The sequence below is a fragment of the Oryzibacillus soli genome, from assembly GCF_051594765.1.
Classification (GTDB): Bacteria; Bacillota; Bacilli; order Paenibacillales; family NBRC-103111; genus Paenibacillus_AR.
The window spans coordinates 1-110,474 of record NZ_JBPPGJ010000020.1 but is presented as its reverse complement, the minus strand read 5'-3'; the positions used below and the strand labels follow the sequence as shown (position 1 = coordinate 110,474).

The 110,474-nt window shown below is 55.5% G+C and carries 109 protein-coding genes, 7 tRNA genes, 1 rRNA gene and 2 riboswitches; of the genes, 99 read left to right on the top strand and 18 right to left on the bottom strand.

Annotated features, from left to right (window positions below; genetic code table 11):
* From ACSEXW_RS23280 to ACSEXW_RS23165, 24 genes are all read left to right on the top strand, one after another.
* Positions 1-212 (top strand): 23S ribosomal RNA (locus ACSEXW_RS23280); the annotation flags it as partial.
* 71 nt (positions 213-283) lie between these two features.
* Positions 284-356, top strand: a tRNA-Ala gene (locus tag ACSEXW_RS23275).
* A gap of 10 nt (positions 357-366) precedes the next feature.
* Positions 367-441, top strand: a tRNA-Glu gene (locus ACSEXW_RS23270).
* A 9-nt stretch (positions 442-450) separates the two neighbouring features.
* Positions 451-523, top strand: a tRNA-Val gene (locus ACSEXW_RS23265).
* 35 nt (positions 524-558) lie between these two features.
* Positions 559-635: transfer RNA gene (locus ACSEXW_RS23260), tRNA-Asp, on the top strand.
* A gap of 8 nt (positions 636-643) precedes the next feature.
* Positions 644-727 (top strand) — tRNA-Leu (locus tag ACSEXW_RS23255).
* Positions 728-932: 205 nt separating this feature from the next.
* Positions 933-2,819: a DUF2207 domain-containing protein gene (locus tag ACSEXW_RS23250; protein WP_438448578.1), complete on the top strand. Its 1,887-nt coding sequence runs from the start codon at positions 933-935 to the stop codon at positions 2,817-2,819.
* Entirely contained in the window at positions 2,770-3,453 is a 684-nt protein-coding gene (locus ACSEXW_RS23245) for a hypothetical protein (RefSeq protein WP_438448577.1), read from the top strand. The genes ACSEXW_RS23250 and ACSEXW_RS23245 overlap by 50 nt, the downstream gene beginning before the upstream one ends.
* Positions 3,454-3,466: 13 nt before the next feature.
* Entirely contained in the window at positions 3,467-4,006 is a 540-nt protein-coding gene (locus tag ACSEXW_RS23240) for a hypothetical protein (protein ID WP_438448576.1), read from the top strand.
* Positions 4,007-4,118: 112 nt separating this feature from the next.
* Complete coding sequence (locus ACSEXW_RS23235; protein ID WP_438448575.1) at positions 4,119-5,810, top strand: tetratricopeptide repeat protein; 1,692 nt, start codon at positions 4,119-4,121, stop codon at positions 5,808-5,810.
* 3 nt (positions 5,811-5,813) lie between these two features.
* Entirely contained in the window at positions 5,814-6,380 is a 567-nt protein-coding gene (locus ACSEXW_RS23230; RefSeq protein ID WP_438448574.1) for a hypothetical protein, read from the top strand.
* Between the two features lie 25 nt (positions 6,381-6,405).
* Positions 6,406-7,200: a hypothetical protein gene (locus ACSEXW_RS23225; RefSeq protein ID WP_438448573.1), complete on the top strand. Its 795-nt coding sequence runs from the start codon at positions 6,406-6,408 to the stop codon at positions 7,198-7,200.
* A gap of 335 nt (positions 7,201-7,535) precedes the next feature.
* Positions 7,536-8,663, top strand: a complete 1,128-nt coding sequence (locus ACSEXW_RS23220) for a tetratricopeptide repeat protein (RefSeq protein WP_438448572.1) — start codon at positions 7,536-7,538, stop codon at positions 8,661-8,663.
* Positions 8,664-8,737: 74 nt separating this feature from the next.
* Positions 8,738-10,192 carry an Imm5 family immunity protein gene (locus ACSEXW_RS23215; protein ID WP_438448571.1) on the top strand — a complete coding sequence of 485 codons (1,455 nt, stop codon included), beginning with the start codon at positions 8,738-8,740 and terminating at the stop codon, positions 10,190-10,192.
* A gap of 121 nt (positions 10,193-10,313) precedes the next feature.
* Positions 10,314-10,571: a hypothetical protein gene (locus ACSEXW_RS23210; protein WP_438448570.1), complete on the top strand. Its 258-nt coding sequence runs from the start codon at positions 10,314-10,316 to the stop codon at positions 10,569-10,571.
* 30 nt (positions 10,572-10,601) lie between these two features.
* Positions 10,602-11,228, top strand: coding sequence for a hypothetical protein (locus ACSEXW_RS23205; protein WP_438448569.1), 627 nt, complete (start codon positions 10,602-10,604; stop codon positions 11,226-11,228).
* Positions 11,221-12,510, top strand: coding sequence for a hypothetical protein (locus ACSEXW_RS23200; protein WP_438448568.1), 1,290 nt, complete (start codon positions 11,221-11,223; stop codon positions 12,508-12,510). The genes ACSEXW_RS23205 and ACSEXW_RS23200 overlap by 8 nt, the downstream gene beginning before the upstream one ends.
* A gap of 35 nt (positions 12,511-12,545) precedes the next feature.
* Positions 12,546-13,787: a hypothetical protein gene (locus tag ACSEXW_RS23195; RefSeq protein ID WP_438448567.1), complete on the top strand. Its 1,242-nt coding sequence runs from the start codon at positions 12,546-12,548 to the stop codon at positions 13,785-13,787.
* Positions 13,788-13,864: 77 nt separating this feature from the next.
* On the top strand, positions 13,865-14,575 hold the full coding sequence (locus ACSEXW_RS23190; RefSeq protein WP_438448566.1) for a DUF4253 domain-containing protein: 711 nt from the start codon (positions 13,865-13,867) through the stop codon (positions 14,573-14,575).
* A 34-nt stretch (positions 14,576-14,609) separates the two neighbouring features.
* Entirely contained in the window at positions 14,610-15,596 is a 987-nt protein-coding gene (locus ACSEXW_RS23185) for an ankyrin repeat domain-containing protein (protein WP_438448565.1), read from the top strand.
* Between the two features lie 301 nt (positions 15,597-15,897).
* Positions 15,898-16,818, top strand: coding sequence for a hypothetical protein (locus ACSEXW_RS23180; protein ID WP_438448564.1), 921 nt, complete (start codon positions 15,898-15,900; stop codon positions 16,816-16,818).
* Positions 16,819-16,884: 66 nt separating this feature from the next.
* A tRNA-Gly gene (locus ACSEXW_RS23175) sits at positions 16,885-16,959 on the top strand.
* Between the two features lie 6 nt (positions 16,960-16,965).
* Positions 16,966-17,042, top strand: a tRNA-Arg gene (locus ACSEXW_RS23170).
* 368 nt (positions 17,043-17,410) lie between these two features.
* Positions 17,411-18,955, top strand: a complete 1,545-nt coding sequence (locus tag ACSEXW_RS23165) for an extracellular solute-binding protein (RefSeq protein WP_438448563.1) — start codon at positions 17,411-17,413, stop codon at positions 18,953-18,955.
* Positions 18,956-19,110: 155 nt separating this feature from the next.
* Here the strand turns inward: ACSEXW_RS23165 and ACSEXW_RS23160 are convergent, their stop codons facing one another.
* Positions 19,111-19,299: a hypothetical protein gene (locus ACSEXW_RS23160; RefSeq protein WP_438448562.1), complete on the bottom strand. Its 189-nt coding sequence runs from the start codon at positions 19,297-19,299 to the stop codon at positions 19,111-19,113.
* Positions 19,300-19,479: 180 nt separating this feature from the next.
* Here ACSEXW_RS23160 and ACSEXW_RS23155 point away from each other — a divergent pair, with 180 nt between their 5' ends.
* Positions 19,480-19,614, top strand: a complete 135-nt coding sequence (locus tag ACSEXW_RS23155) for a hypothetical protein (RefSeq protein WP_438448561.1) — start codon at positions 19,480-19,482, stop codon at positions 19,612-19,614.
* A 107-nt stretch (positions 19,615-19,721) separates the two neighbouring features.
* Here the strand turns inward: ACSEXW_RS23155 and ACSEXW_RS23150 are convergent, their stop codons facing one another.
* Positions 19,722-20,798: a lactonase family protein gene (locus tag ACSEXW_RS23150; protein ID WP_438448560.1), complete on the bottom strand. Its 1,077-nt coding sequence runs from the start codon at positions 20,796-20,798 to the stop codon at positions 19,722-19,724.
* Positions 20,799-20,994: 196 nt separating this feature from the next.
* Between ACSEXW_RS23150 and ACSEXW_RS23145 the strand changes: the two genes are divergently transcribed.
* Positions 20,995-21,921 (top strand): NAD-dependent epimerase/dehydratase family protein, encoded by a 927-nt coding sequence (locus ACSEXW_RS23145; RefSeq protein WP_438448559.1) that lies wholly within the window; start codon positions 20,995-20,997, stop codon positions 21,919-21,921.
* Positions 21,921-22,700 (top strand): endo alpha-1,4 polygalactosaminidase, encoded by a 780-nt coding sequence (locus tag ACSEXW_RS23140; protein WP_438448558.1) that lies wholly within the window; start codon positions 21,921-21,923, stop codon positions 22,698-22,700. The genes ACSEXW_RS23145 and ACSEXW_RS23140 overlap by 1 nt, the downstream gene beginning before the upstream one ends.
* A gap of 48 nt (positions 22,701-22,748) precedes the next feature.
* Here ACSEXW_RS23140 and ACSEXW_RS23135 read toward each other — a convergent pair whose 3' ends face one another.
* Entirely contained in the window at positions 22,749-24,275 is a 1,527-nt protein-coding gene (locus ACSEXW_RS23135; RefSeq protein WP_438448557.1) for a hypothetical protein, read from the bottom strand.
* A gap of 196 nt (positions 24,276-24,471) precedes the next feature.
* Here ACSEXW_RS23135 and ACSEXW_RS23130 point away from each other — a divergent pair, with 196 nt between their 5' ends.
* The 11 genes from ACSEXW_RS23130 (at position 24,472) to ACSEXW_RS23080 (ending at position 37,910) form a co-directional block, all read left to right on the top strand.
* Complete coding sequence (locus ACSEXW_RS23130; protein ID WP_438448556.1) at positions 24,472-24,906, top strand: hypothetical protein; 435 nt, start codon at positions 24,472-24,474, stop codon at positions 24,904-24,906.
* Positions 24,887-25,561 carry a hypothetical protein gene (locus ACSEXW_RS23125; protein ID WP_438448555.1) on the top strand — a complete coding sequence of 225 codons (675 nt, stop codon included), beginning with the start codon at positions 24,887-24,889 and terminating at the stop codon, positions 25,559-25,561. The genes ACSEXW_RS23130 and ACSEXW_RS23125 overlap by 20 nt, the downstream gene beginning before the upstream one ends.
* Positions 25,562-25,702: 141 nt before the next feature.
* Positions 25,703-27,448, top strand: coding sequence for a GT4 family glycosyltransferase PelF (gene pelF / locus ACSEXW_RS23120; RefSeq protein WP_438448554.1), 1,746 nt, complete (start codon positions 25,703-25,705; stop codon positions 27,446-27,448).
* 37 nt (positions 27,449-27,485) lie between these two features.
* A complete protein-coding gene (locus ACSEXW_RS23115; protein WP_438448553.1) occupies positions 27,486-27,812 on the top strand; it encodes a hypothetical protein in 327 nt (108 codons plus the stop codon).
* A gap of 22 nt (positions 27,813-27,834) precedes the next feature.
* Positions 27,835-28,995: a hypothetical protein gene (locus tag ACSEXW_RS23110; RefSeq protein ID WP_438448552.1), complete on the top strand. Its 1,161-nt coding sequence runs from the start codon at positions 27,835-27,837 to the stop codon at positions 28,993-28,995.
* Positions 28,988-30,604 (top strand): polysaccharide biosynthesis protein, encoded by a 1,617-nt coding sequence (locus ACSEXW_RS23105; RefSeq protein WP_438448551.1) that lies wholly within the window; start codon positions 28,988-28,990, stop codon positions 30,602-30,604. The genes ACSEXW_RS23110 and ACSEXW_RS23105 overlap by 8 nt, the downstream gene beginning before the upstream one ends.
* 20 nt (positions 30,605-30,624) lie before the next feature.
* Positions 30,625-32,631, top strand: a complete 2,007-nt coding sequence (locus ACSEXW_RS23100) for a hypothetical protein (protein ID WP_438448550.1) — start codon at positions 30,625-30,627, stop codon at positions 32,629-32,631.
* A 1-nt stretch (position 32,632) separates the two neighbouring features.
* Positions 32,633-34,690 (top strand): glycosyltransferase family protein, encoded by a 2,058-nt coding sequence (locus ACSEXW_RS23095; RefSeq protein WP_438448549.1) that lies wholly within the window; start codon positions 32,633-32,635, stop codon positions 34,688-34,690.
* 22 nt (positions 34,691-34,712) lie between these two features.
* A complete protein-coding gene (locus ACSEXW_RS23090) occupies positions 34,713-35,450 on the top strand; it encodes a glycosyltransferase family 2 protein (protein ID WP_438448548.1) in 738 nt (245 codons plus the stop codon).
* Positions 35,443-35,892, top strand: coding sequence for a DUF2304 domain-containing protein (locus ACSEXW_RS23085; protein WP_438448547.1), 450 nt, complete (start codon positions 35,443-35,445; stop codon positions 35,890-35,892). Before ACSEXW_RS23090 ends, ACSEXW_RS23085 begins: the two co-directional genes overlap by 8 nt.
* Positions 35,889-37,910, top strand: a complete 2,022-nt coding sequence (locus tag ACSEXW_RS23080; protein ID WP_438448546.1) for an HD domain-containing phosphohydrolase — start codon at positions 35,889-35,891, stop codon at positions 37,908-37,910. The genes ACSEXW_RS23085 and ACSEXW_RS23080 overlap by 4 nt, the downstream gene beginning before the upstream one ends.
* A gap of 148 nt (positions 37,911-38,058) precedes the next feature.
* On the opposite strand, the gene ACSEXW_RS23075 is transcribed toward ACSEXW_RS23080, so the two are convergent.
* Complete coding sequence (locus tag ACSEXW_RS23075) at positions 38,059-39,219, bottom strand: L,D-transpeptidase family protein (protein WP_438448545.1); 1,161 nt, start codon at positions 39,217-39,219, stop codon at positions 38,059-38,061.
* Between the two features lie 468 nt (positions 39,220-39,687).
* Positions 39,688-40,059 (bottom strand): helix-turn-helix transcriptional regulator, encoded by a 372-nt coding sequence (locus tag ACSEXW_RS23070; protein WP_438448544.1) that lies wholly within the window; start codon positions 40,057-40,059, stop codon positions 39,688-39,690.
* Between the two features lie 173 nt (positions 40,060-40,232).
* On the opposite strand from ACSEXW_RS23070, the gene ACSEXW_RS23065 reads away from it, so the two are divergent.
* The 23 genes from ACSEXW_RS23065 to ACSEXW_RS22955 all read left to right on the top strand — a co-directional run bounded on the left by ACSEXW_RS23065 (position 40,233) and on the right by ACSEXW_RS22955 (position 64,999).
* Positions 40,233-40,724 (top strand): hypothetical protein, encoded by a 492-nt coding sequence (locus ACSEXW_RS23065; protein WP_438448543.1) that lies wholly within the window; start codon positions 40,233-40,235, stop codon positions 40,722-40,724.
* A gap of 33 nt (positions 40,725-40,757) precedes the next feature.
* Positions 40,758-41,510 (top strand): YveK family protein, encoded by a 753-nt coding sequence (locus ACSEXW_RS23060; protein WP_438448542.1) that lies wholly within the window; start codon positions 40,758-40,760, stop codon positions 41,508-41,510.
* A gap of 13 nt (positions 41,511-41,523) precedes the next feature.
* The gene (locus tag ACSEXW_RS23055) at positions 41,524-42,180 is read left to right on the top strand and encodes a CpsD/CapB family tyrosine-protein kinase (protein ID WP_438448541.1); all 657 of its coding nucleotides are present in this window, start codon (positions 41,524-41,526) and stop codon (positions 42,178-42,180) included.
* A 262-nt stretch (positions 42,181-42,442) separates the two neighbouring features.
* A complete protein-coding gene (gene galU / locus ACSEXW_RS23050; RefSeq protein WP_438448581.1) occupies positions 42,443-43,345 on the top strand; it encodes a UTP--glucose-1-phosphate uridylyltransferase GalU in 903 nt (300 codons plus the stop codon).
* 32 nt (positions 43,346-43,377) lie between these two features.
* Entirely contained in the window at positions 43,378-44,034 is a 657-nt protein-coding gene (locus tag ACSEXW_RS23045; RefSeq protein WP_438448580.1) for a sugar transferase, read from the top strand.
* 23 nt (positions 44,035-44,057) lie between these two features.
* Positions 44,058-45,158: a glycosyltransferase family 4 protein gene (locus ACSEXW_RS23040; RefSeq protein ID WP_438448540.1), complete on the top strand. Its 1,101-nt coding sequence runs from the start codon at positions 44,058-44,060 to the stop codon at positions 45,156-45,158.
* A 15-nt stretch (positions 45,159-45,173) separates the two neighbouring features.
* The gene (locus ACSEXW_RS23035; protein ID WP_438448539.1) at positions 45,174-46,334 is read left to right on the top strand and encodes a DUF1972 domain-containing protein; all 1,161 of its coding nucleotides are present in this window, start codon (positions 45,174-45,176) and stop codon (positions 46,332-46,334) included.
* Positions 46,335-46,357: 23 nt separating this feature from the next.
* On the top strand, positions 46,358-47,302 hold the full coding sequence (locus tag ACSEXW_RS23030; protein ID WP_438448538.1) for a glycosyltransferase family 2 protein: 945 nt from the start codon (positions 46,358-46,360) through the stop codon (positions 47,300-47,302).
* 396 nt (positions 47,303-47,698) lie between these two features.
* Positions 47,699-48,643 carry an O-antigen ligase family protein gene (locus tag ACSEXW_RS23025; RefSeq protein WP_438448537.1) on the top strand — a complete coding sequence of 315 codons (945 nt, stop codon included), beginning with the start codon at positions 47,699-47,701 and terminating at the stop codon, positions 48,641-48,643.
* Positions 48,644-48,655: 12 nt separating this feature from the next.
* Positions 48,656-49,768, top strand: a complete 1,113-nt coding sequence (locus tag ACSEXW_RS23020; protein WP_438448536.1) for a glycosyltransferase family 4 protein — start codon at positions 48,656-48,658, stop codon at positions 49,766-49,768.
* A gap of 4 nt (positions 49,769-49,772) precedes the next feature.
* Positions 49,773-51,152: a lipopolysaccharide biosynthesis protein gene (locus tag ACSEXW_RS23015; RefSeq protein WP_438448535.1), complete on the top strand. Its 1,380-nt coding sequence runs from the start codon at positions 49,773-49,775 to the stop codon at positions 51,150-51,152.
* Positions 51,118-52,101 carry a polysaccharide pyruvyl transferase family protein gene (locus ACSEXW_RS23010; protein ID WP_438448534.1) on the top strand — a complete coding sequence of 328 codons (984 nt, stop codon included), beginning with the start codon at positions 51,118-51,120 and terminating at the stop codon, positions 52,099-52,101. Before ACSEXW_RS23015 ends, ACSEXW_RS23010 begins: the two co-directional genes overlap by 35 nt.
* Before the next feature lie 81 nt (positions 52,102-52,182).
* Positions 52,183-52,938, top strand: coding sequence for a sugar phosphate nucleotidyltransferase (locus tag ACSEXW_RS23005; protein WP_438448533.1), 756 nt, complete (start codon positions 52,183-52,185; stop codon positions 52,936-52,938).
* 13 nt (positions 52,939-52,951) lie between these two features.
* On the top strand, positions 52,952-53,500 hold the full coding sequence (gene rfbC, locus ACSEXW_RS23000) for a dTDP-4-dehydrorhamnose 3,5-epimerase (protein WP_438448532.1): 549 nt from the start codon (positions 52,952-52,954) through the stop codon (positions 53,498-53,500).
* Between the two features lie 14 nt (positions 53,501-53,514).
* Complete coding sequence (rfbB, locus tag ACSEXW_RS22995; RefSeq protein ID WP_438448531.1) at positions 53,515-54,534, top strand: dTDP-glucose 4,6-dehydratase; 1,020 nt, start codon at positions 53,515-53,517, stop codon at positions 54,532-54,534.
* Positions 54,527-55,393: a dTDP-4-dehydrorhamnose reductase gene (gene rfbD / locus ACSEXW_RS22990; protein ID WP_438448530.1), complete on the top strand. Its 867-nt coding sequence runs from the start codon at positions 54,527-54,529 to the stop codon at positions 55,391-55,393. The genes rfbB and rfbD overlap by 8 nt, the downstream gene beginning before the upstream one ends.
* Positions 55,394-55,412: 19 nt before the next feature.
* Positions 55,413-56,789, top strand: coding sequence for a sugar phosphate nucleotidyltransferase (locus tag ACSEXW_RS22985; RefSeq protein WP_438448529.1), 1,377 nt, complete (start codon positions 55,413-55,415; stop codon positions 56,787-56,789).
* 32 nt (positions 56,790-56,821) lie between these two features.
* Positions 56,822-57,871: a hypothetical protein gene (locus tag ACSEXW_RS22980; RefSeq protein WP_438448528.1), complete on the top strand. Its 1,050-nt coding sequence runs from the start codon at positions 56,822-56,824 to the stop codon at positions 57,869-57,871.
* Positions 57,872-57,992: 121 nt separating this feature from the next.
* Complete coding sequence (locus ACSEXW_RS22975; RefSeq protein ID WP_438448527.1) at positions 57,993-58,469, top strand: VanZ family protein; 477 nt, start codon at positions 57,993-57,995, stop codon at positions 58,467-58,469.
* Between the two features lie 81 nt (positions 58,470-58,550).
* Complete coding sequence (locus ACSEXW_RS22970; protein ID WP_438448526.1) at positions 58,551-60,581, top strand: S-layer homology domain-containing protein; 2,031 nt, start codon at positions 58,551-58,553, stop codon at positions 60,579-60,581.
* 345 nt (positions 60,582-60,926) lie between these two features.
* Positions 60,927-61,919: a copper amine oxidase N-terminal domain-containing protein gene (locus ACSEXW_RS22965; protein ID WP_438448525.1), complete on the top strand. Its 993-nt coding sequence runs from the start codon at positions 60,927-60,929 to the stop codon at positions 61,917-61,919.
* Positions 61,920-62,784: 865 nt separating this feature from the next.
* Complete coding sequence (locus ACSEXW_RS22960) at positions 62,785-63,555, top strand: metallophosphoesterase (protein WP_438448524.1); 771 nt, start codon at positions 62,785-62,787, stop codon at positions 63,553-63,555.
* Positions 63,556-63,673: 118 nt separating this feature from the next.
* Positions 63,674-64,999: a radical SAM protein gene (locus ACSEXW_RS22955; RefSeq protein ID WP_438448523.1), complete on the top strand. Its 1,326-nt coding sequence runs from the start codon at positions 63,674-63,676 to the stop codon at positions 64,997-64,999.
* 182 nt (positions 65,000-65,181) lie between these two features.
* Here ACSEXW_RS22955 and ACSEXW_RS22950 read toward each other — a convergent pair whose 3' ends face one another.
* Entirely contained in the window at positions 65,182-66,495 is a 1,314-nt protein-coding gene (locus tag ACSEXW_RS22950; protein WP_438448522.1) for an MFS transporter, read from the bottom strand.
* Positions 66,496-66,689: 194 nt separating this feature from the next.
* On the opposite strand from ACSEXW_RS22950, the gene ACSEXW_RS22945 reads away from it, so the two are divergent.
* The gene (locus tag ACSEXW_RS22945) at positions 66,690-67,496 is read left to right on the top strand and encodes an endonuclease/exonuclease/phosphatase family protein (RefSeq protein WP_438448521.1); all 807 of its coding nucleotides are present in this window, start codon (positions 66,690-66,692) and stop codon (positions 67,494-67,496) included.
* A 19-nt stretch (positions 67,497-67,515) separates the two neighbouring features.
* Here the strand turns inward: ACSEXW_RS22945 and ACSEXW_RS22940 are convergent, their stop codons facing one another.
* The 3 genes from ACSEXW_RS22940 to ACSEXW_RS22930 all read right to left on the bottom strand — a co-directional run bounded on the left by ACSEXW_RS22940 (position 67,516) and on the right by ACSEXW_RS22930 (position 69,650).
* The gene (locus ACSEXW_RS22940; protein ID WP_438448520.1) at positions 67,516-68,241 is read right to left on the bottom strand and encodes a 3D domain-containing protein; all 726 of its coding nucleotides are present in this window, start codon (positions 68,239-68,241) and stop codon (positions 67,516-67,518) included.
* Between the two features lie 179 nt (positions 68,242-68,420).
* Entirely contained in the window at positions 68,421-68,600 is a 180-nt protein-coding gene (locus ACSEXW_RS22935) for a hypothetical protein (RefSeq protein WP_438448519.1), read from the bottom strand.
* A 432-nt stretch (positions 68,601-69,032) separates the two neighbouring features.
* Positions 69,033-69,650, bottom strand: coding sequence for a TetR/AcrR family transcriptional regulator (locus ACSEXW_RS22930; protein WP_438448518.1), 618 nt, complete (start codon positions 69,648-69,650; stop codon positions 69,033-69,035).
* Between the two features lie 107 nt (positions 69,651-69,757).
* Between ACSEXW_RS22930 and ACSEXW_RS22925 the strand changes: the two genes are divergently transcribed.
* Entirely contained in the window at positions 69,758-72,031 is a 2,274-nt protein-coding gene (locus ACSEXW_RS22925) for an MMPL family transporter (protein ID WP_438448517.1), read from the top strand.
* A gap of 11 nt (positions 72,032-72,042) precedes the next feature.
* Here the strand turns inward: ACSEXW_RS22925 and ACSEXW_RS22920 are convergent, their stop codons facing one another.
* On the bottom strand, positions 72,043-72,993 hold the full coding sequence (locus ACSEXW_RS22920; RefSeq protein ID WP_438448516.1) for an alpha/beta hydrolase: 951 nt from the start codon (positions 72,991-72,993) through the stop codon (positions 72,043-72,045).
* Positions 72,994-73,131: 138 nt separating this feature from the next.
* Positions 73,132-76,140 carry an efflux RND transporter permease subunit gene (locus ACSEXW_RS22915; RefSeq protein ID WP_438448515.1) on the bottom strand — a complete coding sequence of 1,003 codons (3,009 nt, stop codon included), beginning with the start codon at positions 76,138-76,140 and terminating at the stop codon, positions 73,132-73,134.
* Positions 76,141-76,409: 269 nt separating this feature from the next.
* On the opposite strand from ACSEXW_RS22915, the gene trhA reads away from it, so the two are divergent.
* The 4 genes from trhA to ACSEXW_RS22895 are packed head-to-tail and all read left to right on the top strand — an operon-like array spanning position 76,410 to position 79,397.
* A complete protein-coding gene (gene trhA, locus ACSEXW_RS22910; protein ID WP_438448514.1) occupies positions 76,410-77,051 on the top strand; it encodes a PAQR family membrane homeostasis protein TrhA in 642 nt (213 codons plus the stop codon).
* Between the two features lie 45 nt (positions 77,052-77,096).
* Positions 77,097-77,870, top strand: a complete 774-nt coding sequence (locus ACSEXW_RS22905) for an alpha/beta hydrolase (protein WP_438448513.1) — start codon at positions 77,097-77,099, stop codon at positions 77,868-77,870.
* A 7-nt stretch (positions 77,871-77,877) separates the two neighbouring features.
* Positions 77,878-78,711 (top strand): histidinol-phosphatase HisJ, encoded by an 834-nt coding sequence (hisJ, locus tag ACSEXW_RS22900; RefSeq protein WP_438448512.1) that lies wholly within the window; start codon positions 77,878-77,880, stop codon positions 78,709-78,711.
* Between the two features lie 35 nt (positions 78,712-78,746).
* Entirely contained in the window at positions 78,747-79,397 is a 651-nt protein-coding gene (locus ACSEXW_RS22895; RefSeq protein ID WP_438448511.1) for a DUF2238 domain-containing protein, read from the top strand.
* A gap of 28 nt (positions 79,398-79,425) precedes the next feature.
* Here the strand turns inward: ACSEXW_RS22895 and ACSEXW_RS22890 are convergent, their stop codons facing one another.
* The 3 genes from ACSEXW_RS22890 to ACSEXW_RS22880 form a co-directional block, all read right to left on the bottom strand.
* Positions 79,426-79,737 (bottom strand): thioredoxin family protein, encoded by a 312-nt coding sequence (locus ACSEXW_RS22890; protein ID WP_438448510.1) that lies wholly within the window; start codon positions 79,735-79,737, stop codon positions 79,426-79,428.
* A gap of 2 nt (positions 79,738-79,739) precedes the next feature.
* Complete coding sequence (locus ACSEXW_RS22885; protein WP_438448509.1) at positions 79,740-80,108, bottom strand: MerR family transcriptional regulator; 369 nt, start codon at positions 80,106-80,108, stop codon at positions 79,740-79,742.
* A gap of 86 nt (positions 80,109-80,194) precedes the next feature.
* Positions 80,195-80,707: an ADP-heptose synthase gene (locus ACSEXW_RS22880; protein WP_438448508.1), complete on the bottom strand. Its 513-nt coding sequence runs from the start codon at positions 80,705-80,707 to the stop codon at positions 80,195-80,197.
* A gap of 177 nt (positions 80,708-80,884) precedes the next feature.
* Between ACSEXW_RS22880 and ACSEXW_RS22875 the strand changes: the two genes are divergently transcribed.
* The 17 genes from ACSEXW_RS22875 to ACSEXW_RS22795 all read left to right on the top strand — a co-directional run bounded on the left by ACSEXW_RS22875 (position 80,885) and on the right by ACSEXW_RS22795 (position 92,604).
* A complete protein-coding gene (locus tag ACSEXW_RS22875) occupies positions 80,885-81,766 on the top strand; it encodes a helix-turn-helix domain-containing protein (protein WP_438448507.1) in 882 nt (293 codons plus the stop codon).
* 172 nt (positions 81,767-81,938) lie between these two features.
* Positions 81,939-82,029, top strand: a riboswitch (cyclic di-GMP riboswitch).
* Between the two features lie 98 nt (positions 82,030-82,127).
* On the top strand, positions 82,128-83,078 hold the full coding sequence (locus ACSEXW_RS22870) for a C40 family peptidase (protein ID WP_438448506.1): 951 nt from the start codon (positions 82,128-82,130) through the stop codon (positions 83,076-83,078).
* Between the two features lie 158 nt (positions 83,079-83,236).
* Positions 83,237-83,941, top strand: coding sequence for a CpaB family protein (locus tag ACSEXW_RS22865; protein WP_438448579.1), 705 nt, complete (start codon positions 83,237-83,239; stop codon positions 83,939-83,941).
* Positions 83,938-84,834, top strand: a complete 897-nt coding sequence (locus ACSEXW_RS22860; protein ID WP_438448505.1) for a CpaE/TadZ family protein — start codon at positions 83,938-83,940, stop codon at positions 84,832-84,834. Before ACSEXW_RS22865 ends, ACSEXW_RS22860 begins: the two co-directional genes overlap by 4 nt.
* 11 nt (positions 84,835-84,845) lie before the next feature.
* Positions 84,846-86,267, top strand: a complete 1,422-nt coding sequence (locus tag ACSEXW_RS22855; protein WP_438448504.1) for an ATPase, T2SS/T4P/T4SS family — start codon at positions 84,846-84,848, stop codon at positions 86,265-86,267.
* A gap of 136 nt (positions 86,268-86,403) precedes the next feature.
* Positions 86,404-87,177: a hypothetical protein gene (locus ACSEXW_RS22850; protein WP_438448503.1), complete on the top strand. Its 774-nt coding sequence runs from the start codon at positions 86,404-86,406 to the stop codon at positions 87,175-87,177.
* 16 nt (positions 87,178-87,193) lie between these two features.
* Positions 87,194-88,093: a hypothetical protein gene (locus ACSEXW_RS22845; RefSeq protein ID WP_438448502.1), complete on the top strand. Its 900-nt coding sequence runs from the start codon at positions 87,194-87,196 to the stop codon at positions 88,091-88,093.
* A gap of 67 nt (positions 88,094-88,160) precedes the next feature.
* Positions 88,161-88,313: a hypothetical protein gene (locus ACSEXW_RS22840; protein WP_438448501.1), complete on the top strand. Its 153-nt coding sequence runs from the start codon at positions 88,161-88,163 to the stop codon at positions 88,311-88,313.
* A 14-nt stretch (positions 88,314-88,327) separates the two neighbouring features.
* On the top strand, positions 88,328-88,474 hold the full coding sequence (locus tag ACSEXW_RS22835) for a hypothetical protein (RefSeq protein WP_438448500.1): 147 nt from the start codon (positions 88,328-88,330) through the stop codon (positions 88,472-88,474).
* Positions 88,475-88,480: 6 nt separating this feature from the next.
* Entirely contained in the window at positions 88,481-88,906 is a 426-nt protein-coding gene (locus tag ACSEXW_RS22830; RefSeq protein ID WP_438448499.1) for a hypothetical protein, read from the top strand.
* A 30-nt stretch (positions 88,907-88,936) separates the two neighbouring features.
* Positions 88,937-89,419, top strand: coding sequence for a hypothetical protein (locus ACSEXW_RS22825; RefSeq protein ID WP_438448498.1), 483 nt, complete (start codon positions 88,937-88,939; stop codon positions 89,417-89,419).
* A gap of 165 nt (positions 89,420-89,584) precedes the next feature.
* Positions 89,585-90,124: an RNA polymerase sigma factor SigY gene (gene sigY / locus ACSEXW_RS22820; protein ID WP_438448497.1), complete on the top strand. Its 540-nt coding sequence runs from the start codon at positions 89,585-89,587 to the stop codon at positions 90,122-90,124.
* Complete coding sequence (locus tag ACSEXW_RS22815) at positions 90,114-90,533, top strand: YxlC family protein (protein WP_438448496.1); 420 nt, start codon at positions 90,114-90,116, stop codon at positions 90,531-90,533. The genes sigY and ACSEXW_RS22815 overlap by 11 nt, the downstream gene beginning before the upstream one ends.
* Positions 90,530-90,727 (top strand): transcriptional regulator, encoded by a 198-nt coding sequence (locus tag ACSEXW_RS22810; RefSeq protein ID WP_438448495.1) that lies wholly within the window; start codon positions 90,530-90,532, stop codon positions 90,725-90,727. The genes ACSEXW_RS22815 and ACSEXW_RS22810 overlap by 4 nt, the downstream gene beginning before the upstream one ends.
* Position 90,728: 1 nt before the next feature.
* The gene (locus ACSEXW_RS22805; RefSeq protein ID WP_438448494.1) at positions 90,729-90,920 is read left to right on the top strand and encodes a PLD nuclease N-terminal domain-containing protein; all 192 of its coding nucleotides are present in this window, start codon (positions 90,729-90,731) and stop codon (positions 90,918-90,920) included.
* A complete protein-coding gene (locus ACSEXW_RS22800; RefSeq protein WP_438448493.1) occupies positions 90,920-91,828 on the top strand; it encodes an ABC transporter ATP-binding protein in 909 nt (302 codons plus the stop codon). Before ACSEXW_RS22805 ends, ACSEXW_RS22800 begins: the two co-directional genes overlap by 1 nt.
* Positions 91,825-92,604, top strand: a complete 780-nt coding sequence (locus tag ACSEXW_RS22795) for an ABC transporter permease (protein ID WP_438448492.1) — start codon at positions 91,825-91,827, stop codon at positions 92,602-92,604. The genes ACSEXW_RS22800 and ACSEXW_RS22795 overlap by 4 nt, the downstream gene beginning before the upstream one ends.
* 113 nt (positions 92,605-92,717) lie before the next feature.
* Here ACSEXW_RS22795 and ACSEXW_RS22790 read toward each other — a convergent pair whose 3' ends face one another.
* Positions 92,718-93,797 carry a HupE/UreJ family protein gene (locus ACSEXW_RS22790; protein ID WP_438448491.1) on the bottom strand — a complete coding sequence of 360 codons (1,080 nt, stop codon included), beginning with the start codon at positions 93,795-93,797 and terminating at the stop codon, positions 92,718-92,720.
* 128 nt (positions 93,798-93,925) lie between these two features.
* Here ACSEXW_RS22790 and ACSEXW_RS22785 point away from each other — a divergent pair, with 128 nt between their 5' ends.
* The gene (locus tag ACSEXW_RS22785) at positions 93,926-94,309 is read left to right on the top strand and encodes an ATPase (protein WP_438448490.1); all 384 of its coding nucleotides are present in this window, start codon (positions 93,926-93,928) and stop codon (positions 94,307-94,309) included.
* 83 nt (positions 94,310-94,392) lie between these two features.
* Here ACSEXW_RS22785 and ACSEXW_RS22780 read toward each other — a convergent pair whose 3' ends face one another.
* On the bottom strand, positions 94,393-95,373 hold the full coding sequence (locus tag ACSEXW_RS22780) for an EAL domain-containing protein (RefSeq protein WP_438448489.1): 981 nt from the start codon (positions 95,371-95,373) through the stop codon (positions 94,393-94,395).
* A gap of 204 nt (positions 95,374-95,577) precedes the next feature.
* Between ACSEXW_RS22780 and gatC the strand changes: the two genes are divergently transcribed.
* Genes gatC through ACSEXW_RS22760 form a run of 4 tightly spaced genes read left to right on the top strand, consistent with a single transcriptional unit; the run spans position 95,578 to position 99,324 of the window.
* The gene (gatC, locus tag ACSEXW_RS22775; RefSeq protein ID WP_438448488.1) at positions 95,578-95,865 is read left to right on the top strand and encodes an Asp-tRNA(Asn)/Glu-tRNA(Gln) amidotransferase subunit GatC; all 288 of its coding nucleotides are present in this window, start codon (positions 95,578-95,580) and stop codon (positions 95,863-95,865) included.
* Between the two features lie 41 nt (positions 95,866-95,906).
* Entirely contained in the window at positions 95,907-97,376 is a 1,470-nt protein-coding gene (gene gatA, locus ACSEXW_RS22770; RefSeq protein ID WP_438448487.1) for an Asp-tRNA(Asn)/Glu-tRNA(Gln) amidotransferase subunit GatA, read from the top strand.
* 2 nt (positions 97,377-97,378) lie between these two features.
* On the top strand, positions 97,379-98,827 hold the full coding sequence (gene gatB / locus ACSEXW_RS22765; protein WP_438448486.1) for an Asp-tRNA(Asn)/Glu-tRNA(Gln) amidotransferase subunit GatB: 1,449 nt from the start codon (positions 97,379-97,381) through the stop codon (positions 98,825-98,827).
* A gap of 53 nt (positions 98,828-98,880) precedes the next feature.
* The gene (locus tag ACSEXW_RS22760; protein ID WP_438448485.1) at positions 98,881-99,324 is read left to right on the top strand and encodes a GNAT family N-acetyltransferase; all 444 of its coding nucleotides are present in this window, start codon (positions 98,881-98,883) and stop codon (positions 99,322-99,324) included.
* A gap of 57 nt (positions 99,325-99,381) precedes the next feature.
* On the opposite strand, the gene ACSEXW_RS22755 is transcribed toward ACSEXW_RS22760, so the two are convergent.
* Positions 99,382-101,052: a hypothetical protein gene (locus ACSEXW_RS22755; protein ID WP_438448484.1), complete on the bottom strand. Its 1,671-nt coding sequence runs from the start codon at positions 101,050-101,052 to the stop codon at positions 99,382-99,384.
* Between the two features lie 152 nt (positions 101,053-101,204).
* On the opposite strand from ACSEXW_RS22755, the gene ACSEXW_RS22750 reads away from it, so the two are divergent.
* From ACSEXW_RS22750 to ACSEXW_RS22720, 7 genes are all read left to right on the top strand, one after another.
* The gene (locus ACSEXW_RS22750; protein ID WP_438448483.1) at positions 101,205-101,894 is read left to right on the top strand and encodes an MgtC/SapB family protein; all 690 of its coding nucleotides are present in this window, start codon (positions 101,205-101,207) and stop codon (positions 101,892-101,894) included.
* A 114-nt stretch (positions 101,895-102,008) separates the two neighbouring features.
* Positions 102,009-102,614 (top strand): RNA polymerase sigma factor, encoded by a 606-nt coding sequence (locus ACSEXW_RS22745; RefSeq protein WP_438448482.1) that lies wholly within the window; start codon positions 102,009-102,011, stop codon positions 102,612-102,614.
* Entirely contained in the window at positions 102,562-103,032 is a 471-nt protein-coding gene (locus ACSEXW_RS22740) for an anti-sigma factor family protein (RefSeq protein WP_438448481.1), read from the top strand. Before ACSEXW_RS22745 ends, ACSEXW_RS22740 begins: the two co-directional genes overlap by 53 nt.
* Before the next feature lie 26 nt (positions 103,033-103,058).
* On the top strand, positions 103,059-103,724 hold the full coding sequence (locus tag ACSEXW_RS22735) for a TM2 domain-containing protein (RefSeq protein WP_438448480.1): 666 nt from the start codon (positions 103,059-103,061) through the stop codon (positions 103,722-103,724).
* A 19-nt stretch (positions 103,725-103,743) separates the two neighbouring features.
* Positions 103,744-104,994, top strand: a complete 1,251-nt coding sequence (locus tag ACSEXW_RS22730; RefSeq protein WP_438448479.1) for a DUF4097 family beta strand repeat-containing protein — start codon at positions 103,744-103,746, stop codon at positions 104,992-104,994.
* Positions 104,995-105,113: 119 nt separating this feature from the next.
* Entirely contained in the window at positions 105,114-105,548 is a 435-nt protein-coding gene (gene perR / locus ACSEXW_RS22725) for a peroxide-responsive transcriptional repressor PerR (protein ID WP_438448478.1), read from the top strand.
* 119 nt (positions 105,549-105,667) lie between these two features.
* The gene (locus tag ACSEXW_RS22720) at positions 105,668-107,413 is read left to right on the top strand and encodes a glycosyl hydrolase family 18 protein (RefSeq protein ID WP_438448477.1); all 1,746 of its coding nucleotides are present in this window, start codon (positions 105,668-105,670) and stop codon (positions 107,411-107,413) included.
* A 65-nt stretch (positions 107,414-107,478) separates the two neighbouring features.
* Here ACSEXW_RS22720 and ACSEXW_RS22715 read toward each other — a convergent pair whose 3' ends face one another.
* A complete protein-coding gene (locus tag ACSEXW_RS22715) occupies positions 107,479-107,847 on the bottom strand; it encodes a DUF2614 family zinc ribbon-containing protein (protein WP_438448476.1) in 369 nt (122 codons plus the stop codon).
* 122 nt (positions 107,848-107,969) lie between these two features.
* Between ACSEXW_RS22715 and ACSEXW_RS22710 the strand changes: the two genes are divergently transcribed.
* The 3 genes from ACSEXW_RS22710 (at position 107,970) to ACSEXW_RS22700 (ending at position 110,126) form a co-directional block, all read left to right on the top strand.
* On the top strand, positions 107,970-108,851 hold the full coding sequence (locus tag ACSEXW_RS22710; protein WP_438448475.1) for a nucleotidyltransferase-like protein: 882 nt from the start codon (positions 107,970-107,972) through the stop codon (positions 108,849-108,851).
* 35 nt (positions 108,852-108,886) lie between these two features.
* Positions 108,887-109,013, top strand: a riboswitch (TPP riboswitch).
* A gap of 88 nt (positions 109,014-109,101) precedes the next feature.
* Positions 109,102-109,302 (top strand): sulfur carrier protein ThiS, encoded by a 201-nt coding sequence (gene thiS / locus ACSEXW_RS22705; protein ID WP_438448474.1) that lies wholly within the window; start codon positions 109,102-109,104, stop codon positions 109,300-109,302.
* A gap of 50 nt (positions 109,303-109,352) precedes the next feature.
* A complete protein-coding gene (locus ACSEXW_RS22700; protein ID WP_438448473.1) occupies positions 109,353-110,126 on the top strand; it encodes a thiazole synthase in 774 nt (257 codons plus the stop codon).
* Positions 110,127-110,474 lie beyond the last annotated feature (348 nt).

Genomic DNA, 110,474 nt, shown 5'->3' with positions numbered 1-110,474 from the left:
CCGCTGGTGTACCAGTTGTTCCGCCAGGAGCATAGCTGGGTAGCCAAGTACGGACGGGATAAGCGCTGAAAGCATCTAAGCGTGAAGCCCCCCTCAAGATGAGATTTCCCAGTATGTAAGACCCCTTGAAGACGACGAGGTGGATAGGCTGGGGGTGGAAGCGTGGCAACACGTGGAGCTGACCAGTACTAATCGGTCGAGGGCTTATCCATTGGTTTTCGGAAGTTTCGCATCCGGTTTTCAGGGAACAAGATCCCGAAACCCCGTAAGGGGATTTTTGTATGGGGCCTTAGCTCAGCTGGGAGAGCGCATCGCTGGCAGCGATGAGGTCAGGGGTTCGATCCCCCTAGGCTCCATAAGTATGATGGCCCGTTGGTCAAGGGGTTAAGACACCTCCCTTTCACGGAGGTAACAGGGGTTCGAATCCCCTACGGGTCACCACCTATACTTGAACGCATAGCTCAGCTGGGAGAGCACTACCTTGACAGGGTAGGGGTCGGCGGTTCGATCCCGTCTGCGTTCATCCTTCACCACCTTGAGGTGAAGATTTCCCATTGCGGAGCCGTGGTGTAGAGGCCTAACATGCCTGCCTGTCACGCAGGAGACCGCGGGTTCGAATCCCGTCGGCTCCGCCATTAAATATGCGGTCGTGGCGGAATTGGCAGACGCGCTAGATTCAGGTTCTAGTGGTGTAACAGCCGTGGAGGTTCGAGTCCTCTCGACCGCACTAACCAAAAACAGCAGGTTCATCAAGAGCTCTAGTAGCTCAAGATGAACCTGCTGTTTTTTGCTGTTTTTAGCGATGGATTACCTGTACCTTGAAAATGTCGTTTATGTACAATACAAAACGCCGGATTTTATGCATAGTAATGTGAAAGCTGATTCTATAGCGGGATAAGACGCATTGTGGTTTGTGGAGAAAGGAGATCGTTATGGCTATCAAGAGAGGTATCGCGCTCCTTCTTCTGATCCTTCTGTGGCTGACGGGACAAGGAAAGGTAAAAGCGGAGGATTATGCGGTACAGCTTGATTACAACGGATATAGAATAACGGGTTATCAGATTGAGACGATTGTAAATAAGGACGCCTCCATAGATGTAACGGAGCGGATAACAGCCGATTTTGTTCAGCCCAAACATGGCATTTACAGAGAGGTTCCCTTGACTGGCAGCATGGTGCTGGAGTATGAAAACGCGAGAACACAACTGCGTTATTTGGCGAAGGTTACGGAGATTGCAGTAAAAGACCCTGCGTCATCAGCCGAAATTCCTTACCGGAAAGCTTGGGTTGGCCAGTCTCTTCGGATTCAAATCGGGGACTCCAACCGAACGTATACCGGATCGAAAACGTATGAGCTTCAGTATCATTATGCCCTCCAGACTAGTAAAGGTATTCCGTTGAACGGATTGAGCTATAATCTCATCGGGACAGGGTGGGATACTTCCATTAGCCACATTCAATTTGCTATCCGACTGCCAGAGGATACGGTTCCCAATCGAATCGCGATCTCCTCTGGTGCGGTAGGCAGCAAGTATACGCCGAATATGGAATACTCCGTTCAAGACGGCTTGATTACCGGTGTTGTCAATGAGATCTTGGACCCGGGAGACGGGTTAACGCTGATGATGGAGCTGTCCGAAAATGCACTTCAGCCACCAAAGGCTGCTTCAGGCTATATCGAAATGCTAGCCTTCACGGTCCTGGCCGGTGTAAGCGTGGCATTCTGGCTGATCTATGGACGCAGACGGCGGAGTTCGTCACAGATGGCGGGTATGGATCCTATTCGGCTCAACCCGGCTGCGATGAGCTATGTTATGCACGGCAGCGCGAGCTCCCAATCGTTATCCGCTATGATCCTCTATTGGGCGGACCTGGGTTATCTGAAGGTAATGGATGAGGGGAAGCAGGTCCTGCGTCTCGTCAAGCTGCGGGAGCCGGATGAATCGCTTCAACCCTATGATCGGAAGATGCTAGAGCGGCTGTTCAATGGCAAGGAGAGTGTAACGGCCGCTGAGCTGGGAGACGATTTTTATAAAGCATTCCGTGATTGGAAGGAAGGAATTGCGCGGGATTTTCAGACTCCCGAGCGGTTGATATACGAGAGATCCCCGCTCTATGCCCTGGCGGGAGGAGCGATTTTCTCCGCTTCGATCATTACTGTTCTCGCTTGTCAGGCGATGGCTTTTTTCTGCGTTGACCTTGCTGACGTTCTATTAATCCTTATTACAGGCATCCTGACATGGTTTATGGTGTTGCTGGGTTCCTTGCTTCTGATCTATTTCGCGGATCGGTTAAGCATTCGAATGCCTCTGGGGTTCATTGTGTGCGGAACCGTCTTCGGGCTGTTCCTGTGGTGGTTTGCCAACCTTACCGGTGATATGATGCTGAACCCTTGGTTATATGGGGCGGGCAGTGTCGCGGCAGGGGTCTGCGCGCTGGCGGGCGCCTTCTCGAAGAGGCGTACGGAATACGGTTCACGGCTGCTCAAGCAGGTGCTGAATTATAAGACTGAACTTCAACAGATGTACGGGTCGAAAAATTCAGAACAACCGCAGGATGAGGGGGCTTGCTACAAGGACCTGCCGTATGTTTTTCTGTTCGGATTAACTTCAAAATGGACGGCTTCACTCCAACGCTTTACCGGTGCTAAACCTCCGGAGTGGTATCAGGCCCAGCCGGGCAGCGGCTTCGAGCCTGTACAATATGCCGCGTATTTGAACAAGTCCATGGGCAGCTTCGAAAGCTCATCTTCCGGAGGAGATTCCTCCGGTGGCGGTTCGGGAAGCGGTGCTGGAGGTGGAGGCGGCGGAAGCTGGTGAAAGACTCTGGAGCATTCATTTATTTGAGGAGGACATGACAATGGCAAAAAGAACAATGGGAACGGCCACTGAAGCGAGAAGTTGGGTGAATAAGTCGACTATATCCGATTGGAAAAAGGATGCTCTTATTTCCTTCATACGACATTATCCAAACTTGATGTTTCATAAAAAGTCGCGGCCCGATACGGATCCGGAATGGCTGCGGGAGTTGGGTGAAGTGTTCCTGGGGGTCTATTCCGAAGAGCTGCTCTGGTGGTATCGGTTCAGCCGCTTCGACCATTCGGAATATGATGACTACCGATTTCAGGATAGCTTTTACGGGAATCAAGGCTTTGCCCGGGATTTAGGTGAATATGAGGAGATCACAATGGGGGGAGCTCCCCTACTGATCATTGCCTGCGTTCTGGAAACTCTCGAATCCGTGCTGGCGGTGAAAGCCGATGACAGCGGGGATCTTGGAATCTATGATTTCAACTATATGGATGTTCGCAGAGATGGAGATGCCGCGGGTAGGGGAACCATCGATTCGGCCTTAGCCCGTCTTGCCTTTCCCTCCTATTGCGAAATGCTGAGCCGCGTGTGTGCCATCCAATTTTCCGACGATACGGTTGTCGAGGCGGAAGCGGAATCGTAAGGAGGCTGCAAGCATGCATACTGAGCCGTACCTTTGGATCGATACGGCGGAGATGATAATCCGGCTGACCGACATCCGCCTCGATGGAGTATTGAAGGACGGAACCTATGAATTATTTCTGGAGGAGCAGTGGATACCGGTTTATGTGAGTATTCCGAGGGTGAATACCAGCAGCAAGCCGATGCGGGTTATGGAGATATCCTCGGCGGATACACGTCTGGGAAGCCTGCTTCGGGTGTATAGACGGGTAACCGATGAAAGTGATGATCTTCTCTTACGAGGTCCGGCAGGCGAGGTACATTCGGTTGGTTACAGCGGATATGGATTAAGAGACTATCTGCACGTATCAGGCAGGTTCCTGCGCGACAAAACGGAGGGCAGCTTTCCTTTTTTATGCCAACTGTCGGCTCTATGCAGCATGGAAGGCACAGCCGGAGAAATGGAGAGGCAGGGAAACAGGATGCTATACATCAAGGACCTTACTTTTCGGGAAACAACCAAGCTGCTTCAAGCTCTTGCGGAACGGGAAGTGTTGTTGGAAGAGATCCTATAAGACGATGAGGAAGAATATGATTTTCCGAATGATGCTTCGGACATTTACATGGAAAGAGGCATTGAACTTATGCAGATCATGAACGGTATGGGCTGTGGGAGGATGGAGCAGTATGGGATCGCCAGAAATCGATGAGCTTCGAAAGGAATATTACAAGCTGGGCATGGAAGCTATGGAACAAAATAAGGTCCAAAAGGCTTTCGGCTTGTTCACCATGGCGGCGGAAAAGGAGCCGGTATGGCCAGAAGCTATATTCCGCCGGGCCCATATGGCTTATCTGAAGGGGGATAAATGGGGTGCCGCGGAATATGCGGTACAAGCGCTGGAGCTGGAACCGTCCTTGTCCGATCTGTTTGCCCCGGAAGGGTTCACGAAGGCGTTCGTTCTGTCCCAATTGAATTCACTGGCCTGCCGCAGAATCGAGGCCAAGCATCATTCCGCTGCCCTGGCCTATCTGGAAACGGCCCTAAAGCTGGATCCGGGCTATCCTATGGCGCTACTAACCATGGCGGAGACGTATGTGAGTATGGGGGATTATCACATTGCGATGGACTGGCTGGAAAAAGCTGAACTCGCGGCGCCGGGTACTGCCGGAGAGATGGACGAGTATAGCTGTTATGCACCATTGCGTCCCTATATCCGCTACGGGAACATAACCGGGAAGGAAAGGGTCTATCCGTCAGAGGCCATAGAATGGCTGCGGAACGGGCAGAGCCTGATGGAGCAGGGGAACAATAAAAGGGCTGTGGAGGCATTCGACAATGCCCTGAAGCTGGCCGTGGATTGGCCGGAGGCGTTATTTCTCCGTGGAATGGCCAAATATCTGGCCGGGCCGAACACAGGAATCGTGGCAGATTTGCTGCTCCAGGCAGATAGTGTGGATGATCTGGCCAAAGCGGTGGATTTCAATCCGGAGGTGATCACCCTCTCCCGGGGCAAACTCTCCGTTGATAGTATCGCCAGTGCCCTGAATAGCCGGGTGTGCGACGAGGCGATTCCGCAGCAGCAGTGGCAGCGTGGGATAGCGGATCTGAAGCTGTGCATGCGGATCCATCCTGCCTATGTGTACCCTTATCTGACGATGGCAGAGCTGTACGTGGCCGCCCATAATCCCGACGAAGCCATCCATTGGCTGCAGCAGGCTCTTGCCGTGGATCCGATGGTAAAGGACAAAGTGGATACCTATTCGTGTTATGCGCCGCTGCGGGACCATCCGGTTTATCGGGAGCTGTTCGTCCGGGAGATGGAGCCGCCCAAAAGCTACTACCATCTGCATATGTTTGTGGAACCGGGAGGGATGCGAGAATATTTCCAGATGGTATCCGGTTCTGCCGGACATATCCGGGAGATGATCATAGCCAGAATCAAATCCGGATTTGGTCTATACGCCCTGCTTTCCTACGGACAGACGATCCGTGTGCAACGTTTTGCTATCGGCATTCTTGAAACGGAAGTGGATATTCTTCCCTTTCTTCGGATTACAGTGCCGAATGAGCTGACTGCTTCTTTTACCGAAGAGGGACATCCTGTCATTCGAAACATGGAGGGAAATCCGATCCCCGAGGGGGATTTGGCGGGGCTGCTTTTTGATTACATTGCGTATGAAGAAGAAGCCGAGACGGTAATTCTGGGAGATTGGGAGACCAGGCTTGGAGCGCTTACAGGAGATGTGGTTTCCGAACAAGAGGAATTTATGAACGGAGAAGGAACCGTATTTAAGGCGGATATGGTATACGAAGAGGAATCCGGAGAGGAGTTTCTATTAGCGGACTTTCTGATGATGGCCAAGGAAGGGCAGGGCTAATTTGTGAGCTGGGATGCGGTGTTCTATGCGCTGAATTGGCAGAATCGAAACCGGATGAGCCGCGATTTCTGGGAGCAATGTCTGGATCTTGACGGGAACCTACGCCCGGAACACAGCGAATGGATCAGGGAAATCACCGGTTTAAGAGATAGTCTGGACAACTGGAAAGCAGCCCAGGAGGCCAACGAGCTCTATGAGCATATCAGAGGCAGGCTGTCCGTGTCAGTCAGAACGGCTGCGGATACCCTTTTCAGTGAGTTATTCGGCTTGCCCTTCTGCGCCTATTGGAAGGATTACGAGGAGAGAGCGCACCCGGAGCGGGAATGGCTGGCAGAAGTGGATTGCAGCGGCTGCATCAGTCCGGAACGGATAGAGGAATTGCTAGCGTTGTGGACGCCAGAGCTGGCTAAGGAATTGGAGGAAGCTTATCCGCCGGAGGAGGAATGGCGATGCTTCGTTGCCTATTTCCGGACTGCCGAGGATCTGATGTGGTACTTCCGGGCCTGGATGGAGCTGCTCCGGAGTGTTCATCACATGGGGAACTGGGGACTCCTCTGGATGGTGGGATAGAACCGATGATGAAAGGACGGATCGGATGCGGTTGGTTGCGCTGCAAATTGAAGCTGGATGGGACGTGGAATGGAACCGGTTGTACGAAGCTCAGGATGCACCAGGGTCCCATTCGGAGGAGGCGGAACGGGAGAAAGAAGGGATAGAGGAAGGCGGCACCTGCGTACTTCTTATGAGCCGCCGTTATTCTGATCCGGACAGAACGCAGTATATTCTGAATACGGACCGGATGGGAAGAGAAGCAGGGGAAGAAAGGTACCGTCTGCGTGTCGGCATCAACGGTATGGACCACTTGCTGCTGGACTGTGAGCTCCAAGGATTAGAGGCGCTGAAGGAAAAGCTGAATGCAACCCTGACGATTCTGTCGTCTCAAAGTGTAAGCGATCCGGAGAGAGCCCAAGCCGCGTTATCCGAAGAGCCGAATCCTGCCTGGATGCGTTATCCCAAGATGCCGTTCGTTGTGCTGTCCAACTGGCAGGTGATCTGCAATTCGTTATGCGATGTGGACTTTGGGAGTCCGTCCGCAAAGAACTGGATGTTCGGAACAGACCTTGTGTTCCTGACTACCCAAAGGGCTAATGCCGAGGGGGACCGGTATATCCTGTCCCTGGATTGGCTGCCGAATTACGATGAGGCCGGGAGTTACCGCCTTCAGGTTGTGGTCAACGATTACAATGACGAAGTACTCCACACCGTATCCAGCCGGAGCCGGACAGAGATGACAGCACTTCTTGCACGTTATCAGGACATCATCAATCGCTTCTGTACGAGAGCGGACATGAAGATGAACCTGGAAAGGGTAACGGGACGAGATGAATAATGCAGATCCATTCCAACGGATGCCGCTTGCCATACCCGCAGGCTGGAAGGTCGTGTGGCATACCTGGTGTCCCGTTTCGGTCGAAGATTCTGGAGGCGGCCAGATACAGGTTTGGATGGATTCATTTGAAGGTTAGCGCCCATTCACAGCCAGCACCCGGATTTTTCTTGGAAATCAGAAGCGACGATGATCCGACATTCCATAAAGAAATCTGGATTGGAGACGAAACCAAGGCCATATCAGTACTGGAGAAATGGCTGGAGCAGGCTCCGTTCTATATCCTCGGGCAGTTGGCAGACGGCTGAGCCCAAGCCGGTATAAGAAAGGGGAGACCCATGTACGACAGGCTGCAAGCGAATACGGTTTCTTGGTCAGATGCAGAGAAAAAGCTGCTCTGCGCATATTTGGAACACATGGAGCCGCGTGAAACGATAGAGAAAGCGGATTCGGACCGGTCCCCGACAGGGGAGGACTGGTTCGATTGGGCCGAAGAGCTTGTTGAAGATGAGCCCCGGCGGGCTTTTTTCGGATACGTCCAAGCGGCATTGCTTGGCAGCCCCATGGGAGTGACGGAGGTTGGGATCTGCCTGTTGAAGGGTAGAGGCGTGGAACAGGAGCCGAAGGCTGCTGTCCGCTGGTTGGCGAAGATGGCGGAGCGGGGCGACAGCCGCGCACAGAGCTATCTCGGTTGGTGCTATGCTGTTGGCAAGGGAGTGGAGAAGGACGATCATCAAGCTGCTTATTGGCATCTTATGGCGGCACAGCAGGGGATTGCCTCCGACCAGTTCAACTACGCCAACTGTCTGTTGGCAGGGCGCGGCGTGGAGAAGAACCCTAGGCAGGCGGTGGAGTGGTGCTTGAAGGCAGCAGAGCAGGGATTAGCACCCGCCCAATTTCTGGCGGGGTCCTGCTATGATCTGGGCTGTGGCGTAGCTGTGAATAAAGCGGAAGCCGTGCGGTGGTATACCCTTGCATCCGTACAAGGACACGGGGATGCCCAGGATGCTCTCGGGCTGCATCTGGAGCTGGGAAGCGGCGTTGCCGCGGATATGAATCAGGCTGCCTATTGGTTCCGGAAGTCGGCTGAACAGGGAAATTCGGAAGCGCAGTTTCACCTCGGCATGTGCTGTCAGTATGGGAAAGGAATGCCGGCAGATGTCCAAGAAGCCGCCTATTGGTATGGAAAATCAGCAGAGCAGGGCTATGCCAGCGCCCAGAGCAACCTAGGTGTGCTCTACGAGACCGGCCAGGGCGTAGCGCAATCCTACGAAGAGGCATATCGGTGGTATGCCGAGTCCGCTGCCCAGGGGGATCCGGATGGCCTCTATAACCTGGGCCTCTGTTATGAATATGGTAAGGGGACGGAGCCTAATCTTGCCAAAGCCATGGACATGTACGAACGGGCCGCAGCGGCAGGACATGAGGGCGCCAGGAGGAATCTGGGCCGATGGGGGAAGGGCTGAGTGTGGGCTTATGGTGAACCTACAGGATCGAGGAAGGGATGAACGGGAAGGTCAAGCCTGAAGGAGGCGGCTGAATGAAGCCTATTCACGGAGAAGGGGAGAACGAGTCCGGTACAGTTGAAGGCTCAGGAAGTGTTTTCGCCATCGGCGGCGGGTTTGGAATCAGGATTGTGCCGAAGGCCAGGGAGGAGGAGTTGGGAAATTGGATTCACGACCCGGATTGGGATAGCAGCACAGAATCGCGAAGGGAGCATGCTTCTTACGACGGTGTAAATGTCAGCCTGGATTGCTCCGAAATGATGCGAACACAATATGGAACCGATCATGTGAGCCCTTCCTGGCTGCTGGCCCGTCTCTGGCAGTTGACAAGGGGACGGATTCTGGATGCTCTCGTGAACATGGATGAGATGGGGGAAGGCTTCGGCGACGGTGGCGGATATGACGGATTTCTGTTGGTGGAGAAAGAGAATCGGGCTGTTGCCGTCCTTGCCTTCTCTGGAACTGCGGAGCCGGCGAATATTATGCTGGATATCCGGCAGCACTCGGCTTCATTAACGGAGGACCAGTTGGAGCAGATCTACCTGACCATTGCCCGTTGGCTGCTACACGAGCCTGTGGAAATCGCTACATGCAAAATCACCGTACAAGACCCGGAGCTCAACCGTTTCCCATGGGAGTACGGATGGGACGGAACCGGATTCCTAAGATGGAGTCAGGACGCAGTGCTTGCTTGGTATGGCAGGGAAGGACGAGAGGAGCTGGGGAAGCGGGTAGAGGAAGCGCTGCAGCAGCTGGAGTCGCACCCTCTTCATCATCTTGAGCGCAGGGAACGGGAAGCGGTCTGCCGCTCCTTGTCCCGTTATATCCGCATCTTCCGAACGTTTGCCATCTCCCGGGGCGTGTTCCGGATGAGAATGGAATTAGCCGTCATGTCCCGCGCGGCAGATATCTGGAGGAGCACGTGGAAAGAGGAGTCCAGGATTCCTGCTATCCTGGCCGAATGCAGGGCCTTGGTCTATGCGCAATCTTCCGGTGAACGGGAGAGGATAATGAGCGGTTCGGAAGAGGATTGGGCCTTTGTCAAAGGGTGGATGGAGAATACCAGCATCCGGGATATGAAGCATACCACTCATCGTTTCAGCGCCTCCCTTGCCGGTATGTGCGTGATGCAGGGTATGGTGCATATGGGGTGGGAATTGGAGCGGTACCAGGAAGCGGCTGAGAAATGGAAGCAGCTTCGGAATGATCATCCCAATTACACGCCGGAAGATACGCAACACATCCATGATGAAATGGCGAAATTTGTCTCGGAACAGGATCTTGCGGAGATGGAAGAAGATTCTTGGGGAGAAACGGCCGAAGCCGATGATCCCGAGGACTTTTACCGGGAGGATATGCACTTCTATGCAGCCTGCGCGTATGCGGGAGGGCTGCCTTACCGGATGGAAGGATGGGAGGTCGGAGATCCGCAACGGTTCCGGGAGTTCTGGCGATGGTGGCTGCTGGAGGCGATTCCGACAAATTTGTGATCCCACAGGAACGAGGATGAATGTGATGAACACCCCAAAGCAAGCAAATCAGCCAGACTGTGACTGCCGTACGTGCACGGGCATACACACCTTCCGCTACGGACCGGGAGACTGCGAGGCGTTGGTACAATGCCAGCATTGCGGGCAAATCTACTATTCGCTGATGGTGGAGCGGATGTCCCTCGATAGGGAGGATGATCTGGAGGTGTTCCAGATTCCGGTAACGGAGGAGGAGAGCCTGCGTCTGCAGGAAGAAAACTCGAATCAGCCGGACTTGACCTTCCTGAACGGAAGGAAGGCCAAGGCGTTATTCCCGGGGGGCTCGGTTACTGAGATTCAGGCGGAAGCCGCCCTTAAGCGGTGCGGCAGGTTCGAGTGAAGGCTTGATGATTAGGAGATGAACTGCCTGATGAATGTTTTTTTCTATTATGAGTTAAGCGGCGCTGACGGCTCACGGATCCAGCCGGTGCTGCTGCGGTGCGGCAAACCAGCGGTCTCGGGGGCCAGCCAGACCGAGCAAGAGGTGGCGGAGCTTGCGCTGGAATGGTCCCGGCATACATTGCTGCACCATGCGTTGGAAGAGACCGGGTATTCCCGCTTCCGGTTGGTAGGATGCTGCGAGCTGCCTCCCGAAGGAGACGAATTGTACGCGGAACGGGGCGGCTTCTCTCTTGCCTTCTGGTATGCGGAGAGCGGATATGGAAGGCCCTGGATCGTGATTGCCCAGGCGGAGACGGCAGAGGAGTTCTTCCGGATTGTGGAAGAGGACGACGATATACGAAGCATGAAGCCGCTGTCCCCGCCGCAGAAGGTGACGGCGCTATTCTATACGGAACAAGATCTGGGAGGGCACGGAGAGGACTTCTGGCATAAGGCGATCGGCAGCCATGACCTGCTCCAGGCTTCCCCTCAAGCGCGGATGAAGTACCGGCTTCTATCGGCTGTGTTGGAGGAAGGACGGTTCTTCGATGAGAACGAGATGACCGCGCTGCTCCAAAGTATTCGTAATGTGGAGGATGATAGCAATCATGAATGAAGCGATAGAGTTTATAAGGGAGTTCATAGACAAGGAATACGAAGCGTTTCAGGCCTGTTACAGAGAACGGGACGAGGAAGTCTTCGAGGAAGCGCAAACGGCGGTTGACCGGATGTATGCCTCCGGATTACGCACCATGGTTCAGCGTGGGATGGAGCCGGAAGAAGAATGGTTTGCGAACGGGGAGAATTCCCTGAGTACCATTAAGAAGCGGGTGCTGTTTCAGGTGAAGGAATACGAACACCCGGAATTCGGCTCCTTATACGGCTGTTACCTGAGCCATCCAATCGGCTGGGTGGTGACCAAGAACGGGGGGAAGACGACAAAGTGGGACAATTCCTTCTCCTGCATCCAATATGTGGCGAAGCTTCCCAACAGGACAACTGGCGCTATGAAATTCCGCATTATTGCCGAGTATACCTGGACCAGCAAGAAATATCTCAATGGCAGCAAAGCGTTGGAGCCCTTCGGTCCGTTGAAGGCCATTACCCAGCTCCAGCCGCCGGAGGATCAGGAAGACAGGATTCAATACGAAGAGGACAGCAAGCTTGCAGCCCAGTTAGCGGCGGCTTCAGGCCAAGCGGGAACAGCGGAAACCGAACAGGAAACAGCACAGGAAACAGCACCAGTAGGGGCAGCAGGGGAAAGTCAGGAGGAAGCAATCAAGCGTGTTCCGGTCCTGCAGGCGGACAATCCGGATCAGGCAGAGTTCATCCGTGTTTTCGGCCCGCTGGAGGAGAAGGCCTTATGGGGAGGCGAGGATTACGAGGCCGTCTTGAAGCTTCTGGGCGGGAGGTTCTATACCCACGGCTTCTTCCCTGACGGTACCGATCCGTACCAGAAAGGGCTGCCGTGGAAGGAGATCCGGGAAGCCATGGAATTCCTTCACGAGGTTGTCGGGATCTTGAATGAGGGCGGGTGTACCTCCCTGAACTCGGCCGGAGACCGGAGGTACTATCCTTTCCTGTGCTGGGATGAGAAAATGGCCTATTTGCCCAGCTTCGTGACGAAAATCCCAAATCGTATGGATAGTCGATCCCTCTCCCTGATGGACCGGAGCTGCCTGTTCTGGGGCAAGGGACGGGAAGCGGAGCTGAAGGAATACTTGGATATGAAAACCATCAAGGCCTTCAAACAAGCCGGTAAGCGGATGAAGGAAAGGTTAAAGGACCGGGGCGAATTTGCAATTGTGACGGCTCCCTACCGGGGAGAATACCCTGTTTTCCTGGGCGGCAAGTTTGTTCCGGGGCTGTTTGCAGGCGTCTTCACCACCAGAGTGTAACGCGGGAGCAACTTATTGCATTTGGAGGGGAACAGATGATGGTGAACAATTGGATCATGGAACCCTGGAATGGCATGTTACCTGAGCCGGAAGCAGTCGAATTCATCCAAAGCTTCCTGCAAACCCAGTACCGGGTAACAATGGCAAAGGCAAGAGAGGATCTGGATCAAGCGGCCTTTGAAGGAGAAGTTCGTCAACTGGACGGATTTTACCGGGAAGGCCTGAAATCCGGATTTGTCCGAGGCAAACAGCCTGGAGACGATGGCTTTGCCGAATTTGCGGAACAATTTCACATTAAAGCGGAACGAACCTGTTTTTTGATCCGGGCCTACGAGCATGCGAAGCTTGGCAGGGTCTATCGTTTCTATACCGGAACCGACCGAAAAAAAGGGAAGCAATATTACTTGAGTTACTACTGTGCCAACCTCGGAGACGGCTTCCGGATTGTCGGGGAATATCTCATCAATAGCGCCCACACTGCGTGGGAGCGTCAGCAGGGAGAAAAGTGGGCGGATGGAGCGTTTGCTTTCACTGCGGTATGGCGGTTTCACGAGCCGGAAAACGAAAAAGACAAGGAGGATTACATCAGCGACGCGGGCAGGGATCTGAAAGCAAACAAGACCCCGCTCCCGATGACGGTTTCCCCCAAAAGAAACAGTGAGCCGGAAACGAAAGAAATGGCGGATTTCATCCGGCGGTTCGGGCCGATTCAGGAGGATGCGAGAGCCCAGTCTATTCTCCAGAGTGAGGGGCTGGAATTGTTGGGAGGGAGCATCTACACGAGCGGCTTCTTCCGCAACGGACACTCTCCTGCAGATACAGGTCTGCCATGGGCCCAATTGGCGGAAGCCACTGGGTTTGCCGTTGAGCTTGCAGGCATTCTGCAGGCCGGCGGCTGCACGGCACCGGACTCTGAGGGGGACAGTCCCTATGTGCCCTTCGTTTACTGTGGCGAAATGCTGCTGGACGGGCTGCCGGACTTCGCGGCCAAGGACGACGTTCCTGCAGGTGCCAGTGTCGTGTATGACACGGTGGAAGAGCGGGCCTGCATGTTCTGGCCGGACGAACTGGAGGAGGAGATCCGGGAGATGCTGGATCAGGGGGATAACCTTCAGAGCGGTCAGGCCTATCGGGATGCGGACCATCTCATGCGCCGTAAACTGACCCGTACGGTTGTCTTTCAGATTGAACGAGGCGTGAACATTCCCTGGGTTATCGGCGGAACCTTCTGTCCCGGCATCTTCGCGGGCGTCGTTACTCTCTGCATTCGTACGTAAGCAGGAGAGGGAGGAAGCATATGAATGAAAACGTGTTGGCTCGATGCGGGGATTCGGAGCTGGGGCAGGCCGTTGCGTTGGATATCCGGCAAGGAACCACAGCGAATACGGAATTCCACCTCAAGCTCGGCGTGAAGGTGCCGGTTCAAAAAGAGCGGGAGCTGTTTTCTTCCGTCGTGGCAGCCGGGCGGCAGGATCTGTTGAAGCTTCTGCTGGAGGGGCTGATGGTGCAAGCTGCGTTGCAGGAAGGCTTGGCGGAACCCTGGAAGCATTCTGGCGGGGCAAACGAACCCATTCCTGATGCAACGAAAGGGAGCTTGAAAAGGCCCGGCAAGGGGCAGGCAGCGGTCTACGAAGTGGTCTGCTATGGAGGCTTGTGGTGCAGCAATCTGATTCCCGGTTTGAGGGAATGGCTGAAGCCTCTTGGGTTTCAGGTTTATATGAGGGACGGGAAGACGAATAGTGGAGAGGTCATCTGCTTTTTTCATGGGACTGAGCCTGGGGACATATTGTGGTATTATGAAACGGCCTCTCCCTACTATGAGCTGACGCCGGCAGATATAAGCCAACAGACGGAACGCTGGAGCCAACGATACGGAACGGAGATAGCTGGTGCGGGAAAAAACTGGATTCATCTATTTTTTCCTGAGTTACCTTCAGAACGGGATACCTTCAGGCGGGAAGCAACGGAATTTTGTCCTGAACTGGCACTGGTTCCGGATTGGGAACGAGCCTGGATCCATAATCCGGAGCGTAAGGGCTGTTATCTACTTCTGCATTGGAGATAGGGATGGGGTGTTGCAGTTGGAGGCTACATATACCATGTACATGTGGGATAAGATGGGATGCAGGGTTTTTCCCATGTGGATGGAGCGTGTCTTCGCCGTCCGGCGGAAATCCGAAGGATGGAAGACTCGTCATGGAACCCTGGAAGAAGCCATTACAAAAGGTGACTACCGTGCCATCCGGGAGCTGGTAAGCTCTGGCTCGTATTCCGTGGAGACGCTGCTGTCCACAGGGATTACGCCGCTGTTACATGCCTTGCAGATGGGAGACAGGGAGTTGGCGAGGCTGCTTCTTTCGTTAGGGGCCAGAGTGCTTGAAGGAAATCCACCGGAGCAGAATCCGTTGGCCATGGCGCTGCAATCCGGTGATGCTCAACAGGTCATACAGCTTCTGGAGGCTGTAGCCACCGATACTGCATTGGCACTGGGGATGATTCCCAGTACCTTCGGATTGGGCGAATGGGACTGGATGTGGGAAGGCGGGTTGTTTTTCCTTTATCATCATAATCGGAAGGCAGAGCCAATCTTGGTTGGAAATCAGGATAAGTTAGGCGCCATGAGGATTTCTTTCTGTGCAGGCGTGAGTGATGAGAAGGATTCGTGGAGCATGTATCTCACCGAGCTGCGCCGGATTCTCTCGCCCTACGGTTTCCAGATCTGGGGTGAATTCGACGGTTGGGATCTGGAGAATGAAAGGAACGAAACAGTGGAGATGCGGAAGCTCACTTTTTTTCACAGTGAGGATAAATGGCTGGCTTTTGAACTCACCTGCATCGATGAAGACCGCATGCCCATATATAGGAGAGCGTTGCTGGAGTGGGATGAACGATATGGGATTATCTTTGAAGAATTGGATGTTGACCGCTGTTATCTGAGCTTCCTGGAGCTCCCCGAGAACCGGGAGGAATTCTGGGAAGAGGCCTTTCGGATTTTTCCGAAGACCGATGATCTGGACTCTGGGGATGCGGACAGACGACGTAAGAGGTTCATTAGCAGCGGTTATTTGGAGCTATTGTTGATCTAGAGGGAGGTGATCGGGACGGCTTTACGGAAAATACGAAGCTTACGGAGAACGGCTTTGAAATCAGGCAGCTTATGGATGGCGAGGCGATTCGCTTCTATAAAGAAGGGGCTCACGCAGTGGAGACGACCGTTCTGGATCTTGCTCAAGAGCCGGTGGAATATGATATCCCGGCAAGACATCCTGAAGGCGTATGACCGGCTGGAGCGGGATGGGACGGTTATCCGAGAAATTCGGCGCCAATAGTTGAAGGGCAGGGGAAGAATGACTGACAGCGGCTTATGAAAAAGGAGGGGATACCGGGATGGCCTATTATCCAACGGCAAAGAGTTACATAGCCGCGGTACTAAAGGCTTCGCGGGACGAGGACGCCTACGGCGATGGGGAGCGCAATGCACTCCGGGGCGCATATTATACGCTGCTCATGCAGAATGGCCGTGTGCTTGAACATCAGAAGCGGGTTGGCCATCATCGGGCTGATGTGAAGCTGGAGCAGCAGCGCTACACCGTATACGTGGGTGCAGCGCCTGATGGCGGCATGACAGTGGAGGTGGAGCACCACCCCCATAACTGGACCAATGAGTATTATATGTCAGGCGACCGTCCCATCCGCAAAGTATTGAAGCCGGAGGGCGGTTATGACGTATGGAAGTACGATTGGAATACTGGCCAGTTCGTGCCGGGCAGTGAGTATGGGCCGGCGCTGTTCTTCAGCCGCGATGTGGAAGAAATCGGCGAAGACACCTTCCTCGCGGAAGTGGAGGCGCTTAGGCAAAAAGTGGGAGCGTCAGAGCAGTGGCGCGATGTTGAACCGGAAACGGCGGACCTGCTGGTGGAGCTGTATGCTCTTGCTCGAAGCTCCTCCGGAGAGGAACGCTATTCCTTGAACAGGCGGACGTTCGCCCTGTTCGAGGCCGTGTGCAGGAGACATTGCCAGCCTTATCCTGAGTCTCCCCGGGTGATGGAGGCGATGAACCGGATCTGGTCCCTCAAGGGGAATGCCGCTGATTATCCACTGCCTGTACCGGCAGCGCCGTTCATGTTCCATGACGAACTGACCGATACCATCAAAGACCGGGTGCACAACCGTTTCCCAGAAGATGGAGCCCGGAGCCTCTGTCTCCTGTATGTACTCTGGGAGCAGATCGGAGAGCAATTGGATCAAGCCGATGGGATGAATCCGGCTGAGCCGTTGATTGCATATGTCGAAAGCAGGCACGTCTAGATGAATTGTAGAATGAGGTTGCATCCTGTCGATGCTTATGATATATTATAACTCGCCCCAACAAATGCGGACGTGGCTCAGTGGTAGAGCATCGCCTTGCCAAGGCGAGGGTCGAGGGTTCGAATCCCTTCGTCCGCTCCATATATTGCACCCTTAGCTCAGCTGGATAGAGCGTTTGACTACGAATCAAAAGGCCGGGAGTTCGAATCTCTCAGGGTGCGCCATACTTCAATCACTAGGCCGTTCGCTGTAGATCTCTGCGCGGACGGCTTTTTTGTACCGTTAATCATCCTTCCTTCGGTTGGATATAGAGCGGCAGATTGGAGCATGCTATATACATAGGCACCACCTGTAATTGAATGTACCCCTCGAGGTCTGACTGCAAGGATAATCACTTGCGTTAACCGGATAATCATTGGCTCAGATTACGGGGAAAACGCTTGCTGTAAGCGGTTTTCCGACAGTCTGGACCCGAGACGTGATGTAGGGATTGTTTACGATACGACATGAAATCCCTTACATTACGAGTGTGACGAAAGAGAGCAACACGACATCAAAGAGAATTGCCTAAACGCCTGAAGGAGGTCAAACCATGAATTCAATCTTAAAAGAAAGAACCAAGTGGGTAAGTGTTCTGTGCGCCGTGTCTCTGGTCGCGGTTATGGCAGGTTGCGGTAAGGATAATTCCGCATCGCCGGAAGCAAGTAAGTCCCCCGGAGCAGCAGCAACATCCAAACCGGTGGAGAAGCTGAAGAAGCTAACCATGATGGCATCGCTGAAGACAACCGAGGTTCCTTCCGATAAAGTAGAGAAGCTTCTGGAGCAGAAGACCGGAACTGAGGTAGAGATTACCTGGGTACCGGACGGCTCTTACGATGAGAAGTTCCAAGCTGCGTTCGCAACAGGCGGACTGCCGCAAGCCTCTTACATCAAGAACCAGGCTTCCTTCATGCTGCTTCGCGACTCCATCAAGAACGGACAGTTCTGGGAAGTCGGACCGTACCTGAAGGATTATCCGAACCTGGCTAAGCTGAACAAGGACATTCTGAAGAACACTTCGGTGGACGGCAAGATCTACAGCCTCTATCAAGAGAGACCGCTGACCCGCCAAGGCATCATCTACCGGAAGGACTGGGCCGACAAGCTGGGCTTGGCTGCTCCCCAAACCGCGGATGACATCTACAATATGCTGAAGAAATTCAAGGAAGCCGACCCTGCAGGCGGCGGTAAGACACTGGGCCTGGCAGACCGTAACGACCTGGTCTACGGCGCATTCAAGACTTTGAGCCCGCTGTTCGGAACTCCGAACAACTGGGGTGTTGTGAACGGCCAGATCGTTCCTGAGTTCATGACTCAGGGCTACAAGGATACCATGAAGTTCATGAAGAAGCTCCGTGACGAAGGCTTGATCAACCAAGATTTCCCGGTAACCTCCAAGACCGACCAACAGAACTTCATGTACACCGGCAAAGCGGGCATGTACATCGGCTCCATGCCGGACGTATTGACCATGCAGGACAAAACCAGCAAGAACGTCAAAGAAGCACAGTACGACGTTACGAACGTGCTGAAGGGCAAGGACGGCAAGCAAGTAACTTGGGCTCTGCCTGGCTACGGCACGCTGGTTATGTTCCCGAAAACCGCAGTTAAGAACGAGGCTGAGCTGAAATCCATCCTGGCCTTCTTCGATCAACTGTGGAGCCCGGAGCTGGCTAACCTGATGAAGTACGGCATCGAGAACGAGCACTACAGCTTGAAGGACGGCAAAGTCCTGCCGGTTACCGACGAGAAGCTGAAGGAAAAGGACGTCAAAGCTTATCAGGCGATCGGCTTGGCGGATACTACCAATATGCTGCCTTCCATCTACACGCTTCCGGCTGCTGAGAAGGCCGACAAGCTGTCCCAGGAAGCCATTCCGTTCGGTGTTCAAGACCCGACTCTGCCGCTGGACTCCAAGACTTACAACGAGAAGGGCGCGCGCCTGTACGAAGGCATCAAGGACGCTACCTACAAGTTTATGCTGGGCAACATTGACGAGAAGGGCTTCGACGCTGCCGTTAAGAAGTGGCAAGACGAGGGCGGCACGAAGATCATGGAAGAATACACCGCTGGCTACAAAGCACAAGGCGGCAAATAATACGAGTTCTACCCAGACTGCCGGTTTCGACCGGCAGTCTGTTTTTTATGTGACCGGTTCGGAAGAAAAGAAAATAACCGCCCGTTACCGGGCGGTTAGGGCTTGCCGCACATGGCATATCCGAAGAGGACCTACCGCGGGCAAGGGGGGTGGGCTTATATGTAACCAAGCTCCTCTTCCTTCAACCCGCATTTTTTTGCGAGCGTCGGCCAACGGGACATAAACATGCTCTCCCACTTGTTCTCCGGGAGTGCATTGACCCAATCCGCAATTTGATTCAAGCCCATTTCCTCCAGCTTTGCCATGACGCAAGCCCGATCGGTTTGTTGCAAAGTTGCCAGCACTTCACCTTCACCTCTTCTTCGAGATTCAATATCCAACAAAACAACTATATGCAGCAGGTCGGAACTGTGTGACAAAAATTTTAAAAAAATATTCGACAAATCGTATCATTTTGTGTAAAATAAGCTCAACAGATACGATTTGTATCTCATGAGCCGTTTTGCTAAAGGAGAGGACACAAAATGGAGCAATTTTACTGTATAGGCTGCAAAAGCCACATTCTTCGGAAGGATGCCAAGCTGGTCATGAAGACGGGCTTCTACAAGTCCCTGCCGCTTGGAGTCTGCAACTGCTGCAGCTGCAAGGTGCTTCCGTAAGCCAAGAGCCGTCGCCGGCGACCGATGCATCTAACTTGATCCGATAAAATAAAGCCTGTAGATCCCGCCTTCACAATCAGAAGGGGTCTGCAGGCTTTTTCTTTTTGTTACGGCTGGTTCATAAACTGAATACAAACGGGCTTCGAGACGGTAAGCGTCACACCATTGTGCTCCAGCTTGCCGGTGGCTGAGTCGCGGCGGAAGGTGACGATGTTATCGCCGTCCCGGTTGGCCACCAGGAGGAACCGTCCGTCCGGCGATAAGCTGAAATTGCGGGGGTGTCCGCCCAATGTAGAAACATGCTCGACCAAGCTTAACCGTCCGGTGCCCTCTTCAACGGAAAAGACGGCAATGCTGTCATGACCCCGGTTGGATCCGTACAGGAAGCGGCCGTCCGGGGATAGATGGATGTCGGCGCATGCATTCTCCCCCACATAACCGTCAGGCAGGGTGGAGACGGTGTGGATCTCGGTCAGACGTCCCTGCTCGGCATCGTAAGCGAAGGCGGTAATGGTGAAGTTCAGCTCGTTGATCACGTAGCCGAAGGCGCCCGAGGGATGGAAGGCGAAATGCCGGGGCCCCGCCCCGGGCTGGACCGATGCTTCGCTATGGACCTCCAAGCGGTGCTGACCGGCATCCAGACGGTATACGATCAATTTGTCCAGTCCCAGATCACAGACGATGACGAATCGGTTGGCCGGGTCCACCCATGCCGAGTGGGCTCGGGCTTGGTCCTGGACCGGCAGGATACTGGAGCCATGATGTTGGATGACTTGGGAGGAGGAACCTACCTGTCCGTCCTCTTCGACAGGATTCAACCCGAGCAGACCGGCGTGATAGCTGGAGACGATGAGATTCCTCCGGGTCCGATCCAGCTCGATATGACAGGTCGGAGCATCCGTGGTGGCGGACCGGTTCAACGGCTTCAGGCGTCCCTCGGAGACGTCGATATTGAAGGAAGCGGCACCGCCGATCCGCTGCCCGGAACCGTTCGTTTCCTCGTAGATGGCATAGAGCTTCTCCTTCCGGCCGTCCACGGCAAGGAAGGTAGGATTCTTAAGTCCGGTAGCTTGATCAAGGATACGAAGTCCGCCTGTGGAAGGATCGAAGGCGCACATGTATACGCCGGGTTCCGAGGACTCGCAGTAAGAGCCCAAAAAAACGAGTTCTAATGATGGTACCATACCTGCCATAGCCATCCCCTTTCTTTTCCATGATTAACAGTATACCCGCATAAGATAGAATAGCAAATGACAAATTGTATCGGTAATTACCTAATGCATATTGTACAGATACAAATTGTAACATATAATACAGGAAAGAAATGGCGTCAGGGACTTTAGTCTTGGACCGAATCTCCGGCAGGCAGGAGGAAAGCACTTGAACATACTCGTTACAGGCGGTGCAGGCTTTATTGCATCTCATATCGTGGATTCTCTAATAGAGGCTGGGCATGCGGTTTCCGTCATGGACGATCTGAGCACGGGAAGCCGGGCGAATCTGAATGGCAGTGCCCGATTTTTTGAAGGGGATCTTACGGTTGCGGATCTTGCCTCCCTCTTCACGGAGGTCCGGCCCGAGGTGGTCATCCACCATGCCGCGCAGATTGATGTTCAGGCCTCGATCCGGAATCCTGAGCGGGATGCAGCGGTCAATATCGTGGGGACGATCCGGCTGTTGGAGCAGTGCGCGGCATTCGGGGTGAGGAAGCTTCTGTATGCCTCCTCGGCAGCCGTCTATGGCGTACCGGAAACGAGCATCATTAAGGAAACCCATCCGCTCAGGCCCATCTCCTGCTACGGTCTCTCCAAGCTGACGCCGGAGCGGTACATCGAATTGTTCTCCACGCTATACGGTCTGGATTATACCATCCTCCGTTATGCCAACGTGTACGGAACCCGGCAGGACCCGAAGGGGGAAGGGGGAGTCGTGTCCGTCTTCCTGCAGCAGCTCTTAACCGGTAAACATCCGGTCATCTTCGGTACGGGAGAGCAGACCCGGGATTTCATCTATGTCAAAGATATTGCCGCGGCGAATCTGGCGGCCCTGCAGCGGGGCTCCGCCGGAATCTTCAACATCGGAAGCAGCCGCCCCACCACGGTCAACGAGCTGCTGCGCCGCATGTGCGAGCTGATGGGCCAGCCATATGTTCCGGTATATGGGCCTGCCCGTCCGGGTGACATCCTGCACAGCCGGCTGGATAATCAGGCGGCCCTGGACCACCTGCATTGGGCTCCCCGTTATGATCTCGACGCCGGATTAATGGAAACGTTGGACTACTACTCTAGACAAAGGAAGCTGGCCTGATGATCCGGAATCTGAAATCCCGCACGCGCAGAGAATGCTTGGATCAAGTGAGAACGTTCACCGTCTATTACGGTATAGGGGATTACGAGCGGTTAAGGGCGTACGATATGGTGATTCTCGAGCCGGCCGGACATACCCGGGAAGGCCTCTCCCGCCTGAAGGCTTCCGGTACCTTGGTCATCGCCTATGTAAGCTTCATGGAGCTTCGTCCGGAGGAGCAGAACCGGTACGGGCTTCGGGAAGAGGATTGGCTTCAAGTGAATGGGGCTCCCGTCCGGAATGAAGCATTCCATACGAGATTGGTGGATCTGCGCTCCCGCCGATGGGCCGGACTGCTGCTGGAACGCATCCGCCAGCTGCTGACGGTGGAAGGCTACGACGGAGTGTTCATCGATACGGTAGGAAATGTGGAGTGGCCCTCTCTGCCGGAGGAGGTCAGGAAGAGCCAGGCACTGGCTGCGGTAGGACTTATCAAGACGGCCAGGGGCTTGTTCCGCGATCATCTGCTCATTCAGAACAACGGAGTGTCGGAGCTGATCTTCCATACCGCGGATTGGATCGATGCCGTCACCTGGGAGAACCCGCTGTTTACCGGCCCACATCTGGAATGGGCGGAGAAGGTGGCAAGCCGTCTGCGTCGTCTCTCGGGCTGCAGGAAATTCCGGACCCTTCTCCTGTATGAGGACCGGCCGGGCACGGCCGAATCCATGCGGCATGCCATGCAGCACGTATGGAGGAATGACTGGCTCATGGCCCGCTGTTCTCCGAATTATCTCTAATAAGCAGCTTTCCCAAAAATGATAGACCGGCCTCCTGATGAGGCCGGTCTATTCTTCATTCCAGGGAGTCAGCTCATAGAGGGATAACGGATTGCCGGAATCGATGCCGTATAGCCGCACATACACGGCTCCCTCCGGCACCCGGACGGTGTAGGCATCCTTGACGCCGGAGAGGGGAAGCGAGCCGGCGGCGATGGGACGGAATTCACCGTCCAAGTATTCGAGCCGGACAAGCGTCTCCTCTCCGGACAGGGTTCCGAGCAGGAAGCGGACCATCTGGCCGCCGCGGGCTCCGATATCCGACAACCGGTAGGTTGCGAAGCCATGGGCCGACAGGATGTTGGCGGACGTACTGTCCCGCTGATCCATCGCTTCGTTATAGCGGGATCCGTCCAGCATGAGCAGGGACCGGCCGGACACCTCGAACAGATAGACCTGGCCGCCGGAGATGCCGTTCACCTTCAGGTGTGCGGTGCCTTGCGGAGCAGTCGTGGAATAGGCCCTCTTCGGTCCGGACAGCTCCAATCGGGAGGAGCCGATAATACGGTAGCCGGAATCCAGGTAATCCACCCGAAGGGAATAGCTGCCGCCCGTATCCGTACCGATCAGGAAGTGAAGCGGCCCGGGTTCCCGGATGCCGATATCCGCCAAGGAATAGACGAGGTAGCCCGACTCCTGCAGGATGTTCGCCGAGGTCGTATCGTTGCGGTCATAGGCCTCCATCAGATGGGTAACGGAGGATTCGGGAGCCGGTATTCCCATGTCTCCGGCCTGCACGGCATCCGGGGCTAATTCATACAGGAAAAGCGGGCTTCCTGGAATTCCGTGGATACGGATATAGTCGCTTCCGGGCGGCAGAGCTTGGCGGGATAAGCTTTTGGCACCGGATATGGTGAGCCAACTGGAGGACACGGGGGTGAACGCCCGGTCCAGATAATCGACCCGGACGGTGTAGGCTTCCCCTGTGGCGGTTCCGAGCAGGTAATTCACCTGCTGGCCGGGACGGGCGCCGATATCCGCAGCTCGGTAGGTCGCGAATCCGTTGGCGGACAAGATGTTGGCGGACGTACTGTCCCGTCTGTCCAGCGCTTCCTCGTAATGGGTGCCGTCAAGGAACAGCAGGGACCGGCCGGACAGCTCGAAGAGGTAGAGCTGAGCGCCGGAGATGCCGTTCACCTTCAGATAGGCCGCTTCACGCGGAAGTATGGCGGAGTAGGCGGCTTTCGGACCGTTAAGCTCCAGGATGGCGCTCCCGGCGGGATGAAGCGATTCATCCAGGTAGTCGAGGCGAAGCGTGTGGGTACCGCCCGTATCCGTGCCAATCAGAAGATACAGAGGGCCGGGACGCGGGATACCCAGGTCATCCAAGCGGTAGGTCAGATTACTGTCGGACGTTAAGAGATTCGCCGAGGTAATGTCGTTCCGGTCATAGGCTTCGGCAGCATGCTCCGAGCCGGGGGATTGAAGCTTGGCATCTGCCGCGGCGTAAGCCGCAGGAGCTGCTGCTGCGAGGCCGGCGCCGGCCATAATGGCGCTGAGCAGGATCGTGATTCTTCGGTTCCATCGCCGCAGCATGTTCTTCATCCCCCTTCGTTGTCCTAGGAAACGCAGTCTACTCTAGTATCAATGATACATAACGTATTGAGATAATGCTAGTCCGTTTGATGCTGCTGGATGGTTGGGAAGCGGTGCGGGGGAAGGGTCTAATTGCTGTGGAGGGGGCATACCTTGTAACGAGTCCATAACTTGTCGATTCGAGGTGGCTGGCACGATGGAAACAAGAGGATATGGCGAATGGATGGAGCCGGCAGTGGCGCAGGCCCGGGAGGAGCTCGGCCGCCTGCAGGGGGAAATTCAGGCGCTTGCGGGACTGAACCGGGGGCTGACGGAGGCGATCCGGGAGCTGGAGCTTCGGGAGCGGGAGCGCCAGGCCAAGCGCGACTATGAGGACGGAAGCGAGGAAGCCTCTGCGCTGCTCCTTAAGACGCTGTCCGGGCAGATGGAGAAGGTGGGTTCGGAGGTGGCCGAGCTGCAGGAGGAGGAACGGCGGCATGCGGAGCGGATTGCGGGGAAGAAGCAGGAGGCGGTCAGGATGAAGCGGGCGGCCAAGGAAATCCTCGAGCAATTTCGGCAGCTCCTTCAAGAACAAGAGAACAGCCAACCGATCAGCCGAAAGGAGAAGCACGATGGACAACCATGCGGATGAGCGGCATGGTTCTTGGCCGGAACCGGAGAATGGGGAGGTCTGGGAAGCGCTGCTCCAAGACTTCGGAAGCCAATACGACCGGCTGATGCACCGGATGTCGGAGGAGCGGGAGCAGAACGCCCGGCTGTCCGCCCGGCTGGCGGAGCTTCAGGAGCAGGAGAATCGGGCGGAGCCCCGGTCTGCCATACGGGAGTGGAATGTGAGGCGGGCGGAGGAGGCGGTCATGACACTGCAAAGGCTGCATGAAGAAGATCTGCGGATGCTTCAGGAGGCCTATGGGAGGAAGCGTCAGCAGAGGGCGGAGGAAATTCGGCAGTGGGACCAATACTTGGACAGGCTCCGTTCGAATCTATCCAAAGTCCTGGATCTCCTTGATAATATGTCGATAATAACACCGGAGCCATCGACAAATGAAGGTCCGGAGAGCCCTCCCTCCGAGATAAAGGAGGACACGTCTGCGTCTGGGCAGGATCTCCCCACCCGTAGTCTGAAGCTTCAATACCTGGAGGGGAAAATATGCGGCACGGCGGTCTATGATGAGGACGGGGCCTTGATCATAGCCGCAAGGGAAGCCGTTACACGGGCAGTGTTGGAGAGAGCGGAGGCAGCCAACCGGATGGGAGCCTTGATTGCAAACCTTCTAGATAAAGAATAGGTCAAAAACTTCAAGATTACATCAAACACCTTGACAAAGTAGGGCTTTCGTGAGATACATAATGTAACATTAAGTAGGCATTTCGTCACAAATTGTTTCAGGACGAGATGGCTTCTGCGGAACAAACAGGAGATGACTCGTATGAAGCTTACCGTCATGCTATCCACCGAGGGCACGTATCCCTACTTTCAAGGCGGAGTCAGTACCTGGTGCGACATTCTGGTCCGCAAGCTCAAGACGATTGACTATGTCATCTTCAGTGTAGTGGCCGATCCCTTCATTACGCCACAGTTCGAGCTTCCGGCCCATGCGCGTCTGACCCAGATGCCCCTGTGGGGAACGGAGGAGGCCTGCGAGCATCTGACCACCCCCTTCTCCCAGGTGTATCTGGCGAAGAAGCGCACCACTTCCGCCGTCATCAAGGAGCGCTTCATCCCTCTGTTCCGGGAGCTGATCACCGAGCTGACCGTCTTGGAGAAGAATCCCTTAAGATTGGGAGCTCTTCTGTTCGAGCTCCATCACTATTTTCAGGAGTATGAGTACAAGGAGAGCTTCAAATCAGAGCTAACATGGGACGTCTACAAGGAGATGATGGCGGAAGCCTGCCGGAAGCCCGGTCTGCGGCTGCCCGAGCCGGACATCTACAGCCTGATCCAGAGCCTTGGCTGGACGTACCGCTTCTTCAACATCCTGAACAATCCCATCCCCAGAGCCCACGTCTCTCACTCCTCCGCCGCGGCGTTCTGCGGGATTCCGTCGGTTCTTGCCAAGATCGCCAACAAGACTCCGCTCCTGCTCACGGAGCATGGCGTCTATCTGCGGGAGCAGTATCTGTCCTTGTCCAAGCGGGGACTCCCGCCGTTCCTCAATACGTTCCTGATCCGGATGGTCTCCTCCGTGGTGGGCTTGAACTATACCTACGCCGATCAGGTATCGCCGGTCTGCGAATACAACACCCGCTGGGAGACCAAGCTGGGTGTGGATCCGGGCAAGATCAACGTCATCTATAACGGCGTGGACGAGAGGGTCTTCCAGGGCGCGCGGGAGAGAGCCGTGAACCCGCCCACCGTGGTGACCGTCGCCCGCATCGACCCCAACAAGGACATTCTGACGCTGATACGGGCCGCAAGGCTGGTAAAGCAGCAGGTTCCGAACGTCCGGTTCATCATTCACGGAAGTGTGGCGGTGCAGGATTATTATGTCGAGTGTCTCGAGCTGCGGGATAAGCTGGATCTGAACGAGACCGTGATCTTCGCCGGCCATACCACGGACATGACGGCCGCCTACCAGAGCGGCGATGTCATTGCCCTCTCCAGCATGACGGAGGCGTTCCCCTACGCGGTCGTAGAGGGGATGATGACCGAGAAGCCGGTGGTGGCGACGGACGTCGGAGGGATCAGCGAGGCGCTGGGGGATACCGGGTACATCGTGACGCCCGGCAGCAGCGGAGAACTCGCCGACAAGCTGGTGCTGCTGCTCCAGAATCCCCTCTTGCGGGAGCGGCTGGGGAAGCAGGCGAGGGAGCGGGCGCTCCGCTTCCTGACCTTGAACAAGGTTCTCGAACAGCACATGAAGAGCTACATTCAACTGGCTCTCCTGGGGAACGGGGGAGGCTCCGCCGCATCGGGAGTCAGTACCGAACAGCTTCAGAAGCTGCACGCCGAGCAGGCTTATATCCTGATGTCCCGGGGATATTACCAGGAGGCGGCGGGCGAATTCCGCACCGCCCTCCGGTTGAACCCGGGCGCCGTGTCCTCCCCGGTGCTAATCGGGGATCTTGCGGAATGCTACAGCCATCTCGGCGAGCATGACCGGGCCCGGCTGGAGCTTGAGAAGATGAAGCTGCTCATGAAGCTGGCCGTAGTCCGCAAGAAGCATACGGCGTAGGGTTAGGGCCAAGTCATATGGCAGGAGGATGAACCCAATGGATTCGCTATACAATAAGTTGATTTCCGAGGCGGAAGAGGAGCTGAAGGCCCTGGCGGCCCGAAACGCGGAGCTGAAGGAGAGGCTGGCGGGCAACCGGGAGCATGATATGCTGCCCTCCCTACTGGAGGGGGAGATCACTTCGCTCATCATGATGTCCCATATGGAGAATACGAAGCAGGTATACCGCGTCATGGAGGAGCTGAAGCGGGAAGAGGAGGAGCGGGAGCGGGAGATCGCCCGAAGGCTACAGACCCGCGACCGTTTCCGGTCGAAGCTGCTGGAGACCGTTCGGGAATCCCGATCCCGATTATCGGAACTATAGGACCCGGGAGGAGGCAATTGTAATGGCAGCAGGCTGCGAAGACGATGTCAAAAGCTTGTGGAACCGGTTTTTCGTTCTTAGGCAGCAGATCGAAACATTGAAGAAGGAGAATGCCCGGCTTGAATCGGAATGGCTGTCCCGCAAGGATTCCATTCGGTCGGCCCCTTCGCCCGGTGTCCAGGAATATAAGAGTCTGATCATGAAGAAAACGAAGGATGCCATCATCCTGTTGAACCAGCAGAAGGAAGCCGAGCTGGAGCGCATCCGGGGTGAATTCGAGACCCGAAGGGCGGTGCAGGAGGAGCGGGCGCGCTTGGCGGAGGAGGAAGTGGGGACATACCGCCAGCTTCTCCAGGTCCTGCTGGACGAGATGGAGAAGGTGGTCCTCCAGATGGACCGTGACGAGCCGGAGGTTCTTCAACCGCCGGAGGAGAAGGAGCCCCTGCTTCAGCCGCCGGCGGCGGACGGATTCATTCCGGCATCGGTACCCGTTCAGGTGGTGCGGGACGTACCGGCGGCGGAGTCGGCAGCGGCTCTGGAGCCACGGCCGGAGCCGGCCGGAGCAGGCGGAGCAGGACCGGAAGTGCTGCGCAAGACGGAAGCCGGCCGTACCTTCCGGGAGCCGGCGACGGAAGCCGCTGTCAGCGTGCTGCCGGCTCGAGAGGTACCGGCGGGCGGATTCTGGGACGATATCGACGAATATTGGGCTCAGGCCGAGCAGGAGGAGTCCGAAGCGGAGCCCGTGTTGACGGTCCGGCAGGAGGAACCGGAGGAGCGTCTGCAGGTTGCATCCTTGGGTAACACGAAGCGGGAGGGAGAAGCGTCAGCCGAGCATCCTGGGGAAGCCTTGGGCCGGGGCAGCAAGGTGGTGCCCTTCCAGACGCCGCTGCCGGAACGCCGCAGGGAGGAAGCCCGGGGCGGCTCCGGGTCAGCCGGAAGCATAGGAAGCATCGGAGGCACCGGAGGCGCAGCGATTACCGAGGAGATCGAGCTGATCAAGAGTCAGTACATCGTCGGGAACCTGGCGGGGGAAGAGCTCCTGGACCACCGGGGCCATCTGATCGTGAAGAAGAACGGGGAGATTACGCCGGAGGTAATCGCGAGAGCTGAAGCGGAGGGGAGACTGGCGGAGCTGATCGTGCATATGATTTTACCGGGCTTCGAGGGTCTCGCCGATGAGTGAGAGCATCCGCCTGGAGCCCTTGGGCCTTCACCGCCAGGACCAGATGACGGTGTTCAACGCTTTGATGGACGATGTCCTGGAGCGTCAAGGCCGGCTCCAGGACTCCTACGAGATTGCGGCCATACTGGAATCCATGGGCTGGAACGACCGGCGGGTCCGCAGGGAGTTCGGCTTTAGCGATGTCTTCGGACTGGCGGAGGCCATGTGGATCGCCGTCCAGGATAAGCTCGTCCATACCGACGTGCCGCAGACTGGCAACAAGGGCTGGCTGGCGTCCGCCGCCGAGCTGTCCCGGGCTTTCCTGCGGGGCGTCATCTTCGCCCTGCCTATGGCCATCTCCGTATTCTCCATGCTGACGCTGAAATTCTCGCTCTGGTCCTATGAGAACCTGTCGGTGGAGCTGGCCACGAGCATCGCCATCGGCACCATCCTAAGCTTCATGACCGTCGGCGGGTTCACCCAGGCGATTGCGCGCCGGGGATTCTTCTATATGATACAGGGGCAGTACCAGCTTGCCCGCAGAAACACCTATCTGTTCATCCGGGTCGGCTTCATCGTCGCCATCGCGGTGGCGCTCTTAATGCTGGTGCTGGATCTGCTCTTCACGCTGTTCCCTTACCGGATGCTGGTCTATATCGTAGCCTACTACGTTCTGCTGAACTCCATCTGGCTGACCGTCACCGTGATGTATATCCTTCGGCGGGAGATCACGTTCACGGCGCTGATCATGCTGGGGATTGCGGTGGTTTACGTTCTGTATAAGATACTCGGCATGGATATCATCTATGCTCAATTGCTGGCCATATCCTTGGTGTCCGTTCTGGGCATTCTTCTCATCGGAATCTTCTTCCGGCATGACGAGAAGAAGATGCGGCTGAAGCCCGCTCCGCTGCCCCGGATGTCCATCATGATCTATTCCACGATGCATTATTTCTTCTATGGCTTCCTCTATTTCACCTTTCTGTATATCGACCGGGTCATGGCCTGGTCCACCAGCAGCGTCTACATGCCCTACATCATCTGGTTCCGGGGGGAATACGAGCTGGGACTGGACTTCGCCCTGCTGATGCTGGTGCTGCCCATGGGCTTCTGCGAGGTCAGCGTTTCCTGGCTGATGAAGGACCTGGAGGCGGGGCAGAAGATGTTCATGGGAAGCCGGACAGGCGACATGAACAAGAAGTACCGGCGGCTCTACCTGAGAACCCAGGTGATGCATGTGGCGGTTTCGGTGATCAGTGCGGTTATGATCTATTACGCCGCCACCGTGTTGGATCATTATTACGACCTCGCCAACGGCAAGTCGTTCCTGGCCAGCTCCGTTACCCGGTTCGTGCTCTTCTGGGCTCTGGCGTCCTACACGGTTCTCTCGGTCTTCCTCATGAACGCGGTCATCCTGTTCGCCCTGTCCCAGCCGGTCAAAATGAACAAAGCCCTGCTCCCGGGCATCATCGCCAACTTCATCATCGGCTTCCTGCTAAGCCGTTGGGTGGGTTACGAGTACGCCATCTTCGGGCTGCTGGCGGGTTCCTTGCTGGCAGCCGTGCTCTCGAGCATCCAGGTCATGAGCGTAATCAAACGGCTGGATTACTATCTCTATTCCGCATCCTGAGCAAAAGGAGGTCGGCGGCGATGCACGCGACATGGACCGGTTCCCTGTACCCTCTGCTGCAGTACGCCGCTGCCTTCTTCCTGATGGCCATCTTGGCCCCGCGCCTCATCTTCGCCCGTCACGATAAGGACGGAGGGGGCCGGCAGGAACGGTTCTGGGGCCATCTGGCAGGGGCATGCTTCTTCACCATCCTGCTGGGCTATGCCCTGGTGGCCTTGAAGCTGTTCGAGCTGATCGCCATGGCGGTCATCCTGATCGTGGCGGCTGCCCGTAGGCCGTTGATGCGATGGATCGCCGCCTCCAAGCGGATGGAAGCCCACGGGGCGGAGGTGAAGCTGTACGATCTGCTGGACGGCCAGTGGAGACTGGTACCGGCAGTCACAGCGTGGACCTTGGAACAGGCGGCGACGTCGCGCCGCCGTATGGCGGAGCTCTTCGGCTCGGCAAGGTTCATCCGGCTGCTGCTCTTGGGAACCGTATTGGCCGTCACCGCCGCTCTGCGGTTCCATGACGCTCTGCGCAACCTTGCGCCGGGCGGGGCTGAGAGCTACAGGCTGCTGCGCGGGATCAAGCAGCTCCGGGGCCAGCAGCTGTTCCAGGACGGGCTGCAGCCGGAGGGGCTGCCTCTCTTTCTGTCCGCCATGTCCAGACTATCGCCGGTGGATCCGCTATACATTCAGAAATTTACCGGTCCACTAATCGGCGTGCTGTTGACGCTCTCTTTATATTTCGCCGTTACCCGCCTCACCGGTGTCTACTCTGCCGGCATCCTTGCGGCAGCGGGGTACGGCTGGATGGAGGGGGTGGTGGACCCGCTGGGGTGGAACGGGCAGGCAGCGGCCCATGCGGGCGGCTTCGCAGCGATCTTCGTCCTGCCGGGGCTGGTCTTCACCTCCCGCTATCTGAATGGCGGGCAGCGGGTATGGCTGTTGCGCGCCGGGTTCTGCTTGGGTGCGGCCGCCCTGATCCATCCGGTGGTCTATGGCTTCGCTCTGACGGCTCATCTGCTCCTGGCCGCCGTGCATCTGACTGCGGCGCCCCGGGAATCCGGGCGGTTCAGCCTTGCAGTTGCGCTGGCCGGGGCTGGAGCGGGCCTGGTTGCCATGCTGCCATTGGGGCTAGGCCTGCTCATGGGTAGGCACCCGGTGGCGGCGGCGTCTTGGCTGCCGTGGCCGGAAGTACGGCTCGGGTGGGAGTGGCCGCTGTTCCGTAGCGCAGTGGAGCTTACGGCCGCCGGAACGCTGCTCGCCACCGGCCTCGTGTGCCTCCTGCTGCTGCCGGCTGCCGGGCGGAGCAGGTCGTCTGCAGAGAAGCTCCGCACAGGCGTCTTTGTGCTTCTGCTCGGTGCCGCCGCCCTGCTCCTGAAGCTTCCCGGCAGCTTGATACCAGCATCGGCATCTGCATCGGCGGCTGGCGCCCTATCCCTGCGGGCGGATGCCCTCTGGGCCTGGCTGCTGCCGTTCCTCTTAGGCACCGCCTGGGGCTTGGTTGCCGGACTACTGCAGCACCGGAGCCGTGTCTATGCGGCGCAGCAGCTGGTTGCCGGCGTCCTGCTGCCGGTGGCGGCCCTTCTGCTTCATCCGCCGTCTCCTCCGGTGTCCGCCAAGCTGGAGTCGGAGAGCAGCGTCCGGCAGTACCTGCGGATCCGCAGCATGCTTCCGACCCGGACCTGGACCATCGTCTCGCAGGAGGGGACGCTGGCGATGGAGAGCGGCTTTCATATGAAGGTGTCCGATCTGCTCGAGGACTACGATCCGGAGCGGCCTTACCTGACCCGCTGGAATGAAGAGAAGCCGGATCCGGAGGTCACCCATGACGTCTTCCTCTTCTATGAGAAGCGGATGCCGTCTCCGGATCCGGATGGGGAACGGAGCCGGGAAGAGGCCCGGCTCAAGCTGTGGATCGACCGGCATCGGGCGGCTTGGGGCGATGCGACGCGATTTTATGAAGATGAAGCTCTAGCGGTGTACCGCATCCATCGGGAGATGACGGCGGAGGAGCGAAACCAATTGCTATGGGGGGGGTAATATGGCGGATATCTTAGAGAGTCTCTTGCAGCTGCTGCGGTTTACGCTGTCTTATTTCCTGCTCTTCCACTTCATCCCGCTCTTGGTCCTGCCGTTCGACCGGGAGAAGGACACTTCGATGGAGCGCTGGGTCATCTGCCTGATTCATTCCCACGTCTTCCTGATCACCATCGCTCACTTGCTGGCCCTGTCCGGGCTGTACGAGACCATCTCTCTATACGGTGCGGTGCTCGTGGCAGGCCTCTTCCTGCTGCGCCGCCGGATCCGGGCGGGAACCGTATCGCTCGGGACCAAGCAGGTGATGACGGTGCTGGACTTGACGGATAACCGGGGCAAGCTGCTCCGGCGGCTGCGAAGCAGGTTCAGGGCTTTCCGCACTCGCGCGATCCTGGCCCTGCGCAGAGCCGGTGCGGAGATGCTCCGAAGCCCTGTTGCTTGGCTCGTCATCTTCGCCAGCTGGGGCATCGTGGCGGCTACCCGGTTCAGCCATGCGGTGGGGCACAGCTACTTCGCCTCCTCCGACCCGTACGTCCATCTGAAATGGGCCAAGGCCATGAGCACCAACCAGCTCTATGTGGACGGGGTGTATCCTTACGGCTTCGAAGCGGTCATCGCGGTTCTGAACAAATTCTATCTCCTGGATCCGTATTACATCGTCCGCTACATCGGCCCCTTGACGGCCGTGCTCTTGATGGGCACGCTGTTCTTCGTTCTATACCGGGGCTATTCCCGCGATGTGCTCCTGGTCGCCACGGTGTTCGCCGTCATTGCGGGATCATCCTGGATCTACGGAGGATACGTATGGCGGCAGATGTCCGCGCTGTCCATGGAATACGGCATCCTGTTCTTCTTCCCCGGCATCCATTACCTGGCCGACTATTTCCGGAGCGGGCGGGGCCGATCCCTGCTGCTTGCGGCAGAGTGCATGATCCTGACGTTATTCATTCACCCGTATGTGGCCGTATGTACGGGAGTGGCTTACATCATCACCTTCGTGCTGCACGCGGATCAGGCTCTCCGCTCCGGACGGTTCCTGAAGCTGGCGGGCATCTTCTTGGCTGCCGGGGCAATCGGGGTGCTGCCGCTGGGGCTCGGGGTGGCGTCGGGCCTTCATTTTCACGAGACCTCCATCGAATTCATCAAGGACAGCGTCACCCTGGATTCCACCGGCGCCCGGTCCTTGGCGGGAATCTGGAGTACCTACCGGGACCAGCCGTTTATGAAGGCACTCCTGGCTGGTGCAGGGTTGCTGGGCCTTCTGACCCTAGCGGCTCTGCTGCTGCGGAGGTGGCTCAGCCGCCGGCTTCGGGAGGACACGGACTGGAGGATGAACCTGGTCTATCTGTTCCTTGGGCTGTTCTTCTTCGGCATGTATCAGGCCGGCGCCTTGGGGATTCCCGTCTTCATTCCGGAATACCGGCTCGAGATCTTCTTCGTCATCGCGGCGTCCATCGTCATGGCGCTGACAATCCGGCAGGCCGTCTTCTTCGTCCGGAGCGTCTGGATCCGGGGAACCGCCAAGCTGGCTGCTTCCGTCCTGCTGCTCCTGTTCCTGTTCACCCAGCCCACCCAAGCCCTTCCGCCGGGCGACCGGTTTCAATACGAAGAGGCGGTTCAGGCTTATATCCAGATTCGCAGCCACTATCCCCATCAGGAGTGGACTATCGTCTCGACCATAGAGGAGTATTCAATGGTTCTGGGCTACGGGTGGCACTATAATATGTGGGAATTCTCCAAGGAGATCCGGGAGAGAAGCAAGGCGGCCTTCAGCTTCCCCACCAACTACGTCTTTCTCTTCGTCGAAAAAATCCCCCTCGGCTCCCGCCAGGCCGTCTCCCGGGAAGATGCTGAAGCGCCGTTCCCGACGGTTGCCGGCGGCCGGTTGGATGACTACTATCGCGTGCCGGAGAAGCGGCGCGTGATTGAAGCCATCGCCTATGATTGGGCGGAACGGTACCGGGAAAGCCACGATTTTATGACGGTATTCATGGATACGCCCTCCATGCGGATTTATTTGATCCGGCAGGATGGCAACCGTCCGTACAATCTACTAGAATAAAGCTAGAGGGGGATTCAGTCAGATGAGTACATCATTGGTGATTATTCCGGCTTATAACGAAGAGAGCAGCATTGCCGAGGTGGTTCAGGGGATTCGGCGGCAGCATCTCGATTTGGATATTCTAGTCGTGAACGACGGCTCCACCGACCGGACGGCGGACGTGGCTCAGGCGGAGGGGGTGCTGGTGATCTCGCATCCGACCAACCTGGGCTATGGAGCGGCAGTCCAGACCGGGTACAAGTTCGCCGACAGCCGGCAGTACCCCTATGTGATACAGTTCGATGCGGACGGCCAGCACGACCCGTCGACCCTCCACAAGCTGACGAAGGCTATCGAGGAGGGGGACTCGGACATTGTGATCGGCTCCCGGTTCCTGAACGGCAGCGACATTGAGATGAAGGTGGGGCTCTTGAAGCGGATGACGGCGTCCTTCTTCCGCTGGATCATCCGGGTTCTGACAGGCGTGCGGATCACGGATACCACCTCGGGCCTGCGAGCGGTGCGCCGCAAGGCGTACGCCTATTATTCCGTCCGCAACCGGTTTCCCCAGGAATACCCGGATGCGGATTTCCTGATCCAGCTGCTCTACCGGAACTATAAGATTACGGAGGTTCAGGCGAACATGCGGGACCGGTCGTACGGCAAGAGCGTCCAGCATGGAGGGGTGAAGCCCGTCATCTATATGATGCGGATGGTGCTCAACATCTTTATCGTCCTGCTCCAGCACAAAATCTTGCTTAGGGTGAAGAAAAATGCCTAATGTCCTGCACGTCTTTCTCCTGCTCTGCGGGCTCATCTTCTTCGGAACGGTCGTCAGCCTCCTCATGCGGAACAAAATATCCGAGAAGTTCTCCCTGGTCTGGCTGGTAGGGTCGGGGGCCATTCTCGTACTCTCCGGATACCCGTCCTTGGTGGACCAGGCTGCGCATGCCATCGGCGTCGATTACGCTCCGTCGCTTCTGTTCCTCTTCTCCACCCTGGTGCTGCTGCTTATCGTTTTGTATATGTCCATCCAGATCTCCTACCTGAATGATAAGGTGAAGGAGCTGGCCCAGAGCATGGCGCTGCAGGATTTTGAGGAGAAGCGGCGGGAGAGGGAACAGGGTCAGGCCGGGGGCGGTTCGGAATCGGCTGTGGCTTCTGCATCGGCTGCAACCTCCGCTGCGGCTGGCATGAGCTCCGGGAAAGCGGTGGGGTCATGAACGGATCCATCGGATGGACTGCGGCAGCCATCGGCTTGGCGGTTCTTCTGCTGCTGTCGGCCTGGGCGGTCTGGCTCGGCACGAGAAGCAGAAGGGCTTTGGGGAGGCGATCGGACCTGGCCCGGGAGCTTCTGAAGGAGCTTCGGCCGGAGCTGGATCCGGCGTTCTTCTATAATGCGGTGCTGGCCAAGCTGTCCGGACTCGTTCGGGTTCCGAGCTATGCCTTCTATCTGTATGACGCTCGCGAAGGCACATATCGGCTTCGGGCGATTCGCACGCCGGACGACGCAACGGCAGAGATCGGCCCGTCCTATACGGGGCTCGTCCCGTACAAGCGGGGCAGGGGCTATCAGCCTGCTGTCACTATGGATCTGAAGCAGCTGGAGGAGAAGCCGGGCTACCTGCAGCATCTGGATCTGAAGCTGCTGGCGGTTCCCTTGAAGGGCGGCAGGGGACTGCTGCTGGCGGGCCCGGTCCGAAGGGTGAGCCGGAGTGTGCTGCGGGAGCTGGGCTTCCTGGGAGAACTTCTTCCAGGAATGCTGGACCTGGCGCTGGGCCTGGAGAGGGACAAGGAGAACGGGGAGAGAGGCGGCCCATTGACGGGGCCGACGGTTCAAGGTGGGGCGGCTGCGGATACGAAGGCAGACTTTCCGCTGAACGCGACGGTGTCTGCTGCTGTCCCAACCCCAGCTGCCACGGTCGTATCGGTTCCGGCCTTCGATCTGGTTCAGCTCCTGGAGGAGCCGATCCGTGTGGCGGAGCTCCTGCTGCAGCTCATCGGCCGGCATATGCAGGCCGGAACGGCGCTCCTTCTGCGGAAGACGGGGGCGGGAGAAGGCTTCTCGGCCGCCTTCTCTTCCGGGTTGAAGAAGGAGCATATGGATCGGCTGGCGGAGGAAGAGACTGTCCGCCGCTTATTGGAACTGGCGGCCGGGGAGAAGATACGGACCGTGATGGCGGATCAAGCGGGACCGGAGGAAGATCTGCCTACAGTCATCGGAGAAATGGGCGGAGGATGGGTGATGCTCAGGATCCGGCTTGGAGAGGCGGAGGCGCTGATGCTGTGCCGGTCCGACGGGCTGTCCCCAGAATCCGCAGAACGCCCTATACAAGGGGTCGCTTCCTTGGAGCGGGCGCTTCGTGCAGCCGGGAAGATCCTTGGGCACGAAGCCCTTCTCCACGCTCCCGATCCTGAGAGCTCCGATCCTATGGCACGGTCTGTCCGTATGGACCTTCTGAAGCATCTGGCGCTCTTCATGGACCTGCTGTCTCCCTATACGGTCGGTTATTCGGAGATGATCAGCCGGTACTCGGCGATTCTGGCCAAGGAGCTGGGACTTGGCAGCCGGATGATCCGGCAGGTGGCGCAGGCCGCCTCCTTGGCGCATATCGGACTGCTGGGATTGCCGGGCGGCTTGATGCGGAAGGCGGGAACCTATACGGATGAAGAGTACGGATGGATGAAGCGGCATGCGGAGCTTGGAGCTGCCGCCGTGGAGCGTATGGGTGGAGACAAGGAGCTTGCAGATATGATCCGCTGCCACCATGAGCGGATCGACGGTAAGGGGTATCCGGCTGGCCTCTCTGGAGAAGACATACCGTTAGGGGCCAGGATCATCGCGGTGTCTCAGAGCTTCGTGGCGATGATCGGAGGCAGGGATTATCGGGATCCCGCCCCCTTCGGCTCGGCCATGGAGCAGCTCCGGGCTATCGCTGGCACGGAATTGGACGGCTCTATCGTGGAGGCGTTGGACCAGTGGCTCCAGCAGAAGAGCCGCACTCCGGCAGCGTCTGCAGGGGGGGCCCTGGGACCCTGCTGGGAGATGAACTGCACGCCGTCGGACATCTGCTCTGCATGCCCCGCCTATGGAAATACGGTGAAGCCCTGCTGGGAGCAGGAATCGAACTGCTGCAGGGAGCATGGAAAGTCCTGCAGCACGTGCTACGTATACACCGAGACGCTGTCGAGGAGCAGCCTGCTGCACAGCGGGAACGGAAGCGGGAGCAGGAGCCTCTAGTCCTTCTGGACGAAGAGAATCACGAACCAGACGATCATGAGCAGAATCACGATGAGGATAGGAATCATAAGAGAAGCACTCCCCCCGCACAGGATACCTACTGCATCCTATGCGGGGAGAGTGCTTCTGATGTTTCTCGGGGAGCCGGTCAGGCTCTCCAGTGATAGACAGTACCGGGGGTTCGTTCCCGGTCCGGATCCCAGTCCGGAACCGGAGGCAGCCCTTCGCCGAAGAGAGGCGTCTCCTCTGGAGTGCCGGTCATCACTTTGAAGAGAGTTCCTAGCGTCACATACGGATAGAGGGATTCGATGTCCTTGTTGTACATTCTAAGGCATCCGTGGGTTACCCTGCGTCCGATGGAGGACGGATCATTGGTTCCGTGGATCGCAAAACCCTCTGTCAGCTCAAGCCCTCTGGTGCCCAGAACGCCGCTGCCTCCGTTGGGATCCACCACACGTCTGCCGACGCTGCTCTCGCGGAAGGGGAGGTCATTGCCTTCGGAGCCGGATGCGACGGGGTACAGGGCCAGAAGGCGGCCTCCCAAGGTGAAGCCCAGGCGCTGCGCCTCCGGATAATAGAAGAGCTCAGGACCGGATGAGAAGGGGGGGATGACTCCTCCGGCGCGGCTCACGGAATACCCTTTCTCAAGCTTCTTGTAGTGAATACCTGCCGGGATGAAGCTGATCCAATTATCCGGTGCGATGCCCGAGAGCTTGTCCAGACTTAGGGGATACTGGCCCTTATCGGCTTTGTAGTGCTCGATGGCCGCTTGCAGGACCATGTCCTGGAGCTGTCCCCCGGTCCAGGCAGGTGCGGAGGATGGGGCAGCTGCAGGGGCGCCGGAGATATCCGACAGAGGCTTCTGCTTCTGAACGGATGAGCCGTCGGCCGGCGCAGCATAAGCGGTGCCCCCGCCATAATGATAGTGGTATTCGGTTCGTTCGAAGATGAATTTCTGGTACAGGAAGGCGAACAGGATCAAAATGAGGGCAAGCATGATCAGCAGCAGGCTGACCGCAAGGGGCCACATGGAGCCGGATCTCTTCTTTCCGGCGGGGCGAGGGGGGACGGCGTACAGCTTCGGCTGATTGGTCCGCTTCTTCAGCTCCGCCAGCTTCTCGATGGAAGGGGCATGGCCGTAGCGGGCCGCCCGTTGGAATACGCCTACCGCCTCTGGGTTATTCTCAACAGACAGCTTGCTGGCATAGCCGTACAGAACCTCTTGATCATCCGGTCGATACTGCAGAACCTTCTTATAATAGTTCGGATCATTCCTTGATACGTATACGCCGTCTTTGACCTTGACCATTGAAGCAGCCGCTTTTCTGGGAAACCGGTGCTTGTCCAACCCCAGACCACCCGCCCTTGTACCCGATTTTGAGCAAGGCCATTATAACAAAATCCCATTAATGATACAAACCGTATCATAGCGGGAGCGTGTGGAGGAATGTGGTGGAATAGGGCTAGTCTTAGGTCTTTATGTATACAAAAATGGGGACAAGTCATCCCGTGTCGGAAAATACTTCCTTTCCGACAGAAAAAACAGGAGGGTCATGACAACGCATACACGCAAGTGTTGGTTGGAAATATTGTAAGATTGTAATTTGTTTTCAGAGTCTACAAATAACGACACTCTTTTTCTGAAAACCGTATATAATTGAACTAAGTCCATAACCAATCATTGACAATGACGATACATCGGGTATCGATCGGGCGCGCAGCGATTCAAAAGAAAAACAGCCCTTCGGGCTGCAGCAAACACCAACGATATCCCCTGTTACCTCATGGAACGTTCGGCGCGGATAAAGGCAATGAATCGCCGCGCTTCTTCGGGACTCAGCTTTCTCCCGTCGACGGTCAGTGAGAACTTATCCAGAAGCGCCTCATCTGAAAGCTCAAGAGCATCCACCCATTCACCGACTGCTTCATCCAAGGTCTGGTCGCGGTCATTCGTTCTTCCCAGTATGTAATCGATGGTGACTCCGTAATAATCGGCACATTTGCGGATCGTTTGGAAATCGGGTTCCCTTCGGTTGGTTTCGTAATGGGAGAGTGCGGCGCGGGAGAGCTCCAGCTTCTTCGCAACTTCCTCCTGGGTTAAACCGAGTTCAACCCTTAATTCCGCCAATCTGTTCCTCTGTACGGACATGATGTTCCCCCTTGCTATTCTATTCATCTCTCCTAGTCTACCCTAAAATGCTAGGAAATAGAAGCGTCGACAAATTTTCAAAATAGCGCTTGACATGTTACGAAATGTATCATAAATTAGTCGTATAAATTGTGTGCTACGTTACGGAACATTAAAAGCGAGAGTGATACAATATGGATATTCACGGTGATGAGCTTCAGATCGGATGGGAAGGAGCCGTACCCTACAGCCAACCGGAGTCCTTATTCCGGCTGCTCCGGCCGATGGTTGCGCGAATGTCGATTCTTCGTGTAGGAAGCCAACCGGTGACCAGCAATACCGGAATGGTCATGGTCACGCATTTAGGAGACCGCAAGCTGCGCTTCAAGAGCCACCTCTCCATTCCTTCGTTTCCTCCGATCGTGATGGGGTTCGAACTTGATGACACCGATGATACAATTTGTTTCGAGGGTGAAATTGAGACCCGAAGACCCAAGCACGAGGAGTACGAATACACCGTTAGGCTTCACATGAGTCAGCGGGACGAGAGGAAGCTGCGGCGCCTAAGCTTCACCCTGGCGAAGGAAACCATGAGAATGCTGGAGGACGCAGCGAGCCAGTACAGGAGGCATGTACCGGGTGACGAAGTCGGCATCAGCGGCTGCCACATCAAGATGCTCACGTGATGGATCAATACGAATGAAAACTGGAGGACGATTATGGAACTCAAACAGTACTGGCGGATCTTAAGAAAGCGCCTGTGGCTCATCGCTGCATGTGTAATTGTTGCTACCGCAACTACAGGGGTGTACAGCTTCTTTTTCATTGAGAAGGTCTATCAAGCGTCAACCAAGCTTATTGTGAATCAATCCAAGGAAAACATGGCGAATCAAGGCTTGGATCTCAATTCGGTGAACCTGAATTTGAAGCTTATCGATACGTACAAAGAAATCATCAAGACGCCGGCCATTATGGATAAAGTGGTGGAGCAGTATCCGGATCTGAATATGACGGCAGGCGCATTGGGCGGTGCCATTAAGGTCAGTTCGGTCAATGGAACCCAAGTGATGACGCTGTCCGTTCAACATACTTCCTATAATAAAGCCGTTCAAATCGTAAATGCCGTCTCGCTCGTATTCAAGCAGGAAATTCCCAACATCATGAAGGTGGATAATGTCTCCATTCTGAATGAAGCAAGGCCTTCGGACCACCCTGTACCCGTGAAGCCGAATCCCGTTCTGAATGTTCTGGTCGGCTTGGTCGTATCACTGATGGCCGCCGTCGGCTTAGTGTTCCTGTTGGATTATCTCGATGACAGCATCAAGACGGAGCAGGACATCCAAGACATACTCGGGTTGACGACCCTGACGGTTGTCGCACGGATGACGAAAGAAGATGTAACACCGAAGAGCAGTGAAACCTCCGAAAGAAAGCTGGGTGAGACGACTTATGGCGTCGCGGTCAATAAATAAGAGCTTGTTAATCATGGAAAGTAACCCCAAGTCCCCCATTGCGGAAGCTTACAGAACCTTGCGGACAAATATCGATTTCTCCTCTGTTGATGAAGCGGTACAGATTATCATGCTGACCTCCACGCAACCGGGAGAAGGGAAGTCGACGACAACCGCTAACCTGGCTCTGGCCTATGTTCAAGCCGGCAAGCGGGTGCTGCTGATCGATGCCGATCTTCGGAAGCCGACCATCCACAAGATCTTTAACCGTACGAACCGCGTCGGGTTGACCAGTCTTCTGGCCGGCAACCGCCAAATCCAGGAGCTCCCTATGGACAGCTACATCGATAACCTGGATATCCTGACCTCCGGCCCGATTCCTCCGAATCCTTCCGAGCTGTTAGCCTCTAAGAAGATGAAGGCTCTGCTGGAGGAGCTCCGCAACATGTACGACATGATCATCATCGATACGCCTCCGGCTATAGCCGTAACGGATGCGAACTTATTGGCCTCTCATTGCGATGGCGTGGTCTTGGTCATTGACTCCGGGAAGGTGAAACGGGAACAAGCGCTTCGAGCCAAATTAGGCCTGGAGCATGCCAAGGCCAGATTGCTGGGTGTGGTTCTGAATAATAAAGACCGTAAAGAAGCGGATGACTATTATTATTACACCTATTACGGCAATGACTGACGGATAGATTCCCTTAACGCCGAATGTATCGTCATGAGCGGGCAGCTCAGGTAATGCCTCCTGCACCTCTATCACCGGAGGCACTCGGTCATGCTGTGGGTCGACAGACCTTAGACGTATATCGTCGATGGTGTGATGTGAGGACGGGTTAAATGCCCAAGCACTTCATGTGCAACGTAAACCTTTTTGCGGGATGCAAAAGGGTTTACGTTGCATGTTAAGTTTGCATTCTAATTTAAAGAGAAATGGATAGGTGAACGAGATGAAAAAAGTGAGGAAGGCCATCATTCCGGCAGCCGGTCTGGGAACAAGGTTCCTTCCCGCCACTAAGGCGATGCCGAAGGAAATGCTGCCCATCGTGGACAAACCGACAATCCAGTACATTGTGGAGGAAGCGATCGAATCAGGCATCGAAGACATCATCATCGTAACAGGCAAGGGCAAACGGGCCATCGAGGATCACTTTGACATCGCGTTCGAGTTGGAATCCACCCTGGAGAACAAGGGAAAGCTGGAGCTGCTGCAAGAGGTAAGACGTTCATCCCATGTGGAGATTCACTATATTCGGCAGAAGGAGGCCCGAGGCTTGGGCCATGCCGTATGGTGCGCACGGAACTTCATTGGCGATGAGCCGTTCGCGGTTCTGCTCGGGGATGACATTGTACAGGGTGAGACGCCTTGCATTAAGCAGCTTATACAGCAATACGAGCAATGTGGGAAATCAATCATTGGTGTTCAAACGGTTGATATAGATCAAACTGATCGGTACGGAATCGTAAACCCATCCGCTTCTTGGGGACGACTGTACGAAGTCAATCGGTTTGTAGAAAAGCCACCAAAAGGACAAGCGCCATCCAATTTGGCTATTATGGGTCGCTATGTCCTGACTCCGGAAATATTCGAATACCTCGATCGTCAGGAGATCGGTGCGGGTGGGGAGATACAGTTAACAGACGCCATTCAAATGTTGAACATGACCCAGGGGGTTTATGCTTATGATTTTGAAGGCACCCGCTTTGATGTTGGAGAAAAGCTGGGATTTATTCTAACCACACTGGAGTTCGCTTTGCAACGTAAGGATCTAAAACTTCAGCTCTTGAATGCAATGGAAGAGCTTCTTGAACGGGAGCGGCCCACCACTTATATAAGGGGGGAATTAGCATGACGCCTCCTGAACGTAATGAAGCTGGATTAGCTATGAACAACGGGGGTTATATTCCGGGGCTAATAAATAAAAGCGAACGGGACTTCTATGCCTACAATGTTACAAAACGTATCTTTGATTTTTCAGCGGCTTTTTTTGGACTCTTATTCTTGGCCCCTTTGTTTTGCCTTATAGCAATATTAATAAAGCTGGAGGACCCAAAAGGTCCGGTTTTTTTTAGTCAGATTAGAATTGGGAAGAACGAAAAGGCTTTTCGAATTTATAAGTTCCGGTCCATGGTATCTAATGCCGAGGAGCTTCTCGAGAAGCTGTTGCACCAAAATGAAGTCAGCGGCGCCATGTTTAAGATGAAGGAAGATCCGAGAATAACGAAAATCGGCAAGTTCATCAGAAAAACTAGCATCGATGAGCTTCCCCAATTATTTAATGTATTAAAAGGCAATATGTCGTTGGTTGGGCCGAGGCCGCCTCTTCCCAGAGAGGTGAACGAATATACGGATTATGATAAACAACGTTTGGCAGTTACACCGGGATGTACCGGATTATGGCAGGTTAGCGCCAGGAATGAAGTAGGGTTTCACGAAATGGTCGAATTGGACCTGGAGTATATCGCGAATAGAGGCTTCTTTTATGACATGAAGATTATTATCCGGACCGTTATCGTGATGGTGACTTCAAGAGGCCTTTAGCTGATGGAGATTGGGGGACAACGATGCGCATCGGAGTAGATGCCCATGTGTTAGCGGGCAAATTTCAAGGCAGCAGGACCTATCTATACAATTTGTACAAAGAGGTTTTGAAGCAGACGGATCCTCAGGGATTCGTTTTTTTCGGCCATTGGGACAAGGATGCTCCTTATGGGAAGGACAAAACATATATCGATTTTCCATCCCATTCGAAGCTAAAAAGGCTGACTTTTCAAACCGCCACGCTATTAAAAAAGTATGATATTGATTTGTACCACACCCAATATATCTCGCCGTTAAGCCTTCCTTGCCAATCGCTGGTGACCATACACGATATTTTGTTCGAGAGCCATCCCCAATTTTTTACGAAATCGGAAGTAATCCGCAACAAAATTCTTGTACGGAACTCCGCTAAGAAAGCCGTGCAGATCCAGACGGTGTCCAGCTTCTCCAAGGCTTCCATAGCGGAGAGATACCATATTGATCCGGATCGGATCGTTGTGGTACCCAATGGCGTCGATGGATCGAGATACAATCCTGGGAATAAGGACGAAGCGGTCAAGCAAGTAGCAGCAGAGTTCGGGATAAGGGATTACATTCTTACTGTAGGCAGAATTGAGCCAAGAAAAAACCACATGACCCTTCTTCGGGCATATAAGCTCTTAAAGGAACGGCATAAGGATATCGGGCCTTTGGTCATTGTGGGCAACCCGGATTTTGGCTTTAGGGACTTCTTTGAATATCTCGAGAAGGAAAAGATTAAAGAGAGTGTCAAAATAGTATCCGGGGTGAGCGATCAAATGCTGCCGCTGATCTATAAAGCGGCTAAAGTATTTGCATATCCCTCATATGCCGAAGGATTCGGTATTCCCCCCTTGGAGGCTATGGCATCCGGTGTTCCAGTTATCGTATCCAATACTACTGCCATTCCGGAGGTGGTGGGAGAATCGGGGATCCTGGTCAATCCGCTAAATGCCGAAGAGATTGCCCATCATATCGAAACCATCTACTTCAATCCGGAGCTGCAGAACTACTTAGCTGCCGCCGGGATTACACAAGCCGGTCAATGGACATGGGAGAACGCGGCAAAGCAATATATCTCTACTATAGGTCGGTTATGTTCGTAACCAGAGAGGTGTCTGATGGAAGTGAAAAGAAAAGTCATAGCCTTTTGTGGGACCCGAGGTGTACCGGCGCAATACGGCGGGTTTGAAACTGCGGTGGATGAAATTACCAAGAGGTTCATCGAACGCAATTATGAGTGCCATGTTTTTTGCAGGCACCAAGAAGATCAGGTCAAGGTTGGTCAGCACGATGGACGGACTCTGATCTATGTGAAAGGGAGCAAGTCCAGGAAGTTGGACACCTTCGTATCGTCGTTTCGTACAGGGGTGTATTTGTTGAAAAACCGGAAGAAATATGATTACGTATTTTGGTTTAATAACGCCAACTTGCTCGGTATTCTGCTAACCCTATTTACCGGCATCAAATTCGCGGTGAACACGGACGGGTTGGAATGGAGAAGGGCGAAGTGGTCCCTGCCCTTTAAGGCTTATTATTTCCTCAGCTCCTTATTGATCAGTCTGTTGTGTAAGAATCTCATTTCGGATTCAGTCGCCATTCAGAGCTATTATAAAAAGGTCTTTCATAAGAAGACCCAGTTCATACCGTACGGGGTGCCTGAAGAAACGGATTGCAGTGAGCAGGAAGCACAGGATATCCTGAAGACTTATGGCCTGGTCGAGAATAAATACTTTTTGCAGGTCACTCGGTTCGAACCGGATAATCTGCCCCTTGAAGCCATTAAGGGATTCCAGTCCTCCAAGCTTTATTTGCGGGGATATCAGTACGTGCTCATCGGGTATAAGGAGGAAACTCCTTATACGATAGAGATCAAAGCATGTGACGGGAACGAAGGGGTAAAGGTGCTTCCCGCGATTTATGACAAGAAGGTTCTCACAGCACTTCGTAAGAACAGCTTCTGCTACGTCCACGGCAATTCAGTCGGGGGCACGAATCCAGCCTTGCTTGAGGCGATGCAAAAATGCAATAGAATTATGGCGATCAAGGGACCCTTTAGCTCCGAAGTATTAGGTGGATTGGGGATGCAATTCGAAGTTGGAGAACTTCCCGTTTACTTCAACCAAGCTCTTGCCATGGAAGACCAATCAGCGAAAATGCTCCATCGATTGAAACAGAATTATCAATGGGATGATGTTGCGGAAAGCTATATCAATCTAACCGAGTTCAAGTCCGCCAATTATAAGCAAGGACTCGATAAGCAAGTTCCCATGTCCATCTAAAACATTCGCAAATAGGTGATAATATGTCAGATGGAAGGCAGCCATTAGTTGGAGTCATACTGCTCAATTACAATGGGTATAAGGATACTGTGGAGTGTCTCAAGTCATTAAAGCATCTTAAGTATTCGAATACGATGATTTATGTGGTGGATAATTGTTCTCCGGATGGTTCGGGGGATCAATTATCCGTTTTTCTTGAGAGCTTTGAAAGTGACTTGAAGATCAAATTTATGGCACTGAAGAAAAACATAGGATTCTCCGGAGGCAATAATGTTGCCATAAAGGATGCAATTTCCGAAGGGGCCGAGTATGTTTGGCTGCTGAACAACGACACGATTGTGGAGGAAGACACGCTGAACTTCTTGGTTGAAGCTGCGAGGAGGGATGACCGCATCGGAATAGTAGGCTCTAAAATCTACTATTATGGCGGCAGCCTGATTTGGTTTGCTGGTGGCAAGGTCAATAAACTCGGCATGATCTCGCATGTAGGCTCTTATCGGGATGACACATCAAGAGAGCTGTACAGTCATCCCGAGGAAACCGGATATGTGACCGGATGCAGCTTACTCGCGAGAGTGAAGATGATTCAAGAGATCGGCTTATTGGACGAAGATTTCTTCTTGTATTACGAGGACACCGAGTGGAATATGAGAGCCAGAAAAAGGGGCTGGAAAATTCAATATGAGCCCAGATCGGTACTATGGCACAAGGTTAGCGCATCCACCGGCAGTAAGTTTAGGGATCATGCTCCAATCATCGATTATTATAATTTTAGAAATGCCATACTCTTTGTGAGAAAATCCTATTCCAGCGCGTATCGGCTGCTCCCATTCGTAGGGGTAATGATCATGCTTGCAAAAAGGCACATCCGGCTGATGACGAACTCCGAAACAAGAAAAGGAAAGAAAATTTCAATGATCTACAAAGCACTCATTGATGGAGTAAACGGCAGGACAGGAACCATCTGATGGACGGGCAGAGTTGAGGTGATTGTTATTTACAGACATGAGAGAACAAATGAATCGAGAACTTTCAGCATCAAATTGATGAGTATACTTATTACAACGTTAATTATATGCTCTATTAACTTCCCACCTGCAAGTTATATGCCATGGTTGAATGTCGTAGACACTCCAGTGGGGACCTTATCGCTAAACAAAATCCTTTATCTTTTTACAGCAACAGTGATCTTTTTTCTTACTCTTAAACCCAATAATAAAGTCAAACTGAACTATTTCGACATCTGCATGTATTTGTTGTTATTAATGTCCATTATACAGGTGCATCAGTTAGTCAGCCTTTTCTCTGCCATTATTATCCTATTTAATTCTTATTTTATCGGAAGAATAATAGGAGCGTATGGTTTGGACTTGGTAGTGAAGCGTTCGATTATGTATGCCGGGTTGATACAATCCGCAATAGTGATGTATTCGGTCTTTGTAAATCCCGTCATCAATATTGCGAATTTTGTTAATGATTTGCCAGTCGGAACGGATACAAGCTTTTTGAATACCCGTGCAATGGGCTCTGTTGGACATCCCGTCGTTTTAGGAGCGGTGCTTGTACCATCCATATTGTGCTGGATCGATGATATGATCTTGGGTTCCAAGAACAAAGTAACCTACGCTGCAATAGGCTTGCAACTTTTTGCCCTCTACTTATCATACTCTAGAGGTTCGTGGATATCCTTTGTCCTGGTTTTCATCATCATGATGATTAGATATAAGAAAACCTCCAAAATATGGGCATTGGCTGCCGTGAGTCTTCCGATCGTCCTATACTTTGATTTTCTTATCCAAGATATTCTTAACCGCTTCGCGGTTTTTGGCCAAAACGACGGTTCGGTTTCCCACCGTCTGCTCATGTATGGCTGGACCTGGGAACAGCTTGTTCGGGGGCCGCGGCAATTGTTTTTTGGCGAAGGGTTGGGTGGACTTATGCAGCGGTTCATAGAGTCACCCCCAAGCGATGGATTTCTGGCCATCGATAATGTGTTTTTAACAGTTTTAATGCAGTTTGGAGCAATCGGATTTGTGCTGCTGCTCACGATGCTTTGGTCCGTATTCTATAGACATTTGTGGAAGGGTTCTTCGAACTCACGGTGGATCTCGTTTGTTATTCTGAACATGTGCATCGTTGGTGGTACATTCGAAGTCTTCAGTTGGGAAAATACCGGTGTTATGTTCTGGATACTAATCGGAGTATCTTCGAGTCTATTGAATAGAGAACGCCAACAACAGCACAGTTCTATTTATTTGGAAAAACAGGATTATTCCCATCGCCCCTTACATCATCACTTATCCAGCTAGGGAGGAAGTACCTTGACTAAAAAAATGAAGATTAAAGTGCTTCTGCCTGCTCTATCCAGCAAGTTGGAAACGTGGAATCACAATTGGCACATGGGGCTGTCGAATGATCCTTTTCCTTATGGATATAATTGGGCTGAGGATGATTATACATCAATCGATTACGTAAAAGGCAGAACGATCAAAAATAAATACTTGAAAAAAATCTATGAATACCTGCTTCTGCCCTTCAAGACATGGAACAGTGACGTGGTATGGACCCATTATGATAATGATGCGTATATCATGGCGGCGCTGAAAAAAATCCCCATACTAAATAAGTTCCTTCCTAAACAAATATCATGTTTCATTTGGTTGGCGGACAAATCCAAAAATTACAGCAAGTTTAAAATGGGTTTGATTCGATGGCTCATTAAAGGGATCGACCAAATTATTTACTTGGCCCCCACTGAAGCAAGCTTCTTCTCGGGCAAGATGAACATTCCGGAAGACCGACATACCTTTGTTCCATTCGGCATTAACATTGAGAGCTACAGCCGTGGGAAGGAAGAGAGCATCGATTCAATTGCGACACCTTATATCCTGAGTCTAGGTAATGATGTCCACCGGGACATTGATATGCTGGACCAGGTGGCCCGCCGGCTAAAGGGAAAGGCCAAAGTCGTCTTCGCTTCTCAAAACAAGGCCTTTATTGAGCGGCTTAAAAACAACGATAATATCGAATTGGTATCCGCCAACTTGAAGCAAGTTCGATGGTTGTACCGGAACTGTCTGTTTGTCATCCTGCCGTTAGTGAATAATGAACATGCAAGCGGATGTACCACCATATTAGAAGCAGGAGCGAACGGGAAACCGGTCGTGGCAACGAATTGCCCCGGATTGGATGCCTATATTGATCAAGGCGGTTCTGGGTACTTGGTGGAGCAGAACAACCCGGTGGAACTCTATTCCAAATCGATCTATCTTCTGGAACATGAAGAAGAGAGAACGAGAATGGGGAAGAGAGCGGAAGAGTTTGTGAATAACGGAAGCTTTTCTACGGAAATTTGGGCCAAAACCCATTTGGAGCTATCGAAGAAAATCTTAAAACGACACCAGGATTATAAAGCACTGGATTTCGGTGTGTAGACCTATGATAAAACAAATAAAGGATTTCTTCGGAAATAAGGGGATTGTAGCAACCATCCTCTTAACCAGCTTTACCAATGTATCCGTCCTTTTGTTGACCACACTCATCTCGATCCTAACAGCCCGGATGCTAGGTGTTGAAGGACGCGGAGAATTATCAGCCATATTGTTTTGGCCAACCTTCTTGGCAGGTCTCATTGGTTTAGGGCTGCCGACCTCTCTGATCTATCATGTGAAGAGAGAAGGACAAACTGCACAGTATTTCCGTTATGCTGCGGGAACACTTCTTCCATTGGGAGTATTAGCTGGAGTGATTGCATGGTTCTTCCTTCCCGTATGGTTAGATAAGTACTCGGATACGGTGATCAGCCTGGCACGGGTATATACCATCCTAATGATTCCCATGATTCTATTATTAAGTCTTCTGGGGGCTCTCGCCAAAAGTACGGAGAACTTCCAAGTCAATAATGGAATTGTGGTTCTGGTCCCGCTGCTGAATTCGATCGGGCTGGTTATGCTTTGGCAATTCGATGCCGTACATTTATCCGTCATCATTGTCGTGTATTTGCTTTCCCAGCTAGCGATAGCCAGTTTTGGCATTATCAGATTGAAAAATTTCCTCGCGCGAAATGTACACCAAATGAAAGATCGCATAACGAAAAAACCTTATTTCTCCTATGGCATGAAGGTTTACGGGATGGATCTTATTGGTACATTGTATAACCAGGCCGACAAAATTATTATCGTCTCGCTGTTAACTCCGAGAGACTTCGGGCTTTACTCGGTTGTGTATGCTTTATCCCGAATTTTTAATACCGTTCAATTGGCCATTACGGATGTCTTATTTCCTAAGGTTACGGGCCTGAAGCCGGAAGTCATCATCAAGACCGTGGCGAGAGCATTTCGAATATCTTTGGTGATCATGTCTCTTGTGTTGATTCCAAGTTTATTTATCGGGAAGCTCATGTTGGGCTGGTTGTTCGGACATGAGTTCTTGGAAGCATCCTCGACCTTTTATCTCTTGTCCATTGAGTGCGTGCTTGGAGGAAGCTCATGGATACTGGCATCTTCTTTCAATAGTATAGGCCGGCCAGAGTTGGTGCTGATCCGCCAGATTATCGCCATATTGATTAACGTGACGTTGTTCTTCGTATTTGTTCCACTTTACGGCTTGAACGGTATTGCACTTGCATTGCTATCCGGTTCCATCGTTCGTCTCATCATTACCTTGGTTCAGATGCCATATGTTTTCAAGGTCACGTTAAGGAGCATCTTGTACGATAAGGAAGATCTGATGTATTTCAAAAAAATCATCAGCACTATTACGGTAAAGGTTAGAGGTGCCAAACATGAAGACTTCAAAAGAAGTTCATCCCATGGATGAGTTAAAGGAGAAGCTGAAGGATATTCTGAAGCTTATTCCGCCAGGCTCCAAGGTATATTATATCGATTACCCCATGCATGCCAACGGTGGAGACCTGTTAATCATGAAGGGAACCGAGAAGTTTTTTCATGACTACAACATTAAGGTAACGGCAAGGTACAGTGTTCTCGACTTCCCGGAGAAATTGAATATCCCCGAGGATCAACTGATCGTTCTCCACGGCGGGGGGAATTTCGGAGACTTGTACCCTTACCACCAGAAGCTGAGAGAAAGAATCGTCGCCGCTTATCCTAACCATCGGATCGTTATCATGCCCCAAACCATCTATTTCAGCAGTGATGAGGAATTCGAGAAGAGCGCACGTATTCTTAACCGGCACAAGGATCTGCATCTCATGGTCCGGGATCACTATTCCTACGAGCTGGCGAAGGAAAAATTAACTTGCAGCATCTACTTGTCGCCGGATATGGCTCATCAGCTATGGCCGCTGGCACCCGTCAAAGCTGCCCACAAGAAGACCTTATTCTTCCTGCGGAACGATCTGGAGGCGGGCACAAGCCAGAATACGAACCTGCTTCAAAGTGCGGAAGACTGTAAGGATTGGGGAACCTTGTTCAATACGTATGAGATCCTCTTAGTTAGAATAATTGCTAAATTACATGTTCTAAAGAAGCATGGCTTAGGAATTATTCCAACTAAAGCAATATGGTATGGTTTTTCCGATTACTTGTTGCAAAAAACCCTGGGTCTATTCTCTTCCTATGAGACCATTCAGACTTCCAGGCTGCACGGCCATATCTTGTCCTGTCTGTTGGATAAACCCAATGTCATTATCGATAATTCCTACGGAAAAAATTCGAATTACTTCAAGACATGGACTTATCGCTGCACGGTATCACAAACGCAAGAGCAGGAATCCAGAAGCATGGGAATCGCCCAAAATGCATAGAAGCTTCCTTTAATCCACATCGAAAGAGCGATGTGGATTTTGTATTTTACAAAAAAAATGAACTTGAGGAGATGGATGAGAATGAAAGGTATTATCTTAGCCGGTGGAACAGGATCCAGATTGTATCCCTTGACAAAGGTGACGAATAAGCATCTTCTGCCCGTCGGGCAGTATCCGATGATTTATCACGCCATTTATAAGCTGAAAGAAGCAGATATTGACGATATCCTCATTGTAACCGGCCGTGACCATATGGGCGACGTCGTGAACCTTCTAGGCAGCGGGATTGATTTCGGCGTTACCTTTACCTATAAGGTACAGGATCAGGCAGGCGGTATCGCCCAGGCTCTCGGTCTGGCAGAGAATTTTGTTGGTAATGACAGCATGGTCGTCATCCTGGGGGACAATGTATTCTCGGACAATATCGGCTTGTACGTCAACCGCTTCCGCAGAGACGGCGAAGGTGCCAAGATTCTCATTAAGGAAGTTCAGGATCCGGAACGTTACGGGGTTGCAGAATTGAACGGCAACCGAATCGTATCCATCGAAGAGAAGCCGAAAGCTCCGAAAAGCAATTTTGCGGTGACTGGCATTTACATGTACGATTCCAGAGTGTTCGACATTATCAAAACCCTGCGGCCGTCGGGTCGTGGAGAAATGGAAATAACGGATGTGAACAATGCCTATATGGAACAAGGAAAGCTGACCTATGACATTATGGAAGGCTGGTGGACCGATGCCGGTACCCACCAATCTTGGGCGTTGGCGAACGAGTTGATTCGCGATTTCACCTTTGATCTGAGCTTCGGCAGAGAAGTTGCTGCGGCGAGAAAATAGGGAGCTCATTCAAATGATCATTACAAAAACCAAACTTGACGGCGTACTGATTCTGGAAAGCAATATTTACGGCGATCACCGGGGGTTCTTTACGGAAAGTTACAATAAACGCACCTTTGCAGAGAACGGCTTGGACTACGAGTTTGTTCAAGACAACCATTCGCTTTCGGTTGAAACAGGCACTTTGCGAGGCTTGCATTACCAGTTGCCGCCAAAAGCTCAAACCAAACTGGTTCGTGTCATTGCTGGCGCCATCTATGATGTCGCGGTCGATATTCGAAGAAGCTCGCCCACGTTCGGCCAATGGGTCGGAGTGATCCTGACAGAGCATAACAAAAAGCAGCTTCTGATCCCCAAAGGCTTTGCCCATGGGTTCTGCACCATAGTTCCAAACACACAGGTTATGTACAAAGTGGATGAGTATTATTCTCCCGATCATGACCGTGGCATCATCTGGAACGATGCTGATCTTGGGATTGACTGGCCGGAAACAAAAAATCCGATTCTATCCGGAAAAGATGGTCTACTTCCGGCATTCTGTAATGCCCAACTATTCGACTAAATAGGAGTGGAACTATGAACATACTGGTAACCGGCGGTGCAGGCTTTATCGGCAGCAACTTCGTCCGATACATGCTGAGCAAATATCCCAACTACAAAATCGTTAATCTCGATAAACTTACGTATGCAGGGAACCTCGAGAATCTTCAGGATGTGGAAGACAACCCCAATTACACCTTTGTCCATGGCGACATTGGGAACAAGGAACTTGTGCAGTACATCACTCAGACCTATGGGATTTCCGTATTTATCAATTTTGCGGCCGAGTCTCACGTGGATCGGAGCATTAACGAGCCGGATCTTTTTCTGAAGACGAATGTCCTGGGGACACAGGCTCTCTTGGATGTAGCGAGAACGTGCAAAATTGATAAGTATGTGCAAATATCGACTGACGAAGTATACGGCTCTCTTGGAGAAACGGGGTATTTCACGGAAGAGACCCCCCTGGCTCCGAACAGCCCGTACTCTGCGAGCAAAGCAGCTGCCGATATGATGGTGCAGGCTTATCATGAAACCTTCGGCCTGAACGTGAATATCACCCGTTGCTCCAATAATTATGGGCCTTATCATTTCCCGGAGAAATTGATCCCCTTGATGATTACGAATGTGATGGAGCATAAGCCGCTGCCGGTGTATGGCGATGGCTTGAATGTACGGGACTGGCTCCATGTCATGGACCATGCGTCGGCTATAGATTTAGTGCTGCACAAGGGCAGAAACGGTGAAGTATACAATATCGGCGGACACAATGAGCGTAAAAATATCGAGATCGTCGAGTTGATTCTGGAGCACCTGCACGCAGGAAAAGATCTAATCCGTTATGTTACGGACCGACTTGGCCATGACAGACGCTATGCGATTGATCCGTCGAAGCTGGTCGCGGAATTAGGATGGAAGCCGAAGTATACCTTCGATACGGGGATTAAGGAAACCATCGAATGGTATAAGCTTAACCAAGAGTGGTGGAAGCGGGTAAAATCCGGCCAATATATGGATTATTATGTAAAGCATTATGGGGAAAAAGTCTATGTCTAAGAGGGTCTTGGTCACAGGGGCGAACGGTCAGCTGGGTTGTGACGTGGTCCGCATACTTCGTGAAAAGGGGTATCGGGTCTATGCATACGACCGTAATACGTTGGATATTGCCGACATGAACCAAGTATCAAACGTCTTCCATACCGTAATCCCGGATATCGTCATCCATGCTGCGGCATATACCAAGGTGGACCAGGCAGAATCCGATTGCTCAACCGCATTTCTTGTAAATGGATATGGGACGAGAAATGTGGCGGTCTGTGCTGAAGAAATCCGGGCAAAGCTGGTTTACATCAGCACGGACTATGTATTCAACGGGGACGGAAAATTGCCTTACGATGAGTTTATGCCCACGGATCCAATTAATGTTTACGGCAAATCCAAGTTGGCAGGGGAAACTTTCGTGCAGAACCTGCACTCCAGCTATTTCATTCTCCGTACGTCTTGGGTGTTTGGCTCTCACGGAGCAAACTTCGTAAAGACCATGCTTCAGCTCGCTAAGGAGAGGGAAAGCCTGTCGATCGTGCAGGATCAAGTGGGGTGTCCGACTTATACGGTTGATTTAGTCGAAGCAATATTGGCGATCATGGAGACCAACCGGTACGGAATCTACCATGTTTCCAATTCCGGCTCATGCTCGTGGTATGAGTTTGCAGAGGAAATCTTCCGGAATGCGGGGACAGCCGTCAAGGTGGTTCCGGTAACTTCTGAGGCTTTCCCTCGGCCGGCAAAGCGGCCTACCTACTCCGTATTTGACCACATGTCGCTTGAGGCCAACGGGTTCGGGAAGCTTCCGCATTGGAAGGATGCCCTAAGCCGCTTTATGCAAGAGTTAAAAGCTGTTGCAAAGAATGGATAGACGACTGGAGGCGTAGGACATGAGATTAGTGCTATTATCCGGCGGCTCCGGGAAAAGGCTGTGGCCCTTATCCAACGATTCCAGGTCCAAGCAATTTCTTAAGGTTCTTCAGGATGAAGATCAGCAGATGGTATCGATGGTGCAACGAGTGTGGGGTCAATTGGAAAGAAGCCGGTTAAGTGAATGCAGCTATATTGCATCAGGAAAAGCTCAAATCGAAATGCTGCAAAGCCAACTGGGCCAAGACGTTCCGCTCATCATCGAACCGGAACGCAGGGATACTTTTCCGGCTATCATGCTTGCAGCAGCTTATCTGTATTCGGTAATAGGGGTAAGTCTGGAGGAAACCGTGACCATTCTTCCGGTGGATCCTTATGTTGAGGCGCACTTTTTCGATACCATCAAGCAATTAGAAGAGGTCATCTCGATATCGAATGCAAACCTGGCTCTGATCGGCGTAGAACCGACGTTCCCTTCAAGCAAATATGGTTATATCATTCCGAACACAAGGGAAGAGACTGGCGCTGGGTATCATCAGGTAAGTCATTTTCGGGAAAAGCCAGCCGAAGGGGAAGCAATGGAGCTCATCCGGCAGGGTGCATTGTGGAATTGCGGGGTATTCGCATTCAAGCTAGGCTATCTGATCGATATCCTAGCAAATAAGGGCTTGCCTATTCAATACGAGGAGTTATCCAGGCAATACGACATCCTTCCGAAGATCAGCTTCGATTACGAAGTTGTGGAGAAGGCTGCACATATTGTGGTCGTGCCTTATAAAGGTTATTGGAAGGATTTGGGTACGTGGAACACGCTGACGGAGGAGATGAGTACCCAGCAGATAGGCAGAGGTATCATTAGCGAAGACTGTGTCAACACCCATATGATTAACGAAACCAGCATCCCGGTGACGATCGTGGGTTTATCCAATGTCGTAGTAGCCGTTAGCCCCGATGGGATACTGGTAACAGATAAGAGTGCAAGCCCTAGGATCAAGGATTATATTCATTATAACCAAGGGCCGATGTATGAGGAGAGCAATAGCGGCTGGTCCCGTATTCTGGACGATCAAGTATATGAGGACGGACGGTGTGTGTTAACCAAGCGGATTGGCATTCACCGCAATAAGAATTTGAGCTACAGGATGCATGCCGGCCGCGAAGAGGTTTGGACGATTGTAAAGGGCGAAGGGGAATTTGTGCAAAACGGTAATTTTATGAAGGTTCGTGCAGGGAACGTCCTTCATATCCCCATGAAGACCTTGCATGGTATTAGGGCCTCCTCGGATATGGAGATTATCATCGTGCAGAGCGGCGATGGGCAAGAGGATATCCAGACGGTAGAGCTGTTTACCAGTTGGGAAGAAATAGCGAAGCACTGCTTGAAGGCAGTGATGTAGACAAACAAAATATAGCGATGAGTTGATTTCATATGCAATCGAAAGAAGCCATGAATAGCCGAACTAAAAGGATTTGGGCGAGATGGATCCTGACGGTCATCGCTGCAGGATTACTCGTTGTTCTCTCCTTCGTTGGGTATTTGTATTATCAAATTTCATCCATTCAATTAGAGGACATCGAACAGCGAGTGGAGCAACAGGGGAACGCGGTTCAGGACGGAGGACAGGCAACGTCGTTGCCGCTCATTCTTGAGAAGACCGTGGAAGTTGCCAACGGTTTCTCCAGTAAACCTATTGATTCCCAGGATGCTCTAGATGTCGCGGCCATATTATTAAAATCCGGGTTGTCGCCCAAAGACGTCTATTTCCTCATGGGGAAATCCACAGAGAAGCTCTCGAATAAAGAGAAGCTCGAGATTCGAAACAAGCTCCTGGCCAAGCTTTCACCGGAGGAAATCAAAGCGCTTCGATCGATTACCAGCGATTACGGGAAAACCTTGGTCATACTCGATAAAGATTACCCGATTGAGCTCGTAGGCGTATACGATGAGACGGAACGGGCGCGGATTATGAAAGACCTTGAGGCGCGTAAGCAACCATTGCAGCCGACCGTCGCCGCCATGCCTACGCCTGCAGCTTCTTCCGCACCGGCACCGGAGGTAAAGAAGTCCGAGGATCCTATGACCCCAACAAAGGCGGCTGATCCCTCTGCTGGGCCAGGGAGTCTGCAGTTAGAGGAGAAGTACAGCGGCTTGTTAGGAAAATTACAAAACTCCTGTTCTGCTCAGGCGAACCGACTTGTTTCGGAAATTGCAGCCACGCTCAAGAGCAACAAGGAGAATGGCAAGGAGCTGAAGCTGTCGGAGCTGGAGAGCATATACATGCAGAAGGTCATGCAGGCGGAGAAAGGATGTGATACGGAATTCGCTAAGTTGACCAATCAAGCTGAGCAGGAATATTCCCAAGCAGGGTATCCCGCGGATGCTCTGGAGAAGTGGAAGGCAGCCTACGAACAGGCGAAGGAGTCGGCGAGAAACCAAGCGATTCTGACGTTAACGGCTGCAGTTTCCGGTGGCGGTTGATGGGGCCCCCCAACAACCACTGCGGGGAGGTAATCAGATGAACCAAGAGGAGAAGCAGCGCCACGAGCTTAGAAGCAGGCGTATGAGACACGGATCCAATCCTTATCTTAAGAGGGTGCGCATGGGTTTTCTAATCTTGTCCATTCTCTGGTTGGGAGTGATCTTCCTGTTCTCCTCTCAGCCATATCAGAAGCAGACGATCATCCCCTTCCTGCAGAAGCACGTTTCCGAGTCCAAGCTGGAGAGCAAGCTTCCGGATGTTACGATCCGTTATCATGATTCCACGGTTAATTCTCAGAAGCGCCCCTATCAATTCCTGGAGTTCCTGTTCCGTAAGAGTGCACATGTAACCATATACGCGGTATATGGTTTTTTATTGTTTAATTCGATGGTTCGGATCCGGGAGCATGGGCTGGTCAAGGGATATATCGTGCTATGCTTGCTTCTGTTGACAGCGTGCTTCGATGAATGGAATCAAACCCGCATCCAACAGAGAACAGGGATCGTGCAGGATTTGGGCTTTGACTTCACCGGCGGATTAATTGGAATCTGTTTTGCAGCATGGTGGGAGAGATTTTTTAAGAGAAGAATAAGTTAAGAAATGGTAAAATTCGATTCATTTTGATACAATACGTATCGATGAATATAAACTACTGAGAACTTAGAGGTGAATTAAAAAATGAAGAAGAAAGCAATAGCTGTTGCATTGGTTGCTAGCATGACTGTACCGGCGACGTTGCCTGCAGTAGGAATTCCGCTGGTGGATTCACATCTGGCAGGCGGTAAGGCATCGGCAGCGGGACTGCCAAACGAAGTGCTGCAAAAACGATTGCAAAACCTACACAAGATTCTGGCGCAAACCCAGAACTTGGACCTTGCTGAGAAATTCCGCAATTATTTCAAGGGACTGAACACAGAAGCTAACCTGAACTTGGCTACAAACCAGGAACTGGTATCCGCTCTCTGGACGAAGATCAATGCCAAGAAGGGCAATCAGCCTGGCTACGAGCTGATCACACAGAAGAACATTCTGCGGCTCTTCCTGGAATTCGCAGTAACCTATGATCCGCAAGGTAAATCCATCAACGATGTGATCACGGATCCCGAGCTGAAGCCGATTATGGATCAATTGCTCAAGCTTAGCGGCTTGCCGGGAGGATTGAATGATTTTACCCTTAATGACTTTAATCTCTTCCTGAATGCGGTATCCCCTGAGTTGAAAACCAAACTTAAAAGCCAAAATGGTTTGAATAATGCCGCGTTACTGAATTTGGCCACTTCCTTCTCCACCGAGTACGGCCGCCTGGTCTATACGGGTGACGCAGCCGTTACAAATCTGAAGGTGTCCAAAGTGCTGAGCGGTCTTAATCTGACAGCTGCGGACTGGTCCGATGTTGTCAGTAAGGCAATTCTCCGTGTGCTGGGTCCTGTCGATAACGGCGGCGGCAACGGCGGCAACGGTGGCAACGGTGGCGGCGGCGGCGGTGGCGGTGGTGGCACCGGCAATAACGGTGGTACGGTAACCAATCCGGATGGCACCAAGACCGCAACATATGATCTGACCGACGCTCAAATTGCAGAGATGCTGAAGAATGTTAAGGACCAAACCATCGTGTTGGATCTGTCTGGACAAACTGCGGATCATGTACGGACATTAATCCCGGCGAAGCTGTGGCCGGAAGCTGAGAAGCTGTCCGTCCAATACTTAAACGTGAAATTCCCGAACGGTGTTTCATACCTGCTGCCTTTCGATGGAATTGATGTGAATAAGATTGCAGCTTCTCTCAATGTGGACCTTAAGGACCTGAAGTTCGAAGTCCAATGGAAGAAGCTCAACGCAAGCCAGGCAGCCGAATTCAAGAATAAGGCGACTGCAGCTGGACTAACGGTCACCGGGGAGGTGTACGAATTCAGCTTGGTAGCCGTAACTCCGAAGGGAAATACGGAGATCAAATCGTTCAGCGGAAATTATTCGTTCCGAAGCATTACACTGGATTCCGAAGTGAACCCGAACGAAGCATCCGTGCTAACTCTCGATGCGAAGGGCAACCTGCAATTCGTACCGGCTACCTTCACGAAGAGCGGCGGGAAAACAACGGTAACCTTCCGCCGCGGCGGGAACAGCGTATACGGCATCGTAAAAGCGAACAAAACCTTTGCTGACATCTCAGGCCACTGGGCTGAGTCGGATGTGAAGCTGCTTGCATCGAAACTGCTGGTTCAGGGCGTGACTGATACGCGGTTTGAACCTGAAGCGACGGTCAAACGGTCCGAGTTCGCAACGCTTCTCGTCCGTGCGCTCGGTCTGGTGGAGGAAGAAGGCGTGTCCACAAGCTTCAGCGATATACCAGCTAGCTACTGGGCGGCCGGGTCAATCCGTGCCGCAGTGCAGAGCGGCCTGATCAAGGGCTTTGAGGACGGAACATTCCGTCCGGAGAGTCCGATCACCCGCGAGGAAATGGCGGTTATGATCTCGAGAGCGCTGAAGCAAGCGGGTAAGGTTCCGCAAGCTAATAGCTCGGTGCTGCAGTACTTCAAGGACTATACCTCGATTTCCAAGTGGTCCGAAGACGCCATGGCGCAGGTCGTGAAGGCCGGCATTTTCCAAGGTGTGGGGGACCAACAGATGGATCCGGAGCAAACGGCAACCCGTGCACAGGCCGCTGCGGTGTTCAAGAGACTTCTGGTTTACGCTGAATTTATTAATTAATGGGTTCATGGGACTACCTTCGGCTATGCCGGGGGTAGTCCTTCTTTTATATGGAGGCTGTGTAGAGAAGTCTGTTTAGCCGTAAGCGGCATGTGGGGGTCGGGGGATGAACTACCTTGGAGAATGGAAAATATTATAGAAAATGGTCCATCACTTATAACGGTAAGCCGTATTTGCAATTATACGGAAAGAAGAACGCCCATGATCTTCTCTTTCGATTAAATAAATACTTTGTAGGTCTGGATGTTCAACCATATGTGGAAGAGTTGGAGATCCCCCGAAGAGGTAAAATTCGAACAAGAATGGAAACGGGCGCAACGATAGAAGAGAGCGGTGAGAGTCAACATGAAAGAGGTTAAGAGAATAGTAACAGTCTTCTTGGCTGGACTGATCTTGGCCGGCGGTATTGCCGGGGGAGCTCAAGCGGAGCAAGCTAAAGTAGATATTCAAGTGACTTATGCGAATATTAAGTTTGTGGTGGATGGGAAGGCAATGAAGCCTCCAGCCGGACAAGAAGGGTTCTTGTACAAGAACAGTACATACGTTCCCTTGCGATTTCTTGCTTACTCCTTAGGTAAAGCCGTATCCTGGGATGAGGCCACCTATACCGTAACTTTATCCGATCCTGATAAGGCGCAGGTGGAGGCCATTGTTTCCTATAGGGAAGAACGCGTGCTTGGGGCCAAGATTGCTCCCACACCGGCCGAGGTAATCTACAAGCCGGAAGAGCTCGGCGTCTATTTCGATGAAGTGAAGTATGTATTCGACGGGAAGGCAATGCTCCCCCCACAAGATCTTCCGGGGCTCATTTACCACGATACTCTTTATGTCCCCTTAAGGTTTATCTCTGAGGCATTAGGCAAGAAGGTTGGATGGGAACCGAATTCCTTTACCATATCCCTCGAAGGAACACCATTGTCGAAGCCGGCGGAGACTGTAAAGTCGGATGAAAAGGTGAAGTCGGAGGTTCTGCCGCCTAAAGGGAATACGGGCAGTTCGACAGGAGGTGGAGGGGGAGGCCCTACAACACCGGCTAAGCCATCGAAGGATGAACTGGTGCTAGTCACAGCAGCGGAACTATATGGGCTGCAAGCCCAGGTTAAGGAGCAATTCGCGGGATTGAAGACCAGGTATCAATCTGCTACAGCTGAGCAGAAGGAGTCGATAAAAAGGGAAGCAAATACACTGCTGGCTCAAACGGATGGAAAAGTCGATACCATTCTCCGCTCACTGGAGAGCAAATTGTCGGCCAACGGTTATGACACTGCGGTTGTAAATGAAATTAAACAGAAGTATGAAGAAATAAAGGCGGAAGAAAAAGCGAAGTTGACGAATTGACCGCGTGGAGGAAGCGAGGGGGAATTCATATGATGCGGGGCTATCGCCGGGGAGGATGGGGATGTATACCCATCTTGCTCGTGCTGGCTGCCTTCATAGTTGGATTCCTCTTCTGCTTCCAAGTTATCTATCGAATCTTGCTATATTGGGACTATACGGACTACTTGCCTCATACCCGTAACAAATGGGGATTTATAAGCTATATTGCACGAGATGCTGTTAAGGCTTCCCTTGGTGTAATGGTGGGGGCAAGTTTATGCACATTCCTCATTTATCGATATAATAATAAAGAGTAGTTAAGAAATCTTACAAAATACTTGTACTAAATTTATATATTGCTGACATTTTTCTACACCTTTTCAACCTGAGTCAGAGGTATACTAGTTCTAGTCAAACAGAGCCCGGTCATCATAACTAGTATAATTTTTTGTTCTAAGGAGGAAAGAATCCATGGCTGGCAGTAGTGAAGGCAAGGTGGAATTGGATATACGCCTCATAATGGCAGAGCTAGGACTCGATGGGGACCGTTTCATAAATGAGCTCCAAGCTGTCTCTCCAATGCAACAGGATCGCAGCAGTTCGACTCTCCCCAATAATGGCTCCCGTAGTTACCGTCTCAGACCAGCTTGGAATTTGTGTTAGGAATTCAGTGCGACTTGGTGAGCTTCGTTACCCTTCCTCTATTTCGTAACTCCCCATGATATTCATTTTCCACTAATAGTCAGCAGTCAGCTTTTCCAATAGACCCTCAAGCTATGTCGTTTAGGACGGTATAGCTTGAGGGTTTATTGTTTTTTGTGCGAGTTTCTTCTTTCTCTCCCGATTGTGGTATCCTATTTTTATCATGTTCGGGGGAGGGCTAGCGTTGTTTCTGGAATGTATCGCAATAGCTGCAACGGCTGCGAGCGGATATGGGCTGTTCGTGCTTCCAACCCAGTGGTTGAAGGTAGAGCATGTCATAATGTCGATAGGCTTGAAGCATAGAATCGTCCAAATTAGCGACCTTCACGTAGAGAGGCTCCGGGTAAGCCCCGAGCGGTTAGCGCGTATTGTCCGGCAGGAGGGTCCCGATAGTATTATGCTTACAGGGGATTTTACGAGAAAGCTTCGTTATTTGCCTAGACTGGAGCCTTATCTCAAGACGATCATGTCTATAGGAGTGCCGGTATATGCCGTTCCCGGAAACCACGATTATAAAATGAAGAGCGGTGTAGAACGGTTGTTTCGAATGCTGAAGCAGTATGGCATCACCGTATTGCGTAACGAATCGATTGAGGCGGATGGTTTCCGTTTGGTGGGAATCGATAATTTCGGAACAGGACATAGCCGAATTCAAGATTCGTTCAAAAAGATAGAGGCGAGGAACAAGACCATAGTCATCACCCACGACCCTAATGTAGTCCCCCATATCAAACAATCCTACGATTACTTAATGTCCGGCCACTTACACGGCAAACAATTCAATCTTCCCTTTCTCTTTAAGATCAAGAAGAAGGGGGATCTTCCCACACGCGGGATCTATAAAGGACTTCATAAAGCGCCCGAGGGTTGGTTCTACATCTCCAAGGGAATTGGTCAAGCGGGCATTAACGCCCGGCTGTTCGTACGAAGTGAAATCACCGTACATGACTTATAAATCGTGATATGGATTCGTATTCGTGATCTCCATCACTGCCAACCCTAACTATCTTAGGTAAGTTAGTTGAATGTGTATGGGCATGGGCCCATGGACGGGATAGGGAGGGACTTGAACCATGTTGGAGAAACAAATGGTACCGTCAAGATTCAATGCGTTGACGGAGGCCGATGATGGCGGCGTCATCCTGTATAACAGCTATACGGGGGCCATCGTGACGTTTTCGGCGGAGGAGCGCGCGAATGTAACGGCGGTGCTGGAGGGCCGGATGGATGGACTGGAGGCCCTGGCGGAGCAGATGCTGGAGATGGGCTTCATCATCGGGGTCCACGTGAACGAGGAGCGGCGGCTGGAGCTGCTGAACCAAAGCATCGGACGGACCGATTATCTTCACCTGGCCATCCTGCCGACGGAGCAGTGCAACTTCCGCTGCTTCTACTGCTTCGAGGATCATGCTCGGGGCAAGATGGGGGACGAGACGGTCCAAGGCATCAAGAATTACGTGCGGCAGCAGGCGCCGTCCCTTCGTCAATTGACGGTCAGCTGGTTCGGCGGTGAACCCTTTGCTGCGGCGGACGTCATCGGTGAGCTGTCGGCGTTCTTTATCGAGATCTGTGCGCAGTATAACATAGAGTACAAAGCGGAGGCGCTGACGAACGGCTATTTCCTGAAGCCGGAACTGTTCGAGAAGGCCATCGGCTGGAGGATCAGCCACTTCATGATCACCGTCGACGGGCCGAAGGACATTCATGATACCAGACGGGTGCAGCTGGGCGGCGGCGGAAGCTATGACCGGATCCTGGAGAATCTGAGAAGCATGAGAGCGACCCAGCATGCCTTCGAGGTATCGCTGCGCTCCAATTTCGATTACGACACCCTGCCGCATATGGAGGAGCTGATCGACATCCTGGCGGAGGAATTCGCAGGAGACCGCCGCTTCCAGGTGTTCATCCGTCCCCTGGGCTGCTTGGGCGGCGCCAATGATCATATGCTCAAGATCGTAGCGGACGAAGAGAAGAACAACAAGATCTGGGAGCTGAACCGCCAAGCGATGAATAAAGGGCTTCCGTTGAGCGGCCTGGTGGAGACCTCGCTGATGCCTCTGGGCTCCATGTGCTACTGCGTGAAGCCGAATTCCTTCGTCATCGGCTCCCAGGGCACCATTCACAAGTGCTCCGTTGCGTTGAACCTGGATTCGAACCAGGTAGGCCAGGTGCTGCCGGACGGAACCTTCCGGATGGATTATGACAAGCTGGCACTGTGGACCACGGAGGGCAAGAGCGTGGCCGCGGAATGCGGCGAATGCTTCTTCCAGCCGTCCTGCAACGGCAACCATTGCAAGCTGTTCCGCATGCTGAACGACAATGCCCGTCCCTGCTCCTTCGAGAAGCTGGAGATCGGCCAAGCGCTGCGGGCGGTTGTTCAGAACGCAACCCTGGAATAGGAGGTGAACCCCATGAAAGTGATCCGTGCCGGTCTTTCCCCGGCCCAAGCCGCTTCCACCGGTAAGCTGAGCAAGTCCAACCCGGGCGGCCTGAGCCAGTAATACATGTCGTGTATCCGATGTAACGACAAAACGGGTGGAGAAGGGATAATCCCTGTCTCCACCCGTTTTTTTTGTGCTGCTTAAGCGGTGGCTTTTGCTTCCAAGGTAAAGTTGCGGATCTCGGCGCCTTTGCGCTCGTAGTAGTACCAGTTCAAGGCGAAGCAGACTACATAGAAGCCGATGAAGTAGTACAGCGCGTTGACCGGCGTGCCGAAGGTCTTGGTGGACCATCCGAACAGCTTCGGGATGAAGTAGGAGCCGTAGGCGGCGAAGGCAGCGGTCATGCCCAGCACGGACGCGGCTTTGTTCGCCGGGAAGATGTGCGGGATCATTTGGAAGGTAGAGCCGGATCCGATACCCGCGGCGACGAAGAGCAGCAGGAAGGAAGGCAGGAACCCTCCGAAGGCATGCTGGTTGATGAAGTAGATGGCGGACGATGCGCCGATGCTCATGGTGATGAACACGATAGTCGTCACACGGGCTCCGCCGAACTTGTCGCCGAGCCATCCGCCAACGGGACGGGCAGCAGCCGCCAGGAAGGCGCCCCAGAAAGCCAAGGAGACATGCTCAGGGAACTGGGATTTCAGAAGCAGCGGGAAGGCTGCGGAATAGCCGATGAAGGAGCCGAAGGTGCCGACATAGAGAACGGTCATGATCCAGTTGTGCTTCAGCTTGAAGACCGAGAACTGCTGCGCGATCGGCTGCTTGACGGCCGGCAGGTTATCCATGCCGAAGAATGCAGCCACAGCCAGAAGCAGAATCGGGATGACCCAGATGAAGGCGGCATTTTGCAGGAACACTTCCTTGCCGTTCTTCATCAGCTGGCCGTCTCCGAAGAATGGAATCAGCGCCGCGGAGGTAATGATCAGAGGAGTTACGTACTGTACGACAGATACCCCCATGTTGCCCAGACCGCCGTTGATGCCGAGAGCCGTGCCCTTCTCCTTCTTCGGGAAGAAGAAGCTGATGTTGGAGGAGGAGGAGCAGAAGTTGCCGCCTCCCAGGCCGCACAGACCGGCCAGAAGAAGCATCACGGAAAAGGAGGTGTCGGGATTCTGGACGGCGAAGCCGATGCCGATGGACGGAATCAAGAGAACCAGAGTGGAGATGACGGTCCAGTTCCGGCCGCCGAAGATGCCGACCGCGAAGGTATACACGAAGCGGAGTGTGGCTCCCACGAGACCGGGCAGAGCCGCCAGGGTGAAGAGCTGATCCTGTGAGAAGCTGAATCCGATGTCATTGAGTTTAACGGCGACGACGGACCAGATCTGCCATACGATAAAGGCGATCATCAGGTTAGGTGTGGAAATCGCCAGGTTTCTCCGGGCATGCCGGCGGCCTTCCGTTTGCCAGAACTGTTGGTCCTCAGGTTTCCAAGTCGTAATGCGTGCCATGGGTTTTTCCCCTCCATTTATCGCGTTTCATGGTACAAATAGTAGCAGAGGGGCGCAGTTGAATTTGTGAAAGCAATCACATCTTTTGTGTCGGATGTGTGACTGCGCTTACATTTTGTTTTCACATTGCGACTGCAACGGGGAACCTTCATAATGGAACCATAGGGTTTGGGCGGAGAAAGGCGGGACCATTGTTGAACATTACCGCAATGAGCTTCAACTTAAGGATTTCCCGATGGCTGGATCTTCATCAATCTTGGCCGTTCCGGAAGGGCAGAGCCGCGGAAGCCATCCTGGCGCAATCGCCTTGGATTGTCGGAACCCAGGAGGCTGACCTCTCCATGCTGAAGGACCTGGATCCCCTTCTGAAGGGCTACGAGCGGATCGGCGAGGGCCGGAGGGGCGGCGTGCATGGGGAGCACAATGCGATTTATTACAGCACCAAGAGGCTCCGCTTAACGGAGCATGGACAATTCTGGATGTCGGAGACGCCCGGGGAGCCGGGCTCGAAGGGCTGGGACGCCCGGTTTCCGCGCATCTGCACATGGGGGCGCTTTCAGCTTCGCAAGGAATCGGGAGAGCTGCTTATGTACAACACCCACCTGGACCATGTGGGGGAAAAAGCGCGCATCAACAGCGTCCAGTTGATCTGGCAAACCATTCAAGAGCATCAGTCACGCTTCGGGCCGACGCCCTTCCTGCTCAGCGGAGACTTCAATGCGACGCCGGCTCATCCGGCCATCCGGTTTCTGTCGGGAGAGCTGGAGCTCGAAGGCCGGCAGGCGGAGCTGGCCAATGCCTTCGCGGATCCGGCTCATGCAGGCCGCACATTCCATGGGTTCCTGGGCGGCAAGTCCGGGGAGCCCATCGATTATTTGTTCGGCGGCGGCGGGCTCCAGCCGCTGCATGGAGACGTAATCCGCTCCAAGTTCGGAGGACGGTACCCCTCGGACCACTATCCGGTGACCGCCATATTCCGGTTCAAGCCGGCCGTCCGGTAAGCCGCAATACTGCCGCAGCTTAAGCTTCCGTCAGCACGAAGACCTTGACGTTGCGCTTCACCCCGAAGGTCTGGGCCTGCTCCAGGTCGTTCATATACACGTCGATCTTGGCGCCCTTGATGGCGGAGCCGGTATCCTCCGCGCGGCGGATGCCGATCCCTTCGATGTACACGGTGGAGCCCAAGGGGATGATGCTGGGGTCTACCGCCACGGTGCGGCCCTCTTCAGCCTTGACGCCGCTGTACGTAATGCCGTAGGCCGGATGGGACGGTGTCTTGCCGGTGGACTCCTTCCCGGAGGTGTACGCGGTCAGGGTGGAAGACAGTACCTTCTTGATCACAGGTTCCTTGCCGGCAAGCTTGGGCACGTCGGCGGGTACGGAAGGGATCATCAGCTTTTGGCCGATCTGGAGGGAGCCGGGGTTGGCGATATCGTTGTAGGCCTGCAGGGCGGTGAGCGGAATGTTGAAGTCCCGGGCGATCTTATAGAGCGTATCGCCGGAATTGATGATATAGGTCAGTGCCGATGGAGCTTCAGGCTCCGGTGCGGCTTCGGCCGGCTCCTCCGGAGCGGGCTCGGCCTGCTCAGGCTCCGTATAGGGGGTATAATAAGGGTAGGAGTAGCGTGGAGAGGATTCTCCATCATCGCTGGCCGCCGGATAGGCGAATACGGATGCCGCCGGTTGAAGCAGGATACAGAGAATGGCGAACATAACGGCTATGGCACGGGTTCGGATCGTTAACATGACTTGTCCTCCTCTATGAATCTATAAATGGTTGATAGTACTAGAATGACCCCAATTTGGAAAATCTATACCTGCCGTTCTGGGTGAAAAATAAAACCCCTCCGAACCGGCGCAGCCGGTATGGAAGGGGTTTAGCGAAAGAACACACCAAAAAAAGGCCGCGGATGCGGCCTTTTTGATTATGTGCGTGGGCCTGCTTTGGTATCGGGAGGAGGAGAAACCTCGCGCTGGAGGTTCCTTCGGCAAATCTCCTTGTACAGCATGATTAAAAAAATAAACTCGTAATCTTCCGGATCTGAACGGACGGTCCGGTAGCTTTCTAATAAGGTTTGGGTTTCCAGCTTCATGATCGGGTCCATCTGAATCCATGCTCCTAACAGGGTATGACTGATATGTAAATCATAGTAAAATTTTACCAGAGTCATTAACCGTGTCAATAGAAATTAGCTGAAAGTATCTTCATTGCGGCTGTCGAGTCATTACAATAATATAATGATACAAAATGTATCATACGACGGTGTTTTTGTGGTACAATAGTCCCAACATCAGATCCAAGGTGGGAGGGACTGCAAATTGGCGATATTGGGAAGAAGAAGGAGAAGGCGCTTCGTGAGGGAGTTCTGGTCCACATGGCTTCCGCTGTCCTTGATCGTGCTGGTTCTTGCCTTGATTCTGACGGCTTCCAAGTTCGTGGGGTAGGTCTCAAGACTATGACGCGCCATGAGCACGAAGCAAGAAGAGAAGCAAGAAGCCTCCGTTGCCCGCGAATGCGGGTGGGAGGCTTCTTGCTTCTACTCCTGGGCGGCTCCGTCCATGAAGAGAGAGACGATATGCCGGGCGGCTTCCTCCGGACTCCCGTAGGCGTCCATCACGGGCTTCCGGTTGCCCAGCATCAGTAGGGCAGAGAAGGCATGGGAGAGGAAAATAGGGGATAAGGCTCTGAGTTCTCCGCCGGAGGCAGCCGCGCGGAAGGCATCCGCCATCACGCTGTGGATCGCCTGCTCTGTGGACCGGATCTGCTCGAGCTGCTCCGCGGACAGGTGGGCTCCCGCCTCCTTCATCATGGTGGGGAAGTCGGCCCGATTGACGGAGAGATGGCCGGTAGCGATGCGGACCAGCCTGTCACGGAAGGGGACGGGTTCCTCCAGCAGGCGGAGGGTGACCTCCTTGGCATTCCGCAGCACGTAGACGACCGCCTCGGTGAAGAGCCGTGACTTGTTGGTGAAGTAATAATATACGGTGGCTTTGGTGACCTGGCAGGCCTCGGCGATCAGCTCCAGGGAAACCTGCTCGTATCCCCGTTCCATGAACAGTCCTGCTGCCGTCTGAAGCAGCCGGCTCTCGGTCTGCGGATCGGCTCCGGTGGACTTGGGCGGCCTTCCTGGGGTCCGCTTCAATTTTCGTTCCATAGAAAATCGTTCTCCTCTTGATTAATTAACCTTCCGGTATATATAATTAAGATTGTAATTATTATAAACCAATTCGCTCTCCATTAGCTAGGAGGAGGATCACCATCATGACATCATCCCTTAACCCCCATCGAGAAAGCCGGTTTGCCCGCTGGGTAGCCGGTCCGCGAACCAAATGGATCACCATCGCCGTCTGGCTCGTGCTGGCAGGCCTGCTGAGCGCTCTTCTGCCTTCGGCGTCCAGCCAAGAGAACAACAACGCCGCCAATCTAGACGAATCCTATGCATCCGTTCAAGGTGAGCTGGTAGCGGCCCGGGAGTTCCCGAACGAAGCGGGGATTCCGGGACTGGTCGTTCTGAAGCACACAGGCGGTCTGTCTGACGCCGAGCTTGGCAAGGTGCAGAGTCTCGTCAAGAGTCTGGACGAAAAGCCGCTGCCCCACCAGGAATCGGTGGTGCCGTTCCACAAGCTGCCTCCGGAGGTGCTGAAGTCCCGGCTCTCCAAGGACGGAGCCGCCTTGGTGCTGCCCGTATTCTTCGAGAAGTCGGCGGATACGGATGCCCTGAAGGAAAGCATCACAGCCTTGAAGGAACGCGCAGCCTCCGTGTTCGGATACGACCCGTTCCAGGAGGGAGCGGACGGCAAGGATCGCTTGTCCGCCCGGATGACCGGACCGGCGGGAATCCAGGTGGACGCCGTGAACCTGTTCAAGAACGCCGATGTTTCCCTTCTGCTCGGCACCGTGCTGCTGGTTCTGGTCTTCCTGCTCCTGATCTACCGGTCGCCGATTCTGGCGCTGATCCCGCTGATCGCCGTGGGCTTCGCATACGCCACCGTGAATCCGCTGATCGGCTGGATGGCCCGGGAAGGCTGGATCACAGTCGATTCCCAAGCCTTATCCATTATGACCGTACTGCTGTTCGGTGCGGGAACGGACTACTGCCTCTTCCTGGTCTCCCGGTTCCGGCAGCTGCTGCGGAGCGATCGGGATAAGGCGCGGGCGTTGTACCAATCGCTGACCGACACCACCGGCGCCATTGCCATGAGCGGCTTTACGGTCGTGATGGCTCTCCTGGCTCTCTTGCTGGCGGAATTCGGAGCCTATGACCGGTTCGCCATTCCCTTCAGCCTGTCGATCTTCATCATGGGCATCGCCAGCCTGACGCTGGTTCCGGCGCTCCTGGCCGTATTCGGCCGGGCCTCCTTCTATCCGTTCATCCCGAGAACCCAAGAGATGATCGAAGAACGGGCGGCCCGCCTCGGCAAGCCGGTTCCTGTTCCGAAGCCTCCCAGGAAGCTCCGCTTCGCCTCGGGAGTGGCCGTCACCCGGAGGCCCTGGACGATTACGCTTGCAACTCTTGTGATACTTGGCAGCTTGGCGGCCTTTGCGCCCCGGATCGTGTATACCTTCGATACGCTGTCGTCTTTTCCCAAGGATATGGAGTCCAGAGAAGGCTTCCAGATCATCTCCGAGCAGTTCAATCCGGGTGAGCTGGCACCTGTCAAGCTGATGGTCGATACGAAGGGCAAACCGGCCGCGATTGCGGAGGCCTTGAAGAAGCTTCCCTTTGTGAGCAAGGTCTCGGAGCCCGTGAAGGGCAAGACCAATCCGAATCTGGTTAGCTATGACGTAGAACTGGCGATGAATCCATACTCCAACGAGGCCATGGACCGGATTCCCGACCTCCGCGGCGCGGCGGAGAAGGCTCTGGCTGATGCGGGGATCTCCGGCGCGGCAGACCTGGTGTGGATCAGCGGACAGACCATCGAACAATACGACACGCGGGAAACCGGGGACCGGGATGCCTCTGTGGTGATTCCGGTGGTCATCGTCCTGATCGCCCTGCTGCTCCTGGTGTATCTGCGTTCGATTGTGGCCATGATCTATCTGATGGGAACGGTGCTGCTGTCCTACTTCTCGGCCTTGGGCCTGGGCTGGCTTATCATCCATTACGGGATGGGAGCCGATGCGATTCAGGGCTTCATCCCGCTCTACGCCTTCGTCTTCCTGGTGGCGCTGGGCGAGGACTACAACATCTTCATGATCTCGAGCATCTGGCGCAAAAGCCGGACGATACCGCTGAAGACGGCCATCCGGGAAGGCGTGTCGGAGACCGGCTCCGTCATTACATCCGCAGGTCTCATTCTGGCGGGCACCTTCGCGGTGCTGGCGACGCTGCCGATCCAGATCCTGGTCCACTTCGGGATCATCACCGCCGTTGGGGTGCTGCTTGATACCTTCGTGGTGCGGCCTTACCTGGTGCCGTCGCTGACGGTGCTCTTCGGACGCTGGGCCTTCTGGCCGGTCCGGTATAAGGAGCCTGCCGAGGCCGTAGAAGCCGAAGCCGCGGCTTCCACACGAGGCGGGACCAAGGCGTAACGGCCCGGCCTTTACCCTTGAGCGGCTCCGGCTGCTTCCGCTTCGGCGCCGCCCAATCCGATCTCCCTTAAGAAAGCCCCGACGATACGATCGTATTCGCCGGGGTTTTTCAGGTAGGCCTCGGCATGGTTGGCTCCCGGAGCCAGGTACAGGCGCTTGAAGCCGGGCTTGACCTCATACATGGCCTTGGACATGTCCGTCGGGACATAATCGTCCTGATCGCCATGAATGAAGAGCACCGGGGTGTCAGTCGTTCTCATGGCATCGATGGAGGACACGTCGCCCAGCTTGAACCGGGCCCGCAGCCGGCATATCCAGCCGACCAGCGGAATAATGGGCAGCGCGGCTACCGCAGGGAACTCCACCTTCAGCCGGTACTCGAGCTGGTCGGCGATGGCCGAGTAGCCGCAATCGGCGATATAGAAGGCGGCCCGGTGGTCCACGCCTGCATGCTGCAGAGCGGTGGCGGCGCCCATGGATTCGCCGTGGATGCCGATGACGGCGTCTGGGCCGGTGCGGGCCAAGACCCAGTCTACGCAGGCCTTCAGGTCATACTTCTCATAATACCCGTAGGTGGTGTGCCGACCGCCGCTGGCTCCGTGCCGTCTGTGATCGTAGAGGAAGACGTGGAAGCCCCGCTTCCGGAACAGCTCCACATACTTCACGGAGGTGAGGCGGGAGCGGGTTACGCCGTGGACCAGGATCACCGTCCGGTTGGTCGGAGCCGGGGCCGGGATGAACCATCCGTGAAGCGGATAGCCGAAGGGGGAATCCAGCCGGACCTCCTCCTTCGGCAGCCCTTCGTAGTAACCGGGGTTCCAGACTCCGGTTTGCGACTCGAAGGCGATGATCCGATCCGGATCCCAAGTCCCGATCAGAAGCACCCGGTTCGAGAAATACCACAAGCCTGCCGCTACGACTGCCAACAATGCTGCCATGCCTATTCCGATACCTATCCACATTCCATATGACCTCCGTTCGAACATTCTTTCCTCCTTTTATACTAGCCTCTGATGAAGGGGGCGTGCAATCCCGTATCTTCCCCGCCAGCCCAAAAAGCCGCAGTCCCGACTGGGACTGCGGCTTTTTACTCGCCGAACTTAGGCGGCGGCCGTATTCTGACGCTGCGCTTTGCGCTGCTTCGCAGACTTGCGGAAGTACAGCAGCTCATAGATGACCGGCACGACGACCAGCGTCAGCAGCGTGGCGGCGGCCAGGCCGCCGATGACGACGATGGCCAGGCTCTGGGAGACGATGCTGCCCATTTCGGTCTTGCCGAACAGGAGGGGCAGCATGGCGCAGATCGTGGCGACGGCGGTCATCAGGATCGGACGCATCCGGGTTGTGGCGGCTTCGAGGATCGCTTCGCGGATCGGCATATGCTGCTCGTTGTGTTTCACGCGGTCGATGAGCACGATGGCGTTGGTCACGACGATGCCGACCAGCATCAGGGCGCCGAAGACGGCGGTGTAGTCTGGTGTCACGCCGCTTACGATCAGGCCCACGACGGCGCCGATGGTGGCCAGAGGCAGCGACATGATAATGGCGAACGGCGCGCGGAGCGTCTTGAAGGTCAGCACCATGATCAGGTAGACCAGGAAGATGGAGATCAGGAGGATCATATACAGGCTGGACATATCGCCTTCCTGCTCAGCGGAGGCGCCGCCGACCATAATCTTCACGCCCTCCGGCGGTGTGACGTCGCCGGCCAGCTTTTTGATCTCGCTTCCTACGACGGAGAGCTTCTCCGGTTCAGCCACGGCCGTGATGCGGATATACGTCTTGCCGTCCTTGTGGAACAGAGAGGCGGGCTCCTGGGCCTTCTCGATCTTGGCCAGCTGGCCGAGCGGAGCCGCGCCGGAGGCGGTCCCCACCATGATACTGCCGAGATCCGCCATCTTGGCCGGGTTCACCATCGGCTCCAGGACCACCGGGGATTCCTTCTGATTCAGCGTCATGGTGCCCATGGGGATGGCATTCATCATGCCCTGCAGCTGCATCGCCAGCTCTTGGGCGTTGGTGGTGGACGGATCCACCTTCACGTTGTAGACGGGCTTGGTTTCCTGCTGGTTGGTGGTCACCTTCTCCACACCGTCCACCGCCTTGATCTTCTCCAGGAGCTCGGTGGCAACAGTGGCGTTGGCCGCGGCATCGTCACCCAGAATATCCACGGTGGTGGAGGTGGAGCCTCCGCCCATGAAGTTCATGGCGCCGGCGGTCAGAGTGGCTCCGGGGAACTGGTCCTTCTGCTTGCGGACCTCTTCCATGAAGACCTCTGCATCCACCTTCGGCTTCAGCACGACGGACAGATTGACGAGGGTCGGGGAGACGACGTCGCCCCACTTGGCGGCATCGGCGCTGTTGCCGTTCTGCATGAGCACGAATTTGGTGGAGTCCGTACGGTCCATCAGATACTTCTCCAGCCTCTTGCCCTCCTCCACGACCTTCTCCACCGGCGTATCGCTCGGATAATTCAGAGCGATGGAGAGGAAAGTAGTGTCGGAGGAGTCGATAGCGCCCTTGGGCATGGCCGCGTAGGTCCCGATGGAGCCGAAGAACAGAACGGCAGCCAGGATCAGGGTGACGTACTTATGGCGCAGGTTCCAATGCAGGAAGCGGGTGAAGGCCTTGGGTCCTTCATGCTCCTTCATCCGGGTGTTCTTCAGGAGGAGGGAGCTGAGCAGCGGCACCACCGTCAGGGCGGTAATAAGAGAGGCCAGCAGCGAGTACGTGACCGTCAGGGCAAAAGGGAGCAGGAACGCCTGCAGGCCGCCCCGCAGGAGACCCATCGGCAGGAACACGGCGACGGTCGTGATCGTCGAAGAGGTAATGGCGGTGGCCACTTCTTTGGTGGCGCTGATGATCATCTCGACGGAGAACTTCTCCTTCTGCAGGCGCCGGTAAATATTCTCGATGACGACGATGGAGTCGTCGACGAGACGGCCTACGGCGACGGCCACGCCGCCCAGCGTAATGATGTTCAGCGTCACACCGGATACGCTCAAGAGGTACAGGGTGATGCCGAGGGACAGTGGGATGGAGACGATGGTGATCAGGGTCGCGCGGAAATTGCGCAGGAAGAGCAGGATGACGATGGTGGCGAACAGGGCGCCCATCAGCACCTCGCGCATCATGCTGTTGACGGACGTGACGACCATATCCGCAGAGCTGTAGAAGACGTTCAGCTCCACCTTGCCGTTCTCCTTATTCAGCCGGTCGACGGCCTTCTGAACCCCCTTGGCGACGGAGACGGCATTGGCATTGGTTTCCTTATTGACGGCGGCGAACAGCACTTCCTTGCCATTCAGACGGCTGACGCTCTCCTGGGTCTTCTTGATCTCGACGGAGGCGATGTCGGAGAGAACGACACCCTTAGCCACCGGCAGCTTCTTCAGAACATCCAGACTATCGATGGACGAGATGACTTTGACATTGCCCGTAGTGCCGTCCATATTCTTCTCGCCGATGGAGGCCGATACATTACGGCCCTGCAGAACTCCCATCAGGCTCTGCATCGGCACGCCGGAGCGGGCCAGCTTCTCCAGGTCCACCTTGACGGATACAGCCGGTGCCGCTTTGCCCATCAGTTGGACGTTGCTGACCCCATCGATGCTCTGCAGCTCGGCGATGACCGCTTTCTGCTGGGTTTCCAGCTCCTTCTCGGACAGCCCCTCCTGGAAAGCCACGGACAGCTGGGAGATCGGAATCATGCTGGTATTCAGCTGAAGCACGTACGGCTTCATCACGCCTTGGGGCAGCTGGACTGTGTTGACGGCCTCCTGAACCTCGGCTTTGGCTTCCTTCATGTTGGCATTGGAATCGAAGTTGATGTCGATCTTGGTATAGCCGTCTCCGGAGGTGGAGAACATGCTGGTCTTATCCTTCACATTCGACAATACATTCTCCAGCGGAGCGGTCACGCCGCTTTCCATGGATTTGGCGTCGAAGCCGGGTCCGATGGCGGTAATCGTCACTTGGGGATTATCCGCGGCGGGCAGGAACTCCATCGGCAGACGAAAATAGCTCAGCACCCCGATGATCAGCGACATGAAGACCAGCAGGCCGACGGCCGACTTGTTCTTGAACGACCATTTGGTTAACAAACTCATGGTTCTATCCTTCTCCTTCCGAACTCTCGGTTTTCTCTTGTCTTGGCCCCATTATAGCCAGGAAGACTCGGACGGCACACGTGTCATCCGTCAGTTTCTTGGATGACATTAGTCACCGATTCGCCGCAAAGAGGTCATATGACGTGCTTCCTCCGGAAGGCGGAGAGGTCCGGCCCGGGACGGAGGGAGAGAAATCATACAGGAGCTTTTTGCAGGCAAAATAAGGTATAATAGGAGCCGAAGGAAAGAACGGAAAGGAAGGATTCGAAATGGCTAACACGCATGTTTATTCCCGCAAGGAAGAAGTAGCGAACGCCGTCACCCACGGCGTAGGGGCGGCCTTGAGCGTTGCCGCGCTGGTGCTGCTCATCGTATTCGCGAGCATGGAGGGAACCGCTTGGCATGTGGTCAGCTTCACCATCTTCGGTGTGACCATGCTGCTCTTGTACACCTGCTCCACCCTCGTGCACAGCTTCCCGGAGGGCAAGGTGAAGGATCTGTTCGAGATCTTCGACCACTCCTCCATCTACCTGTTCATCGCCGGCACCTACACCCCCATCCTGTTCAACGTGATCCGCGGCACGCTGGGCTGGACCCTGTTCGGCATCGTCTGGGGCATCGCCGTCGGCGGCATCGCGTTTAAGGCTTTCTTCACCAAGAGGTTCCTGTTCACATCGACGATCTTCTACATCCTGATGGGCTGGGTCATCGTCTTCGCATGGGGCAGGCTGACGGAGAATCTTCCGCAGGGAGGCATCCTGCTGCTCGTCATCGGCGGCGTGCTGTATACGCTGGGTACGGTGTTCTATGTATGGCGGAGCTTTCCGTACCATCATGCGGTATGGCATTTATTCGTGCTGGCCGGGTCCGTGGCCCATTTCTTCTGCGTCTTGCTGTACATGCTGCCGTAAGGTGGCGCTGCAACCATAAGGAATTGAAGGAGAGTCGATTGTCACATGGCCTTTATCGATTGCCACTTTTTCTCGGATGCCCTGGGCGTATCCGCCTCGATGTATGCTCTTCTGCCCCAGACCGCCCGCAACCAGATCGGCATGGATGCCGTCGTCCGCGACCGGAAGCATCCCACCTTGTATCTGCTGCACGGCTTGTCCGACGACCACACCATCTGGATGAGGCGGACCTCCATCGAGCGCTATGCTGCCGCCAAGGGCTTGGCGGTGGTCATGCCCGCGGTGAACCGCAGCTTCTATGCGGATGTGCCCCGGGGGCCCAAGTACTGGGAATTCATCAGCGAGGAGCTGCCGGAGCTGGCCCGTTCCTTCTTCCCCCTCTCCGAGCGGCGGGAGGATAATTTCGTGGCGGGACTTTCCATGGGCGGCTACGGAGCGCTGAAGCTGGGCTTGACTCATCCGGACCGCTATGCAGCGGCAGCGAGCCTGTCGGGCGTGGCGGACGTACAATGGGCGGTGCAACAATATCCTACCGACGAGTTCCATTGGCTCTTGGGAGAGTCAGGCACCGTCAAGGGCACCGGTTTGGACCTGTTTCACCTGGCCGAACGGCTGGCCGGCTCCGGAGCGGAGCGGCCCAAGCTGTACCAGTGCTGCGGGACCGAGGACTTCCTGTACGAGGACAATATCCGGTTCCGCGACTACTGCCGGGAACTGGGGCTGGTCTTTACCTATGAAGAGGAATCGGGCACACATGATTGGGGCTATTGGGACCGTAAGATCCATCGGGTCCTGGACTGGCTGCCGTTAGGAGGGTAAGGCGGAGATGCTGAAGTGGGACGGACATACGCATACCCGGTATTGTAAGCATGGCAGCCCTGCAGCGGAGGAGCTGTACTTGGACCGGGCCGTGGAGCTGGGCTTCCAGCGGTATACGATCAGCGAGCATCCGCCCCTGCCGGACCGCTGGATCAAGGACGAGAAGCTGATGGCGGAGCTGGCCATGTCCATTGCGGAGCTGCCGGACTATCTGGCGTACGCCCGGTCCATGAAGGAACGGTATGCAGGAACCTTGGACGTGACGGTGGGGCTGGAGATGGATTATCTGGACGGGGCGGAGGCATTCTCGGACGCCATGCTCGAGCCGGTGCTGCCCGGACTGGAGGACGTGGTGGTCTCGGTCCATTATTTGCCCGGAGTCGGCGGGATGAGATGCATCGATTTTACGCCTGCGGATTTTGCGGAGGGGCTCTTGGCGCACTACGGGAGCATGGATGCCGTCGCGGAGGAGTACTATAACCACGTGGAGAAGGCTCTGCAATGGGCGTCACGGCTGCCGGTGCGCAAGCGTCTCGGCCATATCAACCTGATCGAGAAATTCCGGACGGCGCTGCCGGAGCTGGATCCAGGGTTGGTGGAGCGGCGCCTGCGCGGGATTCTGCCTAAGCTGGAATCGGCGGGAGTGGGCATCGACGTGAATACGGCGGGGCTCCGGGTGGCAACATGCGGCAAGGCATATGTGCCCGAGTGGTTCATCGGCGAGTGCGTGACCCGCGGGATCCCACTGGTGTACGGCTCCGACAGCCACAAGCCCGAGCAGGTCGGCTTCGGATGGGAATGGTTCGAGCAAACGGTGGAGAAGGCCCGCACGGAGCGTTAGCCGGTCGGAGTATTCGAGAGAGGAGGTGGGGGGCATTGTTCCGTACGGAGCGCCGGTTCCGCAAGAACCGGATTCTTCAGGCCATGATCGGAGGCTACGCGGTCTTCTGGCTGTGGATGCTGATCAAGCCTTACGCTTGGTATAACTGGTGGCTGGAGAACCTGCTGGTTCTGGCCGCCGCCGCCGGTCTGGGCGGAGCCTACCGCTGGTTCCGGTTCAGCAACCGGTCTTATGCGCTGATCATCCTGTTCGTGGCCTTGCATACCTACGGTGCCCACTACTCCTACAACACGACCCCGATCGACCGCCTGATGCATGAATGGTTCGGCTTCCACCGGGACAACTTCGACCGGGTCGTCCACTTCTCCTTCGGACTGCTGATCGCCTATCCGGCCTGGGAGTTCTTCATCCGAGCCGCAGGGCTCAGGAAGGGCTGGAGCTATGGGCTGACTCCGGTCGTCATCCTATCCTTCGGGGCCTTCTATGAGCTGATCGAGATGTGGGTCGCCCTCATCGTGGCCCCGGAGATCGGCACCCGGTTCCTTGGCACCCAGGGAGACATCTGGGACAGCCACCATGATATGGAGGCCGCTCTTATCGGGGCCGTTCTGGCGATGGCCGCGACGGCGGCTGCGTCTCATTTGGCTCACAGAAGAACAACCCGTCATCTGCCGGAGGGCGGATGACGGGTTGTTTTTGCTGGCTGTCAGCGCCTTAACGCGCCAAGGACGCCAGGTAGGCCGCCTTCGACCGGAGGCCGACGAACTTGTCTACGGGCTGGCCGTCCCGGAACACGACGACCGTCGGCAGGGACAGGACTCCGTAGGCGGACGCCGCTTCAGGTGCATCGTCCGTATCGATCTTCAGTATGGCAACCTTATCTCCCAGCTCCCGGTCGATCTCTTCCAGAATCGGCAGCAGCGCCCGGCAGGGTGGGCACCAAGCGGCGCCGAAATCCAGCAGCGCCAAGCCCTCCGCCGGAATGGCCTCGCGGTAATTGGAATCGTGGACTTCCCGAATGGACATGCTCATTCCTCCAGCAATTGTGGATTTTGTTCCGCAATATAGCGGATGCGGTCCTCCAGGTTGGATTTGATCCGGGTGAGAAGGGAAATCTGCCCCTCCAACTCGGCCAGCTTCTTCCGATAGACGGGGACAATCTCGCGGCAGAACGCCTCCTGGCGGGTCAGGACACAGTGCAGGAAGCCGGCGATCTCGTCCGTAGACAGCCCCAGCTCCAGATAGAAGCGGATCGTGTTCACCTGCTCCACCGTGAAGGGACTATACTCCCGATAACCGTTTTCCATACGGTAGGGGGTAATAAGGCCCTTCTCCTCGTAGTACCTAAGCGAACGAATGCTGGCGCCGGTCAGCCGGGACAGTTCCCCGATTTTCATCCCTTCACTCCTCCTTCATAAGGCCGCGATTAAATAATAAACCCTGACATCCATGTCAGGGTCAAGATTTCAAGCAGCCTAATTTTTCAATGCTCCAACGGCACATCCTCTTCCACCGCATATTCAAAGTCCTCGATATCGAACACTTGGACGGGAACCCCGCCCTCGATCACTTTGTCGACGAATTCATACTGGTCGGTCAGAACAGGTACCTTCTCCCGGATCGCCAGCAGGATCAGATCCGTCTCGATGGGATCGAACTTTTCTCCGTATTCCGCATTCTCGAGGGCATACACCACCGTGATCGACACCTTGTCGTTGACCAGGAGCGAGGGGCTTTTCTTCCAGGGGGAGCCTAGGGCCCGCTCGATTTTTTTCTTATTCAAGGCGTCCTCGAAGAAACGGACGAGGCCTTCGATATTTTTGCGGATGTAAGGGTCCTCTTCCTCTTGGTTCATGATGGGATCCTTGCTCTCCATCAGGTCATAGAGCTCCATCAGGCTGGAGTAGGGCATTACGTATTCCACAGGCTGGCTCGGTACCATCAGCTGCCCGTAGATCGCGATCATTACCGCTTCGGTGACAAAACGCCGCGCCATATCCACATATCCTCCGGCTTGCATCAATAGTTACTTCAACACTAGACCCTTATTATAGCAGGCTTCGGCCCTCAAGAAAATCATCGGCCCCGGATTTATCGGGAGAGGGGATTATGGTACAATGCGGACAGAAGAACGAAACGTGCTGCGGCCGGGCCGCCGACGACGGAGGAACCCATGGAGTCCCATCGTGAGAATATCCAGTACCAGCATCCTTTCCTAGCCGTAAAGATCTTCGACGCCGACCGATCCGGCTCCCCGAAGGCTTCGAACACGCCTCCGCGCTGGCATTACCACAAGGAAGTCGAGATCATCGTCATGCTGAAGGGGCGCTTCGGCTTTTACATCAATGACAGGGCTCATGTGCTGGAAACCGGCGACGTGCTCTTGATCGGATCCAACGAGCTTCACAAGGACTATCCCTGCGACAATGCCAGCTTTCTTGTGTTCCAATTCGATATCCAGGAGCATCTCGAGCACAGCGGGCTGCCGTATTACCGCTACTTCGCGGATTCGGGAGCGCCGCTCAGCCGGTTGAATTACATCCTCCGGGGCGACGACGCGGTCCGGGAGCGTATTTTCGCGTGTGTGAAGGAAATCTTCCGCGAGTCCCAGACCAAGCAGGAGGGCTATGAGATCGCCATCAGCATCCAGATCAAGACCATCATTCTGAACCTGCTGCGCGCGGACACCCGGCGGGCGCTGCCGACCCGGGAGAACACGGACCTTCTCAGACTGCGACCCGTCCTGGATCATATCGAGAGCAGCATTGAGGATAAGCTTCAGGTGGAGGACGCCTGCAAGCTGGCGAATATGAGCTACCACTACTTCGTGAAGTTTTTCAAGAAGACCATGGGCCTGTCCTTTGTGGATTATGTGATCATGAAGAAGATCAAGCGCGCCGAGCTTCTGCTCCTGACCAAGGACATGAGCATCGCCCAGATCGGAGAAGAGGTAGGGATGTCCAATATGGCGCATTTCTACAAGATGTTCCGGAAGTTTAAGGGCTGCTCTCCCAATGAGTTCCGGAAGAAGATGCAGTTTGATGCGGGAGGCTGATAAGGCCTCTTTTTTGCGTTCGCGAAGTGCTGTCAACCCTCCAAAATCTGACTGTCCGTCAATAGTCCCCGGGGCATGCTCCAAAATCCGACAAAACCATCCCTGGGACTTATATTCGGCTATGACCCCCACAAACTATAATAAGGGTACGAAGCCAAAGCGAACCACCTGACCTCGATAATGGCAAACCTGATGAAAATCAGTGACGCAAAGCTACAGGGGCTAAATTGCGGAGAACCGCGGAATGCCAGCCAGCTGCCGAAAGTGTAGGGACCGTACAGCGGGACAACCTTACTCGGCATAAGAGGAAGGGTTGTCCCCTTTTCGGTTTCCACACTATACCTATGGAGGTAATTGCATCATGATGAAACGGATTCTTCCTCTGTTGTTAGCCGCTTTGTTCTGCATCACTGTGGCCGCACCGATAGCCGCTTACGCCGAAGATTCCGTTCCGACCAAAGCCCAAGCCGTGTCGGGTGTCAGCTTCAGGGATCAACCGAGCACCTCCGGCAACCTGCTCCGGTATCTGAAGACCGGCGAGATCGTGACTGTCATCGGACAGCCGAATCCGTACTGGTACAACATTCAGGACCAACAGGGCGTTACGGGCTACGTATCCTCCAGCTCCAAATACATAAAGGTTATCAGCAATGCCAAGATCATCTACGGGGTCAACTTCAGAACCGCTCCCAGCTCTACGGCGGACCGCATCCGGTTGCTCTCAACGGGGGAGGATATGCTGATACTGGCCAAGGTGAACGACAGCTGGTATAAGGCACAGGACTCCAAGGGCGTCGTCGGTTATGTCAGCTCCAGCACTAAATACATAACGGTCAACAACGATATTTACAAAATGGATCTTCCGGTGGACGAGCGTATCGAAAGCTTTATCAACCAGGGGATGACGTACATGGGCACCCCGTATGAATTCGGCTCCGACCGCTTCGACACCTCTACCTTCGATTGCTCCGACTTCGTGCAGCAGTCCTTCTGGGACATAACCCGCGAAGTGATCGCAGGCGATTCCCGTGGACAAGCCGACTATGTCAAGAGCTTGGGACCGGTGGCATCCGATTGGAGAAACCTGAAGCGCGGCGACCTGATGTTCTTCATGTCCTATAAGGGCTACAAGGCTTCCGACTACGCCGGGATCGACGAATCCACAGAGACCGTCACCCACGTGGCCATCTACCTGGGCAACGGGCAGATGCTGCAGACCTACTCCCCGGAATCCGGTGGTGTGCGCATCGACACAATCGGGGGGAATACTTGGGAGTACCGTTACCTTTATGGCGGCACCTTCACCAAATAATCCTCTTGACGGAATTTCCAATCGTCTGGTAATATAAGGCACATCTTCATCAAGCACTCATAAGATCCGTTATGCGAAGGACGCAAACGAAGGCCATCGGCCTGGTTTGCGTCCTTATTTGTTTTTGAACCGGAGGGAGGAATAGGGCAGTGGGCAGGATGCGACATTTGGGCATCAGCCTGGCGGCGGCACTTATGGCCGCTTTGCTGGTATACGGCGTGTACGAGCTGCTGATCCGGCAGGTGGAGCTGCAGGAGACGGTGCAGGTGGTGGTGCCGAAGCGGTTTATCCCTACGGGGGCCACCCTTCGGGAGGAAATGCTGGAGTACCGGGCGGTGGCACGGGGAGGCATGCTGGAGGGGATGCTGACCGATCTGGACCAGGCGGTGGGGCAGGAGGCTGTCGTTCCGCTGGGTACGGAGGAGCCGGTATTGAGCTGGAAGCTGGACCGTTTCCGTCTGCTGCCCGGACCGGACGAGGCCGTGTTTCCGGTGCCGAAGGAGTACCTCCTGTCCGTTCCCGGAAGCATCCGGGCCGGTGATCTTGTGGTGGTGTATGCCTCAGGGAAGCTCGGCACCGTCAGACTGCTTCCGGAGGATATCATCGTTGCCTCCGTGAAGTCCTCGGCCAACACGGAGGTGGACGATCCGAAGCAGCCCCATCTGGCGGCCAAGGTGGCCAACGACCAGATGGCCATGTATGCCTCCCGGCGGGATGCCAACGGAGCCGTGGAGCAGCTGAACTTGAACCTGACGGAGGAGGAGTGGCGGATTCTCGATGAGGCTTGCCGGGGCAAGAACAACAAGCTGGTGATCGCCATGAAGGGGGCCTCCGGCGGAATGGGAAGGGGGGACGGACCATGAACGGAGCAAGGCAGCCGGGAGGACGCCCGGTGCAGAGAGAAGCGGAGGAAGGGACGAGAGGCCGGACGATCCTGTTTACCGGGACGACTCCCAATATCGGCACGACGGTATTGGCATTCGGGACGGCGGTGCGACTGGCAGAGCGGTCCGATACCCCCGTAGGCTACTTATGCCTGAACCTGAAGAGCTCCAAGCTGCATCGGTACCTAGGCAAGGAGGAGACGTACACCGGTCTGGATACGGTACGGGCGGAGATGCGCGCCGGCTCGTTGTATGCCGGCCGGCTGAAGTCTTACTTCGAGCCGGTTAAAGATGCGGGGCGGCTGGAGATTCTGTACGGGGCCAATCAGCGGGAGCAGGCCGAATTCTACCTGCCGGCCGATATCCGGCATCTGCTCAAGATCGTCCGGGAGTCCTATCCGTTATGCATCATCGAGGTGAATGCCTGCTGGGACAATGCGGCCACCATTGCGGCTTCCATGGAGGCCGATGCCAAGGTTCTGGTCACAACGCCGGATCTCGGACATTTTCAGGAGGATATGACCCGGTGGGTCAAAACGGTCGCTCCCCTGTTCGGCGTGGAGCCGGATTCGTTTCTTCTGGCCGTCACCCAATGGCAGCCCGGACGGACCGGGGGGATCAAGCCGGCGGATATCCGGAAGGAGGCCGGCATGGAGCTGGCGGCGACCGTTGCTTATGATCCGGAGCTTAGGGAATGGCTGAACCAGGGCCGGCTTCTGGAATATGTGACCCGCACCAAGCCATTCCTGCAATCCGTGGAGTCTCTGGCGGACCTGCTGGTCGCCCAGTTGGGCATCCGGATCGGCCCGGGGGGAGCGGCAACCCCCGCCGGCAGGCTGCGGAGCTGGATGCCGATGCTGCACGGACGTTAGGAGGGCGTAGGATGGAAGAGCGATTTTCCGTATTGTCGTTCGCGGACCGGTGCCGTTCGGAAGCCAGGGTCCATGCTGCAGGCGGGGAAGCGGAGACGAATAGCCTGGAGGGAGCGTCGGACTGGTTCCGCGAGCTGGTGGAGGCCATACGCACCGAGCTGGCGGCTCCGAGAGGACGGTCCGAAGAGGAGCGGCAGGCGTACACCCACCTGCTGAACCGGGCCGTTATCGGATATGAGGGGGACCGCCGGAGAATGCTGGCCATTGTCCAGGATCTGCTCGCCAAGAAGCGGATTCACCGGCAGCCGCCCGCCTCCCTCCGGTTCGCCGGTCTGGCCGAAGCGGTCTTCGCCGAGATCCTCGGCTGGAGCGTGCTGGAGTCCATTCTGGAGAGGAAGGACGGTCTGGAGGAGATTCAGGTGGTGGGGGAGCGGGTCTATGAGGTGAGGGGCGGTGTCCCGATTCCCTCCCAGCAGCAGTTTCGGAGCATCCAGGAGCTGGAGCGGCTGCAGCAGAATCTGGTGCTGTTCAATAAGGACACGCTGAACATCCGCAAGAGATGGGTGGAGGTGGCGCTCCTGGACGGCTCCCGGGTCACCATGACGGGCTTCGGCTACACATCCGTGCCGACGTTGACCATCCGTTTCTACGCCACGGCCGTTTATGAGCTGGACCGCCTGTCCGCCTCCGAATTCGGGACGCTGTGCCCGCGGATGGCCCGGCTGCTGCGGCTGCTTGTACGCAGCTGCTTCAATCTGGTGATCACCGGTCCCACCAACTCCGGGAAGACCACGCTGATCAAGTCCTTGATCCGGGAGATGCCCGACCACGAGCGACTGATTACCATCGAATCCCGATATGAGCTGATGGTGAAGCGGGATTTCCCGGGGAAGAACGTGATCGAATACGAGACCGACGAAGAGGACCGTAAGCACGACGGCGCCCAGGCCTTCAAGCTTGCGCTCCGGCAGTCGCCCAAGAGGATCTGCCATGCCGAGATCAGGGACCGCGATGCGAATATATATGTCCGGGCCTGCACCCGGGGGCATGACGGCAGCATGACGACGCTGCACGCCTCCAATCTGGAGGATGTGCCGGAGGCGATTGCCGATATGTGTCTGATGGACGAACGGGGGATGGATCCGGCCAGGCTGGTCCGCCGCATTGCGGAGTACGTGACCCATATCGGGCTGGAGATGGCGCTTGTGAACGGCCGCCGGATCTTAGTCCGGATCGGGGAGTATGCCTGCGCCGACGGCACAACTGTCGCCGTCCGGGATTGGGTCTGCTACGATTACGGATCGGGACGGTGGAGATATCCCATGTCCGTTTCGGCCAAAGCGCTGGAGCGGGTGGCCCGTTATGCTCCGGATGGCTTGCGGGAGCTGGAGAACTGGATGGGGGAGTGGCCGCATGCTGATCCTGATCTATAAGGGCACGTTGTGCTCGCTGCTGTTTCTCCTGCTGTTTATTTCGATCCGGTATTTAGGGACGGCAGCGGTCCGCGTACATTCTGCACGTTCTAGGTTGACCGGCGGTAGGAGTCGTTCCAAAGTTTGGGGAGGACCATTGCTTCGGCGTCTGATCCGGCATCTGGAGGATATGATGGCGGCCACCCGGTTCATCCGGTCCGCAGGAGCCTTTGCAGTGCTGACCCTCCTGCTGCTATTGTCCGGTATGATAGCGGGAGTCTGGGTCTTCCGGAGCTTGCGGGGGGTTATGATTCTGGGAGGGATCTGGGGCTCGCTGCCGTATCTCCTTCTCCGGCTGCGGCTCATATCGGGCCGCTTGCGGACCCGGCTGGAATTTCTGCCGGCGGTGGAGATCTTCTACCAGCAGCTGTGTCTGACTCACCGCCCCAACATCCGGCTGGTGCTGGACGATGCGGTGTCGGGGGGAAGACTACTGTATCCCATCAAGCCCGTCTTCGAGCAGCTGAACCGCAGTCTCTCTGCGGGAGCGGGAAGCACAGAGGATGCGCTCCGGATCTTCAGCCTGGAGCTCGGGCATGTGTGGGCGGATTATTTTGCCAATATGCTCCGGATGGCGCTTCAGGAGGGGGCGGACATCACCGTCAGCCTGAAGGAGCTGATCACGGACATGCGGCGCGCCCAGCTCTATGACCAGAAGGCGCGCAACCGGCTGCTGGAGATCCGCCTGGCCAGCTTCTCTCCCCTTCTGTTTCTGGCCCTCTTCATCGGGATCAATCTGAAGCTGAACTATGAGAACACCATGCGCGCGTACTTCATGGAGGCGGAAGGGCGGAATATGCTGCTTCACGCTCTGCTGCTTCAATTCGGGTCCTTCCTGATGGGGATCTACTTGTCGATGAAGCGTATGTAAAAAAGGGGGGACAGCCATGCTCGGATGGCTGCAAGCGGGCATTCTCGTTATATTGGCGGTGCTGTTCCTGACCGCATATGCGTTTCTCCGCCGGTTATTCGGATTGTTCTCCGGTAGACGCAGGAGATTCCGGCTTCGGGAGATCGGGAATGCGATGGCCGGAGGAAGACCTCCGGAGTGGCTCATGAAAGCGTGCTTCTTGTCCTTGGTCCGGGCTGAGGCCCGTGAGGAGTGGAGGCAGCTTCTCTCAGCAGCCGGAATTCGGATGGAGCCGCTGTGGTACCTGGTCTTGCGCAGGAGTCTGGCGGGTTTCCTGGCCGGAGCGGGAATCTGGATGTGGAGATACGGTGCTCCGCCGCAGCTGCCTGTCCCCCTACCTGCCAAGGTTTCAGCCCTCCTGACCGCGGGAGGAGCCTTGCTGGTTCATGGGGACCGCTATGTGTGGAATGCCGTGAAACGATACCGGACGAACCGCATCGTGGAGGAAATATTTGCGGTGTCGCGGCAGCTTCTCTATTTTGATGGCTCCCCGCTTCATCTGCACGGCAAGCTGAGCCGCTGTTTGCCGTATACGAGGCTGATCCGCCAGGAGTGGCACCTCCTGCTGAATGATTGGTATCACGATCAGGAGGGGGCTGTCCGGCGCTTCCGTGAACGTCTCGGTACGGAGGAGGCCCACGGCTTCGCCGAAACGATCCAATCCCTTCGGCAGTATGACGGGGAGGCCTATTACGAGCTTTTGCGCCAGCGGGTTCAAGATTATAAGGAGAAGCTGGAGCTGCACCGGGACAGCCGGAAGGAATCGGTCTCGTATGTCCTGTTCGTTCTGGCTGGGCTCCCGATTATGTATACCTTTCAGATTTTCATCCATCCCTGGGTTCAAGAGGGACGGCGCCTGTTCGATTCGTTAGGATGACCCGGACCGCAGTCTGCAGAATACCAAGTTCGGCAGGATCATGATAGAGGTTGAGGAGGAATGGAAGATGAGGAATATACTGATGACGGTCATGCTGCTCATCGTTGTGGTTGTCATGTTCAGCAGCATCATCATGTCCCCCACCACCGGCACCAAGGCCGTAATCGAAAACAAAGGGACTTCAATCAACACGGAAATCGGCACCTTGGTCACCCCGTAACGGAGGCAGCGGATATGAAGGAAATCTTGTGTGTCATATTGCTGATTGCAGCGGTATTGGTCCTGTATGAAGGAATCGTCGGGGGAGAGGACGGTATGCAGAACAAGGTGAGGAGCGGGGGAGGCCGGGTCCGGGACGCCATTGTCCGGCTTAATCCCTGAAGCGGCATGAAGCAGATTCTCGTATTTTTGATGTTCTCGCTGCTCATGGTCTGGTTCATGTTCGCTCCTGTCTATAAGCACGTGTTAATCCTTCGCCAGGCGGTGCTGCAAAAGGAAGCCGACTACATGCTGGAGGCGGGGGCGGCCGGACGGCGCGGCTATATCGATGAATCGATGGTGTCGGAATCCCGGCTTCGGCTGGCGACGGTGGGCTTCGAGCCCGGCCAGCTGATCTACGACGTGACCACGACCGGCGGCCAATCCGGTACGGATCCGCTGTCCCCCGTGCTTCGGGGAGTTGGAATCCGTCTTGTCATCACGTACCCGTACGGCAATCTGTTCGGCATCGACCGGCTGCTTGGCATCGGTGCGCCGGACGGGCTGGAGCGCATGGGGGCGGCAGGGATGAAGATGAGTGAATATGTCCCGTAGAGGCAACTCTATGGCTTAAGGGGAATTTGAATGAACAAGCTGCTTCTCTATGTGCTGCTGGCGGCGTTCTGCATATCCCTTATGGCGCTGCAGACCGACGAAGAGCTGTCCATGCACACCTTCTTCAATGTGAAGCATGCATTGAACCGGGCCACCCATGCGGGGGCCCAGCAGCTTGATGCCGCCAAGCTGGCGGAGGGGATCCCAGATCTGGACCCCGTACGAGCCCGAGCGGAGACCCTCACGTATCTTCGGGCTAATCTTCGGCTGGATGCGGAGCTGGCGCCGGAGCCGGGATCTTTTCTCAACGCGCCGGTTGAGATCGTCGCCTTGGATGTCATCGGAGCAGGATTCACGTTCCCTTACGTGTACGAGCAGCCGGACTACGGGTACTCCGTGACGCTGAACCGGCCTGCCGTGGTGCTTCTCGTCCGGCTTCGGTATCCGAGGATGTATAACGTGATGGCGCCTGTCGAATGGGTGGTCAAGAGCGCCTCGGAGCTGGTACTATAAGAATGATGCGGCCATGCCTCAAGCGGCCGGACCCCCGTATGCCTTCCAATTGGGAAGGGATGCGGTTTTTTTGTTGCGCGGACTGAACGTTTCGGCGGTGTCCGCCGTACTATTGATGCAACCGATCGAGATCACCGCCGGCTGCAGCAGGAGGGAGGGTACGCCTTGCAAGACGAAGACGAACGAAGACTGATCGAGAATGCCAAGCGCGGGGACCGTACCGCTCTGTCACTGCTCCTGCAGCGGAATTACTCGTTTCTGATGAAGTATCTGATTAAGGCGACCATGCAGCCCGGCTATGCGGAGGATTTGGCTCAGGAGACCATGCTGAGAGCGATGGAGAAGATCAGGCTGTACAACGGTCAATCGAAATTTTCGTCCTGGCTCATCACTATTGGCACCCGGCTCTACATCGATTCCCTCCGCAAGCGCAAGCGGGAGCTCCGTTGGCAGGAGGAGCAGGAGCAGTCGCTCCGCAAGCTCCGCTGGCAGGCGGAATACGGGGGAAGCGAATGGCCCGATGTGCTGGACGCCTTGGGGGTTATGCCGGAGGAGATCCGGCTGCCGATTATCTTGAAGCATTATTACGGATATGCCTATGAGGAGATCGCGGGGATGATGGATATTCCGCCGGGTACGGTCAAGTCCCGCATCCACAATGGCCTGAAGAGCTTACGGAAGGAGCTGTCCGAACATGAAGGATAAACGAAACGCCGGTAATGGGCCGGAGGACACCCGCCAAGGCCATGGCTCCTGGGCAGGAGCAGAGGGGGACGGGAAGGCGCATGACGCCGCTGCTTATGGGGAAGTGACCGAGGAGGAACTCCTGATGGAGCTCCGCGCAGGGCTTGACCTTCTGGACCGTATGGTGCCGGTAATAGAGCCGGATCCGCTCTGGATGGAGGCACAAATGGAGGCAAACCGCCAACGGCTCCGCCGGGTCTTCATCTGGGACCTGATGCTGTTCCTCCTTACGGCGCTGACGGTGCTATTCGTGATGGGAGCGGTGCTCTATAAGCTGCCTGCTGTATTTTTTGCCCTTCAAGCGGTGGTCCTGGTCCTCGCTCCGGTCATCCTGCTGCGCAGGGAGAGAAAGAAGGTGCAGGGCTCATGACCCGGGACCAGATGCTGATCGTCTTTATGCTTATACCCGTGCTTCTCGCGCAGAGCACCTATCTGTTCATCGATGCGAGGAAGCGGGACCGCTACCCGTGGTTTTGGGGCTTGTGGGGGTTGATCCAGGCACCCATGCCCATTCTGTTGTATCTGCTGCTGGTCCGCAAGATCTACCGATGGAGGAGGAAGTAAGATGAAGGACATCCCTTGGATGCTGATCGCTCCGATCATCGGATTGGAGCTGATCCTGATGATCACCGCCCTGACGATGTGCGCCAAGGCGGAGAGGACCCATGGGCCCAAATGGATGTGGGTGCTCATCATCATCCTCGGCAACCTGCCGGGCCCTATTGCCTTCTTCTTATTTGGAAGGAGGGAGGATTGATGGCGCTGCTTCAAACGATAGGACTCCGCAAGGCCTATGGCAGCACCGTGGCGGTGAAGGATCTCTCCTTCACATTGGAGGAGGGGCGCTGCACCGCCCTTCTGGGTCCGAACGGCGCCGGCAAGACCACCACGCTGAAGCTGCTCTCCGGTTTGCTTGAGCCCAGCTCGGGAACGATCCGTTTCCATTCTTGGGAGGGGGACAGAAGGCAGCATATCGGATACCTTCCGCAGTATCCGGCGTTCTATAAATGGATGAGCGGGACGGAGTATGTGGAATACGTGGCGAAGCTATCGGGACTTCATGCCAAGGACGCGCGGGTCCGAACGGCCGAAATGCTGGAGCTGGTCGGCTTGACGGATGCGGCCAAACGCCGGATCGGCGGCTACTCCGGCGGCATGAAGCAGCGGCTTGGCATCGCACAGGCCTTGGTCCACCGGCCCAAGCTGCTCATTCTGGACGAGCCGGTATCCGCTCTCGATCCAGTGGGTCGCCGGGAGGTGCTGGAGCTGATCCGGATGATCCGCACCCATACGACCATTCTGTTCTCGACCCACGTCCTTCATGACGCGGAGGAGATCAGCGACGACGTGCTGATTATGCGGGCCGGAGAGATAGCCTTATCCGGCAGCCTAAATGAGCTTCGGCGCAGCCACCGGGAGCCGGTGATCCGTCTGGAGTCGGACGGATCACTGGAGGACTGGGCGTCCGGACTCTCCGGCCGGCTCCCCGGGCTAATAGATGGGGTGGAGGTTCACGACGGTCGCGCAGTTGTCATGGTTACGGATGCAGACCGGGCCATGAAGGAGCTGATCGCGGATCTGGCGGCAGCCGGTCTCCCGGTCCGGCGGTTCGAGGCAGCAGCCTCCACATTGGAGGATCTGTTCATGAAGGTGGTGGAGTCATGACCAAGTGGATGGTGCTGTACCAGAAGGAAATGCTGGAGCTGTGGCGCAGCGGCAAGTGGCTGTGGGTGCCCGTGGTGTTCATTCTGCTGGGAGTAATGAATCCAATCACCTCCTATTTTCTCCCGGATATTCTCCAGAACGCCGGCAATCTGCCGGAAGGGGCGGTGATTCGGATTCCGCCGCCAACGCCGTCCGAGGTTATGGCGAAGACACTGTCCCAATATGATACCATGGGTGTGCTGATCCTCGTACTGGCGACCATGGGTACGGTAGCCGCCGAACGGGCGGGCGGCATCGCCTCCATGATTCTGGTCAAGCCGGTAAGCCATCTCCAATATTTGTCCGCCAAGTGGGCGGGGATGCTATCGCTGGCACTGGCCTCGTATACAGCGGGCTATGGGGCGGCTTGGTACTACACCGAGTATCTAATCGGTCACGTGGAGCCGTCGCGCACAGTGGCAGCAGGAGCGGTATGGGCGGCGTGGCTGGCGCTGATTCTGACCGTGACGCTGCTCTTAAGCGCCTGCCTCCGTTCCTCTGGAGCAGTAGCGTTCGTCACGCTGTTCCTTGCTGCAGCCTTATCCATCGTATCGGGGCTCTTCAGCCGCTATACGGTCTGGAGTCCGGGGCGGCTGTCCGGCTATGCGGGAGCCGTGGCGCTCGACGGAATGCTCCCCGAGGGGCTCCCGTGGAGCCTAGCGGTAACCGTCGGGCTGTCCGCAGTGCTGCTGGCCGCCTCGGTCCGGGTGCTTCGGCGCCAGGAGCTGTCGGAGTAGTTGGCGAATAACCAACCTATAGAGAGACTGTCCAAAAAGTAAAGAAACCTCATCTTGGCATATGGTGGGTGGTGGAACCTCCATATTACCGGGGACAGGTTTCTTTTTCCTTTTCATCCGATCCGCTGGACGAACCAATGGAGACCCAGGACGAAGAGACCGGCGGAGCCGGCCCAGACCAGAATCCGGTAAGGGCGGACATACCGTTGCCGGAGCCACAGGAGCAGCGGCAGAGTGGCAGCGACCAGCACCACCTGGCCGAGCTCCACCCCGAGGTTGAAGGCAATCAGGGAGGGCAGGATATCCGTGGCCGGCAGCCCGGTTTCCCCCAGCGCTCCCGCGAAGCCCAGGCCGTGAATCAAGCCCAGCAGCAGAGCGGGAATCCATCGCCGCCCCGGCCGGCGGACAAAGGGGTTGCCCGCGGCAACATAGCAGATGGATAAGGCGATGCCGGCCTCCACCAGACGCGGACTGACGGGCAGATAGCCCGATGCGGCCAAGAGGAGCGTCAGACTGTGGGATGCGGTGAAGGCGGTGACCACCGCCAGCGCCTCCTTCCAGCGGCTGACGGCCAGGAGCAGAGACAGCAGGAAGGCCAGGTGGTCCTGACCGCTGAAGATGTGGACGACGCCAAGCCTGAAGTACACGGCGACCCTCGACCACAGGCTGGCGGGATTATCGAAGAGGTACTCCCGGTCGCTGTCCTCGAACAGGTACTGGTCCAGCACTCCGCCGCTGCGAATTGTCACAAAATTCAGATGAACCGGGTCTATATCATCGAATAGTAGATTATACTGAATGTGGAGCGACACCACCGTCTCCTCCGATTGGAAGAGCAGGTCCATGGCCACTCCCGGCACACCCTCCTTCTCGGAGGATCGGACGCCGGAAACCCGCATGTCCATGGGAAAGTCGCCGTTATCGAGCGCAAGCCGCTCCGATACGTAATCCTCCAGAACGGGACGGCCGTCGCGCAGCTCGGCGTCGGTTATTTTCCCGTCCCTGTCCGAATCTAGGAACGGCAAACCCGCTGCTGGTAGGAACAGGCCGTAATAGACTTCCGCGCCCTCGATGCGGAGGTCGGAGTACCCGTTGTTGAACGGGTGCGCCGCGGTGCGTGAAGCGGCTGCAGTCCATAGGAGAACCAGCAAAATAGCGGCTGCAGCGGCAGCGGACAGGATTCGGCGGAACATTGGACACCTCGACCGTTTTTTAGTAACATAGTACCAATATCATAGAGTCGACTCAAGCTGACCCGTCACTTTCGGTTCATTATATACACGGCCGTCCGGATTTTCGGACCGGCATAGGAGGAGTCATTATGCTTCGTTTGGGATCCAAGGTAATCATCGTCGCCGACGCCTTCGAACAAAGTCTGCCTGTAGGGGACTACGGGTACATCATCGCGTATGACCGGAATGCAGACAACGCCTTCGATTATGTAGTCCGGGTGCCTAAGGCGAACAAGCATTATTTCGTCACCTCCGGCGACATCGAGCTGGAGGAGGTGCTGCTTCAGCAGGAGGCGGAGAAGATCGAGAGGGAAGCTCTCATCGACTATGCGCTTGCCACGAAGAACGCGGAGCTGTTCCGCCGCATCATGAACGGCGGCGATCTGTCCGAGGAGCCTGCCGCGGAAGTAACCAAGGACGTGCAGAGCCGCGAGGACTTCATTAAGCAGGTCAGCCTGAAGGCATGGATCTGACGATCCGACAATGGCCGTACACGAAGAAGAAGCCGGTACCGAGGCGCGAATGGACGCGCTTCGGTACCGGCTTTGTTGTAGGATCAAGGGTTGGGCGACGGCTTGCCGAGCAGGTATCCTTGGGCCAGGTCCACGCCGGCCGATCGGCATACCTCCAGCTCCTCCGGCCTCTCGATCCCCTCCGCGAGAACGGTGGCGCCTACGGAACGGGCCGTCCCGACAATGGCTTCCAGATCGCGACGCCGCTCCGGAACCTGATCGCAGAACCGGACGACCTCCCGGTCGATCTTGACGTAATCGGGCTTCAGGCTGACTAGGACATCGAGGGTCGAATAGCCGGCCCCCACGTCATCCAGCGCCACCTTCATCCCATTCTCCTTGTAGACGCTGAAGATGGAGGCGAGCTTGGGAATGTCCACGATCCGCTCCGTCTCCACCACCTCGAAGACGAAATCCGCCGGATCCTGATCAAATTCCCGTATGGCCTGGAAAGTATGGGTCAAGCAGTATTCCGGATTGTAGATGGAGGACGGCAGGAAATTGACGAACCGCTTCAAGCCCCTGCCAAGATGCTTCGCACCGGTCTCGATGGCCGAGATCCGGGCCGCCCGGTCCAGGAAGGAGTGGAAGCCGGTTTCCTGGGCGGCGCGGAACAGCTCGTAGGGCTGGAAGGGGACCGCATGCGGCATGGATCGAAGCAGCATTTCGTACCCGTACAGCGCTCCGTTCCTCCGGAGATCCACAATAGGCTGCATATGGCTGGTGAACTGACGGTCCCGGATGATCCGGATCAGATCCGAATGGCGGACACGAGCTTGCCAGACGGACAGAGGGAGCCAACTGCTCCCGGCAAGAGGCGTGTTTGCCGGACCCTCCGGAATCACACTGATCTCTGCGTCCTCCCCCTCGGCATGACGATCCTGCAGGCCGGACAACAGATCAAGCAGCGTTTCCCTGGAATCGTACGGATACGAGCTTACAAGACCGGGCTCTTGAACAAGCCGGTACCTGATGGTCCCCCGGTCTTCCAAAGGCGCTATGGAACGGCAATCGGGACAGGACATGGTGTCAGCTCCGTTCGGACAAATTGGGCGGCGATGGGGACATTCCCGCCTTATGGTCGTATTGTACAATGATTTCGGTTTTCCTGCATTGGCACAAGTTGCCAAGCCCGCAACGCCCCGGAAAATATTCACATGGCAATTGAGTTCAAATACCCGCTAGGCTATAATGGAATGAAGTATTTTGGAGGAAAAAGGGGTGCAATCATGAGCATTACCGTCAAAGACGTAGAGCACGTGGCCGCATTGGCCCGTCTGGAGCTGTCAGAGGAAGAGAAGGCCCTGTACACCGGCCAGCTGAACGCCATCCTGAAATATGCGGAGCAGCTGAATGCTCTGGACACCGACGGTGTGGTGCCGACCAGCCACGCCGTGCCGCTGCACAATGTGATGCGGGAGGATACGGTCCGGGAGTCGCTGCCCATTGAGAAAGTGATGCTGAACGCGCCGGATGAGGAAGACGGACAATTCAAGGTTCCGGCGGTATTGGAATAGAGCCCGGAATGGGCATGCTTCAATTGGAGGAGGGCTGAAACGTGTCATTGTTTGATCTGAAATTGCAAGAGCTGCACAACAAGCTCGTCAGCAAGGAGCTGTCCGTGAAGGATCTGGTGGACCATTCCTACAGCCGCATCGCGGAGGTGGAGCCCCGGATTAAGGCGTTCCTGAACTTATATGAAGAGAAGGCTCGCCAGACCGCCGCTGAGCTGGACAAGCAGCTGTCGGAGGGAGGAGAACGCGGCCTGCTGTTCGGTCTGCCCATGGGCCTGAAGGACAATATGGTGGCCGAGGGCACCCTGACGACCTGCGCCAGCAAGTTTCTGGCCAACTACCAATCCATCTACGATGCGACGGCAGTGTCGAAGATCAAGAACGCCCAAGCCGTCATCGTCGGCAAGCTGAACATGGACGAGTTCGCCATGGGCGGCTCCAACGAGAATTCAGGCTTCCATCCCACCTATAATCCCTGGAATACCGAGTACGTGCCGGGCGGCTCCAGCGGCGGCTCTGCAGCATCCGTTGCAGCAGGCGAGGTCTACTTCTCCCTGGGCTCCGACACCGGCGGCTCCATCCGCCAGCCCGCCTCCTATTGCGGTGTGGTCGGCTTGAAGCCTACCTACGGCCTGGTTTCCCGCTATGGTCTGGTAGCCTTCGCTTCGTCCTTGGACCAGATCGGCCCCTTGACCAAAAATGTGGAAGACGCCGCTTACGTGCTTCAAGCCATAGCCGGACACGACCCGCTGGACTCCACCTCGCTCAAGGAGCCGGTTCCGGATTACATCAGCGCCTTGACCGGCGACGTGAAGGGTCTGCGCATCGGTGTGCCGAAGGAATATCTGGGCACGGGCGTCGACCCGGCCGTGAAGGAAGCGGTCCTGGCCGCCCTGAAGGTGTACGAATCCCTGGGCGCCGTCTGGGAAGAGGTGTCCCTGCCCCATACGGAGTATGCGGTGGCGACCTATTACCTTCTCGCTTCCTCGGAGGCCTCCTCCAACCTGGCCCGCTACGACGGCGTCCGTTACGGCGTCCGTGCGGAAGCGGACAACCTGCTGGACGTTTACCGCAAGTCCCGGAGCCAGGGCTTCGGCGACGAAGTGAAGCGCCGGATCATGCTGGGCACCTACGCGCTCAGCTCGGGCTACTATGATGCCTTCTACCTGAAGGCCCAGAAGGTCCGCACCCTGATCCGCCAAGACTTCGAGCAGGTGTTCGACAAGTTCGACGTCATCATGGGCCCGACGGCGCCCACCACCGCCTTCAAGATCGGCGCGCAGGTAGACGACCCGTTGACCATGTATCTGAACGATATTCTGACCATTCCGGTGAACCTCGCCGGCATTCCGGCCATCAGCATTCCGTGCGGCTTCGCAGACGGTATGCCTGTCGGCCTGCAGATCATCGGCAAGGCACTGGACGAGTCCACCGTGCTCCGTGCCGCCCATGCGTATGAACAGAACACCGGCTTCCATAAGGAACGTCCGCAGATGAAGGAGGTGCACGCGTAACCATGAGCACCGTAACCCGCACTTACGAAACCGTCATCGGCCTTGAGGTTCACGTGGAGCTGCATACCGCCACCAAGATCTTCTGCGGCTGTGCCACCTCCTTCGGCGCCGAGCCGAATACCCGCACCTGCCCCGTATGCCTGGGGCACCCGGGCGTGCTGCCTGTCCTGAACCGGCAGGCAGTAGAATACGCCATGAAGGCCGCTATGGCGCTGAACTGTACCATCGCTTCCGAGAGCAAGTTCGACCGGAAGAATTATTTTTACCCGGACCTGCCGAAGGCGTACCAGATCTCCCAGTATGACAAGCCCATCGGCGAGCACGGCTATATCGATATCGAAGTGAACGGCGAAACCAAGCGCATCGGCATCACCCGGGTCCATCTGGAGGAGGATGCGTGCAAGCTGAACCATGTGGACGGCGGCTATGCCTCCCTCGTGGATATTAACCGGGGCGGCACGCCGCTCATCGAGATCGTGTCCGAGCCGGATATCCGTTCCCCCGAGGAAGCCAGGGCTTATCTGGAGAAGCTCCGCTCCATCATGCTGTACTGCGACGTCTCCGACGTGAAAATGGAGGAGGGCTCCCTCCGCTGCGACGCCAACATCAGCCTGCGCCCCTATGGGCAGGAGAAGTTCGGCACCAAGGCGGAGCTCAAGAACATGAACTCCTTCCGGGGCGTGCAGCGCGGTCTGGAATACGAGGAGATCCGTCAGGCCCAGGTGCTGGACGAGGGCGGACGGGTGGTTCAGGAGACCCGCCGTTACGACGATGCCCAAGGCAAAACCTTCTCCATGCGCAGCAAGGAGGAAGCCCACGACTACCGCTACTTCCCGGACCCCGACCTGGTGACCCTCCACATCGACGACGAGTGGAAGGCCCGGGTGCGCAATAGCATTCCGGAGCTGCCGGATGCCCGCAAAGCCCGGTATACCGGCGAGTACGGCCTGCCGGCTTACGACGCGGAGGTCATCACGGCTTCCATGCTCATCGCGGACCTGTTCGAGGAGAGCTTGAAGTATACGAAGGACGCCAAGGCCGTAGCCAACTGGATTATGGGCGACCTGCTGGGCTACCTGAACGCCGCCGGCCTGGAGCCGAAGGAGCTGAAGGTGACCGGCAAGGGCTTAGGCGAGATGATCGGACTCATCGAGAAGGGCACCATCAGCGGCAAAATCGCCAAGACCGTGTTCAAGGCCATGCTGGAGACCGGCAAGGACCCGCAGCGCATCGTCGAGGAGCAGGGGCTGGTTCAGATCAGCGACGAGGGCGCCATCAAGGCCATCGTGGAGCAGGTCGTGGCCGCGAACCCGCAGTCCGTAGCGGACTTCAAGGCAGGCAAGGAGAAGGCCATCGGGTTCCTTGTAGGCCAGGTGATGAGGGAATCGAAGGGGAAGGCCAATCCGGGACTGGCCAACAAGCTCATTATGGACGTGCTCAGCACGCTGTGATGCAGCCGATACCGGCAAAAATACGGCCCATCGACTTGGAGGACTCCGCCGGCATGCTGGCGCTATTGGCCCTCCAGATGGCCGCATATGTGAAAGAGGCGGAAATGATCGGGTTGCCCGACATTCCGCCTCTTTTCGAATCGCCCGATGCTGTCCGGAGCTCGGGCGAGCGCTTCTACGGCTTCTACGACGAAGGGGTAGCCGGTGCCGAAGAACTGGTCGGCGCCGTCTCTCTTCTGGATAGGGGACCGGACCGCTTGGAGATCCGCCGGCTTATGGTGCGCCCGGAGCGGTTCCGCCAGGGCGTGGCCTCGGCGCTCCTGCGCTTCGTGCGGGAGCTGGCCGGGGGCCGCACCTTGTCGGTCCGCACCGTGACGGCCAACACTGCCGCCCTTGCGCTGTACGGCCGCTTCGGCTTCCGCCCGGTGTGGGAGGAGCCCACGGTTCTGGGACTCACCCTGGTGGAGCTGCCGCGTGCGGCTCATCGGCCGGACTGATGGTTGGCTGAGTGACCGGTTGACCGGCATGGGGTTGGGCTTTCAACCGTCCGGTACTCACACCCGGACGCTGTAACCGGCGAAGGATACCGCCGCCCCGTTTATCCGGCGCTCCAGCACGCCATCGGCGCCGGCAGCAAGGACCAGCCTGTCGCCCTTGGACAGGCTGAGATACTCGGCGCGGACCGTGCCGTCCGCTCCTGCGGACCAGGACGGCTCCGCGCCTGCCGCTGCGGATGCTACAGCGGACAAGCTCCGCCATCCCCTGGCGGATGCCGCCTCAGCATCCAAGGCCTCGATGATGACGCCGTGAGTGCCGGCGGCGTTCGACGAGCGGACCGTCATACGGTCCGCTTTTTCCATGGCTTCGTACGGGTTCATCAGATGAACGATCAGGTATGCGTCTCCGCAAGCCCCGACCATGAGCCGTTCCCCCAGCTGCCATTCGCCGAGCGGCAGACATCCCAGCAGAAGGGATTGCTGCTCATCGGCAGACGGGACATAGACCGCCGCCACCGTGTTCTCGTGCAGGAGCACCTCCGTTCCTCCGCTCTGATGGCGGGGATCCCCTTCGGTGTATCCGCTGCCCGGACGGAAGAAGAAGGCCCGGTTGGCCCGTCCGTCCGCTGCGGATACGGGGAGTGTCACGTCCCAGCGGTGCTGCTCGTTCATATATTCCTCCGCGCGTTCCCATACGCCGCCTACGGCAAAGGCAGGGGTCAGGTACACGCAGGCATGCAGGCTCCCGTTCTCCACATGCTCGGGATCGAGCGGGATCAGCCGTTTTACCTCTGATACACCCTGGCGGTTGACGGCGGAGGCGATTACGCTCTCCTCCACCCTCGGCATCACAAGACCGGCCGCCTCCAGCCGCAGGATATCCGACGGCATCGGGAAATCGCCGAACATTACATAGTCGATCAGGCTGTTCCGATCGGCAGGGATGTCGTGAGGCAGCACCCGCGAATGTGGCCCGGCCCAGGCGCCCTTCAGATACACCGATGCCCGGACCCTCCATAGATAATCCAGCATGCCGTCCAGCAGCTCTATGGACTCCTGCTCCCGCACCAGCTCCCGGGCGAAGGTGAAGGCCTGCACCCAGTGCCAGAACCAGGGGAGCGCCCCGTATTCCCGCATGCCGTTGGCGCGGACCGTATCCAGCATCCGCTTCAGATTCCGGCGCCCGGTCTCAGCCAGCTCCGCATCCCGGAACAGCTCACCCCAGATCAGCTGCTGGGCGGTATATTTGGACTCGTGGTGGCTGAAGGGATCCACATTCTTCCGGTACCAGTTGCCGAGATAGGCGCAGCGCATGGACTCCTGGAAGGCCAGGTCCAGCTCCCGGTCCATGCCGGCTGCATACTGGGAATGGAACCAGGCCAGCATGGAGCCCAGCAGCTCCACGGGCAGGGTGTTGGCGGGGGCCGTTGCCGGATCTTTACCGAGACCGAGCGGCCAATGTCCGAAGCCCGGGTCGGCGGGGTCTTGAACCTGAAGGCTCAGTACCCGCAGCAGCATATCTTGAGCCAGCTTCAAGCCAGACTCACGCGGAAAACGGAGCTCCAGACTTTCATCCGTGCAAGCGGCATATAGATGCAAGGCATAATAAAGATTGTCCCGAAGGTCGCCGTGGGTCCAGAATCCGCTCTCCAGAAGGGGGAGGCCGAAGGCCTTCTCCGCAGCCAGCCGGAGCACCTGCCGGCGGCGTTCATTTTGCTGTTGGGTCATGATCATCTCTCCGTTTCATCCCCGCTTCCGGGTATTTAAACCTTTAAATAAGAGTGTAGGCCACAATCTTCACCCAGACAAGGGTCAATATCACGAAATCCTCGTTTTTTTGATATAATAGAGCATCGCGTAATGCAGGAGGAACACACATCATGAGTCCTTGGGAATTAGAGCCATGGTATATGGCAGGACGTTTGCTGCTGGCATTGGTGCTGGGCGGCTTGATCGGTTTTGAACGGGAAAAAAACAGCAGCGCCGCCGGCTTCCGGACTCACATCCTGGTCTGTCTGGGATCAGCGCTGATCATGCTCCTGTCGGCGTACGGGTTCCCCGAGTTCGCCAGCGAGCCCAACGTGCGGATGGATCCGGCCCGGCTGGCCGCGCAGGTGATCAGCGGCATCGGCTTTTTGGGGGCGGGCACGATTCTCCGCAACGGCATGTCCATCACAGGCCTGACGACGGCGGCCTCGCTGTGGGTAGTGGCGGCCATCGGTTTGTCCTGCGGGGCCGGCTTCTATTTTGCAGCTATCCTGACGACGGTCATGGTGCTCATGAGCTTATGGATCCTGAGCGCGGTGGAGAAGAAGTTCTTCCGGACCAAGCGGGAGTACCTGATCAAGGTCCATACCTCCCAGACTCACGGCGTCCTGAATGCCATCTCGACGCTACTGGAGAAGAAGGGTGTCGTGATCCAGCGCCTGGCCTTGGAGGAGGACGACCGGGAGGACCAGAGCGATCTGCATATCACGATGGCGCTGCGCATACCCAAGGGGATGAAGGTGGTTACCGTCGTCGAGGAGATCCGCCAGATGAAGTATGTGAGCGGCGTTTCCGTCGAATAGCGGGCCGCACTCCCCCAATACCAAAAAACTTCGGCCGGTTTGAAGGGATAGCCTCAAACCGGCCGTCTAATTACATAGCACGATTCGAATCACGGGAAGCAAGGAGGCGCCGCCATGGAGCAATTGACGGATGAAGCGTTGGTCGACCGTGTCCGTCAAGGCGATCAGGACGCCTTCCGGCTTCTGGTAGACCGGAATAAGAGCGGAGTGTACAGCTTGATCCGATGCCGGGTGGAGGGACATGAGACGGCGGAGGACCTGGCGCAGGAGGTATTCCTGAAGCTGTACCGGTCGCTTTCCGGCTTCCGGGGTGATTCCAGGCTGTCCACCTGGATGTACCGGCTGGCTTTGAACGCCGTCTCGGATCATCTGCGGACGGTTCGGAGGAGACCGGTATTGGCGGTGATCGATGCCGTGAAGGGCTGGATGGGGGATCCGAAGGGACAGCCCGAGGAGCAGGCGCTGCTGCAGGAGGAGCGGGAAACCGTAGTCACGCTTCTGCGGAGGCTGCCGGAGAAGTACCGGGAGGCCCTGTTTTTGTACCATTACCGGCAGATGTCCTCCGGGGAGATCGCCCAACTGCTGGGGCTTCCGGTCAAGACGGTGGAAACCCGATTGTTGAGAGGCAAGAGCATGCTGAAGCAGCAATGGCTGGAGGTGTATGGAAGTGAACCGACCACATCCGGACGACCGGACGCTGGAGCTTTATCGAAGCTGTAAACTGCCGGAGACGGAGGCGGACAAGATCCGGCTCCATATGGAGCGCTGTGCTGCATGCTCCGCCAAGCTCCAGGCCCTGGAGAGGCTGGAGCGGCATCTGCACGAGTTATCCACGGAGTCTCCTGGGGTGGACTTCACTGACCGCGTCATGCAGGCGCTGTCCGCATCCGAAGTCCAAGTGGCGGCCCGCTTGAATGGGGAGAATGCATCCGTTGCGAAGCGCCGCTTCGGCTGGATGCTCCGCCCGGAGCTCTATAATGTGCTGTTAGCTACGGCAGCCACGTATTTATTTGTATCCACCGGCATTCTGCAGGCGATCTTCACCGTCGATTCCGGCACGATGGAGGCCGGATTATATGTTCGCATGCTTGTGGTACTGGAATGGGTCGGCCGGATTACTCATTCCCTTCCGTCATGAACGCACAAAAAGGAGGCTTCCATACTATGAACGAACCGAACAACGGCACTTACCGGCCTGAAGCCGGGGGGACGGAGACGGAGCGGGACCGCTTCTTCGAGGAGCGGCCTTTCCAGCCGCTTCATCCGCCTGGACCGATGCCGGGAGTGAACCAGCCGCCCGTCTTCCTGGATCCTTACGCGGAGCTCCCGAAGAAAAGCAAGTTCGCCGCGGGCATCCTGGCGTTCTTCATTCCGGGCACGGGACACTTTTATCTCGGTCTGATGCAGCGGGGGCTGTTCATCATGCTGCTGTTCATCCTGAACATCGCGGCGATTCCTTACACCATGAACCATTACAATATGGATAATTCCTACATCCCCTTCGTGGTGCTCCTGGGCTGTCTGATTCCGGTCATCTACTTTTATAATCTGTTCGACGCCCTTCAATCCACGGATCAAGTGAATGCATACCGCCGCGCCGTACAGCTGGGGCATGTCCCCATGATTCCAGGCAGTGACCCGTTGGGACGCCAATCCAAGGGCGGCACCCTGGGCATGGCGCTGATCGCCGTGGGCGTGTTCCTGTTCCTGGTGTCTACCAAGCCGGCCTGGCTGGATGATCTGTTCGACATGATGGGCTCCTACGTGGGGGCTATCATCCTGATCGGGGCAGGCGTACTGCTGTTTTTGAACGAATCCAAAAAGAGATAAACGGGAAGGACGTGGCCGAATGTTGAAGGTAGGACGCTATACGGCGGCCTTGCTGCTGGTAACGTCGGGAGTGCTGCTGCTCATCGACCAGAGAACCGGCTCCGACCATTTGCTGCTGCTGCTGGATTGGTGGCCGCTCTTGCTCATCATGCTGGGCTTGGAATATTTGATCTTCAATTTTATCAACCGGAGGGGGGAACGTCAGCTCCGGATGGATGTGGGCGGTTTGCTCCTGTCCGTGCTTGTGTCCGCCGTGGTAGTGGGGACGACCCAATCGGACGTAATTCCCTCCAAGTGGCTGAGGGAGCTTGATTTTAACATCGATACGCTCAAAATGTCCTTCTCCTCCGAGGAGGGATATTCCTTCGATAAGGAAACGGTGCATGTGCCGCTGGCGGAGGGTACCTCCAAGATCATCTTCGATAACCCGAACGGAAGTGTGGAGATGAAGGCGGGGCCTGTGACTGATGTCGAAGTGAAGGCGGTCGTGTGGGTTGACAAGGTGGATGAAACGGAGGCGCGGCAGGTAGCGGACCAATCCCAGGTGACGTTCACCGACGGCGGTACGGTCCGCATCACTGCCAGCGGGCATGAATACACCGGCGGCTTCACGAACAAGCGCAAGCCCCGCATGAATCTGACGGTGACGGTTCCTGCAGATAAGCTGGTCAACTACGAGCTGCAGCTGCGCAACGGACGCATTGCCGTCAACGGCTTGAAGGTGAAGGAAGAGCTGAAGGCGCGGACCACCAACGGAGCCATTGCGCTGACGGACATCCAAGGCAGCGTCTCTGCCGGTACTACCAACGGAGCCGTGGACATAGCCCGGGCAACGGGCAGCGTGACGGTCGATACCACCAACGGAGCTGTGACGGCCAAGGAAGTGGGGGGCAAGCTCAATATTGACACCACCAACGGATCGGTGTCCGTGGAGCAGGCGGGCGGACCGGTAGACGTGGATACGACCAACGGGAAGATCTCGGTCCGGGAGGCTGCCGCGGGAGTGAAGGCCGACGCGACGAACGGATCGATTACCGTGTACACCCATACGGTGGGAGGGCCCTATGAGCTGGACAATATGGCCGGCTCCATCGACCTGAAGATTCCCTCCACCGCCCATGTGGACCTGAAGGGGAGCGCCAACGGCTCGATCTCCACGAACCTGCCGTTCAAGATTGAAAGCAAGAAGATCACCGGTCAGCTGGGCAGCGGACAGTACGCCATCAAGCTGGACACAAACAGCAAAATCGAAGTTAACAGAATAGACTAAATTCGCTGCCGAATAGGTTTACAGAATGGTGAACTTCGTTGACAATGTGAATCCAAGGCCCGTACAATGAGTATAAATTAGTAATTACTCTTGACAAATACTCATTGGTGGTGAGGAAGATGAATTTTCGATTTGAACAGGCTTTGGAGAAACTTAAAATGACCGGTGTGCGCATGACCCCCCAGAGACACGCGATTTTGTCGTTTTTACTCGATTCGACCGCCCATCCGACAGCAGATGACATTTACAAGGCGCTTGAAGATCGCTTTCCAAGCATGAGCGTGGCAACGGTTTACAATAATTTGAAGGTCTTTATCGAAGCGGGCCTGGTCATGGAATTGACCTACGGAGACGACTCCAGCCGCTTTGACGCCAACACGGAGCTGCATTATCATGCGCAGTGCGACGTTTGCGGCCGGATGGTAGATTTTATGTACCCCCCGCTTACGGCAGTGGAAGAGGTCGCGGCGGCCAGCACCGGCTTTGTGATCCATGGGCACCGGTTGGAAGTGCACGGGGTCTGTAAGGACTGCTCCAATCCGACTAAACATTGATTTCCAGGCAATTCTATTCCGACAAATTTGTAGTATAATAGACATGCCGCTGTTTTCGAAGACGAAAACAGGCATGTCTATTTTTTATATGTTTCGACTTCTTGGGGAGGAAGTGACACATGGAACCGACGCAGATCGGGGGCCGGCGCAAGCTGCCGGGTGCTTTTGCAATCATCTTGACCTTGCTGCTGCTGGCTGCCGTGGCCGCAGGCTCATTCTATTATTGGCACCGCTATTGGCCCAGCGACAAGCATGCGGACTATTCGTTCGCTGGGGCCGAGAAGCCGATCTTTTATAAGGGCGAACAGCTGGCGGGTACCGCTAAGGGTTCGAAGGAAAGCCTGAAGCTGCCCTTCAAGATACTCAAGGAACTCATTGATCCGTCCATTTATTATGAAGAAGCGACTCAGTCCGTTATCGTCACCACGGAGAACAAGGTTCTCCGCATGAAGACCAGCCAGCTGACCGCCATGATGAACGAGAAGCCGGTGGAGCTCCGCTTCCCGGTCGAGAAGGACGGGGATACCGTCTATGTTCCCTTGGAGCCGCTGAAGGAGATCTATAAGATGGATCCCAAGGAATCCGGGGATACCGGAGCCATCCTGATCCGCAAGACCGGAGACATCGTGAATTGGGGCTCTGCCGCGGCAGACGAGAAGCACCCGGACCGGACTCGGGCTTTACGATCGGACGCCTCCGTCAAAGCCGACATTTATTCGGACGTGGCTCAAGGCACCCGCATCATGATCTGGGGCGAGCAGGAGGGCTGGTACAAGGTTCAGCTGGAATCGGGCGTAGGCGGCTTTATGCGCAAGGCGGATGTGGTGCTGGAGGCACCGGAGGCCGTTGTGCTGCAGAGCGGAGAGACCAAGGGATACGTGCCCTGGAAGCCTCTTGGCGGCAAGATTAATCTGACCTGGCAGCAGGTCTACAACAAAAATCCCGATCCTACCAAGTTTGCGCCGATGCCCGGATTGAATGTAATCAGTCCCCAATGGTTCATCGTCAACGATGCGGAGGGCAACGTGAAGCATACGGCGGACGCCGGCTTCGTCTCCTGGGCCAACAGCCAGAACCTTCAGGTCTGGGCACTGTTCAGCAACGGCTTCGATCCGAAGCGGACCAACGAATTCCTGGCCACCTACGACAAGCGGATGAAGATCATCAAGCAGATCGTATCGTATGCGAAGCTGTATAGGCTTCAGGGGATCAACATCGATTTCGAGAATGTATATCTGAAGGATAAAGCCGTATTCGTGCAATTTGTCCGGGAGCTTGCTCCGTTCCTTCATGAGCAGGGCGTGGTGGTTTCCGTTGACGTGACGGTGAAGGACGGCTCCGAGACCTATTCACTCTTCTTGGACCGCAAGGCGCTGGCTGAGTCGGTGGATTATATGATGGTCATGACCTATGACGAGCATTGGGCTACGAGCTCCAAAGCCGGCTCCGTCGCTTCCCTGCCTTGGGTGGAGAAAGGGATCGTACAGATTATGAAGGAGGACGGCGTGCCGCCATCCAAGCTGCTCCTGGGTGTGCCCTTCTACACCCGGATCTGGACGGAGACCGTTAAGGACGGCAAGACCAGCGTCACCTCCAAGGCGGTGGGCATGGACGCGGTAGAGAAGCTGCTGAAGGAGAAAAAACTGACTCCGGCATTGGACCCTGCCAGCGGCCAGAATTACGTGGAATACAAGGAGAATGATCAGACTACGGTCAAGATCTGGATCGAGGATGAGATGTCCATGAAGAAGCGGGCCGACCTGGTCAAGACCTACGATCTCGCTGGAATCGCCTCCTGGAGCCGCGGGATGGAGAAGCCGGAGATTTGGGATACGATCCGCAATACGCTTGAACAAAGACCCTAATTCAGTAGCAAAAAACCGGGACGCCGATATCTAATCGGGTCCCGGTTTTTCTATTAGTCTTCGGATCAGGCCTGCCTTCCGATCTCGTCGGAGGGACGGGCTTCGGCGGGGGCGTGGGCCGGATCCAGCGAGAGAATCGTTTTGCAGAACATGCAGCGGTCCACCTTGCCCAGGACCTTCGTCGTTTTGCCGCATTCGGGGCATTGGAGGATGACGGCGCTGGTGGAGAGCATGCCGGCCCAGAAATAGACGCCCATGCTGGTCATCACGCTGATCAAGCCCAGAATCATGAATATGGCGGCGATAACTTGTCCGACCGCACCCCATTTGAACACGATGCCTACCGTCCCGATGATCATAAGCAGCAGGCCTCCCATGGTCAGCAGCAGGCCCCATAGGCGGAATTCGTTAACCTTGCTGGATTTCAATCGCATTGGACACCCTCAATTCTTAAGTTTTTCATACACCTTGCAGCGCGGAAGGAAATCAGGAATGCAATGTAGAATAGATTACTAGAAAAGAGTCATAATTGCATCTGTATTAGGAGGACATCGTGATGAACGTCATTACCGTATCCCTGAAGGAGCAGCTTACAGCCGGACTTCTTGAAGCCAAGGGCTTGCTGGGAGCCGTCGCAGTGTCTGACGACAGCGGCTTGTCCGTTTTGTCCGAGGGGAATGGGCTGCTGCTGGTGCTCGTGGTGGAGAACGGGGCGTCGGACGGTTCCATATCCCATTATATGCAAGACGGAATTCGCATACAAGAACGCAGAATATCCCGAAGCACGCTGGAAGCGATACTGGCTGCTCGGGAGGATAGAACCTTCATCCAATGGATGATACAAGGGGAGATTTGGGTGGATCCGCAAGCCTACCTCGCACAAGTCCGGGCCGAGCTGCTCGAATATCCGGCCATTGCCAAGGAACAGAAGCTCTTGGCGGAATTCTCCATGTTCCTGAAGAGGTACATGCAGTGCAAGGAGTTCCTGCATGCCGAGCAGATTCTGGATGCCTACAGCTGTATTCTGCGCGCCATCCATCATTGGGCCCGCATCGTCGTATTGGAAGCGGGGGTCCATCCGGAAGCAACCGTGTGGCAGCAGGTTCGTCAGTACAATACTGGCGTTTACAAGCTCTACGAGGAGCTGACGGCCAGTCCGGAGACGTTGAAGCAGCGGGTGGAGCTGGTCTTGCTTGCCTGCGAGTTTTCCGTCATGTCCAAGATGGAGAGCTGCTGTTCCATGCTGATTCGTATTTTGGAGGAATCGGAGGAGCCGATGGGCGTGGAGGATCTGCTGGGCCACCCCTATCTTCAAGGACAGACCGGTGCCAATCTTCCGCTCCTTCTCAACAAGCTGGCCCGTAAGGCGCTGATTAAGGAAGTGGCGGTTGCCACTGACGCGGAATTGTTCTCTCTTGAAGTTAAATATACGAAGTGACGTCAGCTGTGTTATAATGATTCTTAATTGAATAAGCCAACCACTAGGGGTGCCCGTGTACACGGGCTGAGAGAAGCCGGGCTTCGACCCTTGGAACCTGATGCATGCGCTCTTCGGGCGCATCTGGATCATACCAGCGTAGGGAAGTGGACTTGTACCGACACCGTTCGTATGAAGCCAGCCCTTTCGCAGGGTTGGCTTTTTTGTGTGGACTTGTACCGATGTTATTCCGAGAAAAGGAGGCGCAGGAATGAAGGTCGTTATTAACGGGGAAGCCCGCGAGCTGCCGGATCACGCAACCGTGAAGGACATGATGCTTCAATTCAAGCTGGAGAACAAGATCCTCGTGGTCGAGCGTAACCGGACCATCGTTGACCGTAATGCATATGGCACGACGGTTCTGCAGGATGGCGATCAAATCGAGATCGTTCATTTTGTGGGAGGCGGCTGACCGCCCCGATTGTCTAATAATTTCTTGAATTAGGAGAGGAGTTATCACCCATGTCAGACGTATTGAAGATCGGACCATATGAATTCCAATCCCGGCTGCTTCTTGGGACCGGCAAATTCGCATCCCTGGAGGTCCAAGCGCAGGCAGTCGAGCTGTCGGAAGCGGAGGTGTTGACCTTTGCCATCCGGCGATTGCCCATCGATAATCCGGAGGCGCCCAATTTCCTGGAGACTCTGAATCTCAAAAAGTTCACCCTGCTCCCCAACACCGCAGGGGCATTCACGGTGGACGAATGCGTAAGGATCGCTCGGTTGGCCCGCGCCAGCGGACTGTGTGACATGATCAAGGTTGAGGTCATCGGTGATCCGAAAACCTTGCTGCCGGACCCCATCGGCACCCTGGAAGCCACCAAAATCCTCGTGGATGAAGGCTTCATTGTGCTGCCTTATACTTCCGACGACCCTATCCTGGCCCGCAAGCTTCAGGAGGCCGGCGCGGCAGCCGTGATGCCGGGAGCCTCTCCGATCGGATCGGGACAAGGCATCGTCAACCCGAATAACCTTCGTTTTATCATCGAGGAAGCGAAGGTGCCGGTTATCGTGGACGCAGGAATCGGTGGACCGTCCGATGCGGCGCTGGCTATGGAGCTGGGGGCGGACGGCGTGCTTTTGAACACGGCTGTTTCGCTGGCCGCGAATCCGGCTCTTATGGCGGAAGCGTTCAAGCTGGCAGTGATTGCCGGCCGCAAGGGCTATCAGGCCGGAAGAATTCCGAAGAAGCGTTATGCCTCAGCCAGCAGTCCAGTGGAAGGCATGATCGAATAGCAGGCGGGGCCCGGACCGCAGATCGGTTCGGGCCCTTGATTACAGTCGAGTTTCAAAAAAATTGAGAAACACCCTTGACTTTAAATCCGAGTTTATGATAAATTAGTCTTCGCCGCTGGGACAGGATAATGAATGTCCAGCACATTGCGAAGAAGATCGATGACTGGAAGAAAAAAGATCTTGCAAAGTGCGACGGCGATGTGGTACATTAAGAAAGTCGCCTCTGAGAGACGACAAAATGCAACAACAACTTAGCTCCTTGAAAACTGAACAACGAGTAGTAACAAAACACAGCCAAGTGTAATGAATGAGCTATATCGAACGAACCTTTTTGGAGAGTTTGATCCT

What these genes read in the sequence shown, in the direction of transcription:
- ACSEXW_RS23250 (WP_438448578.1), top strand. Translation starts at nt 933, where the DNA reads ATGGCTATCAAGAGAGGTATCGCGCTCCTTCTTCTGATCCTTCTGTGG.
- ACSEXW_RS23240 (WP_438448576.1), top strand. Translation starts at nt 3,467, where the DNA reads ATGCATACTGAGCCGTACCTTTGGATCGATACGGCGGAGATGATAATC.
- ACSEXW_RS23235 (WP_438448575.1), top strand. Translation starts at nt 4,119, where the DNA reads ATGGGATCGCCAGAAATCGATGAGCTTCGAAAGGAATATTACAAGCTG.
- ACSEXW_RS23225 (WP_438448573.1), top strand. Translation starts at nt 6,406, where the DNA reads ATGCGGTTGGTTGCGCTGCAAATTGAAGCTGGATGGGACGTGGAATGG.
- ACSEXW_RS23220 (WP_438448572.1), top strand. Translation starts at nt 7,536, where the DNA reads ATGTACGACAGGCTGCAAGCGAATACGGTTTCTTGGTCAGATGCAGAG.
- ACSEXW_RS23215 (WP_438448571.1), top strand. Translation starts at nt 8,738, where the DNA reads ATGAAGCCTATTCACGGAGAAGGGGAGAACGAGTCCGGTACAGTTGAA.
- ACSEXW_RS23205 (WP_438448569.1), top strand. Translation starts at nt 10,602, where the DNA reads ATGAATGTTTTTTTCTATTATGAGTTAAGCGGCGCTGACGGCTCACGG.
- ACSEXW_RS23200 (WP_438448568.1), top strand. Translation starts at nt 11,221, where the DNA reads ATGAATGAAGCGATAGAGTTTATAAGGGAGTTCATAGACAAGGAATAC.
- ACSEXW_RS23195 (WP_438448567.1), top strand. Translation starts at nt 12,546, where the DNA reads ATGATGGTGAACAATTGGATCATGGAACCCTGGAATGGCATGTTACCT.
- ACSEXW_RS23185 (WP_438448565.1), top strand. Translation starts at nt 14,610, where the DNA reads ATGTACATGTGGGATAAGATGGGATGCAGGGTTTTTCCCATGTGGATG.
- ACSEXW_RS23180 (WP_438448564.1), top strand. Translation starts at nt 15,898, where the DNA reads ATGGCCTATTATCCAACGGCAAAGAGTTACATAGCCGCGGTACTAAAG.
- ACSEXW_RS23165 (WP_438448563.1), top strand. Translation starts at nt 17,411, where the DNA reads ATGAATTCAATCTTAAAAGAAAGAACCAAGTGGGTAAGTGTTCTGTGC.
- ACSEXW_RS23155 (WP_438448561.1), top strand. Translation starts at nt 19,480, where the DNA reads ATGGAGCAATTTTACTGTATAGGCTGCAAAAGCCACATTCTTCGGAAG.
- ACSEXW_RS23150 (WP_438448560.1), bottom strand. Translation starts at nt 20,798, where the DNA reads ATGGTACCATCATTAGAACTCGTTTTTTTGGGCTCTTACTGCGAGTCC.
- ACSEXW_RS23140 (WP_438448558.1), top strand. Translation starts at nt 21,921, where the DNA reads ATGATCCGGAATCTGAAATCCCGCACGCGCAGAGAATGCTTGGATCAA.
- ACSEXW_RS23135 (WP_438448557.1), bottom strand. Translation starts at nt 24,275, where the DNA reads ATGCTGCGGCGATGGAACCGAAGAATCACGATCCTGCTCAGCGCCATT.
- ACSEXW_RS23130 (WP_438448556.1), top strand. Translation starts at nt 24,472, where the DNA reads ATGGAAACAAGAGGATATGGCGAATGGATGGAGCCGGCAGTGGCGCAG.
- ACSEXW_RS23125 (WP_438448555.1), top strand. Translation starts at nt 24,887, where the DNA reads ATGGACAACCATGCGGATGAGCGGCATGGTTCTTGGCCGGAACCGGAG.
- pelF (WP_438448554.1), top strand. Translation starts at nt 25,703, where the DNA reads ATGAAGCTTACCGTCATGCTATCCACCGAGGGCACGTATCCCTACTTT.
- ACSEXW_RS23115 (WP_438448553.1), top strand. Translation starts at nt 27,486, where the DNA reads ATGGATTCGCTATACAATAAGTTGATTTCCGAGGCGGAAGAGGAGCTG.
- ACSEXW_RS23110 (WP_438448552.1), top strand. Translation starts at nt 27,835, where the DNA reads ATGGCAGCAGGCTGCGAAGACGATGTCAAAAGCTTGTGGAACCGGTTT.
- ACSEXW_RS23105 (WP_438448551.1), top strand. Translation starts at nt 28,988, where the DNA reads ATGAGTGAGAGCATCCGCCTGGAGCCCTTGGGCCTTCACCGCCAGGAC.
- ACSEXW_RS23100 (WP_438448550.1), top strand. Translation starts at nt 30,625, where the DNA reads ATGCACGCGACATGGACCGGTTCCCTGTACCCTCTGCTGCAGTACGCC.
- ACSEXW_RS23095 (WP_438448549.1), top strand. Translation starts at nt 32,633, where the DNA reads ATGGCGGATATCTTAGAGAGTCTCTTGCAGCTGCTGCGGTTTACGCTG.
- ACSEXW_RS23090 (WP_438448548.1), top strand. Translation starts at nt 34,713, where the DNA reads ATGAGTACATCATTGGTGATTATTCCGGCTTATAACGAAGAGAGCAGC.
- ACSEXW_RS23085 (WP_438448547.1), top strand. Translation starts at nt 35,443, where the DNA reads ATGCCTAATGTCCTGCACGTCTTTCTCCTGCTCTGCGGGCTCATCTTC.
- ACSEXW_RS23080 (WP_438448546.1), top strand. Translation starts at nt 35,889, where the DNA reads ATGAACGGATCCATCGGATGGACTGCGGCAGCCATCGGCTTGGCGGTT.
- ACSEXW_RS23075 (WP_438448545.1), bottom strand. Translation starts at nt 39,219, where the DNA reads ATGGTCAAGGTCAAAGACGGCGTATACGTATCAAGGAATGATCCGAAC.
- ACSEXW_RS23070 (WP_438448544.1), bottom strand. Translation starts at nt 40,059, where the DNA reads ATGTCCGTACAGAGGAACAGATTGGCGGAATTAAGGGTTGAACTCGGT.
- ACSEXW_RS23065 (WP_438448543.1), top strand. Translation starts at nt 40,233, where the DNA reads ATGGATATTCACGGTGATGAGCTTCAGATCGGATGGGAAGGAGCCGTA.
- ACSEXW_RS23060 (WP_438448542.1), top strand. Translation starts at nt 40,758, where the DNA reads ATGGAACTCAAACAGTACTGGCGGATCTTAAGAAAGCGCCTGTGGCTC.
- ACSEXW_RS23055 (WP_438448541.1), top strand. Translation starts at nt 41,524, where the DNA reads ATGGAAAGTAACCCCAAGTCCCCCATTGCGGAAGCTTACAGAACCTTG.
- galU (WP_438448581.1), top strand. Translation starts at nt 42,443, where the DNA reads ATGAAAAAAGTGAGGAAGGCCATCATTCCGGCAGCCGGTCTGGGAACA.
- ACSEXW_RS23045 (WP_438448580.1), top strand. Translation starts at nt 43,378, where the DNA reads ATGAACAACGGGGGTTATATTCCGGGGCTAATAAATAAAAGCGAACGG.
- ACSEXW_RS23040 (WP_438448540.1), top strand. Translation starts at nt 44,058, where the DNA reads ATGCGCATCGGAGTAGATGCCCATGTGTTAGCGGGCAAATTTCAAGGC.
- ACSEXW_RS23035 (WP_438448539.1), top strand. Translation starts at nt 45,174, where the DNA reads ATGGAAGTGAAAAGAAAAGTCATAGCCTTTTGTGGGACCCGAGGTGTA.
- ACSEXW_RS23030 (WP_438448538.1), top strand. Translation starts at nt 46,358, where the DNA reads ATGTCAGATGGAAGGCAGCCATTAGTTGGAGTCATACTGCTCAATTAC.
- ACSEXW_RS23015 (WP_438448535.1), top strand. Translation starts at nt 49,773, where the DNA reads ATGATAAAACAAATAAAGGATTTCTTCGGAAATAAGGGGATTGTAGCA.
- ACSEXW_RS23010 (WP_438448534.1), top strand. Translation starts at nt 51,118, where the DNA reads ATGAAGACTTCAAAAGAAGTTCATCCCATGGATGAGTTAAAGGAGAAG.
- ACSEXW_RS23005 (WP_438448533.1), top strand. Translation starts at nt 52,183, where the DNA reads ATGAAAGGTATTATCTTAGCCGGTGGAACAGGATCCAGATTGTATCCC.
- rfbC (WP_438448532.1), top strand. Translation starts at nt 52,952, where the DNA reads ATGATCATTACAAAAACCAAACTTGACGGCGTACTGATTCTGGAAAGC.
- rfbB (WP_438448531.1), top strand. Translation starts at nt 53,515, where the DNA reads ATGAACATACTGGTAACCGGCGGTGCAGGCTTTATCGGCAGCAACTTC.
- rfbD (WP_438448530.1), top strand. Translation starts at nt 54,527, where the DNA reads ATGTCTAAGAGGGTCTTGGTCACAGGGGCGAACGGTCAGCTGGGTTGT.
- ACSEXW_RS22985 (WP_438448529.1), top strand. Translation starts at nt 55,413, where the DNA reads ATGAGATTAGTGCTATTATCCGGCGGCTCCGGGAAAAGGCTGTGGCCC.
- ACSEXW_RS22980 (WP_438448528.1), top strand. Translation starts at nt 56,822, where the DNA reads ATGCAATCGAAAGAAGCCATGAATAGCCGAACTAAAAGGATTTGGGCG.
- ACSEXW_RS22975 (WP_438448527.1), top strand. Translation starts at nt 57,993, where the DNA reads ATGGGTTTTCTAATCTTGTCCATTCTCTGGTTGGGAGTGATCTTCCTG.
- ACSEXW_RS22970 (WP_438448526.1), top strand. Translation starts at nt 58,551, where the DNA reads ATGAAGAAGAAAGCAATAGCTGTTGCATTGGTTGCTAGCATGACTGTA.
- ACSEXW_RS22965 (WP_438448525.1), top strand. Translation starts at nt 60,927, where the DNA reads ATGAAAGAGGTTAAGAGAATAGTAACAGTCTTCTTGGCTGGACTGATC.
- ACSEXW_RS22955 (WP_438448523.1), top strand. Translation starts at nt 63,674, where the DNA reads ATGTTGGAGAAACAAATGGTACCGTCAAGATTCAATGCGTTGACGGAG.
- ACSEXW_RS22950 (WP_438448522.1), bottom strand. Translation starts at nt 66,495, where the DNA reads ATGGCACGCATTACGACTTGGAAACCTGAGGACCAACAGTTCTGGCAA.
- ACSEXW_RS22940 (WP_438448520.1), bottom strand. Translation starts at nt 68,241, where the DNA reads ATGTTAACGATCCGAACCCGTGCCATAGCCGTTATGTTCGCCATTCTC.
- ACSEXW_RS22935 (WP_438448519.1), bottom strand. Translation starts at nt 68,600, where the DNA reads ATGGACCCGATCATGAAGCTGGAAACCCAAACCTTATTAGAAAGCTAC.
- ACSEXW_RS22930 (WP_438448518.1), bottom strand. Translation starts at nt 69,650, where the DNA reads ATGGAACGAAAATTGAAGCGGACCCCAGGAAGGCCGCCCAAGTCCACC.
- ACSEXW_RS22925 (WP_438448517.1), top strand. Translation starts at nt 69,758, where the DNA reads ATGACATCATCCCTTAACCCCCATCGAGAAAGCCGGTTTGCCCGCTGG.
- ACSEXW_RS22920 (WP_438448516.1), bottom strand. Translation starts at nt 72,993, where the DNA reads ATGTGGATAGGTATCGGAATAGGCATGGCAGCATTGTTGGCAGTCGTA.
- ACSEXW_RS22915 (WP_438448515.1), bottom strand. Translation starts at nt 76,140, where the DNA reads ATGAGTTTGTTAACCAAATGGTCGTTCAAGAACAAGTCGGCCGTCGGC.
- trhA (WP_438448514.1), top strand. Translation starts at nt 76,410, where the DNA reads ATGGCTAACACGCATGTTTATTCCCGCAAGGAAGAAGTAGCGAACGCC.
- ACSEXW_RS22905 (WP_438448513.1), top strand. Translation starts at nt 77,097, where the DNA reads ATGGCCTTTATCGATTGCCACTTTTTCTCGGATGCCCTGGGCGTATCC.
- hisJ (WP_438448512.1), top strand. Translation starts at nt 77,878, where the DNA reads ATGCTGAAGTGGGACGGACATACGCATACCCGGTATTGTAAGCATGGC.
- ACSEXW_RS22890 (WP_438448510.1), bottom strand. Translation starts at nt 79,737, where the DNA reads ATGTCCATTCGGGAAGTCCACGATTCCAATTACCGCGAGGCCATTCCG.
- ACSEXW_RS22885 (WP_438448509.1), bottom strand. Translation starts at nt 80,108, where the DNA reads ATGAAAATCGGGGAACTGTCCCGGCTGACCGGCGCCAGCATTCGTTCG.
- ACSEXW_RS22880 (WP_438448508.1), bottom strand. Translation starts at nt 80,707, where the DNA reads ATGGCGCGGCGTTTTGTCACCGAAGCGGTAATGATCGCGATCTACGGG.
- ACSEXW_RS22875 (WP_438448507.1), top strand. Translation starts at nt 80,885, where the DNA reads ATGGAGTCCCATCGTGAGAATATCCAGTACCAGCATCCTTTCCTAGCC.
- ACSEXW_RS22870 (WP_438448506.1), top strand. Translation starts at nt 82,128, where the DNA reads ATGATGAAACGGATTCTTCCTCTGTTGTTAGCCGCTTTGTTCTGCATC.
- ACSEXW_RS22865 (WP_438448579.1), top strand. Translation starts at nt 83,237, where the DNA reads ATGCGACATTTGGGCATCAGCCTGGCGGCGGCACTTATGGCCGCTTTG.
- ACSEXW_RS22860 (WP_438448505.1), top strand. Translation starts at nt 83,938, where the DNA reads ATGAACGGAGCAAGGCAGCCGGGAGGACGCCCGGTGCAGAGAGAAGCG.
- ACSEXW_RS22855 (WP_438448504.1), top strand. Translation starts at nt 84,846, where the DNA reads ATGGAAGAGCGATTTTCCGTATTGTCGTTCGCGGACCGGTGCCGTTCG.
- ACSEXW_RS22845 (WP_438448502.1), top strand. Translation starts at nt 87,194, where the DNA reads ATGCTCGGATGGCTGCAAGCGGGCATTCTCGTTATATTGGCGGTGCTG.
- ACSEXW_RS22840 (WP_438448501.1), top strand. Translation starts at nt 88,161, where the DNA reads ATGAGGAATATACTGATGACGGTCATGCTGCTCATCGTTGTGGTTGTC.
- ACSEXW_RS22835 (WP_438448500.1), top strand. Translation starts at nt 88,328, where the DNA reads ATGAAGGAAATCTTGTGTGTCATATTGCTGATTGCAGCGGTATTGGTC.
- ACSEXW_RS22830 (WP_438448499.1), top strand. Translation starts at nt 88,481, where the DNA reads ATGAAGCAGATTCTCGTATTTTTGATGTTCTCGCTGCTCATGGTCTGG.
- ACSEXW_RS22825 (WP_438448498.1), top strand. Translation starts at nt 88,937, where the DNA reads ATGAACAAGCTGCTTCTCTATGTGCTGCTGGCGGCGTTCTGCATATCC.
- ACSEXW_RS22815 (WP_438448496.1), top strand. Translation starts at nt 90,114, where the DNA reads ATGAAGGATAAACGAAACGCCGGTAATGGGCCGGAGGACACCCGCCAA.
- ACSEXW_RS22810 (WP_438448495.1), top strand. Translation starts at nt 90,530, where the DNA reads ATGACCCGGGACCAGATGCTGATCGTCTTTATGCTTATACCCGTGCTT.
- ACSEXW_RS22805 (WP_438448494.1), top strand. Translation starts at nt 90,729, where the DNA reads ATGAAGGACATCCCTTGGATGCTGATCGCTCCGATCATCGGATTGGAG.
- ACSEXW_RS22800 (WP_438448493.1), top strand. Translation starts at nt 90,920, where the DNA reads ATGGCGCTGCTTCAAACGATAGGACTCCGCAAGGCCTATGGCAGCACC.
- ACSEXW_RS22795 (WP_438448492.1), top strand. Translation starts at nt 91,825, where the DNA reads ATGACCAAGTGGATGGTGCTGTACCAGAAGGAAATGCTGGAGCTGTGG.
- ACSEXW_RS22790 (WP_438448491.1), bottom strand. Translation starts at nt 93,797, where the DNA reads ATGTTCCGCCGAATCCTGTCCGCTGCCGCTGCAGCCGCTATTTTGCTG.
- ACSEXW_RS22785 (WP_438448490.1), top strand. Translation starts at nt 93,926, where the DNA reads ATGCTTCGTTTGGGATCCAAGGTAATCATCGTCGCCGACGCCTTCGAA.
- ACSEXW_RS22780 (WP_438448489.1), bottom strand. Translation starts at nt 95,373, where the DNA reads ATGTCCTGTCCCGATTGCCGTTCCATAGCGCCTTTGGAAGACCGGGGG.
- gatC (WP_438448488.1), top strand. Translation starts at nt 95,578, where the DNA reads ATGAGCATTACCGTCAAAGACGTAGAGCACGTGGCCGCATTGGCCCGT.
- gatB (WP_438448486.1), top strand. Translation starts at nt 97,379, where the DNA reads ATGAGCACCGTAACCCGCACTTACGAAACCGTCATCGGCCTTGAGGTT.
- ACSEXW_RS22760 (WP_438448485.1), top strand. Translation starts at nt 98,881, where the DNA reads ATGCTGGCGCTATTGGCCCTCCAGATGGCCGCATATGTGAAAGAGGCG.
- ACSEXW_RS22755 (WP_438448484.1), bottom strand. Translation starts at nt 101,052, where the DNA reads ATGACCCAACAGCAAAATGAACGCCGCCGGCAGGTGCTCCGGCTGGCT.
- ACSEXW_RS22750 (WP_438448483.1), top strand. Translation starts at nt 101,205, where the DNA reads ATGAGTCCTTGGGAATTAGAGCCATGGTATATGGCAGGACGTTTGCTG.
- ACSEXW_RS22745 (WP_438448482.1), top strand. Translation starts at nt 102,009, where the DNA reads ATGGAGCAATTGACGGATGAAGCGTTGGTCGACCGTGTCCGTCAAGGC.
- ACSEXW_RS22735 (WP_438448480.1), top strand. Translation starts at nt 103,059, where the DNA reads ATGAACGAACCGAACAACGGCACTTACCGGCCTGAAGCCGGGGGGACG.
- ACSEXW_RS22730 (WP_438448479.1), top strand. Translation starts at nt 103,744, where the DNA reads ATGTTGAAGGTAGGACGCTATACGGCGGCCTTGCTGCTGGTAACGTCG.
- perR (WP_438448478.1), top strand. Translation starts at nt 105,114, where the DNA reads ATGAATTTTCGATTTGAACAGGCTTTGGAGAAACTTAAAATGACCGGT.
- ACSEXW_RS22720 (WP_438448477.1), top strand. Translation starts at nt 105,668, where the DNA reads ATGGAACCGACGCAGATCGGGGGCCGGCGCAAGCTGCCGGGTGCTTTT.
- ACSEXW_RS22715 (WP_438448476.1), bottom strand. Translation starts at nt 107,847, where the DNA reads ATGCGATTGAAATCCAGCAAGGTTAACGAATTCCGCCTATGGGGCCTG.
- ACSEXW_RS22710 (WP_438448475.1), top strand. Translation starts at nt 107,970, where the DNA reads ATGAACGTCATTACCGTATCCCTGAAGGAGCAGCTTACAGCCGGACTT.
- thiS (WP_438448474.1), top strand. Translation starts at nt 109,102, where the DNA reads ATGAAGGTCGTTATTAACGGGGAAGCCCGCGAGCTGCCGGATCACGCA.
- ACSEXW_RS22700 (WP_438448473.1), top strand. Translation starts at nt 109,353, where the DNA reads ATGTCAGACGTATTGAAGATCGGACCATATGAATTCCAATCCCGGCTG.